Genomic DNA, 113940 nt, shown 5'->3' on the forward strand with positions numbered 1-113940 from the left:
TCTATAAGCAGGACGGTGGCATAGGGAAAGCGGATGTTGCGGGCAGGTGTGGTCAGAGCTTTGGGGACAATGTCGGGAACGTCGCTTGATGGCGTTGATGCTGCGGTACTGGAGACGGATGGCGAGCGTATTTATGGGTTTGGCGCATCATCCTACAGCGCGTACACTGTCGAGCAACAAAAGGTGATCAAGGCACATCTGGGCAGCTGGCAGGATGATGACGTGGCTGATGCCGTTCGGCTTGTCGAGGACCAGCATCTTGATGTCATGGCGCCACTTGGTTTGGTTGATATCGCCGGTTTTCATGGTCAGACACTGGCCCATGATCCTGGCGGGCACGGTACGCATCAATGCGGTGATGGGCAGAGGCTTGCAGATGCATTGGGCTATCCGGTTGCATGGGATTTCCGCACCAATGATGTAGCGGCTGGCGGGCAGGGTGCGCCACTGGCACCATTCTATCATTTTGCTCTGGCGAAATGGATCGAGGCGGACACGCCGCTCGCATTTCTGAACCTTGGCGGCGTCGGCAATATCACATGGATTGACTCGACGTGTGACGATCCAACTGATCCCGAAGCACTGCTGGCCTTTGATACCGGGCCCGCAAATGCACCAATGAATGATCTGATGCGCACGCGCAGAGGGTTGGCCTATGATCTCGATGGTGCCTTGGCCGCGATGGGGCACGTGGACAGGCGTGTGGTTGGGGATTTCATGACAAATGCCTATTTTGCGCAACCGGCTCCAAAGTCACTGGACCGCGATAGCTTTGCCGACTTGTCTATCGCTGTTGCTTCGCTTGGCGATACGGATGCCTTAGCGACGCTAGCCGAAATTGTCGTGCAAACGGTTGCGGTCGCCATCGCTATTTGTCCAGCCATGCCGAGCACGATGTTGGTCACTGGCGGTGGACGGCACAACAGGACGGTGATGGCCGGTTTGGCGGACTGTTTGCCGTGCGATGTGCAGCCTGTCGAAGACGTAGGCCTCGACGGCGACATGCTTGAGGCGCAAGCCTTTGCATATTTGGCTGTGCGGGTTGCCCGCGGCCTTCCGATTTCGGGCCCTCGCACCACGGGTGCCCCCAGTCCCATGACCGGCGGGAGGGTTGCGCGACCATTCAAGCCCGCCGGCCAAATTCCTTGAAATAGGCGCTAAAACCCGCCGATTGGCGCACAATCACGCCTATTTGACGTAATTGTTGCAAATGTGCGCGAGGATTGGCCGAGTTTTCCGTCTGGCCTCCGCTCAATCCTGCCGATCCGATTCACAGCGGCGTGAGGCCCGTTGCACGTGCCGCAATGCATGCCACTTGTACCGAACACGACAACCGGATTAACGGAGAAGAAAATGAAAACGACATTTAAAATCGCCCGCACGAGCATGTTGGCTGCACCTTTGGCATTGGCCGCAGGTATGGCGTCCGCTGGCGGCTTGTCAGAGCCTGTTGCCGCCCCGGCACCTGCACCTGTACCTGTCGCACCAGCCCCAATCGTGACGGGCAACGACTGGACTGGCTTTTATGCTGGTGGCCAACTGGGTTATGGTCAGTTGGACTCAGATGCGATCGAGGACGATGATGATCCATCGGGTGCCGTCTATGGTGTTCATGCAGGCTATAACTACGATCTGGGTTCACTTGTCCTTGGTGGTGAACTCGACTTTGATGGATCAAACATTGAAATTGATACGCCAGACGCGGAGGTTGAATCCGTGGCTCGCGCTAAGTTGCGTCTGGGCTATGATGCCGGGCAGATCATGCCCTATGTGACAGCTGGTGTTGCGCGTCTGCAAACTACGGACGATCTTGATGGCGAAACAGATGGCAGCTTTGCAGGGCTGGGTGTCTCATACATGCTGAGCGATGCGTTCTTGGTGGGTGGTGAAGTGCTCCAGCACCAGTTTGAGGACGTCGCTGACGTGGATGGCGCTGATGTTGACGCAACAACATTGTCGCTGCGCGCGTCATTCAAGTTCTAAGGTAAGAACAGCATAAGCATCCATCAGCACTGTCCCTTCCCCAAAAACACTTGCGCTGGATGCTTGTTCAGGGCCTGCCATAAATCTGGCAGGCCCTTTTTATTGCAGCATTTTATCGATCACGTCGCTGCTGATCCCTTTGCCAAGATTTGCAAAATCCCCCATGCTAATCATCGCGCGTGCCGCATCATACATCGCACGATGTGTGACCCTTGCCAGCGAAGATCCCAAGGAGATGCGCGCAACTCCTGCTCTGGCAAATTGGCCATGCGTTTCTTGGGTGAACTGTCCCGCAACCAGCGCATTGACGGGTGCTGTTGTTGCCGCGCAAATGCGAACCAACGCGTCCATGTCTGGGGGAGGGGTGCATATAGACAATCCGCACCAGCAGCCTCAAATGCTACCAACCGGCGAATGGCTTCGTCCGTGTCGTAGGCTCCGGTCAAAATGCCATCGGCGCGCGCCGTCAGCACAAAGTCATGCGATAGGGCGCGGGCCGCGGCCGCGGCGGCAGCAATCCGTTCAACCGCTAAATCGAATCCATAAGCAGCCTCTTCCGGCAGCGCCGTATCTTCGATGCAAATGCCCGCAAGCCCCACCTCTGCAGCCAATTTGACTGTTTCTGCGCAGGTTTCGGGATCATCGCCAAAGCCGTTCTCAAAGTCGCCCTGCACAGGTAGCTTCGTGGCGGATACGATGTCTTCGGCATGAGAAAGTACTTCGTCCCGGGACAGGGTGCCGCCATCGGGCCGGCCGATGGTAAAGGCGTGTGCCGCCGAGGATGTGGCAAGCGCCTTTGCACCCATCGCCTGCATCATCTTGGCCGTTCCCTTGTCCCACACGTTGATCATCAGCAACGGGTCGCCCTTGACGTGAAGGGCGCGGAAGGTCTCTGCGGTATGTGTCATGGCTGTCTCCTGTCAGCGTAGTGTTTTTCAAGCGCGATGAGGTGTTGCTTGCGCCACAAGCCACCGCCGTATCCTGTCAGTGATCCGTCAGCTCCGATCACACGGTGACATGGAATAACGATTGCGATCTGATTAGCGCCATTGGCGCGGGCAACCGCACGTGTTGCTTGTGGTGCGCCAATCTCTTTCGCGACAGCCCCGTAGCTGCGGGTTTCGCCAGCCGGGATTTTGCGCAGCGCCTGCCAGACCTCGCGGGTAAAGGGCGTGCCATGCAGGGCGAGGGGGGTTGTGAACACATCAGAGGTCTTGTCGAAGAATGCATCAAGTTCAGCCGCGATCTGATCATGCGTATCGAACCGTCCAATGCCGATGCTTCCCTTGGCGGCCTTGTGCAGACGCTTCATTTCGGACGGCAGCGCCTTACGATCAGCAAATTCTAAAAGATGCAGTGCGCGGGTGTCGCAGACTGCGATCATATCACCCAGCGGTGTCTTGATATGATCGGCACGGAGCAGCGCGTCTTGGGCCAGACGTCCGGGGGCCAATCCCATCATCTTTGCAAAAGCTGCGCGAAATGCAGAGGGGCTGTCAAAGCCAGAGTCTAGCTGGGCTGCAATAACCGATCCGGTCTGAAGGGCTGTGAACCCGTGCGCCAAGCGCCGTGCGCGCGCCATTTCCAGAAAAGTCATGCCGAAATTACGCTTAAACGCACGCCGGATAGTCGATGCGTCATATCCCATACGCGTGACGTCTGCTTCGGACCAGCGATGGTCGGGCCTTTCGTCGAGTGCGGCCACAAGGTGCGCAATGGCCGGATCGCTTTGTGCTGCGGATTGGAGCGGATGGCAGCGTTTGCACGGGCGAAACCCAGCCTGAAGACAGCTTTCTATATCACTGTAAAAATGACAGTTTTCGCGCTTTGGTTTGCGGGCAGGGCAGGTCAGTCTGCAAAATATTCCTGTCGAAGACACGCCAACGAAGGCGCGTCCATCGTAGTTGGCATCGCGATCAAGGAGGGCCGCATAAAGTGTATCATCGTCAGGTAGGTCAAACATCATGACCCAGTTCTAACCGATTCTATCCGTCAGTGCCGCCTGAAATCGGGCGCTTACTCTGACGCGCGTGTCCGGGCAAAGGCGATCAGACGCGACAATGCATCAACATACTTTTCATCGGCAATCGTCATCGCGACACGGATGTGGCCAGCAGCGGCCTGCCCAAAGCTCTCGCCGGGCATCACAGCGATATGTTCGGCATCGAGCAGCGTATTGGCAAAACCTTCGCCATCCATACCAGTCGCACGAATATCGAGCATCACATACATCGCGCCCTGGGCGGGAACGGCGCGGAGCACATTTTGCCCCTCAAGCGCTTTCATCGTCAGATCACGGCGTCGGCGAAACGGTGCGGCAACCTGTTCTTCGACGGACTGACCTTGGTGCAGCGCAAAATCGGCGGCGTCTTGCACAAAACCCGCAACACCATAGGTCGTGTGGGTCGCCAGGTTGATGATGTGGCTGATTGTATCTTCTGGTCCGCATACCCAGCCGACGCGGCTGCCGGTCATCGCGTGGCTTTTTGACATGGAGCCTACGACAAGCGTGCGTTGCGCCATGTCAGGCAGGCTCCGCGGGCTGATATGGGGGCCTTCCCAGACTTGCGTGTCATAAACCTCGTCCGAGATCAGCCAAAGGTCGTTTTGCATGCAGGCGTCAGCAACCGCCTGCAAGGTGTCGCGAGAATACACCACACCTGTCGGGTTGTTGGGGGTGTTGATCAACAAGGACGTGGCCCCCACTGTGGCTTTGATCAAGGCGTCCAATGTTGGTTGAAACGCTGTGTCCGGAGTGGTGACCAAGGCTCTTGGCACGGCCCCTGCGCCACGGATCGTGCCAGGGTAGGTCGCATAGTATGGATCAATGTAGACAGCCGTATCGCCGGGATCGCAGACCGCCATATGTGCGGCAAAGAGCGCTGCTTGCCCGCCCGGCGTGATCAGGATGTTATCGGCCGTGGTCGCGACCCCGGTCCGGGCCGCAATCCGCGCCGCGACGCTTTTGCGCAATTCATGGGTGCCCGGGACCATCGCATAGCCCGTATGCCCACCCAATGCTGCCGTATGCATCGCGTCGAGAATGTCTGGATGCGTGCGGATATCATGTTCACCGATAGTGAGTTCTGTCACCGGCACGCCATCCGCGATCATACGGCGTGCCTTATAGAAGACGTCCCACCCGTCCGAGCCGCCACCGGTGATCTGTGTGATGCGATTGGATAATTCCATCCCGCGAGGGGAACGGCGAATTCAGGGTGAAGTCAAGAGTCCATGCCGATCAAATTGCGGGGCCCAGTACCGTCTGCGCCTTTGATGTCTGCGGGATTGTAGAGTGCGCATTTCTCCAAGCTCAGACAACCGCAGCCGATACAGCCATCCAGCTTATCGCGCAGATCTTCCAGAGCGGCAATTCGGGCATCAATATCACTGCGGAACGTCCTGCTGATCCGGGTCCAATCGGCCTTGGTAGGGGCTTTGTGATCGGGCAGGCGGCGCAAATGGGGGGCGATTTGCGCCAATGAAAAACCTAGTTTTTGCGCGGCCATGACAAAGGACAATCGGCGAATATCGGCCCGGCCATATCTGCGATGGCCGCCCTGATTGCGCACGGGTTTAACGATACCATGTGTCTCATAAAATCGGATTGCAGACACCGCGAGGCCGGTGCGCGCAGCGAGATCTCCGATGGTTAGACCTTGGGTCACGAAAAAATTCCTTGATCTAAAGTTAACTTGAGAAATTACAACAGATTCGAAATCGGTTGGAAAGAGGAGAAACGCCATGTTCCGATGGACCACTACACGCTACTGCGCAGATCCAGAGGCGCTGAGCGCGATGAAACGCGATGGATTGGGATGGGGACATGATCTTGAATGCGGATGCTTTCATGACATTGCCCCCAATAAACGACCTCGCAGGATCGCCCGCATGCTAAAATCACTCAAAAGGAGAACGTGATCATGGCCCATCTGGAACATGTTAACATTACCGTGTCGGACCCAAGGAAAACCGCAGCTATGCTGACGGATTTATTCGGGTGGCACACCCGTTGGGAGGGCGCATCCATGGATGGGCAGGGTTACACCGTGCATGTCGGTACAGACGACAGCTATATTGCGGTCTATTCTGGTTCCGCGCCGACGCAAAAGGTCCCCAAAACTGATGCAAGCTATCTGACACGCGGTGGGTTAAACCATGTGGGCATCGTTGTTGATGACCTTGATCTGATAGAGGCCAAGGTAAAAGCGTTGGGATTTACGCCGACTAGTCACGCTGATTATGAGCCAGGCCGCCGGTTCTATTTCCACGATAGCGACGGGGTTGAGGTCGAGGTGATCAGCTATGCCTAACCAATCGCATCCCGAACCTTCTTTGGCAGCGCCTTAAAGATGATGTCGTACGACACAGCGATGCGGTGGCGTAACTCATCTTCGGCGCTGTCAAAACCGACCAGGACCCAGCTTTTATGGAAATAGGGGGCTTTGGTTGCGGCACCAGCGTCGATGAGCATCGCCGCAGTTTCGACGCTATCGGTTTTCAGGCAAACGCCATCGATCCGATCACCAAAGCAGGCGAACATCTTGCCGCCGACTTTCCAGCTGTCCAATTCCGTTGCAGGATCAGCGGCGGTCGCACCGGGGTGCGCCGCACAGAGTGTATTGACGAGTTTGCGTGACATAACGCTAGGATGACGCAAGAGCAGAAGGCTGACAAGATGGTCAAATGGGTTGCTTTTTTGCGTGGGATTAACGTCGGCGGGCATCGGAAAATCCCGATGGCTGATTTGCGTGCGCTTCTGGTCGGCAAAACGTCGGCGACTGACGTTCAGACCTATATTGCATCCGGGAATGTGGTTTTTTCGGCAGATGGTGATGCTGAGACGCTGGCGGCGCGGATAGCGGGCGCCATAAATGCAGAATTTTGCTATGACGTCCCGGTACTGGTTTTGGGCGAACAGATGATGCGCGATGTGCTGGTGTCTTGTCCGTTCCCTGCGGAAGATGGCAAACTGGTGCACGCCTATCTCTGCTACGAGGCTCCGCGGATCGACCATGCGGGCATAGCAAAGCTGAAATCAGATACCGAACAGGTGGCTGTCGTCGGGCGGACGGTTTGGCTCTATGCGCCGGACGGCATCGGGCGGTCAAAGCTTGCTGCAAAGATGGAAAAGCTGATTGGTATCGAGGCAACCGCGCGAAACTTGAATACAGTTGTTAAGATGGTTGCATTGCTGGACGCATAGGGCGGCTGGTTTGCGGATTATCCTGAACGCGCGGCCGTCAAATTGACCAGTAATTCGTTTATTGATCGTGAGCGGATGATCATCACGATGCTTTTGGAATAGGCGGCTTAACCCGCTGCCGACACTGCCGGACACGCGACTGGAAACACATTTCCAAATAAGGGAATTCAATGCGCCTTTTGCGACCGGCCGCGCAAGACAACCGGACGGGGCCCCAAATGAAGAGCCAGCGCCGAACCGCTTCGATTAGCGACGCTTTCGGCGCTGGCTGTATTGTCACACGGATCGCGTAATGCCGCCATCAACGCGAATGTTCTGGCCCGTGATATATGCACCGCCCTCAGACGCCAAGAACGCAACAACGCTAGCGATTTCGCCGCGTGAACTGCCGTAGCGACCCATCGGGATCATTGAACGGAATTCTTCTTTTTCCGGCAGGCTATCGATGAAGCCGGGCAACACATTGTTCATGCGGATGTTTTCAGCCGCGTATTTGTCGGCAAAAAGCTTGGTGAACGCCGCAAGGCCGGCGCGCATCACACCTGATGTTGGGAAGACGGCATTTGGCTCGAACGCCGCAAAGGTCGAGATATTGATGATCGCGCCGCCGCCCTGCTTTTGCATGATCGGGGTTACGAGGCGAGAAGGACGCACGGCGTTGAGGAAGTAAACCTCCATGCCCTCATGCCAGTCGTCGTCTGTCAGCTCCAAAACCGGCGCGCGCGGGCCGTGTCCGGCGGAATTGACAAGCACGTCAATGCGGCCCCAATGATCCATCGCCGCGTCGATTAGCCTTTGCAGGTCTTCGTCAGATTTGTTCGTGCCGGTGATGCCGACACCACCAAGTTCTTTTGCCAAAGCCTCGCCTTTGCCAGAGGATGAAAGGATACCCACCTTAAACCCATCGGCAGCCAATGCCCGCGCGCTGTCTGCGCCCATACCGGACCCGCCAGCGGTGATCAGTGCTACTTTGACGTCTGACATTGTTGCTCTCCTATTCAGGTTTTCTTGGTGTCGTTGATAATATTCATAGTGGCCACGCCGCTGTTGCCCAATTCAACTGCGGCGAACGGCCCCCCGTGGCACATGTTGCCGGGGTCCTGGCTATCCATTGGTGCGGTTTCGGCGAGAATAGCAGCGGCGAATTTTTCGGCGTTGTCCTTGGGGCGATATCCCAAAAAGCTGGCTTTTGCATTGTCAACGGGAACGCGGTCGTTGTTTGACACACCATAAACGACGGAAAAGCCGGTCACGGGTGTCTCGATGCAGCGCTGTACAAGCTGAATGAGATCGTCGTAGGACAGCCATGACCCAAGCGCGCGGGCATTGGTGACTTGCGCGCACGACAAAATCCGCATGTGCACGCTCTCTAACCCGCGCTTGTCCCAGTACATTGACCCAAGGTCTTCGGCAAAACACTTCGCCAGACCATAGAACGTATCAGGACGATGCCGCACATCAGTGTCGATAAAGTCATTCTTGGCATGCATCCCAACGGCATGGATAGAGCTGCCATAGATGACCCGCTTGAGGCCATGTTGATAGGCGGCTTCCCAGATATTGTAGGCACCGACAAAGTTGGGGCCGAGCAGTTTTTCAAACGGACCTTCATCAGCATAGGCGCCCATGTGAACGACCATGTCGGCCCCTTCAAGGACGTGCATCATATCATCAAGGCTGGCCAGATCACCTTTGGCATAGGTTTCGCCGGGATAAAGCGTGCCGATATCATCGACTATGTCGGTAGACACCAGCTCGTCGCACATCTTTGACATCGGTTCGCGCAGGTAAGAGCCAAGTCGGCCAGCAGCGCCGGTCAGGACAAGTTTTTTCATGGGTTATATCTTTCTTTCGAGTTTTGCGACGGATGTGGCAATACGATCCATCGCGTGGTCCAGAACATCCAGAGAGGCTGCTGTTGAAATGCGGAAAAAAGGAGATAAATCGTAAGCACTTCCGGGGACGGCGGCGATGCCTGCGTCTTGCAGAAGGTAAGCCGTGACCTCAGCATCATCCGACAGCGTGACGCCATCTTCAGTCCGGGCGCCGATAAGGTCAGCACAGCCAATGAGACCATAGAATGCACCACCCGGCGGATTAAGCGTCAGACCATCAATCCTTGACACACGGTCCACAACAAGATCGCGGCGTGCCTCAAATGCCTGACATAACGCACGTACGGCGTCTTGTGGGCCATTCAGTGCGGCAGCGGCAGCAGCCTGGGCAACTGCGCAGGCCCCCGAACAAATCTGGCTTTGTACTTTTGTCATGGCGATGATCAGCGGCTTTGTTCCGGCACCATAGCCAATGCGCCAACCCGTCATGGCATAGGCCTTGGACACGCCGTTGACCGTCAATGTGCGGTTCTTCAAGGCAGGGTTAGCCGCAGCAAAAGAGACGAATTGCCTACCATCAAACAATATATGTTCATAGATCTCGTCAGACAGGATCAGCACATTGGGATGCTTCTCGAGTACGGAGCCCAAGGCCTTAAGATCATCTTCGGAATAGACAGCGCCCGCGGGATTTGATGGCAGGTTCAGCATGATCCAGCGTGTCTTTGGTGTTATCGCTGCCTCCAGCTGATCTGATGTCACGCGAAACCCGTTTTGGGCAGGGCATTTCATGACAACGGGGCGACCACCAAGAATAAGGACGATATCTTTGTACTGACCAAAGTATGGTGCGCACATCAATACCTCATTCTCGTGCTCTAGCGTCGCCATCATCGCATTGAACAACACCTGCTTGGCTCCGTTCGAAACGATTACTTCGTCGAGCGCATAGTCTAAGGCATTCTCGCGGTGCAGCTTGTCGACAACCGCCTTGCGCATTTCGAGGGTGCCATTGGTTGGGGGATATCGCGTCTCTCCGCGCAATGCAGCCTGGTGTGCGGCTTCGACAATATGGGCGGGGGTATCGAAGTCCGGTTCTCCGAGACCCAAGTCGATAACATCTTCGCCGCGGTTTTTGGCTTCCTTGGCGGCTTGGCTGACCCAGGCAGAGGCAGATGGCTTAACTGGATCAAGGCGGGACGCGGCGAAAATCACGCAAGCCCCCTTTCACGGTTGCCAGTAGATGATCGGACGCCTTTGCCAAAAGGCTGGCATCTGTCCCACAAGCCACAAAGGTAAAGCCATCGTTGAGCAACGCTGTCGCGAAGGCCGGGTCAAGAACAAGGGTGCCGACAGGGACACCCTTTGCGATCAGTTTCTTGGCTGCAGGTCTGATAAGTTCCCACACTTCTGTGTCCATCGGCTTGCCCGGTTTGCCCAGATCAGCGGCAATATCAGCGGGTCCAAAAAAGATACCGCTGATGCCGTCGACATCACCGATAGCCTCAGCCTGCTCAACAGCGGCACGGGTCTCAAGTTGCAAAAGGACGGCTGTTTCGTCTTCAATCCGCGCAATATAGTCGCTCACCCGGCCGAACTTCGTCGCCCGTGTCGCCCCTGAGACGCCGCGCACGCCGTGAGGTGGATAGCGGGTTGCCGCGACGGCTGTCTTGGCCTCGTCGACCGATTGGATCATTGGAAACAAAATGCCCGGTGCGCCCAGATCCAGCAGGCGCTTGACTGCAACCGTATCGTTCCATTCAACCCGGACGATCGCCGTCGTTTCGCTTGCCGCAAAAGCCTGCAACTGCCCCAAGACGCTGAAATAGTCGTTGGGGCTGTGCTCCATATCGATGAGCGCCCAATCGTAGCCCGCGGGCGCCGTGACTTCTGCAACAAAATTGCTGCACAGGCTGATCCAGAGACCAACCTGCTTTTCACCCGTGGCAAGTGCATCGGTGAAGGCGTTTTTTGCCAGCTTCATCAGATAATTGCCTTTTCAATTATTTTTCGACCCGCTGGGATGCGGTCAAAGTGGAACTGCGACATATCGAGGGTTTTGTAGCCACCATGCACCATGATTTCGGCAATGCCGCGGCCCATGGCAGGGGATTGCTGCAGCCCGTGTCCAGAAAAACCATTGAGGAAGAAGAAGTTCTCGATCTGTGTGTGCGGTCCCAAAATCGCGTTGTGATCAAACGTGTTGTAGGCATAGTGACCAGCCCATTCTGACGTGACCTTGATCGCTTCGAACTGTGGAATACGTGTCGCGAGGATTGGCCAGACATGGCTCTCCCAAATGCTATGATCCATGATGAAATCATCATAGTCGACCGCCGGATCAATGTCGGAGTGGCCACCGCACTGATATGTGCCACCTCCGTTTTCGCGAACGTGCACACCAGAAGGGTCGATCGTAAGCGGTAGGTCGCGATCCAGCGGTTGTTCGGCCGAGAATATCCATGAGTAGCGCTTGCGCGGCTCTACAGGGATTTCGATCCCGGCCATTTGCGCGGTTGCGGCAGCGCGCGGCCCGGATGCATTCAGGACCTGACCGCAGCTGATGACATCACCAGATTTCAGCGTCACGCTTTCGATGCGTGTGCCCGCCGCGTTTTTTGTGACTGCGATAACTTCGTTTTCGACGTATTCGACACCGCGTTCGCGTGCTGACTTGCGCCACCAATCGAAAACAGCAGTCGCGTCCCATAACCCTTCATCAATCAGATTGATCGACCCGAGAACGATGTCGTCCACATTGTAGAAAGGATAGGCCGCCTTGATCTGATCAGGCGTCATCAATTGCGTTGCTGCGCCGCAGTTCAGCTGGACCTTCTGGTTTTCGCGCAGCACATCCGCAAAGCCTGCGCTGTCGGCCAGATACATGTAGCCAAACGACCGGATCGACAGGTCCGGCACGCGGTCGTCGTTACCCATATAGCGCGGCAGGTTTTTGACGAAATCGGCTGCGAATTGGCTGATCCGCACGTTCAATTCGCCCGAGAACTGCTGTCGCATGCATGAATTGGTGTGCATGGTAGACGTGTTTTCATAGCTCAGATCGCGGTCCACGACCAAGACCTTGCCATCGAAGTCTTTGTCATCGGATAGGAACCATGCGGCCGAGGCACCCATCATCGCCCCGCCGACAATCACGACGTCATAGGATGTGCTTTTTGGTGTTTGCGTTTTCATACGGTATCTCCTCGCGCAACGGCGGCCTCGACGTCGGCAATATCTGCTGCGGACAGGTTATAATCTTTGCCGGCAGTTTCAGCAGAGATATACCCGCGTGCAAGATCCCGTTTGACAAGATCCTTGGACCGCTCTGCCGGATCGCCATAGCCAGCACCCCGGGAAAGGCCATGACGACTTTGCGTCCATGGGCTACGAACTGTTTGCCCTTGCCATTCATGGCTGTGCCGTCGTCTTGAACGATAGTCGTCGGCGCGCCAGCGCCCCCACCGCGCCTGCCGCGTGCCGGGTGGTCGACACGATCGAACATGGCTTGAATGTCGAACTCATGCCCTTCCTGTGCCCCGACTTCCATATATTGACCAAGACCGCCGCGCGTTTTGCCAGCCCCCTGAATCGGGGCGCAGTTCCTTGCGCCAGATAATGACGGGGCCTGCATGTTCGGTCGCTTCGATCGGCATTGTCATGACACCGGATGGAAACGCCGTCGCATTCAGCCCGTCATGTTCAGGCCGCGCGCCGGATCCGCCAGAGTTAAACGTAAGAACCTCAGAGCGTCGTGCACCGGCAGGGGCGGGCGCGTCGGTACGGGGGCGCAGCGACACCTGAAAGTTGCATAGACAGCCCGCACCCTCAGCGGGGACCAAACCCGGCACGATCTTGTCAAACGCATCATAGACTGCATCCGGTACGAAATGCCCAACGATATGTCGCAATGCAACAGGGGCAGGGTGCAACGCATTTACGATTGAGTTCTCGGGTGCTGCGATCTCAAACGGTGCCAGTGATGCGGCATTATTTGGAATTTCAGGTGCGATCGCGACCTTGAGCGCGTAACAGGCATAAGCCTTGGCATAGACCAGCGGGCAGTTGATGCCTTTTTTATCAAGGCCGGACGAGCCCGTGAAATCTGATACGATCTTATTGCCCTCAACGCTGACCTTTACCTTGAGGGTAATTGGACGGTCAAAACCATCCATTGTCATTTCGCCTTCTGCCGACGTCTGGGGCAGGGCTGCGATCCGCTCAATCGTCGCGCGGCGTGAGTTGTCGAGGATGAAGGTCGCAATGCCATTCAGATCATCGAGGCTGAACTCTTCCATCATGTCGACCAGTCGTCGGTGGCCGATTTCGTTGCAGGTGGCCAGCGCATAAATATCGCCGATCAACTGGTCGGGCTCACGCACATTGCCGCGGATGATGCGGGTCAATGTTTCGTCAACCGCGCCCTTGTCGGCGAACTTCATGATTGGAATGTAGAGGCCTTCTTCGTAGACCGAATGCGCATCAGCCCCAAAGCCGCGCCCGCCGATATCAACGATATGGGCTGTGCAGGCAAAGAATCCGACCAAGGCGCCATTGTGGAAAGAGGGCGTCACCATCGTGATATCATGCAGGTGGCCAGTACCTTCCCACGGATCATTCGTGATATAGACATCGCCGTCATGAATGTTGTCGCGCCCGATCCGCCTGATGAAATGGGCCACAGCGTCGGCCATTGCGTTTACGTGCCCCGGCGTGCCAGTGACAGCCTGCGCCAGCATGTTGCCGTCAACGTCATAGACACCTGCCGACAGGTCACCTGCCTCACGGACCGACGTCGAAAAGGCGGTGCGCACCAAGGCCTGCGCCTGTTCTTCCACGACCGAAATCAAGCGGTTCCACATCACCTGATAGGCGACTTTTGAATGTTCTTGTGCCATCGTCCTATCCCTTTTTCATAACGTCGATGCAGCCGTCAGGCTGTCGGATCGCATCCCGACTTGCGGGTACGATGATCGTGGTTTCATCCTCGACGACAGCAACGGGTCCCGCCGCGCGCTGTCCTGTTTCCATCTCAAAGCGCTTCACGATCTTTGCATCCAGATACTTACCAGTCGCGGCATCAAACAACGCCCGCGCGCCTGTTGATGCGGCCTCGGTACCGCCAGTGGTTTCTGCGATCCTTGCGACCTCTTCTGGCGGTGTCGTCGCATTGACGGACCAGACCGTGATTTCAATATCCATGCCTTCTACGGGGCGACCAAAAAGCTTGGTGTAATCTTCGATGAACCGTGCCTCGAACGTGGCCGCGTCCGGGTTCATGGCTTGGGCCTTTGTCAGTGCAATCGGAATTTCCCAACCCTGTCCCGTATAACGCATATACACCTTGAACTCTGACAGGATGGGACTGACGTCGTCGCAAGTACGTACAAATGCCGTCGCCTCGGATTGCAGGTCGGCCAGCAGCGTCTTGATACGGTCACCGTCGAAGTCAGACAGCTTCATATAGACTGAGCGGTTGGCCTCGAAGCTGAAAGGTGCGCGCAGGAAACCAATTGCCGAACCAACACCGGCACCGGGCGGTACCAACAACCGATCCACACCTAGCTTTTCACATAAGCGCCCGGCATGCAGCGGTGCTGCGCCACCAAAAGCGATCATGGTGTATTCAGACAAATCCTCACCGTTCTCGACAGCATGGACACGCGCGGCGTTTGCCATGTTTTCGTCCACCACTTCGGCCACGCCAAAAGCGGCTTCTACCGCGTCCATGTCCAACGTGTCTCCGACGTGGTGCGATAGCGCGGACTTGGATGCATCGGGATGCAGCTTGATCGAACCACCTGCAAAGTTTTCGGGATCAAGCTTGCCAAGAACAAGATCTGCATCCGTCACACCGGGCCGCGTTCCGCCGCGGCCATAGCATGCAGGACCGGGTTCTGAGCCCGCACTTTCGGGCCCGACGCGGATTTGGCGTAAGGCGTCTACATGGGCTAACGATCCGCCACCTGCACCGATTTCGACCATATCAATGACAGGGATCGAGATTGGCATGCCGGAACCTTTCTTGAACCGGTACGTCCGCGCCACTTCGAAAACACGACTGGTTTTTGGGGTCTGGTTCTTGATCAGGCAGATCTTGGCGGTTGTGCCGCCCATGTCAAAGGATAGCACTTTGTCCAGACGATAGCGGGCCGCGATGTGAGCGGCGAAAACGGCCCCGCCAGCAGGACCAGATTCGACCAAACGCACCGGGAAGTCTGCCGCGTTCTGGATCGAGATAATCCCGCCGCCGGAATGCATCAGGAAAATGCGGCACGCTACGCCTTCAGCCTTGAGGCGACCCTCAAGGCGACCAAGATAAGATGCCATCAACGGCTTGATATAGGCATTGGCAACCACAGTGTTGAAACGTTCATATTCGCGCATTTGCGGCGAAACCTCGGACGAAATGGACACCGCGACATCGGGGAGCTTTTCCGTCAAAACATCACGGACCAGCTGTTCATGCGTCGGGTTCAGATACGAGTGGATCAAACCGACCGCGACACTTTCAAAACCCGCCTTTGCAATCTGATCCACGACGGCCTCAACCTCTGCGCGGTCGATATCAACGAGTATGTGACCATTGGCATCGACGCGACCACCCACAGTGAACCGCATTTGCCGCGGCAATAATGGGTCTGGCAGGTTGAGGTTCAGATCATACTGCTCAAACCGGCTTTCAGTGCGCATTTCGATCACATCCCGAAAGCCCTCGGTTGTGATCAGGGCAGTTTTTGCACCCCGCCGCTCGATCAGGGCGTTTGTCGCTAACGTGGTGCCGTGAATGATCTGGTCAATCTGGGAGGGGGCAATATCGGCTTTTGCACAGACCTGATGCATGCCATCAATAATTGCATTTTCAGGTGCTGCGTAGGTCGTCAGAACCTTGGTCGAAAACGGGACGCCGTCTTTCTCCAGAACAACATCTGTGAAAGTGCCGCCGATATCGACGCCGAGGCGGATGGAACGAGCTGCCATCGTGGGCTCCTGCAATGGGTTACTCTGGCAGGTGGCCCGAAATCCAGCCAATAATCAAATCGATTAAATTTTCCACCCTGATCACTTTTAATGATCTAATGTATTTGCATTGCGTCCTTTGCTATCTGCGCGGCCCTTTCAACATAACGCGCGGTGCGCGCGGGGGCGTAGCGCGCAAAGAACAATAGGGGATCTGGCAGCCAATCGGCATGCACTTTGTGCAGATCACCTGCCGCAATCTCGGACCTGACCAACCGTTCCGGCAATAAAGCAACGCCCAAGCCCTCAAGGACCATCGGTAGACAAGCAGACAAGGCGCTGGAATGGACGATGCGCTCGCTCCTCAGCCCCAGTTCGGCCGCAGTGCGATGCAGGGATGCGCAAGCTTGCGTATGTTTTGCATGGGTGAGGATTGTCAGGTCCAGCAGCTCTGGCAGGGACGGTGCCGCAGTGACTTGTTGGACCAAATCGGAGTTCGCGACCCAGCAATAATGCTCTTGTCCCAAGGCGTGACTTGCAAAGCTCTTCGATTTGAAAGGCCCGGTTTGCAGCGCCAAATCAAGTTGCCCTTGCATAAGACGCGTATCAATCGCTGTTGAAAGATCAACTTCAAGCTGGACCCGAATATTGGGGTAGGCTTCCCGCATAAGTCGTAGGAAACGCTGCAACCATGTGCAGGCGACAAGTTCCGTGACGCCGAGCCTTAGGGTTTCTTCGATGAGTTCTTGCCGGCCAGCTTCTTCGATAAGCGCTTCCCCGGCCCATAAAACCTCACGCGTTTTTTGTAGCAACTTCTCTCCGTCAAGCGTCAAACGCACCGATCCTGCGTCACGGATCAACAATGTGACGTCAAGCGCGGCTTCAAGGGCAGTGATGCGTGCGGAAATGTTGGGTTGGGTGGTGCCAAGCGCAGAGGCCGCCGCGCGAAAAGTGCCTGCATCAACGACGAAAGCGAAAGCTTCGAGTTGTTTGAACGTGATCTGACTTTTGATCATTTCTGCCAAGCTGATAGAGAAAGGTGATTGTCAGCTTATACGTTCAAATCAAGTGGGCAAGGCCATTCAGCGCATTTCAAGCGGCGGGACGGAAACGTGGTCGTAAGATGGCGAATCCGATCGCAAAGCAGTGAACCGTTTAGGTCGAAGTAAGCCCTGCGATGTTCAGATCACGAACTTCGTTTTGATGGTAGATGGGATGTCTTGTCCAATGTCGCGCCGTTCGCGGCTGCGGAACGCGCGAATTCAAACGACAGCGTTGTGCGTCGGATCGATATCGCCAACAGCATATCAGCGGATGATTGAGTACTGGGCTGTACCTTTTCGGTCCGCTTGCGCGCATACTTATGGAAGTCGATTAACATCATATTGGATGTCTATTGGTTCAATCTGCCGAAAACTGGGCAGAATACGGAAACAATAAAGATACTTCTGGGCATTGTTGCGGCAGAATCCGCTTTGCAGTGCAGCGCGGCAGCACTGCATGCGGCTGGACGAACAGACGTTCACCTGCTATCAATCTGGTATGAAGAACACCTGCATCATTATTTGCTGCATTATTATCTGCTGACATCTGTCGCGGGTTGCTCTTTGTCGTTTCATAACAGAACTGATCTTGGTAAGCCCGCGGCGTAAGCTCGTGCGAGGCCCCTATGACGACCATCCGCCTGAACAATACAAAGACCCGCAAGCGCGAGGACTTTGTTCCGATTGACCCGCGAAACGTGCGTTTGTACCTGTGCGGACCGACCGTCTATGACCGTGCGCATCTGGGCAATTCGCGCAATGTTCTGCTGTTTGATGTGCTCTTTCGGTTGCTAAAAGAGGTCTATGGCGATGATCACGTAACCTATGTGCGCAATTTCACGGATGTTGATGACAAGATCAACGCCCGCGCCGCAGAGACGGGCCGTGCGATTGGCGATATCACCGCCGAGACAATCGGCTGGTATCACGACGATATGGATGCGTTGGGTGCGCAGCGTCCAACGCATGAGCCGCGCGCGACGGATCATATCCCCCATATGATTGCGATGATCGAAGATTTGATCACCAAAGGGCATGCCTATGCCGCCGAAGGCCATGCGCTCTTTGCTGTTGATAGTTATGCCGCGTATGGCGCGCTGTCAGGCCGCGATACAGATGATATGATTGCGGGCGCCCGGGTGGAGGTTGCCCCTTACAAGCGTAACCCGATGGATTTTGTCCTTTGGAAGCCGTCGCCTGATGGTGTGCCGGGATGGGACAGCCCGTGGGGGTACGGTCGTCCGGGTTGGCATATTGAATGTTCTGCCATGGCGTTTGAGCTATTTGGTGAAAGCTTTGACATTCATGGCGGCGGCAACGACCTGCAATTCCCGCACCATGAAAACGAGATTGCGCAATCAGCTTGCGCCCACCCGCATGGCGAATTCGCTCGCTATTGGATCCACAATGAGATGCTCCAGGTCGAGGGCAAGAAGATGTCCAAGTCCTTGGGCAATTTCTTTACCGTCCGCGATCTGCTGGATCAGGGTATTCCCGGTGAAGTCATCCGCATGGTCTTTCTGGGCACGCATTACAGCAAGACAATGGACTGGACCGAAACCCGGCGGATCGAGGCGGATGCCACTTTGCGCAAGTGGTACGGCATTTTGCATGGGCATGGGTTTGGTCCTGATCTTGTGACGGCGCTAAAAGCCGACGGCAAATGGGTGCCGGACGCGGAATTCATCGGCGTGCTGGCCAATGATTTGAACACACCGGGTGCCTTGGCCCGATTGCACGTGTTGTCCAAGGCGAAGACACCTGTCGCTTTGGCGGGTTTTGCGCATGGGCTGCAAATGTTGGGGCTGGTTAATGATTGGGCCGCAATCCCGCAGTTTGATGGTGGCGAAGCTGGCGCTGGCGTGGCCCCGGCCATTGCTGAACGCGTCGATGCGCTGCTCGCCGATCGGGCGACTGCCCGTGCGGCCAAGGACTGGGCGCGCGCCGATGAGGTGCGCGACATTCTGAACGCCGCGGGTGTGCAGGTCACAGATGTTGGCGGGCAGGCGACATGGGTACCGGGACCGGATTTTGATGCCGCGAAGTTGGAGGGGTTGTGATGGGAAAAGAACGTCTTTCCCTTTTTGACACGACCTTGCGCGATGGTGCCCAGACCCAAGGAGTGCAGTTTTCGGCGGATGAAAAGCATCAGATCGCTGCTGTGCTGGACGAATTGGGCCTTGATTACATCGAAGGTGGCTGGCCCGGTGCGAACCCGACAGATACTGAGTTCTTTGCAGCCCCCCAAAGACCAACGCGACCTTTACCGCCTTTGGCATGACTAAGCGGGCGGGCCGCTCTGCCGAGAATGACGATGTGCTGTCTGCGGTGATGAATGCGGGGACATTGGCGGTCTGTCTGGTTGGCAAGGCGCATGATTTTCATGTGACGACCGCGCTTGGGATCAGCCTAGAGGAAAACCTCGTAAACCTTTCTGCCAGCTTTGCGCATATCAAGGCGCAAGGGCGCGAGGGCTTGTTTGATGCGGAGCATTTCTTTGACGGGTACAAAGGCAACCCGGACTATGCGCTCAACGCGATCCATGCCGCCTATGGTGCGGGTGCGCGGTGGATTGTGTTGTGTGACACCAACGGGGGGACTTTGCCGCATGAGGTGTCCCAGATCGTCAACGCCGTCATCGCAAGTGGTATTCCGGGGGATCACCTAGCGATCCACACCCACAACGATACCGAAAATGCGGTCGCCAATACGCTGGCTGCGGTCATGGCGGGGGCACGACAAGTACAGGGCACATTGAACGGGCTGGGCGAGCGTTGTGGGAATGCCAACCTCACGACATTGATCCCCACGCTTTTGCTAAAAGAGCCCTACGCCAGCATGTTTGAAACAGGTGTATCACTGGATGCACTCAAGGGCCTGCGTCGTGCATCGCGCATGCTGGATGACATTCTTAATCGCGTTCCAGCGAAACAGGCACCTTACGTGGGCGCATCGGCATTTGCGCATAAATCGGGCCTGCACGCCTCTGCCATCGCCAAGGATCCCAGCACATATGAGCATGTTGATCCTGCGGCTGTTGGCAATACCCGCATCGTGCCAATGTCCAATCAGGCAGGGCAATCAAATCTGCGGGCGCGCCTGCGTGATGCCGGGCTCGAGGTTCCGGCTGATGATCCCGCGCTGGCGCGGATCGTGGAGCGAATCAAGGAACGCGAGGCACAGGGCTATTCCTACGACACCGCTCAGGCCAGTTTTGAACTGCTGGCCCGCGAAGAACTGGGCACCTTGCCGCGCTTTTTCGAGGTCAAACGCTACCGGGTGACCGTTGAGCGGCGCAAGAACAAGCGCAACCAGATGGTGTCGATCTCAGAGGCGGTTGTCGTCACGAAAGTGCGCGGCAAGAAGATGCTGAACGTGAGCGAAAGTCAGGGGCCCGATGGATCAGACCAAGGTCCCGTGAACGCATTAGCGCGTGCATTGTCCAAAGACCTTGGCCCATATCAGACGATTATTGATGATATGCAGCTGGTTGATTTTAAGGTGCGCATCACCAATGGCGGCACCGAGGCCGTGACCCGCGTGATCATTGACAGCGAAGACGGGCAGGGCCGCAGTTGGTCGACCGTCGGTGTCAGTGCAAACATCGTTGATGCGTCTTTTGATGCGCTGATTGATGCCATCAATTGGAAGCTGATCCGGGACGGGGCGACTGTATGAGGGCGGCGATCCTCGGGGCCGTGGTTTTGGCCGGATGCGGGACCGGCCCTTTGGCACCTGAGGGAACTGACTATGTGCAGTTTTCATCCGTGAGCGCAGTGGTGGGGCGTGCATCGGTTACGATCTACGCAAATGACACACTGCGCCAGGACAAGCCGGTTGCCGATGATCGTGCAATGCGACCAATCAGTTGGTCTGCCCTGCCTGTCGGAACTTACGCAGAGGCACGCGCGCGCGTGTCGCAGGATTTTCCCACATTGATTGCGGGTGCAGCTAACGGCTGTGCTGTTGACATGACCGTAGAAATCCTGCGGGTCAGTCCGCCGATTGCCGGTCGCAGTGAGGTGACTGGCGGTTGCACGACTGCCCAGTTTGCAAAGACACGCGCGGCGGTGTTTGCGTTGTTGCCGCCATGGCAACCTCCGACAGTCGCCGAGGTGGCAGCTCAATGAGCGTGATTGCTTGCGCTGAGTTGGTAGAACGCGCGGATCCGCTACGGTTCCGCGCCACGATGGTGGCACCTGTTGCGGCCCGCCAAATCCTGTTTCCGCTCTATGCGTTTAATGTCGAAGTGGCGCGCGCGCCCTGGGTGACGCAAGAGGCCATGATCGCCGAGATGCGCCTGCAATGGTGGCGGGATGCGCTGGAAGAGATCGCAGCGGACGGCACAGTGCGCAAACACGAGGTTGTTGATGCGATTGCAGGGTGCCTCGATGCGGAAGGCGCGCAGTGCTTGGATGGTTTGATCGCGGCGCGACGTTGGGACATTTACAAGGACCCCTTTGAAGACAGGGCCCATTTTGACAGCTATGTTGATGCGACCTCGGGTCACCTGATGCTGACGGCTGCGCGGCTTTTGGGGCCTTGTGATGCGGGTGTTGTCCGTGATTTTGCCTATGCTGTTGGCGTGGCAAATTTCTTTCAAGCGATCCCGGCACTTGAGGCGCAGGGTCGGCGCCCTTTGGTCGATGGGACCCCGGCCGCTGTAAAGTCTTTGGCAGAATCCGCACTTGTCCGTATGAACCGCGCCAGAAATACGCCTGACCAAGTGTCCAAGGCTGCCTCTGCTGCTTTGATTGCGGGATATCATGCGCGCCCGATCCTGCGCGCGGTGATCGCGAACCCGTCTTTGGTGGCGCAGGATGCACTTTTGATCAATCCGGGACGCGACAGCTTGCGCTTTTTGAATGTGACGTTGCGCGGCTGGTGGCGTTAGTCCCGTCGCTAGACCGCCATTTTAGGCTGTCGCACCAACCAGATCAGCGACCCACCCGCCAGTACCAAGAACGGCACCATTGCGAGATTGACTGCATTCCACCCTTCGACGGGTGATCCGCCAGAGCAATTCATCAATCCACCGGATGCCAGCGATGCAATCGTCACCATGCCGAACACGATCATATCGTTCAACCCTTGGACTGTCCCGCGGTCCTCTGGGCGATGTGCGCCAGCAAGCATCGTGGTGGCGCCGATAAAGCCAAAGTTCCAGCCCAGTCCCAGGAGGATCAACGCCACATAGAAGTTGGTCAACTCAACCCCCGAGAGCGCGACGCCGCCGGCAAATGCCAGAATAACGAGGCCCAGCGCCATAATCCGCTCCACCCCGAAACGTGCGATCAGATGTCCGGTAAAGAAGGATGGTGCGAACATGGCCAGAACGTGGGCCGAGACGATGTCATTGGCGTTGTCGGTCGTAAAGCCGCAGCCAACGACGGCCAAAGGTGTCGAGGTCATCACAAGGTTCATCAGTGAATAGGACACCATCGCGCAGATGATCGCGACAAGGATGCGAGGGTCACGTAAGAGTTCCATCCGTGTGCGACCGGCGGCTGTTGACGCTTCTGGTTCTGTTTTGGAACCTTTTGGCAGATCGAGCCAGAGGAACAGCATCATGCCGACAAGATTAAGCACAATAATGGCGAGGTAGGTCCCGAGGAACGGGATCACAAAGGCATCTGAGACCAGTTTGTTCAGCTGTGGCCCCACGATTGCCGATAATAGCCCGCCTGCCATGACGTATGAAATTGCCTTTGGACGAAAGGCCTCAGAGGCGGTGTCTGTCGCGGCAAATCTGTAAAAGCCCTGTGCCGACATATAGATACCGGTCAGACAGGACCCGGCCAACAGAATCGGGAATGAACTGATGTAAAGTCCGTAGGCCGAAACGGCAGCCCCGACAGCGCCGGCGAAAGCCCCCAGAAAGAACCCGAACTGACGTCCGTTGCGCTGCATCAGCGGGCTGATCCAGGGCGCTGTGGTCATGGACCCAAAGACGATGAAGGATATTGGCAAGGTCGCAAGGCAAGGATTGCTGGCCAGTTGTCCACCGGCCAGCCCGCCGACCACGAAGATCATCGGAAGTTGTGCGCCAAGTATCGCCTGTGCCAGCACCAGCACGGCGACGTTTCGTTTGGCTCTGGTGTCGTCAATATCACTCATACCGTATCGGTACGCCCGGCGATGGGCAGGTGCAAGGCCCGGTTAGGCCGCATCAATAATATGTCCGAAACTGCCGCTGACGTTGTGGTGGATAAGCCCCATGGGCGGCAAAGCTGTTCCTTCGGCGTCCTGGGCGCTGAAAAGCGGAGTGCCATTGGCCCTTGTCGTTGTGGCGTAGTGGAATTCGTGGCCTTTCCACGCGCCTTTCACGGGGCCGGTGGTTGCCGTCAGGTCGCGGTAACCGAGGTGCAGCTTGCGTGTGGCAAAGGATGTTTCTAACCGCAACAGGCCAGCCATTTCGTGCGTGGTCCCCTTCGCATCGGTCAGCGTATCGCCAAGCGTCATGTAGCCCCCGCATTCGCCGTAGATTTGTGCCTGGCTGGTACGCAATGTGTTCAGGAACGTCGTATTTGTGGCGAGCTTGCCCGCGTGCAGTTCGGGGTAGCCCCCCGGCAAGTAGATGAAATCAGCCTGCGGCACCGGATCATCATTCAGTGGTGAAAAGAGCCGTAACGTCGCACCGGCATCACGCCAGTCTTGCAGCAAATGCGGATAGCTGAAGGCGAAAGCCGCGTCCTGTGCGATGGCGATGTTTTGCGCGGGAGGGGGCGTTTTATGTCCGCCCTGTGCGCCTTTATCGGATGCAGCATGTGTTGCAGCGCGGGCAGATCGCAACTTGCCGCGATGAGCGTCGCGGCCTCCTCCAGATAGGCCTCAAGATCGGGGCGTTCCTGGGCTTGGACAAGGCCCAGATGCCTTGAGGGGTGCGCGAGTGTTTTTGTGCGCGCGATTGCCCCGAATATGCGTACATCTCCCAGCGCCCGGCCTAGCATGTGTTCATGCCGTGTTGAGCCCACGTTGTTGAGGATCACGCCTGCGATACGCACCATGGGATCGTGTCGGATGAAGCCTTGTGCCAGTGCTGCGACCGACCCCGCCATCTTTGCTGCATCGATAACCAAGAGAACGGGGAGGTTGAGGATTTTTGCCAGATCAGCGGTGGCCCCCTTGCCGACGGGCGGTGCGCCATCAAAAAGGCCCATAGCCCCTTCGATGATCAAAGGCAGCGGGCCCGCGCTGCGTGTTTTGATCCTGTCGGGTGTCATGGCCCAAGCATCCAGATTCAGGCATGGCTGGCCGCAGGCGGCTTCGTGAAATCGCGGATCAATGTAGTCGGGGCCCGACTTGGCGGCCCTGACCGGCACTTCGCGTCTTCTGAGTGCGCGTAGAAGGCCGAGCGTGACGGTGGTTTTGCCGCTGCCGGATGACGGTGCAGCAATAATGAAGCTCATCGCGCGTGGAGGCGGTTGGGTGCCTCCGGCGGGAGTTTTTTTGGCAAGATGATAGTGAAAACCATGCCGTTAAGCTGATTCTGCGGGGCGACCACGGCCCAATGGATCAAGGTTGCGTGGTGCTTCGCCTGCCGCCATGTTTTGCCAGTCCAACACCTGCCGCATCAGAACCGACTGCCCGACGCAGATGATCGCTGGCGGGACCAGTTGGGCGTTGGCAATGTCGTCTACGATTGTGCCGAGCGTGGTTTCCAGCACCTGTTGTTCATCTGTTGTTGCCGTTGTCACGACGGCTGCGGGCTCATGCGGGCTGCGTCCGGCATCCATCAGTTGCGTGGCGATTTGGGCGATGTGTTTCATCCCCATGTAGATCACGATGACCTGGCTGCCTTTGGAAATGCTCGCCCAGTCGAGTGAGCTTGGCGTGTTTCCCGACTGATCATGGCCGGTCACGAAGGTCACCGATTGGTTCACATCGCGGTGCGTTACGGGAATGCCCGCATAGGCCAATCCGCCAATCCCCGCAGAGATGCCGGGGATGATCCTGATGGGGATATCGTGCTGCACCAATGTTTGCGCCTCTTCGCCGCCACGCCCAAAGACAAAGGGATCGCCGCCTTTGAGCCGCAGCACCCGTTTGCCTGCGCGTGCCAGATCGACCAGCCGCAGCGAGATGTCGCGCTGTTTTGCTGATGGTTTGCCACCACGTTTGCCAGCGTAGATATGTTCGGCTTGTGGTGCCCAGGTGAGGATTTGTTCTTGCACCAGTGCATCATAGATCACCACATCTGCCTGCCGCAGCGCGTTGACCGCATGCAATGTCAGCAGCCCCGGATCGCCCGGTCCGGCGCCACATAGCCAGACCCAGCCGGGTTCAAGCGTGGGCCATGTGTGGCTGGGCAGGGGTATGTCAGTGCTCATGCATTCTTTATGCCGTTGATCGCGGGACTTGGAAAGGTGACAAACGACCTCGGATTGTTGATTGCCGTCATGGGCGTGCCTGCCTATCGTCGCAACCGATGACAGATGAGACCACGACAGAATTGCGCCGGGGCTGGACCACGGGGGCCTGCGCCACGGCGGCGACCAAAGCGGCGCTGATGCAGTTGTGGGGCGGGACCTTTCCGCGCGAGGTTGGGATTACCTTGCCGCAAGGCGAAACGCCGGTTTTTCCGCTGGCCTTGGCCGAGGCGGGCGATGGATGGGCGCGGGTGGGTATCACTAAGGATGCGGGCGATGACCCTGATGTGACCCATGGAGCGCTGATTGTGGTGACGGTATCGGCCTCTGACGCCGGTGTTGTTTTTGTCGCCGGTGAGGGTGTTGGCACGGTGACCAAAGCCGGTTTGCCAATTGCTGTGGGCGAGCCTGCGATCAATCCTGTGCCGCGTCAGATGATGACGGATGTTGTGCAGGAGATGGCGACGCAGTTTGATCGTGCCCCTGATGTGCAGATCGCGGTTTCAGTGCCCGGTGGCGAGGCGCTTGCGCGCAAGACATGGAACCCTCGTTTGGGGATCGCAGGTGGTCTGTCGATCCTTGGAACGACGGGGATTGTGCGTCCGTTCAGCTGCGCTGCATGGATTGCGTCGATCCATCGTGGGATTGATGTGGCCCGCGCTGATGGTCTGGTCCATGTGGCTGGATGCACCGGGTCCACGTCCGAGGCTGCGGTGCAGGCGCTTTATGACCTGCCGGATCATGCGATGTTGGATATGGGTGATTTTGCGGGGGGCATGCTGAAGTATCTGGTGAAACACCCGATTGCCCGGGTCACGATTGGTGGTGGCATTGGCAAGATGACCAAACTGGCGCAGGGGGCCGTTGATCTGCATTCAGGGCGCAGTCAGGTCGACTTTGCGCGGCTGGCTGCGATGGCGGATGAGCCACGTGTGGCGGGTGCGAACACAGCGCTGGAGGCTTATGAGATTGCGGGGCCTGTTTTGGCGGCGCGTGTGGCCGAGACTGCGCTGTTGCAGGTGCAAGGGCGCTTTGGCGAGGCGGGGATTGCCTTTGATATTGTCGTCATTGACCGCAAGGGTGACATCATCGCACGGGCGGGCGCATGACTCTATTGTTGCTTGGTGGGACAGGCGAGGCGCGCCAGATTGCGGAACAATTGCAAGGCACGGACGCGGTGATTTCGCTTGCGGGGGCCACGCGGAACCCCGACAAACAGCCACTGCCGACACGGATTGGCGGGTTTGGCGGGGAGGACGGTTTTTCCCGGTATATGCAGGAGGCTGGTATCTCGGCCGTGCTGGACGCAACCCATCCTTTTGCGCATCGCATTTCTGAACGGACCGCACAGATTTGCCAAAGCGCTGATGTGCCGTATGTGCAGTTTTTGCGGTCCGGCTGGCAGCCTGAAAACGGTGATAACTGGACTGAGATTGCCAGTGAAGCCGAGGCGGCGGATCATATTCATCGTGGCGCCGTCGTGTTTCTGGGTACGGGCAGGCAGACGCTGGACCGCTTTGCCAACCTTGAAGGGTGCGAGGTGATTTGCCGCCAGATTGATCCGCCGGAGCATGCCTTTCCCTTTGTCGGTGGGCGCTTCCTTGTTGGCAGACCGCCGTTTTCGGTCGAAGACGAAGTTGCCTTGTTTCAAAAGCTGGGCGTCGAATATTTGGTCGTCAAGAACGCGGGCGGTGCACCTAGCCGCACTAAACTGACAGCCGCGCGGCTGCTGGGTATCCCTGTTTTGATGATTGCGCGTCCCAAACGGGGCGATTGGCCAGTGGTTGAAACGGTTGATGCGGCCCTCGCATGGGTGCACGCGTTGTGAAGGAGCTGGTGATCCGTTCGGATGCTTGTGTGGCCGAAGGTGCTGCTTGGTTGTGCCGATCTGATCCGCGCATCGCGCGGGCGATGGATGGACTGCTACCGTTGCCCTTACGCCTGAAGCCTGATGGCTTTGCAGAGCTTTTGAGCGCGATTGTCAGCCAGCAGGTCAGTGTCGCTTCGGCCGCTGCGATCTGGGGGCGGTTGCGGGACGCTGACATGATTGATGTAGCAAGCGTGGCGCAAGCCAGTGATGACGCGTTACGCGCGCTTGGATTGAGCAAGCAAAAGGCGCGGTATGCGCATGCGTTGGCGGGGGCGGATATAGATTATGCAGCGTTGCGTAATTTGCCTGCAGATCAGGTGATCAAGGCCTTGACGGCGGTTCCGGGGATTGGCGCGTGGACGGCCGAGATTTACGTGATGTTTTCACTGGGGCGGGCGGATGTTTTTGCGCCGGGTGATCTGGCGTTGCAAGAAGCGGCAAAACTGATCTTTGATCTGCCCGAACGACCCAAAGAAAAGGAGTTGCGCGTGATGGCCGAAGCGTGGTCGCCGTGGCGGTCGGTTGCAGCGCGGATCATGTGGGCCTACTACAAGCATCACAAACAACGAGAAGGCATCAGATGACACGGGCACTAGACGCACAACGGCGCGAGCCGGTCTCCGGCGAAATTCGATCATGCGTGGTTTTCCTGCATGGCTATGGGGCCAATGCGGCTGACCTGATTGGATTGGCTGATCCTTTGGGCGAACATATGCCCGACACTTTGTTCATCTCACCCGATGCCCCCGAAGAATGCCTTGGCGCACCGATGGGCCGGCAATGGTTCCCGATCCCTTGGATTGATGGATCAAGCGAGGAGGAAAGCAAGCTGGGTCTTGAACGCGCCGCCGCTGATCTGGATGCATTTCTAGATGGTGTGATGGTGGATGAGGATCTCTTGCCGGAACAGGTGATGGTCTTGGGGTTTTCACAAGGCACCATGATGGCCCTGCATGTGGTCCCGCGCCGTGAAGACCCGATCGCTGGGATTGTCGCGATTTCAGGGCGCTTGCTGGAGCCTGAGTTGTTGGCCGATGAAACGCAAAGCCGCCCGCCGGTCTTATTGATCCACGGGGATCAGGATGATGTTGTTCCGCCACAGTCATTGCCTGCTGCGGCAGAAGCTTTGCAAGAAGCGGGTTGGAAAGAGGTGTATGCTCATATAATGAAGGGTACCGGCCATGGCATTGCGCCAGACGGTCTTTCCGTAGCCTTGGCGTTTATGCGCGACAGATTGGGGCTCAGCTAATCGGAGGGTAATTTGTTGTCTTCTGTTAAGTGTTCCTTACAAATTCTATGTGACCGTCGGCAAAGGGAATTTTCTCCCTTCTGTCAGTGCGAGCATCGTCATGCATAGCCCTATCGTTTCACTTTTGGGCCCGAAGAACCGGCTTGGCTGGGCAATACGTTATGTCATTTTGGCATTGGGCGTGGCAGGCACTGTCTTTGCGCATGACGTCTTGCAGGACAACGCGTTTCACGGCGTGACGCGCGATTATGTCGGTGCGATGGTCATGATTGGCTTGCCGTTGTACGCGGTCGCGACCGGCATCATGGCAGACATGGGTCGTTTGCGTGTTCAACTAATTGACGCCAGTCAAACGGATCAGATGACTGGCCTGCTACAGCGCGTCCCATTTATCAGACGTACCGAACGCAAATTGCAACAAACTGGTGTGTTGATGATGCTGGACATTGATGGGCTGGGGCAGATCAACGCCCAACATGATCATCACGCCGGTGATTTATGTCTGATGGCATTGGCGATCCGATTGCGCGAAGTCACCCGCACAACGGATATCGTAGGCCGGATTGATGGGGCAACGATTGCGGTCTATTTGCCTGGTACGGCTCTGGATTCTGGTCGCTCTGTGGCAGAACGTTTGGCGCAGGGTATCCAGGTGACAACCGGTACCACCCGTTTCGAGGTAACGATGTCCGTCGGTGTTGTTATGGCAGATGGACAAACGCCACTCACAGTTCTGATGCAACGTGCGGAGGCGGCACTTTTGCGGGCCAAGGCGCGTGGCCGTGCTCAGGTCATGACCTCGGACGAGCAGTTGGCTGCCTAAGCGGTCTAGGCCTTCACTTTTTATCGCATATTCTGGGGGTTGTCACATTACTGACGCGATATATAGTCTTACTTAAGAAGAATGCGGGACTGCCGCTTTGACTGCTCCCGCACAGCCTTTCTTGGGGTGTGATTTATGACGCAGACGGATTTCAGAACTGACTTCGTGCGCGCGCCCGGCGCGCTCAAACACTATCCGGCGTTAGTGCTGAACGCGGATTATCGTCCTTTGTCCTACTACCCATTGTCACTTTGGCCCTGGCAAGAGGCTGTCAAGGCCGCTTGGCTGGACCGCGTTGATATCGTCAGCGAATATGATGAGGTGGTGCGCAGCCCATCGACCATCATCAAAATCCCGTCGGTTGTCGTGCTCAAAGACTATGTCAAACCGCAAAAGCAGGTCGCTTTTACGCGGTTCAATCTGTTCCTTCGCGACGAGTTTTGCTGCCAATATTGTGGTGCGCGTGGTGATTTGACCTTCGACCATGTCGTGCCGCGCGCTAGCGGTGGGATCACAAGTTGGGAAAATGTCGTAGCGGCCTGTTCGCCCTGCAATCTGCGCAAAGGATCACGCTCGCTCAAGCAATGCGGGATGCATCTGCAAAAACCGCCGCGTCGCCCCGTGCAGGCGCAGTTGCACAATGTGGGACGAAAGTTCCCACCAAACCACCTTCACGACAGCTGGGTGGACTTTCTTTATTGGGATGCCGAACTCGAAGCCTAGACTTGATCTTGCTGGCGGGGTAGTGAGTGGGCGTTAGCGCTAACGTACCTGTCCATAGGAGAGTTGACTTATGGTTTCTCGCGTCATTCCGGTCGAAGAATTCGATCTTGTGATTTTCGGTGGCACCGGCGATTTGGCCCGGCGCAAGATTCTGCCCGGCCTGTTTCGGCGATTTCTGTCTGGACAGATGCCGGCGGGGTCTCGGATCATTGGCGCTGCGCGTTCCGAGTTGGACGCAGACGGTTACCGTCAGCTCATTGCGGATGCCGTTGCTGAATTTGGAGGCGAAGAAGCAACTAACAAGAAAGGCTTAGGCGCCTTTCTTAAGCAACTGGAATACGTCGCCATAGACGCGCGTGGTGACGGTGGTTGGGCTGAGTTGGCTAAGATCGTACGGCAAGATGTTGTGCAGGCATTCTATTTTTCGGTGGCGCCATCGCTGTTTGGTGATTTGGCTGAACGGCTGCACAAGAACAAAATCGCCAATAGCAAAAGTCGGATTGTCGTTGAAAAGCCATTTGGCCGCGATCTTGAGAGTGCGCGCACGTTGAACGAAACGCTGGCGGCCCATTTCCGGGAGCGTCAGATTTATCGTATCGACCATTATTTAGGCAAAGAGACGGTCCAGAACCTGATGGCCGTCCGCTTTGGTAACATGCTGTTTGAACCGCTTTGGAACAATCACTACGTCGATCATATTCAGATCACAGTGGCGGAAACTGTCGGTGTTGGTGGGCGGGGCGCCTACTATGACAAGTCAGGTGCTATGCGCGACATGGTGCAAAACCACCTGATGCAGCTGTTGTGTCTGATCGCAATGGAACCACCCGGACAGTTTGAAGCGGACGCCGTGCGTGACGAAAAGCTAAAGGTTATCAGGGCGTTACAGTCCGTTGATCATCATCATATTGTCCGCGGGCAATATGATGCGGGCCCTGATGGCCCCAGCTACCGGACAGATGCGGAAAACGAGCGGAGTTTTACCGAAAGCTTTATCGCGATGCGCTGCCATATTGCGAATTGGCGGTGGGCCGGTGTGCCATTCTATTTGCGAACTGGCAAGCGTATGAAGGCCCGATCATCGGAAATTACCGTTGTATTTAAAGACCTTGGCCATACGATTTTCGAAGGTGATGAGGCGCGGCATCGCAATATATTGTCCATCAGGTTGCAGCCCAACGAAGGTATGGATTTACAAGTTACCATCAAAGAACCGGGCCCCGGCGGCATGCGCCTGATTGATGTGCCTTTGGATATGACCTTTGCCGAGGCTTTGGGCGATGATGCCGAGGACGTCACAGACGCCTATGAGCGCCTGATTATGGATGTGATCCGTGGCAATCAGACCTTGTTCATGCGCGGTGACGAAGTCGAGGCGGCTTGGTCATGGACCGATCCGCTGATCGAAGGGTGGGAGGCGCGCAATGATGTGCCAAAGCTTTATGACGCTGGATCCGCTGGGCCAGAGGATGCGATGATGTTGATGCACCGTGATGGGCGCAAATGGCGCGAGATCAAGGTCTGAACCGCGCCGTACAGAACCTGTACATATGCCGTACATACAGCGTACGTACACTTGGTACACGAATAAGGGGGCTGCAAAGATGAAGATCGTCGATTATCCCGACGCCGAAATGATGATGATGGACTTGGCCGACACACTTGCCAGCGAGCTAAAGAATTGCTTGCTTGTCCATGATCATGCGTCTTTTGCTGTGCCGGGTGGCACAACGCCGGGCCCTATTTTTGACAGTCTTTGCGCTGTTGATCTGGATTGGTCCCGGGTGCATGTCATGTTGACCGATGAACGCTGGGTGCCCGAGACATCGGACCGTTCGAACACGCGTTTGTTGCGCGAGCGGCTGCTTGTGGAACGTGCGGCAAATGCTACCTATGTACCGCTCTATGCGGACGCCGAAACGCCGGAAGAGAAACTGCCCGATTTGGCCGCAGCGCTTGAGCCAGAGCTGCCGGTATCTGTGATGTTGTTGGGTATGGGCGCTGATATGCACACCGCCTCGATTTTCCCGGGTGCGGATCAGTTGGCGCATGCGCTCAACGGTGACGATAATCTGGTTGCCATGCGCGCGCCGGGGGCGCCAGAGCCACGGATCACCCTCTCTGCCAAAGTTCTGAAATCCGCGATGAGCCGCCATATTGTCATTGTCGGTGCCGAAAAGCGCGCAGCGCTTGAGAAGGCCCGAAACCTTCCACCGGAAGAGGCACCTGTCGCTGCCGTGTTGAACGGTTCAATTGTTCATTGGGCGGAGCGTTAAGCATGTGGAACATGTTGAAGGAACATCAGGCAAAGGTTGCCGGCCGTCGCTTTGAATCGCTGGTAGATACTGCGCGTGCTGCGGATTTCGCGGCACAAATGGGCGACTTGCGTTTGGACTATGCCAAGACCAACATCGACACCGAAGGTCGCAAGTTACTGATCGCGCTGCTGGATCAGACAGGTGTTGCTGCCAAACGCGATGCCATGTTTGCCGGTGAAGCCATCAACGAAACCGAAGGGCGCGCCGTGCTGCACACAGCGCTGCGCAACCTCGACGATGATCCCGTGGTTGTGGATGGCAAGGATGTGATGCCCGGCGTGCTGGAAACGCTATCACGCATGGAACGCTTTGCTGATGATGTCCGCAGCGGTGCTTTTGCGGGGCAGGGTGGTCAGATTACCGATGTGATCAATATCGGGATTGGTGGTTCCGATCTGGGGCCAGCAATGGCGGTACAGTCATTGGCACCATACCATGACGGCCCACGGTGCCATTTTGTAAGCAATGTTGATCCTGCGGATGTTGCTGGCGTGTTGCGTGTCTGCGACCCGACCACAACGCTGGTCATTGTGGCATCAAAGACCTTTACCACGATTGAAACCATGACAAATGCGCGCACCGCCCAAGCGTGGATGTCGCAAACTGTGACGGACACGGGCGCACAATTCGCCGCCCTCTCAACCGCAGAGGAAAAGACGACCGCCTTCGGCATTGATCCTTCCCGCGTCTTTGGTTTCGAGGATTGGGTCGGAGGCCGTTATTCGATGTGGGGGCCGATTGGCCTGTCGTTGATGATCGCGATTGGACCGGATGCATTCCGTGCATTCCTGCGGGGCGCACAATCGATGGATCGGCATTTTCAGGCTGCCGCATGGCAAGACAACCTTCCGGTCATGCTCGCTTTGGTGGGCATCTGGCACAATCAGGTGTGCGGTCATGCCACGCGCGCAGTTCTGCCCTATGACAACCTGCTTGCACGCCTGCCTGCCTATTTGCAGCAGCTGGAAATGGAAAGTAACGGCAAAGGTGTCAATATCGACGGCGTCGAACTGGCTGTGCCAAGCGGCCCCGTTGTTTGGGGTGAGCCGGGGACCAATGGCCAACACGCCTTTTATCAGTTGATCCATCAGGGTACGCGGGTGATCCCGTGTGAATTTTTGGTTGCCGCGCGCGGCCATGAAGATGACCTGCATCATCAGCACCAGTTACTTGTCGCCAACTGTCTGGCCCAATCCGAGGCCTTGATGCGTGGTCGGACACTGGATGAGGCGCGCGCCAAGGTCGCTGACAAGTTTGAGGGTCCCGAGTTGGAGCGTCAGGCGCGCCACCGGGTCTTTACCGGCAATCGCCCATCCGTCACGATCAGTTACCCAAAGCTGACGCCAGAGGTGCTTGGTCAGATCGTGGCACTGTATGAGCATCGTGTGTTTGTCGAAGGCGTTGTGTTGGGTATCAATTCCTATGATCAGTGGGGTGTTGAATTGGGCAAAGAACTGGCAACAGCGCTGCAACCCGTGATCGAAGGCAAACAGAGTGCAGCAGACAAAGATGGCTCAACTGCCGCACTTGTTGAATTTCTGCGCTCGCATGGGGTGTCTTAATGCGCGCCTTTTGGCATAAGTTCGCTGAAGACTAAGTTCAAAGGACCGACGCCATGATTGCGCAATATGTACCCTTCGTAATGGCCGCCGTATTGATTGCGGCGATGGCGCTGGAAATCAGGTTCGGTCGCATTCCGAATTGGCTGACCCTTTTGCCGGTTGTTCTTTTCGTCGCTTTGCTTGCGTTGGCTGAGGATCGCACGCCCTTATACTGGCAAGCCGGTCTTGGTGCTGCGGTCTTTGCCGTCGGCCTGTTGCTTTATATCTTTGCGGGGTTCGGTGCTGGTGCGGTCAAGCTTATGTCAGGCCTTGCCCTTTTTGTGCCCTTTGAGAAGGGGGCGAACACGCTTCTCGTCTTTATGGCGGCACTTTTTGTAGTGTCATTTCTCATCGTGCAACTACGCAAAGCCTTTGCAAATGAGGACAGCGCCTGGTTTATTTGGGCCAAACCCGTTTTGCCGATGAGCCTGCCGATTGGCATTGCGGGCCTTGCCGCACTCTTTTGCTTTAGCGATAGGTCTTTTGACCCGTGTTTCGGGTCAACGCGTTGCTTTCAACGCGGGTGCTGTGCAGCATATTCGCCAGCATTCGCTCGCGATTGATGCCACCGTTAACAATTCGTTAACCAATCTGACTCAATCTCAGAGGAGGTAGCATTCTGCCTGCCTGCCAGACATTTGGGCGACAGTTGAAAGTGCAGCCAACGGGACAGGATCATATCTACTCATGAAAACGACTGATACGTTTGAGTATGATGATCAGACCTTTCATCAAATCATCGCCGAAACCGCACATGCCGGTCTTCTTGTTCTGACACTTGATGCAAAAGTTGTCTGGGCCAACACAGCCTATCTGAACTTGTTCCAACGATCCAAGGAAGAGATCATCGGACGATCGCCGCTCGAATTTGCTGTACCGGAGCATAAACGGCCGAGCGCCGAAAGAATTGCTAGTTTTCGTTATGATCCCAATACGATGGGCCGGGAACGTGATGTGATCCGCGAGAACATTCGCAGTGATGGTACGACGATCTGGGTGCGCCTGAGTGCCAGCGCCTACGAACCGGCTGAAGGCGAAACGCTGGTTGTGGTCGTTTGCTATGATGTGACGGAAATGGTGCAAAAAGAGCGTGCATTGGCGGCCACGTCACATGAACTTGCCTACCTTGCCTCGCATGATGAACTGACGGGGGCCGTGAACCGATCTGAGGTCACGAAATATATCGAAACGACATTAGAGCATGCCCGACACACAGGGCGCAAAGTCGGCCTTATCCATCTTGATCTTGATAACTTCAAACTCATCAATGATGCACACGGTCACCTGATTGGTGATGCCGTTCTGGTTGCTGTTGTTGCACGGGTGCGTACACAGTTGCGGGCAGGTGACGTCATTGCGCGACTGGGTGGTGATGAATTTGTTATCGTTTGCCCGGGCCTGGCGTGCAATTTGGACCTCGACAAAATAGCTGAGCCGCTGCTTCAGGCCGTCAATCAGCCGCTTTTCATCGAACAGTGTATGATCCATTGCGGCGCCAGTATGGGTGCCACTATCTCGGACGGTCATGTCAATCGTGTTGAAGAGCTGTTGCTGCAATCTGATTTCGCCCTCTATGACGCAAAGCGTCGTGGTCGCGGTCGTGTTTCACGCTTTGATAGAAAGCTGCAGGAGCGCTATGCCCGCGCCACACGTCTGTCCGCCGATCTGAAAGACGCGGTCGTTGCCGGCGGACTGGATTTCCATTTTCAGCCGATCACCAGCCTTGATGGTCAGCGTGTCGATTGCATTGAAACGCTGGCTCGTTGGGACCATCCCACCGAAGGTTTCATTGATCCATCAGAATTTTTGCAACTCGCAGAAGGCCTCGGTCTGCTGGCCAAGATTGATTTGCTTGCGATGAAAGCTGCTTTGCATGCCAAGCAGCGTCTGAATAAAAGTGGATTGGTTGGGGTCCGTGTCAGCTTTAATGCGTCGTCTGCATTTCTTCTTGAACCCCGGTTGTTGGCGGTGTTGCATGATGCGGTCGCAGCGCATGGACTTCGGCCCGGCGATATTGTCATAGAAGTTCTTGAAACCGTTGCGTTTGAAGTACTTGGCCATGAAACGCGACCGGTGCAAGCCTTAACAGATTTGAATTTGGCCGGTTTCGGGTTGTTGCTTGATGATTTTGGCAGCGGTCATGCCGGTCTTGTGCACCTTTCCAAGTTGTCTGTGGACGGCATCAAGATTGATCGTTCGCTGACAAGAAGCCTGACCAGCTCCAACTCGGGCGAAAAAATCCTGCGGGCTGTTGTTGACCTGTGTCGGGAGCTTGAATTGAGTACGACTGTCGAAGGGGCTGAGACCTCGGAACAGGCTGAGATCCTCAAGATCATCGCGCCTGACTGCTTGCAAGGCTATCTTTATTGTGAACCTCTGGCGTTTGACGACGCGCTCAGCTGGATCTTGTCGACGTGCAGCGACCTGACCAGTTCGACGGCGAGTTAGAGAATGGTGTGAAAGACCGGTGCGACGCGCCACTGTCGAAAGAATGGCATTTTGAGGTGGAGCGGGTAACGGGAATCGAACCCGTAACTGAAGCTTGGGAAGCTTTCGTGATACCTTTTCACCATACCCGCACCTGTAGAGATGGCGTAGCTACCGTGCTCGAGAACGTCAAGATCAATCAAATCGACCGTTTAGGTGATTTGGGCGATTGAAGGTAGTAGAAACAGCACTGAGCTAATGGCCAGAACTAGCGCTAGGCAGCCTTTAGCCGGCGTATTTACGTTCCAATAAGTTGCAACAGTTAGATTCTGGAGAATTCTGATTTGACCCTCAATAGAGCTAAGAACAAACATGTCCTTGGATCTCAATTCGACGTCCTGATAGTTATTGCTATCAAACTCTATGAAGTTGTCTTCACCTTCAATAGTGTACCTTATGCTGTAGGCGCGGCTGTTAGATGACTTTTGTCCTCGCGACCTTTTTGCGCGATTTGTGCCGATAATTGTGTCGAATGTTTCTCGGCATGGCTTGCAGATAAGCGTGTGACCGCCTTCGTAGTCAATTTTGTACAGATGTTGTTGTTCGCAATGCGGGCAGACGACGTTTACTTGCACGGTTTCTCACAACAATAAATACCGTTTAAGTTGAGCATCTAAACTTTCTTTGGTCAAGTTTTTAGGTCCGCATCAGGAACTAACCGCGCCCTACGCCGCCTACGCCCACCTTCGCCACCACCGCCTTGATTGTGATTGACCTGCGGGATGGTCACGATGCTTTCGAGGATCGGGAAAGGTTCCACCGCGTTGGGGATGTTTGAAGCGTTGACGAAATGTTCCTGAAACCGCGGTTCAATCGCAGTTTCGATCTTGTGGATCTTGTGAACCGTTTCTTCGATCTCGGCGCGGGCTTGGGTGTTGAGAAGCGCGATCCGTGCCCCCGTGCCAGCCGCGTTGCCCGCACTTGTCACCTTGTCCAGTGGCGCGTCGGGGATCATCCCCAGCACCATCGCGTGCTTCGGGCTGATATGTGCACCAAAAGCACCCGCCAGCACGACGCGGTCCACGGTGTCGACGCCAAACTTGTCCATCAGCAATCTTGCGCCTGAATAGAGCGCGGCCTTGGCCATCTGGATTTGCCTGATGTCTGTGTTCGTGACCGTGATTTTTGGCCCGCCGTCTGCGGTGCCGTCAAAGAGCAGGTAGGAGTTTGTGCGTCCATCCTGAAAGCAGTTGGGCGATCCGGTTTGCTCGGCTGATCCGATCAGCCCAGGCCCATCAACAATACCTGCCATGCGCATTTCGGCGATGACCTCGATAATCCCGGAGCCGCAGATGCCGGTGATGCCGGTTTGTGCGATGGCGGCGTCGAAACCTTCCTCATCCGACCAGAGTTCGGACCCGATAACCTGGAAACGGGGCAGTTTGGTCACCGGATCAATTTGGACGTGCTCAATCGCCCCCGGTGCCGCGCGTTGGCCGCTGGTAATCTGCGCGCCTTCAAATGCGGGACCGGTAGGTGAGGAACAGGCGAGGACCTTTTCGCGGTTCCCCAGCAGGATTTCCGCATTGGTGCCCACGTCGACCACCAGCACGAGGTCTTCGGATTTGTCGGGTGCTTCCGACAGGGCCACGGCAGCCGCATCTGCACCAACGTGCCCTGCGATACAAGGCAGCAGGTAGACGCTGGAGGCAGGGTGCAGGTTCAAGTCTAACTCGGATGCGCGCAGTGAAATCGCCTCGGATGTGGCCAGCGCGAAGGGGGCTTGGCCCAACTCGTAAGCGTCGATGCCGAGGAACAGGTGATGCATGACCGGGTTGCAGACGAACACGGCATCCACGATCAGATTGCGGTCAATTTCCGCCTCGGACGCGATTTGCACGAAGAGTGCATTCATCCCTTCGCGCACCGCTGTCGTCATCTCATCCGATCCGGTGGGGTTCATCATGCCATAGCTGACGCGGCTCATCAGATCTTCGCCAAAGCGGATCTGCGGGTTCATGATACCGGAGGAGGCGACAACTTCCCCTGATTGCAGATCGCAGAGGTGGGCGGCGATGGTGGTGGAGCCGAGGTCAACGGCGAGACCGTAAAGCGTGCCATCATAGAAGCCCGGCCAGATATGGATGATCCGCGGGCTGAAAACCGCATCGCCAAGGTGGACGGCGACGGTGACTTTCCACCCCCTTGCGCAGGGCGCTTTGCAGGGTTTTGAGGACACCGAGGTCTGCTTCCAGTGCGGGCAGGGCCCAGTCGCGGCGCAGGGCGGCGACCAGTCGTTCCAGATCGCCTGAAGGGTCATGCATGTCGGGTTCAGCCACTTCGACGTAATAAAGCTTGGTCGAGGGGTTCATCACGATATCGCGGGCCTCGGCCCGTTTGCGCACGACCTGTTTGTGCACTTGGCTTTCGGCGGGAACGTCAATGACAACGTCGCTTTGGATCGTGGCTTGGCAGCCGAGGCGGCGGCCCTTTTTCAGACCGCGTTTGTCGTCATAGCGTTGTTCGACGCTGTTCCATTCGGAGAGTGCTGTGTCAGCAACTGTAACGCCATGTTTGGAAAACTCGCCATAGGATGGGGTGATCTGGCATTTTGAGCAGATCCCGCGCCCGCCACAAACGCTGTCCAGATCGACGCCCAGTTGGCGGGCGGCTGTCAGGACGGGAGTGCCAACCGAAAAGTTGCCGCGTTTGCCGGAAGGGGTGAAAATGACGAGAGGGTCGTTGGACATTTGTGCGCCTGTTTTGTCTGACGCTGAATGTATCCGGCAGGTCGCCAAAGAAAAGGCCCGTATCCGTCATAATGAACATGAGCAGCGGCATGAGCAGGCAGGGTTGGCTGATGACGCCCCTGATGCAGACTGATCACTCTTTCGGTTTGGAGCGCTGCGATTGAACGAGCAGGCGCAGTCGTGCGAGCATCGGGTAAAGGACGAACTTATATAAAAAACCAGAACGATCAGCCAAACAACAGCTGGCAGGAATTCATGTGCGTTCCAGGGCAGAGGATGGTCGGCATAGGTCCTGCCGAGGGAAACATCGTATATCGCAATATCCCGCCAGAGCGTCATGAGCATTTCACCCTTCGTGCTGCCCAGCGTTGATGATGAAGCTCAACGTGATATCTGCAAAGCTGGGTTATTGCCGCAGAGCTGCAACCGCGCAAATTTGCCGAAATCTGTAACCAGGAGCGGGATTTATCGCTCATTTGCTTGCCGTTAAGTAGCGGATGTCGTTTTTCGGGTGCCGGGTTACCGCATCGGGAACTTCTTTACGCTGGCGTCGTTCTTCACCACGTTGGCTCAAGTGATACTTAGCCCTTTCGTACCTCGCGCATCCATGCGATAGGGACGTGCCAACGATACCACGACAAAGGAGACTGTTTGATGGAGATCTCGCGAGGCACTCACCTTTGATGATGTTTTGTTGGTGCCGGGGGCATCCAGCGTCCTGCCGTCGACCGCAGATACACGCACCCATGTTACAAAATCCATCGCGATGAACATCCCACTTTTGTCTAGCGCAATGGATACTGTGACAGAGGGCCGGATGGCCATTGCGATGGCCCAGGCCGGTGGTATCGGCGTGGTGCATAAGAACCTGAATATCGAACAACAGGCCAAGGAAATCCGCCGGGTCAAGCGCTTTGTCTCTGGCACCGTTTATAACCCTGTCACCCTGCGCCCTGATCAAACCCTTGCTGATGCCAAGGCGCTGATGGATCGCTACCGCATCACCGGTTTTCCCGTCGTGGGCGAGGGCGGTAAGGTTGTTGGCATCGTCACCAATCGCGACATGCGCTTTGCACAGGATGACAATACGCCTGTCAGCGTCATGATGACCACTGACAATCTGGCGATGCTGCGCGAGCCTGCTGATCTGGATGAGGCGCGTTCGCTGATGCAGTCCCGCCGCATTGAAAAGCTGTTGATCACAGACGGCAATGGCAAGTTGACGGGGCTGCTCACGCTAAAAGATAGCGAACAGGCCGTGCTGAACCCGATGGCTTGCAAAGACGATCTTGGGCGCTTGCGCGTTGCTGCCGCCTCTGGCGTAGGTGACAGCGGTTTTGAAAGGGCCGAAGCACTGGTCGATGCCGGTGTCGATATGATCGTGATTGATACCGCCCATGGCCACTCTGAAGGCGTCGCTCAGGCGGTGGAACGGGCCAAGAAGCTATCAAACGAAGTGCAGATCGTCGCGGGCAATATCGCAACAAGCGAGGCTGCCAAAGCCCTGATTGGTGCGGGTGCGGATGCGGTGAAGGTGGGCATTGGCCCCGGTTCCATTTGCACAACGCGCATGGTTGCCGGTGTTGGCGTACCACAGCTAACCGCCATTATGGATTGTGCGGCTGGTGCCGGTAACGTGCCGGTGATTGCCGATGGTGGCATCAAGTTTTCCGGCGATTTTGCCAAGGCGATTGCGGCAGGAGCGTCCTGCGCGATGGTCGGGTCCATGATCGCGGGCACGGATGAAAGCCCCGGTGAGGTTATTCTATATCAAGGCCGTTCGTTCAAATCCTACCGTGGCATGGGTAGCCTTGGCGCGATGGCCAGTGGCTCTGCCGATCGATATTTTCAGAAAGAGGCCGCCAGCGATAAACTGGTGCCCGAAGGGATTGAGGGTCAGGTGCCATATAAGGGCTCTGCCCACGCCGTTGTGCATCAGTTGGTTGGCGGTCTGCGGGCGGCGATGGGCTACACAGGCTGTGCGACCATTGATGAGATGCGTAAGAACTGCAATTTTGTGAAAATCACGGGCGCGGGCCTGAAGGAAAGCCATGTGCATGATGTGCAGATCACCCGCGAGAGCCCGAATTACCGGGTCGGTTAGGGGCAGATGACCCCTGGTGCGCGCGTTGCTGCCGCAGTCGCGGTACTTGATCAGATCAATCAGGGTGCGGCTGCAGAGCAAGCGCTGACCGCTTGGGCGCGGGGCAGCCGGTTTGCCGGTTCCAAAGACCGGGCCGCTGTGCGTGATCATGTATTTGACGTTTTGCGGGCAAGGCGTTCTTTGGGTGCGGGTGATGGGCGCAGCTTGATGCAGCGACTGGCGCTGCGTGAGGGATGGGACATCCAAGCCCTTTTCTCTGGAGATGGGCATGCGCCGCAGCCGTTATCGACGGCAGAGCTGGCCGCTTTGCAATCGCCTGTGGGACTCAGCGATGATGCACGTTGTGATGTGCCAGAGTGGTTGTGGCCCAAGTGGCAGTCTAGCTTGGGTGATCAGGCAGAAGCCGCCGCGTTGGCGCAGCAAGGCCGCGCCGATGTTTTTTGAGGGTCAATCGCCGCAGGGGAACGACAAATGCAGCGATAGAAGCGCTTGAGCGTGACGGTGTTATCACCATCGTACATCCAACGGTATCTTGGTGTTTGCGAGTTATCCAGAACCCAAGAAGGGTCAAGACATCGGCCGCCTATCTGGATGGACGGGTTGAGTTGCAGGATGCAGCTTCGCAGGATGCAGTGGCGCGCGTGGCGGTTCCGGCTGGAAGCCGGTTTCTGGACTATTGTGCAGGTGGAGGCGGTAAGGCGCTGGCGGTTGCCGACCAGCATGACGCGACGGTTTTCGCACATGACATCGCGCCGCAGCGCATGCAGGATTTGCCCGCGCGCGCCCGCCGCGCGGGTGTTTCAATCGAGCTTGTAAAGACGCGTGATCTACCCACGATGGCGAAATGGGACCTCGTGTTCTGTGATGCGCCCTGTAGTGGGAGCGGGACATGGCGGCGGACGCCAGATGCCAAATGGCGTCTGACACCTGATCGGCTTTCTGATCTGATGCAACTACAGCGCGATGTTCTTGCGCGTGCGTCAGAATGTGTTGCGCCCGATGGTCAGCTCATCTTTGCGACCTGTTCTGTGCTGCAAGATGAAAATGCAGCGGCGGTTCGCGACTTTTGCGACATCCACAAAAATTGGCATGTTGTGCGACAGAACCAGCGCCTGCCGGACGCGGACGGTGATGGATTTTTTGATTGTGTCCTTGTGCGCAAGTGACGCAACCTAAAAGTGCAAATTGGACTTGCAAAGCAGAGTTAAGGTTTGCTTAATCGTTGTGTGGATAGGGTGTAGGGCGAACAACGAGGTAGCGTAAGTGCCCTTTGATCAATCGTTTGAGATGCGCACGGCATCTGTTGCAAAGGGTATGCCCCGAGTGGCGCATTTGGTGGTTGCTGGCTGTCTCTTCTTGATTGTCGCAGGCATTGTGCCCTTGTCATCTTTGCGTATCGGTTTCGGCATTTGCGGTGGTATTCTTTTGTGCCTCGCGGTGGGCGTTGCCGTTGCTCAGCATTTTGCGCGCCAAACCGAACAGCGGTTGTGTGAAACCGCCAACCGGATGATCAAACATGACCTGAGCATTGGCTTTGTCACCAATGGTGTCGGTATGGTTCGTTACGCCAACGGTCCAGCCGTCGAACGGTTTGGCGATGTCGAAGGTGTCGCATTGGGGCAGGTGTTCGGTACCATGTTGGCGAACCCCGATAATATTCTATCGCAACTGATTTTGCAGGCGGCGACTGGTGGCGGTCAGACTGAGGATATTGTCACACGGGGCGGTCACTTTCGACTGCGTCTATTGATCATGAGCGATGGATGCCATCTGTGGTGGCTTGACGATCTGAGTGTCGCTGGAACGGGCAATGGGAAGCATTTTAAGCAACCTGTGTTCCCGATCCTTACGGTTTCGCCGGAGGGGCAGGTTTTGCGAATGAACCCGGCATTTCGCAAACTGGTGGGCGGGGGGTTGGACCGTATTCAAGACATCTTCGATGAACTCCCCCTGCGCTCAGGGCATGTGCACGGCTTGCGGGCAACGCAGGGGCGGATCGAAATGATGGTGGCGATCATCGAAGGCAAGGAAAATACCCGCGATATTTATCTGTTGCCGGGGGCTGCTGCCGGTCAAATGCCACCGCAGCTGGAGGCGGGCTGGGATGCGATTGAAGATCTGCCTGTGCCACTGCTTAAGATATCCAGAGATGGCTTTTTGTTAGGCTCAAACCGCGAAGCGCGACAGTTGCTCAATATTGGCTCAACGAAGGGGCGGTTGTTGTCTGATGTGCTTGATGGCACCGGTCGACCGATCAACGATTGGCTTGCAGAAGCGCTCTCTGGTCATGGCGGACATGTCTCGCAGTTCTTGCACGGGCGCGGCGAAAAACAGGACACCTTTGTTCAGGTGACTTTGAATACCGCAGGTGCGCGCGATGACCTGCACCTGATCGCTGTGCTGAATGATGTGACCGAGCTTAAGACACTGGAGGCGCAATTTGTGCAGAGCCAGAAGATGCAGGCAATCGGGCAATTGGCAGGCGGTGTTGCGCATGACTTTAACAATCTGCTGACCGCGATTTCGGGGCACTGTGAACTTTTGCTTTGCAACAACGACGAACACGATCAAAACTATGGCGATTTGATCCAAATCCATCAAAACACCAACCGAGCAGCAAGCTTGGTCGGGCAATTGCTTGCCTTTTCACGCAAGCAAAACCTGCAACCCGAAACCATTGATCTGCGCGACACGTTATCCGACCTAACCCATCTGCTGAACCGGCTTGTTGGTGAAAAAGTGTCCTTGACGCTGGACCACGACAGTAAGTTGGCGCGTATTCAGGCGGACAAACGCCAGCTTGAACAGGTGCTCATGAACCTTGTGGTAAACGCGCGTGATGCAATGGACGGTGCCGGTGAAATTCGGGTTGTGACCAAAAACACCACGCTCAAGTCAGCATTGCACCGCGACCGTGCAACTGTGCCTGCCGGAGACTACGTGCTGGTGAAGGTTATTGATGAAGGAAAAGGGATCGCACCGGACAAGATCGGAAAGATATTTGAACCGTTTTTCACCACCAAACGCACAGGCGAAGGTACTGGTTTAGGGCTGTCGACCGCCTACGGGATCGTCAAGCAAACAGGTGGCTATATCTTTGTTGATACAGAAGTGGGGAAGGGGGCAACCTTTTCGCTTTATTTTCCCAGCCACGCGCCAAAAGGCGATGTGCAACCGGTGATCGAACGCCCCACGGCCCGGCATATCAAAACCAGCGCCGATGGTGTCGTTCTTTTGGTCGAGGATGAGGCCCCGGTTCGGGCGTTTGCGTCACGTGCGCTGCGATTGCGTGGCTACACCGTCTTGGAGGCGGACTGTGCGGAGGCTGCGCTTGAAATGCTCGGCAATGCTGACTTGCATGTTGATATTTTTGTGACCGATGTGATTATGCCCGGTCTTGATGGCCCAACCTGGGTGCGGCAAGCCCTGAAAGAGCGACCCGATACCAAGGTTGTGTTTGTCTCTGGTTACCCGGAAGATGCTTTTGACGATGGCCAGCCAGAGGTGATCGGGGCCGTTTTCCTGCCAAAACCCTTTTCGCTTCAGGCTTTGACAGAAACGGTACAGGATCAGCTGCAAGCGCCTCCCGTGCCGGTGTCGGCAATGGCTTAAGCCAAAGCCGCCAGATGAACAGCCGACCCGGTGAGCGCTGCGTAGTCATCCTCGACCACATGCACCGCAAAGTTGCTCATGAAGCCAGCAAAACGGCCCTTGTCGCGGAAGGCGTCGCCAAACCCAAACTGGGTCAGATGCGGCGCAAATGCGCGCGCCACACCGCCGACCAAATACACCCCGCCAAACGGCAGTTGGATCAAGGATAGATTGCCGCACACAGTGCCCAGAATGCGCGTAAACAGCTGCGCCGCTTCCGCCGCACGCGGGTCGGTGCCGTCGGCGCAGGCCTCCATGATATCGTGGGCGGCGCATTCGCGCGGGTCGTCTGCTTCTTGACCCAGAAACGCATAGACGCGTTCAAGGCCGCGACCGGATAGCACATCTTCGACCGCCGGAAACCCGTGTGCGGTGGATACGAATTGGCATAATCGCAGTTCCATCTCATTGCGGATGGGCAGATTGGCGTGCCCACTTTCCGAAGGGGTCACGATACGGCCATGTTCCAGGTCAAAGACAGGTGCTGCGTTAAATCCAGTCCCGATGCCGACGACCAGCTTCGCGGCATTTGCGTTGCTTTCCGGGCCGGTCAGGATTGTCCGGACTTTTTCAGAGGCGATATGCCCCAAGGCATGCCCCTGTGCCTGCAGGTCGTTCAGAATGGCGACTGTTTCCGCCTTTGTCGCGCGGGCCAGCGTGTCTTTGTCGATCGTCCAGTCGAGGTTGGTCAATGTTGCACGTCCATCGCGCACGGGCCCCGCAACAGCCACACATGCCGCAACAGGATCGACACCGCCTTCGTCATCGATGTAGCGGCGCAAGACCGATTCAAGTCCCGGAAAATCGACGTTGCGATAGCGGCGGATCGTGCCGTCGACCAACGCACCGCTATTGGCCAGCGCCACCCGGGTGTTCGTACCGCCAATATCTGCAACAAGTGAATAGGTGTCTTTTGGGTGGGCCATCGTCATCCTTACCGTGCGATCGCTGCTTTGAGCGCGTGATAGGACGCTTTTGGCGTCCGCTTCAAGGTATCAAAGTCGACATGGACCATCCCAAAACGCTTTTCATAGCCGAAGGCCCATTCGTAGTTGTCCAAAAGAGACCAATAAAAGAAGCCTTGTACATTTGCCCCCTCTGCGATCGCTTGTCGGGTTGCAAGAATATGATCCGAGATGAAGCTGATACGTTCGGCGTCATAGACGGCACCATTTTCAACAGCGTCGCCCCATGCCATACCATTTTCGGTCACATAGAGCGGCAGATCACCGACATAGTCCCGCGACAGTCGCGTCAGAAATGATCGTAGACCGTCAGGGTAGATTTCCCATCCCATCTGCGTTTTATCGCCGGGACCTTCGTTGGATGCGATATGTGGCCAGACGGTGCCGCTGTCGGTTGTGACCGTATGGCGCGTGTAATAATTGACTCCAAGAAAATCGATCGGTTGGCTGATCTCCTCCATATCCGCTTCCCAATTGGCGGGCATATGGGGTCCAAGACCTTCGAGGGCTTCGGCGGGGTAGGTGCCTTGCACGATGGCCTCGATAAACCAGCGGTTCATAATCGCGTCCCATGTGGCAGTCGCGCTGGCGGCCTCTGCGCTATTGTCTTGGGGTTCGGTATGGTCGAAATTGAGGACAATTCCGCAGTTTTGCATATTCCTGACCCGAAGCCGCGTTATCGCGACCCCGTGCGCGAGGTTGATATGGTGCATGGCCCGGGCGGTGGCGCGGATGTCTTGCATGCCCGGCGCATGATGCCCCAGAAAATGCGACAGGTACGAGATGCACCAAGGTTCATTAATTGTCGCGATAGCTGCGACCCGGTCACCGATGCGATCTGTGATAACGTCCGTGAAATCACCAAAGTAATTGCAGGTGTCGCGGTTCATCCACCCGCCTTTGTCGGCGAGCGCCGAGGGCAGTTCCCAATGATAGAGCGTCTGAAACGGTTTCAGGCCACGCTCTAGCATCGCATCCACCAGCCGGTCGTAGTAGTCCAGTCCGTCAGCGTTGGGTGTGCGTCCGTCAGGCATGACCCGCGCCCAGGACGTCGAAAATCGGTAGGCGTCCATACCTGCATCTTTGAGCAGATCGAGGTCTTCTGCGTAGCGGTGATAATGGTCACAGGCCCGTGCGCCATCTTCTGCCCGCACAACATTGCCGGGGCCCGCCGCAAAGGTATCCCAATGTGTGGAGCCCGCACCGCCGAAGCCGTGGCCTTCGATTTGATAAGCAGCCGTGGCTGCCCCAAAGAGAAAACCTTCGGGGAAATCCGAGCGTTTGAAGTCCATTTTAGTCCTTTCGGGGGCAGGGCCGGTTGACGACCCCACCATTAACTCTGCTTCGAGCAATTTTTGTTGGGGCGGCAGTGCTGGGTCGGTGATCGCCGCCAAGAGCATTTCTGCCAGTTGGCGTCCGGCCTCACGGACAGAGGACCGTGTTGCCGTGAAAATCGGGACATCACCGCCGTTTTGAAGGTAGGACAGCGCGTCATCATGTGTGACGACCGACACATCTTTTCCCATGCTTAGCCCGCGTTCTTCGATGGCGCGACGCACGCCAAGGGCGCTGATCAATGACGAACATAGAATTGCGGTCGGCGCGTCATCCTTGCCCAGCATGTCCCGGGTGCTTTCGTAGCCAAACACCTCGGTCATTTCACCTGACCGCATGAGGGTTGGGTCAAGGGGGGTGCCGTGTGCCTGCAAGGATGCAGCATACCCATCACGCCGACGATGCGCGAAATCCATGACCTCTAAACCGTTGACGAGCGCAATTCTGCGGTGTCCAAGATCGAACAGGAAATCGGTCGCACGTTGAAACGCACTGCGGTTGTTTACATCAAGCCACGCGTAGGGCTTTTGATGTCCACTTGCGCGTCCATGCACCGCAAAAGGTAGTCCCAGATCGGTCAGCAAACCGATGCGGGGGTCGTCCATGCGTGGTCCGTGCACGATGACCCCGTCAACAGCACGCCGTGACTTTAGCCCCTGATAGACTTGACGTTCATCAGCATCTGCCACGATGGACAGGATCATCTCATAGCCATGCCGGGAATAGGTTTCCCCTGCGCCGGCGATGAAATCGCCAAAGATCGGATTGACCATTTCGTGCTTGCTGGACATCGGGATCACATGTCCAATCGCAAGCGCCTGACCTGTGGCAAGCCCCTTTGCCCGGGTCGAGGGGCGGTAGTTGAACGCTGTCGCCGCTTCTTCCACACGTCGGCGGGTGGCCTGACTAACCTCTGGATAACCGTTCAATGCGCGGCTCACGGTTGTTTGGCTCAATCCAAGGTTTTTTGAAAGTTCTTTGAGGTTCATCGTCGTCGGGCTTTATCCAAAGCGCTATCAAATTTCAAATATTGCTGCATTGCGGCATCGGCCGAAACGCATCGTAATCGTTTCAGTAGCATGTATTCGTGAGAATCCAAGCGCTTTTTATTCCAGTCACTGTTGTGTTGACAGCGGCGCAAACTTCGCTGACTGTGTCGAAATCCAAAGCGCTTTGGGAAACGATTCCTTTGCGTGATCGGGAACAACAGCACGTAAGTGTCGACTAACACACGCGCCTCGCTGGCGCGATTGGGAGGAAAATCAATGAAAATGAAACTGTATGCCAGTGTGGCGGCGGTTGCATTGACCGCAGGTGCGGTGAATGCAGGCGGCCATCTTCCGTTCACGCCGGGCGAGGGTGACTTCAGCTGGGACGACTACAACGCGTGGGCTGAGAGTGCGCCTGACTTGTCCGGTCAGGATGTCACGATCTTTGGTCCTTGGCTGGCCCCTGAAGATGATATCTTCCGTTCGATGATCGCCTATTTCACCGAAGCCACGGGTGCGAACGTTACATACACCGGCTCTGACGGTTTTGAGCAGCAGATCGTGATTGATGCTGAAGCTGGCTCTGCCCCGAATATCGCCGTGTTCCCGCAGCCCGGTCTGGCCGCGACGATGGCGGCGCAGGGTCTTTTGACACCGCTTGGTGACGAGATGGGGTCTTGGGTTGCTGACAATTATGCAGCAGGTCAGTCATGGGTCGATCTGGGCACATATGCCGACGCCGGTGGTGCCGATCAATTCTATGGTTTCTTCTACAATGTGAACGTCAAGTCGCTGGTTTGGTATTCGCCCGAGAACTTTGAAGATGCGGGTTACGAAGTGCCAGAGACAATGGAAGACCTGATCGCATTGTCCGAGCAGATGATTGCGGATGGTGAAACACCATGGTGCATCGGTCTGGGGTCAGGTGCGGCAACAGGTTGGCCGGCAACTGACTGGGTTGAAGACATTATGCTGCGCACGCAGACACCTGAAGTCTATGACCAGTGGGTCCTGAACGAGATCCCGTTCAACGATCCAAAGGTGATCGAAGCGGTCGAGACATTCGGTATGTTCGCCAAGAATGACGATATGGTCGCTGGCGGTTCTGCTGCTGTTGGCTCGACTGACTTCCGCGACAGTCCAACAGGTCTCTTCTCATCGCCGCCACAATGCTACATGCACCGTCAGGCGTCTTTTGCGACAGCATTCTTCCCGGATGATGTTGTGCCGGGCGAAGATGCAGATTTCTTCTACTTCCCATCCTTTGCTGAAAAAGACCTTGGCAACCCGGTTTTGGGTGGCGGTACTTTGATGGCTGTGACCGATGCATCAGACGCGACAATGGCCTTCATGGAGTTCCTCCAGCAGCCACTGGCGCACGAAGTGATGATGGCGCAAACCGGCTTCCTCACACCGCACTCTGGTGTGAATCTCGAAGCTTATGGCGATGACATCCTGCGCGGTCAGGGTGAAATCCTGCTGAACGCTACGACCTTCCGCTTTGATGCATCCGATCTGATGCCGGGCGCGATTGGTGCGGGCACATTCTGGACAGGCATGGTTGACTATGTTGGTGGTGCGTCCGCCGAAGAAGTCACCGGTGCGATCCAGGATAGCTGGGATGCGCTGAAGTAATCATCCCGACCCGAGGGTCTGAAAGATAGGTTCGGGCGCGTTGGTGCCCGAACCATCCAGCGGCGCAACCTGCCGCAAGAGATGCATCGCGAAGGGGAGGGCGCTATGAATCCGGCACTTCAAGGATTAATCACGATCATTATCGGGGTGGGCGGCTGTGTCGGCTACTTCTACGGGGCAAACCTGTTTCTTGATAAGGTCTTGTTCAAGGCAGAGGGCCCGAACGCGGGTCGGAACATCAACCGCGCCAACCAAATCCGGCCTTGGTTGTTCCTGATGCCTGCCTTGCTGGCGCTTGGTCTTTATCTTGCTTATCCTGTTTTTGCCACGCTACGCCTGAGCTTTCTAGAGCGTCTGCCCGGTAATGAATATGCATTCGTCGGCTTTGACAATTACACCCAGATGTTTGCAGAGCCTAAATTCATGGAGGCGCTGCGCAACAACGTGCTGTGGCTGGTTGTTGTCCCCGCGGCTGCAACCGGCTTTGGCCTGTTGGCGGCCCAACTGACCGACCGGCTGAGTTGGGGCAATATCGCCAAATCCATCGTGTTTATGCCGATGGCGATCTCTTTTGTTGGCGCTGCCGTCATTTTTAAGCTTATCTATGAAGCCCGCCCCGAGGATGTGGCGCAGATCGGTATCCTTAATCACCTGTATCTGACATTCGGTGGCGATGCCCCTGTGCAGTGGTTGCAGGTGCCATTCTGGAACAACTTCTTCCTGATGGCCGTGCTGATCTGGATCCAGACCGGTTTCGCGATGGTCATTCTGTCTGCTGCCCTGCGCGGGATCCCCGAAGAGACGGTTGAGGCCGCCATCATTGATGGCGCCAATCCGTTCCAGATTTTCTTCAAGATCAAGATCCCGCAGATCATGTCCACCATCGTGGTGGTCTGGACGACGATCACGATTGCCACGCTCAAGGTCTTTGACATCGTATTTGCGATGACCAACGGCCAGTGGGAAACCCAAGTTCTGGCCAATTACATGTACGACAAATTGTTCCGCGCGAACGACTGGGGTATGGGATCAGCCTCAGCGATGATCATCATGCTGATGGTGACGCCGATCCTGGTCTGGAACGTCTACAACGCCCGTAAGGAGATGCAGTGATGGATGCGATGGCAGGACGAAAGCCCGCAGTCGTCTGGGCGCTGAATATCTCGGTTGTGGCACTGGTCGCTTTGTGGCTGTTCCCGACGCTTGGCTTGTTTATCTCATCTTTCCGCACTGGTGATCAGATCACCGCGTCGGGCTGGTGGTCATCGTTGTTTCCGGCGGAGCAAACGCTGCAAATCCGTGTCGCAGACCCCGATGACAACCGTGTCGATCTGGGCAATGGCCGTTTCATGGTTGAAGGCAACATCTTTGAAGGGGCGGAATTTGAGGGCGAGTTAAATGCCTGGGGTACGTCCAGCCGCAGGTTGGGAGAGTTCGAAACCGGTGCTACTGCTGATTTGGGCGATGGTGAAACCCTGACAGTGCAGGCGGATGGCGCCTATGTTTGGGAAGGGAATGACGACCAGATCAGCGGGCGTGCACAGCGCATATTCCTTGATGTTGTCTCGCCGCCAGACTTTACCTTGCAGAACTATAGTTTCGTGTTGTTTGACGAAAACAACTCCGAAGGGATGGCCAAGGCGTTCTTTAATACGCTGACCGTGGTGATTCCTGCGACGATTATTCCGATCCTGATTGCCGCCTTTGCGGCCTACGCGCTGGCATGGATGGATTTTCCGGGCAGGGCGCTGCTGATTGCTATCATTGTGGGGCTTTTGGTTGTGCCCCTGCAACTGGCGCTGATCCCGCTGTTGTCGCTGCATAATGCGATCGGGATCGGGAAAGGGTATTTAGGGGTCTGGCTTGCGCATACCGGATTTGGTCTGCCGCTCGCGATCTATCTGCTGCGCAACTATATGGTTGGTCTGCCACGCGATATCATTGAGAATGCCAAGGTTGATGGTGCGACGGATTTTCAAATCTTCACCAAGATCATTCTGCCGCTGAGCTTTCCGGCGCTGGCCTCTTTCGCGATCTTTCAGTTCTTATGGACTTGGAATGATTTGCTGGTGGCCTTGGTGTTCCTGATTGATGCCTCAGGTCAGACGACCGTTATGACCAAGCAGATTGTCGAGCTTTTGGGCACGCGCGGTGGTGATTGGGAAATCCTAGCGACATCCGCTTTCGTGTCGATCGCCGTGCCGCTGGCCGTGTTCTTTGCGATGCAAAAGTACCTTGTGCGGGGCCTGCTGGCCGGGTCTGTCAAATAAGTAATCGCGGCCCCGAAGCGCGCCTTCGGGGTTGCACCCAACCTAGGATGAATGACGATGACGACGGCGCTCGCCACAAACTCAGAGATGGCCATTGATAAGAACTGGTGGCGTGGTGCGGTGATCTATCAGATCTACCCGCGTAGCTTTCAGGACAGCAATGGCGATGGCATTGGCGACCTTTTGGGGATCGTGCAGCGCTTGCCCTATATTGCCTCGCTTGGCGTCGATGCGATCTGGATTTCGCCGTTCTTCATGTCGCCGATGAAGGACTTTGGCTATGACGTCAGCGACTATTGCGACGTTGACCCGATGTTCGGATCACTGGCCGATTTCGATGCGGTGGTGGAAACGGCCCACCGTTTGGGCATCCGGGTGATGATTGATCTGGTTCTCAGCCATACCAGTGACCAACACGCATGGTTTGCTGAAAGTCGTGCCAATCGCACCAACGACAAGGCCAATTGGTATGTCTGGGCAGATCCCAAACCTGATGGGACGCCCCCGAACAATTGGCTGTCGATCTTTGGTGGCTCTGGCTGGCAGTGGGATGCGCGGCGCGAGCAGTACTATCTGCACAACTTTCTGGTGTCCCAACCTGACCTGAACTTCCATGAACCCGCCGTGCAAGACGCGCTGCTGGATGTTGCCCGGTTCTGGTTGAACCGCGGTTGCGATGGCTTCCGTCTGGATACGATCAATTTCTACATGCATGACGCCCAGCTGCGGAACAACCCGCCTTTGCCGCCAGAAAAGCGCAATGCAACGATTGCCCCCTCGGTGAACCCCTACAATCACCAGGAGCATCTCTATTCCAAAAACCAGCCAGAGAATTTGGAATTTCTGCGCAAGCTGCGCGCTGTGATGGAACCTTATGGCGCTGCTGCTGTCGGTGAGGTTGGCGACGCCCAAAAAGGTCTTGAGATTATGGGCGAGTACACTGCCGGCGATGATTTGATGCAGATGTGCTATGCCTTTGAATTCTTGGCGAAAGATCAGCCGACAGCCGCGCGTATTGTCGATGTGATGAAACGGGTAGACGAGGTGGCAGCCGACGGGTGGGCCTGCTGGGCGTTTTCCAATCACGACGTTGAACGCCACGCCAGCCGCTGGGACCTGCCGCCGGCGGCCCAACGCATGTTTTCGACGCTGATCATGTGTTTGCGCGGGTCGGTTTGTCTGTATCAGGGTGAAGAATTAGGGTTGCCAGAGGCTGATGTTGCATTCGAGGACTTGCAAGATCCTTATGGCATAGAATTCTGGCCAGAGTTTAAGGGCCGTGACGGGTGCCGCACGCCGATGGTTTGGGAACAGAGCAACCAAAATGGCGGGTTTTCTGCCGCGCAACCTTGGCTGCCCGTTGCCACAGAGCATCTGCATATGTCGGCCGCGGCACAAGAAGACGAGCCTGGCGCGCTGTTGCATCACTATCGCAAAGCGATTTCGTTCCGCCATACCCATCCCGCGCTGAGTGTGGGTGAGCATGATGGCGTGAAAGCAAAGGGCGATGTGGTGTATTTTACGCGGACGCACGGCACGCAGACGATATTTTGCGCGTTCAATATCAGCGAAACGCCATCCGATTTTGATCTGCCCAAGGGAGACTGGACACCCATCGGAGCCGAGTTGGGCAGCGCACATACATCCGCAGACGGGAGACTGCATCTTGGACCGTGGCAGGTTTGCCTCGCGCTCAGGACATAAATTCTAAGGGGAGTGAGACATGGCTGATCTGCTACTAACGGACGTTGCCAAGACATATGGCGGCACAGTTGATGTGTTGAAGGACATCAACCTCGATATCAAACAGGGCGAGTTGATCGTTTTTGTTGGGCCTTCGGGCTGCGGCAAGTCCACATTGCTGCGCATGATCGCGGGTCTGGAAAAGATCACGGGTGGCGAGTTGCAGATTGATGGCACTGTCGTCAATGATGTGCCGCCCGCGCAGCGCGGCATTGCAATGGTCTTCCAGTCCTACGCGCTGTACCCGCATATGACGGTCCGCGATAACATGTCCTTTGCCCTGAAATTGGCCAAGAAGACCCCGGCGGAAATTGACGAGGCGGTCAGCCGTGCGGCCAAGATACTGCAATTGGATGAATATCTGGATCGCTTGCCCAAGGCCCTTTCGGGTGGCCAGCGCCAGCGCGTCGCGATCGGTCGTTCGATTGTGCGCGACCCAAAGGTTTATCTCTTTGACGAGCCGCTTTCCAACCTGGATGCCGCTTTGCGCGTCGCCACCCGGATCGAGATTGCCCAGCTGAAAGAATCGATGCCTGAAAGCACCATGATCTACGTCACCCACGATCAAGTCGAGGCGATGACGCTGGCCACCCGCATTGTCGTGCTGGCCAACAAGGGGATCGCGCAGGTCGGATCGCCTTTGGAGCTTTATGAGCGTCCTGAGAACGAATTCGTGGCCCAGTTTATCGGCTCCCCTGCGATGAACCTATTGTCAGGTGAAATTGTCGAGACGGGCGCGCAGACAACGATCAAGCTGGATGCGGGTGGTCTGGCAAAATCTGCAGTGCCGACCCAACCCTCCGACAAGGGTTTGAAGGTCAACATTGGCATTCGTCCCGAAGACATGATCGAGACTGATGGGGATGATTATGCCTTTGAGGGCAAGGTCAACATTACCGAAGCCTTGGGTGAAGTGACTTTGCTGTATTTTGACAAGGTGGGCGACAATGACGCCGTGATCGGCAAGCTGCCGGGTATTCACGCCGACCTGCGTGGGAAATCTGTTCGCATGGCGGCAGCACCCGACAAGGTTCAGGTCTTTCACAATGGAAAATCGCTCTACTACCGCTGACCTCCAGTGCCACCAGTGAACCTTTACCTGATCGCACCGATGTCAGCCTATTGGTGCGATTTCCTTATTCTGGTTGAAGTTTCAGCGCTTCCAGAATGTCGACCACAGCACCCAAAACCGCTGGATCCGTGATTTCCGGACTAGGCATCAAGGTACCGGCGGCAAAGCCATCTGGGTCGTTAAGGTAGGCGGTCAAAGCCTCGCGTGTCCAATTCCCCGACTGTCCAAGCAAGGCGTCGGAGTAGTCATAGGAGGCCGAGGCAATATCAGCGCCAAACACAAGACCAAGAGGCGGTGCGTTCCCGCCCGGCACAATGCCAAAGCTGTGACATTCAGCGCATTGATCGAGTACCAGTTCAGTCTGGCCTTTTTGCTGGTCGGTCAGATCAAGATCAGCGATCTTGTCGTATGCAAACTGAGCGCTGGGGTCAAACGCACCCAATGACAGTTTGATCACGTCTTTCTGGTCAGTCCACAAAGCAATTTGGTCACCATGCTGATGCACGTAGCGGATGCGCGCGTCGACGTCGATCCGTTCGTTGAACAGCACCCGATCCCCGCGCATTCTAATACGGAACAATGTCCGCGCAGCGAGTGAGCCTGCGATAAGATCGCCGTCCCATGCCGGGTGAAAGTCACCGATTTGCGTCAGGGAGCTGATCGCCACCGATGGGAGCCAGGAATAAACTGGAGCCTCAAACGCTGGGTGCCGTCCGTAGTCAAACGAGCCTTGCAAGGGTAGGCGGTTGTAGCGGGTGCCCAGCGAAACCTGTGGCCAGCCATAGTCTTTGCCATCCTCGATCCGGTTCAGTTCGTCCCCACCGCGGCGCCCATGTTCGACCGCATAAACGATATCTTGATCATCAATCACGATGCCTTGCATGTTGGAGTGGCCTTGGCTGACGGTCTCGAACGCGCCTGTTTCGAGGTCAATCGCAAGCACCTTGCCATAGGTCGCGTCGGGATTTTGTGACAGTGCGATCGGCGAATAAGTCCCATCAATCGCGTAGTCGCCAGCAGCCAAATAGATTGTCGCGTCTTGCGACACACGAAAGCGGCCACCAGCCATATGTCCTTGGATGGCGCGTCCAACTGTTTGTGGCTCCAGACAGGGTTGGGTGGCAAAAACTGTGCGCCAGTCTTCTTGCGCGATAGCGAGTTCGCCTGCGCTGCCTGCGCCCGAAAGCGGAGCGGCCGCCAAGGTTGTACGGTAGCAATCCTCATCCGCAACCCACTGCGTGAACGACACGATCATCTGATCGTCGAAAACATCGATATCGTTGTAGCGAAAGTAGAAATGCGCAAAATTATAGGCCGGATTGGCGGCTTCAAACGCCAGCATCTCGTCCCAGCCGTTATCTGGTGGCGCGATGCTTACGGGCTGTGCTGTGTCGCCCGTCACATCAAAAAAGCGACCTTCGTGGGTCATCACGATCAGGTCGGTGCCGAGTGACATCAATGCGCCGCCGCTACCGCTACGTTCTACAGGAACGGCCACGGCCTCTTGATCCAGTGCTATGAAAATCGTTTCGATCTGAGGGAGTGCGATTGGCTCTTCGGGCTGCATGTCTTTTTCGGCCCCACCAATCAGCGGAACACTCGCACCGCTGATCAGGACCCCGGTCGCAATGGCGATGGCTGAAACAGCGATCAGCGTGGTCAGTTTGACTTTCATTGCGGTGACATCCTCTGGTTGGTCTGCTGTTGTCTAGGTAGTAGGTCAACGTCCCGTCAAGTTCGAAAACCGTGTGGGTATCGTGATGTGATCAACCGTGGCGGATGCGCGAGGCGCTTGGTGCTTGCCACTCCGGTGGTGATGTGATGCCATTGCAGGCAGTCAGCGCAGGAGGACCGCATGCAAACACCGCAAAACACACTCAAACAGGCGCTGCTGGCCGGGCAGGTACAACATGGGCTTTGGCTGACTTCTGGTACCGCGGTGCTGGCAGAGCTCGCGGGCAATGCAGGGTTTGATTGGTGTCTGATCGACGGCGAACATGGGCCAAACACGGTGTCTGACATGCTACCACAGCTGCAGGCGCTCGCGGCGACCGGAACGCCGCCTGTGATCCGTATCGCCAGTGCCGAGGTCTGGATGGTCAAGCAAGCGCTTGATCTGGGGTGTCAGACGGTACTGGTCCCGATGGTCGATGATGCGGCGACAGCCAGGGCGATGGCCCGCGCAATGCGCTATCCACCAGATGGCAACCGCGGGATGGGTGCCGCTTTGGCGCGTGCCACCAGTTGGGGAGCGGCGACCGACTACCCGCATGCCGCCAATGAACAGATGTGCCTGCTTGTGCAGGCGGAAAGTGCGCAAGCGGTCGACAACATTGATGCAATCGCCGCAACTGATGGTGTTGATGGCGTGTTTGTGGGGCCTGCTGATTTGTCCGCGGATATGGGATATCCCGGTCAGCCGGATCATCCGGCAGTCGAGGCCGCCATTGATCATCTGATTTCCCGCACCCTTGCCGCCGGAAAGATCGCAGGCATCGTTACCTTTGATGAAAGCCGCTTTGCAGAATATGCACAGAAAGGGGTGACTTTCCTTGGCGTTGGCGGCGATATGGCATTGTTCAACAGTGCCTTACGGCGGCTGGCAGGGCAGGTGACGCGTTAGGGTTCAGGCCCGCCGCCGCCGCCCGGTTCGTGCGCGCCCTTCGCCGGGTTTGGCGGGGACGCGGTTGAACTTGATCCATTCGTTACCTGATGCGTCGTTGTCGGTCAGGAAGTTGGCTGCACGGATGGCTTCCATTTCCTTGCCAGCGCGCGGTTTGGTCGATCCCATTCCGAACATCTGAACAAAGGCCTCGTCATCCATGCCTTCGGGCAGGACGATGCCAGCGGCTTCGATTTCCGCCTTCTTCTCAGCGATCTTTTTGGGACCTATGGGCAGTGCGACTGGGTTCATAATGGCCGATGTCATGCCAGCCGTCATGGCCATTGGCAGGAAGGCGTTGTTGATGCCGTGGCGGTTGGGCAGGCCAAAGCTGATGTTCGACGCACCACAGGTGGTGTTCACGCCTAGTTCTTCGCGCAGGCGTCGCACAAGGGTGAAAACCTGAAGGCCGGCAGTACCCATCGCACCGATAGGCATGACCAGCGGGTCGACTACGATGTCATGGGCCGGAATGCCAAAATCGGCGGCGCGTTCGACGATCTTTTTGGCGACGGCAAAGCGCACATCGGGGTCTTCAGAGATACCTGTGTCGTCGTTGGAGATGGCCACCACGGGCACGTTGTATTTCTTAACCAGCGGCAGGACGAGTTCGAGGCGTTCTTCTTCGCCTGTGACTGAGTTTAACAGCGGGCGCCCTTCGGCTGCGGCTAGACCGTTTTCCAGTGCACCGGGCACGGAACTGTCGATGCAAAGCGGCACGTCGGTGATTGCCTGCACCCGTTCGACCATTTCCTTCATCAGCGGGGGCTCGACGAAGTTGTTGTCGGCATAGCGCGGATCTTCGGCCATTTTGTTGGAGAAGACAGCGCCAGAGTTGATATCGAGGATATTTGCACCGGCGGCGACCTGCGCAAGTGCATCGGCTTCTACGCGAGAGAAATCACCGCGCTCCAGTTCCTCGGCCAGAATTTTGCGGCCCGTGGGGTTGATCCGTTCTCCGATCACGCAAAAGGGTTGGTCGAACCCGATGATGGCAGTCTTGGTTTTGGATTCGACAATCGTGCGTGTCATTTGCGGTCCTTAGGATTGAGAAGCAGGCACAGCGGAGGATCCGCCGTTTGCGATAGCCCAATTGGCGTTGGTCTTGATGCCGCCAAGTGGGAAGAAATGGACGTTGGTGATATTGAAATCGGGGTTGGCTGCCTTGTGCGCGGCAAGATCGGTCAGCACCTCGGTCGGCTCAAACGGCAGCAGCAGCTTGCTGACATCTTTGGCGCGCTTTTGCAGCACCTTGAGCGAGGGGCCGACCCCGCAAGCAATCGCGAATTTGATCATGGTTTGCAACTTGGCGGGGCCTGCAATGCCAATATGGATGGGCAGGGTGATGCCCGCCTCTTTGATTGCGTCGGCCCAGGCGATGATCGGCTTGGCTTCGAATGCAAACTGTGTGGCCAGTGCCATTTCGGCATCGGTACTGTCGTTGAAACGCTGCTTCCACTGCAACGCTTCCATAACAAGCTTATCGGTGCCGTCTTTATCAATATCACGGTTGCCTTCGGGGTGGCCTGCGACGTGCAGGCGTTTGAAGCCCGCCTTGTCGAACAGCCCGCTTTCCAAAAGCTGCATAGATGAATGGTAATCGCCATGCGGCTTATCCACGCCACCGGCCAGTAGCAGCGCCTGCTCAACGCCAGCTTCACCCTGATAACGGGCAATCCAATCGGCGAGGGTGGCTTCATCCTTGATGATGCGGGCCGGAAAGTGGGGCATGACGTTATAGCCATCGGCGGATAGGCGTTTGGCCGTCGCCACCATGTCTTCAATCGGCGTACCCTCGATGTGCGCGATATAGACGCGGGTGCCTGCGGGCAGCAGATCGCGGAAGTCTTCGACTTTTTCGGCTGTGCGCGGCATCACCTCAATGGAGTAATCCTGCAGGAACACTTCCATCTGCGGGTTCAGAGGTGTTTCAGCAACGTCTTTGTTTTTGCGAAAAGAAAGCAGGGCCATCAGCGACCTCCGAAGGGTGTCAGGGAAAAGGGGCGGGCTCTTCAAGCCCAACCATCATTGGCGATAAGGGTTTTGATACGGTCAACGTCATATTCGGCGTCAATTTTGGCGACGGTCGCTTCTGCGGCGTCTTGGTCGCTGCCGTCGACGGGAATGGGGGCGGCTTTGCGAAAACCGGCCATGTAGTCGTCTGACTCGGCAGCGCCTGATTTCATTGCGGCGCGGTCGATGGCCTGCTCAAACCGTTCGGGCAAAGGAAGCTTCACACCACGGCGTCCACGCCCCACGATAACCTGGGCTGGCATGTCGCGCCAATAGACGATTGTTACGTCGGCCATATGTGATTCCTCTTATCCTCTTGGGTCTTTTCTATCACTGCATTGATCTGCCCGATGCCGGTTTTCGACATGACGCGTGCAAGCAGCGACCGCATCCAGTCGTAGCCGATTGCCAGCGTTCCATCCATCCGCCCCTGTCGTCAAATTTTGCATAATGGTTCTGAACGATTGCGTGACAACCGCATCACAAGGCTTGTGCAAACGCCCTTGCGCGCATAGCTTGAAGGTAACTCGAAAATGGAGGGCGTAAGTTATGGCGCCCAAGCGTCCCAAAGGTGCGGGCGCGTTCCCTAAAGCGGTCGATACCCCCGCGCCAAAACCGCCTGATCCGGCGCAGCTTTATGCAGCATTGGATTTGGGCACGAATAGTTGCCGTATGTTGATTGCCCAACCCAAGGGCAGTCAGTTTCATGTGGTTGATAGCTTTTCAAAGTCCGTCCAACTGGGTGCGGGTTTGGAAAGCACTGGTCGGTTGTCGCGTTCGTCGATGAACCGCACGATTTCGGCTATGCGCATTTGTCGCGAAAAGCTGAAGCGTCATGGTGTGCAGCACATGCGTCTGGTTGCGACGGAAGCGTGCAGGCGCGCGCTGAACGGCGATACCTTCATCAATCAGGTGCGGCGCGAGACGGGGCTTAATCTTGAGATCATCAAGCCGGAGGAAGAGGCGCGCCTTGCGGTGATTTCCTGCGCGCCTCTGGTCAGCGTCAATACTGAACAGCTGTTGGTCGTTGATATTGGAGGCGGGTCAACCGAGTTGGTTTGGATTGACCTGACCCATGTGCCCAAACGCGAACGTCCGCGCGCGATTATGCGGCTACATGCGGGCTTCAAGTCTGATCCCGGTCCGTTTGCTGCGGCCAAGGTCGTGGACTGGATTTCGGTGCCGTTGGGTGTTGCCACACTACGCGATCAGTTTTCTGATGTAGAGGATGACGCCGCGCGATTTGCGCTGATGTCGTGGTTCTTTGAGGAAAACCTCGAAGAGTTTTCGCCCTATGCCGCCGCACAAGCGCGCGAGGGGTTCCAGATCATCGGCACCAGCGGCACGGTGACCACCGTCGCGGCCAGCCATCTGGGCCTGAAACGCTATGACCGGACGAAGGTGGACGGGTTGCGCATGACCTCGGACCAGATTGATACGGTGATCCGAGACTATCTGACGTTGGGCCCCGCAGGCCGCCGCGCTGATCCGCGTATTGGCAAGGATCGTCAAGCGTTGATCATGTCTGGGTCGGCGATCTTGCAGGCATTGATGCGGCTGTGGCCGACAGATCGTCTGTCTGTTGCGGACCGTGGCCTGCGCGAAGGTCTACTTTATGCCCAGATGTCCGCACATGGGGTCTTGGAAGACACGCCATTTTAGGGGTAGAGCGCTGACATGGCCAAGAAACCAACAAAAAATTCCTCCGGGCGCGGGTATCGCGACCTGACGGTCAAAGTGAAAACTGCCAAAGGGCGCAAGATCAGCTCGACCAATTGGTTGCAGCGGCAGTTGAACGATCCCTATGTTAAACGCGCTCAAACCGAAGGCTATCGGGGCAGGGCGGCCTATAAGATTTTGGAACTCGATGACAAATTTCGGTTCCTTGTGCCGGGGGCGCGGATCGTGGATCTGGGCTGCGCACCGGGCGGCTGGCTACAGGTGGCCGTCAAGCGGGCCAATACGCTGGGCGAGCGGACGAGCAAGGCGCAGGGCTATGTACTGGGTATTGATCTACAAGAGGTGGAGCCCGTCGCAGGCGCCGAGGTGCATCAGCTGGACTTCATGGAAGACGATGCCGATCTGAAAGTCCGCGAATGGCTGAACGGCAAGGCGGATGTGGTGATGTCCGATATGGCGGCATCCGCTTCGGGTCATAAACAGACCGATCACTTGCGGATTATCGCACTGTGTGAGGCCGCGGCCTATTTCGCTTTTGATGTGTTGGAAGAGGGTGGGACGTTCGTGGCCAAAGTGCTGGCTGGCGGGGCCGAGGGTGATTTGCAGAAACTGCTGAAGACACGGTTCAAGAAAGTTGCGAATGTGAAACCGCCTGCATCGCGGTCGGATAGTTCAGAGAAGTTTGTGGTAGCGACTGGGTTCAAGGGATAGGTGGCCTCGACAAGCCGTGTTCGCTCTGCGGACTAAGCGGTCGTTCGTTTTAGTCGTGTCAGATACCACATAGAACAACCGCCCGGCCGCGTCCGGGCATCGCCCGACCTCCCCCCGGAGGGCGATTTTGCTGCGTTTCAACATACTTGAAGGTCGCGCTCGTGGAAACGTGTTGCCAAGCCGTGATGTTGAGGCCCTCCAGGTCGGGCGATACCCGAACGGGGCCTGCGTTACACGTTGGGCTCAAACCAGCCCTTCGCAGCCAATCCGCACGGCCATCTCGTTTGTACTTCACCTCTCCATTGATGCCCCGCTCTCACCCCGCTATGTCGTGGTCTCGCAAGGAGTGATGTGATGCCACAGTTTCTATCCACAACTGACGCCGATTTTGAGGCCCGTTTTACCGCCCTTTTGGGTGCAAAGCGCGAGGATAGCCCGGATGTGGATCATGTCGTGGCCGAGATTATTGCCGATGTGCGGGCGCGGGGCGATGCGGCTGTGTTGGACCTGACCGCCAAGTTTGACCGGTTGGAGCTGACGGCCGAAACCATGCGCTTCAGTGAGGCTGAGATCGCGGCGGAATGCGCCAAAGTGTCGGATGCGGACCGTGCGGCGCTTGAATTGGCGGCGGAACGTATCCGTGCCTATCACGCGCGCCAGATGCCTGATGACGCGTCGTGGACGGATGAGGCGGGTGCCACCCTGGGGTGGCGGTGGACACCTGTGTCGGCAGCGGGGCTTTATGTGCCGGGTGGTCTGGCCTCTTATCCTTCGTCCGTCTTGATGAATGCGATCCCGGCGAAGGTCGCGGGCGTTGGCCGCCTTGCGATTGTTGTGCCCACGCCGAATGGCGTGACCAACCCTCTGGTGTTGATGGCCGCCAAAATCGCGGGTGTGGATGAGATTTATCGCATTGGCGGCGCGCAGGCGATTGCGGCCCTTGCCTATGGCACGCAAACGATTGCGCCAGTGGATAAAATCACGGGGCCGGGCAACGCCTTTGTTGCCGCAGCCAAGCGCCGGGTCTTTGGCAAGGTGGGCATTGATATGATTGCAGGCCCGTCCGAGATTTTGGTGATTGCGGATCGCGACAATGATCCGGATTGGATCGCGCTTGATCTGCTCTCCCAAGCGGAACATGACGAAAGCGCGCAGTCGCTTTTAATTACTGATGATGCGGGCTTTGGTCAGGCCGTCGCGGATGCCGTCGCCAAACGGCTTGAAACACTGGAACGCCGCGCCATTGCGGGCGCCAGCTGGCGTGACTTTGGGGCGGTGATCACCGTGAAGGACTTCGATGAGGCTGTTGCCCTGTCCGACCGTATCGCGCCAGAGCACCTGGAACTTTGCACCGCAGATGCAGACGCCCTGTCTGACAAGATCACCCATGCCGGTGCGATCTTCATTGGGGGTTGGACACCCGAGGCGATTGGTGACTACATTGGCGGTCCGAACCATGTTCTGCCCACCGCAAGGTCGGCGCGTTTTTCCAGTGGGTTATCCGTGATGGACTTTATCAAACGCACCACCCTGTCGCGTATGACACCCGAGGCGCTGGCCGCCATCGGCCCGTCTGCCGAACGGCTGGCCATTTCCGAAAGCCTTGAGGCGCATGGCCTGTCCGTGCGCGCCCGTCTGGACCGTTTGAATCGGGGCGCGCCATGAGCAAGATCATCCATATCGAGATTGACGACCGCAACTTGCCGCCCCCCACCCCTGAGATTGATCAGGAACGCAAAGTGGCGATGTTTGATTTGTTGGAAGACAACAGTTTCACCATGCCTGCACGTGACGGGCGCGAGGTGCCTGCGGGCCCCTATAAGCTGAACCTGTCGATCAAGGAACGCCGTCTGGTGTTTGATCTGAAACAGGAAGATGACAATCCGGCGGGGGAGTTTCATCTGTCCTTGGGTCCATTCCGGCAGGTGGTGAAGGATTATTTTCAGATCTGCGAAAGCTATTTCGACGCGGTCAAGACTCTGCCCCCCAGCCAGATCGAGACGATTGATATGGCCCGTCGCGGTATCCACAATGAAGGTGCGCGGGTGTTGCAGGAACGACTGGAGGGCAAGGCTGACGTCGATATTGATACGGCCCGCCGCCTGTTCACGCTGATCTGCGTCTTGCACTTCGGGGGCTGATCATGGCGGAGGAAGGCAAATTCGAAGACCTTCCGCAGTCGGTGCTGTTTTGCTGTGATCATAACTCTGTCCGGTCGCCCATGGCCGAAGGGATCATGAAAAAACTATATGGGACAGAGTGTTATATCCAATCTGTCGGGGTGAAGAACGACCTGGAGATTGACGGGTTTTCCATTGCCGTCTGCGCCGAGATCGGGGTGGAACTGTCGCGCCACCGGTCGCGGTCATTTGATGAGATGGAAGACTGGGGTGATGATCTGTCATCCTTTGATCTGGTCCTCGCGCTGTCACCCGCTAGCCAGCGGCGCGCGCTGGATTTGACGCAGTTTTACCATCTGGATGTTGAATACTGGCCGATCCTTGACCCCACCGGGCTGGGTGACAACCGCGAGGCGCGGTTGGAGCTCTACAGGCAGGCACGCGATCAGATCCGGGATCGTTTGGTTGCGAGGTGGGGGCCGGGGGCGGGATAATAATTTCAATTCCAGGAGGCGCGAACGATTTTTCGCTTTGCGGACAAAGCACCATTTCGCTGCGGTTGCGCGAACGTCCGGTTCGGACGCTGACCGGTTATTTCACAATCACCACCTGCCCCGTCAGAGCGCCCTCAACGCATTTTGCGTATGCGAGGCCAACGTCATGTGATGGCACTGGCTTGTGACCATGAAACCACGCGCCATAGCGCGGTTCGGAGACGTCCAGCATTCCAGGACTGACGACATTCACTCTCAAACCGCGCGGCATCTCTATTGCCGCTCCTGCGACGAAGCCAGCCAGCGCCCCGTTGGCGGTCGCGGCATTTGTCCCCATGCGGATTGGATCGCGATCAAGGACGCCGCTAGTCAACGTAAAGGAACCGCCATCTGAAATGACATTCAACCCGGCGAGGACAAGGTTCACCTGTCCCATCACCTTTTGCCGCAGACCGACCATGAACATTTCTTGGTCCATATCCGACAAGGGCGCGAAGGTCGCATCGCCCGCGCAAGACACGACGGCATCAACGCTACCGACCTTTTCATAGAGTGCCTTCACCGCTTGCAAGTCGCCCACATCGACCTGAACGTCTCCAGCGGAGCGACCGACGGTGACGATTTCGTGCCTCTGTTCAAGCTCTTTGCAGGCAGATCGCCCAATATCGCCAAACGCTCCTACGACCATTATCCTCATGTCTGATCCTTCAATATCTCATCGTACTTTTTCAGTTTTTGGTCGAGGATCGTGCGGCAGCGTTCTAATTCCGCCTGTCGAACCTCAAGGCTTTGTCGGTGTGATAGGAGCGCCGCCTTGCGCTTTGGGATTGTTGCATCGCCGGATGCATATAAGTCGGCGAACGTGCGCATCTCAGACATGGGCATCCCAGTTGCGCGCAGGGATGCCAGCAACTCCAGCCAATCGGCATCTGTCTTCGAAAATCGGCGCTTTCCGTCTGCGCCGCGTTGAACGAGCGGACAGAGTCCAGATTTCTCATAGTAGCGTATCGTTGAAACGCTAAGCCCGCTCAGTTCGGCCACTTCAGAAATCTTCATACGGTCGCCCCCTTTCACTCAGGTTCATACCGACCTGAAGCTACTTTAGGTCAAGCGTCTTCATCAAACTCATCGCGAAAGCCGCCATTGGTGCATCTTGCAGCATCAGGTAATTTGGGCTCAAAGCAGACGCTCAGCTCTTATCGTTACACCACTTCAACCCGTGTCCCCCAATCGCTGCACCGGTTGATCAACGCCTCTGATGGTACCCGGTCCGTCACGAAATGATCCACCTGCGCCAGTGACGCGATTTTCACCGCGGCTTTGCGGGTGAACTTGGTGCTGTCCGCTACAAGGATCGTGGCACGTGCCGCTTTGATTACCTGTTGGCTGACCCGAACCTCCTCCGGGTCGAAGTCGAGCAAGTCACCACTGAGGTCGATAGCCGAGGTGCCGATCACGGCAAAATCTACCTTGAACCGGTCAATGGCCAACGCGGCGAGGTCGCCCACCAGCCCGCCGTCGGACCGCCGTAGGCTGCCCCCGGCGACGACCACATCGCAGGTGGGGTTACTGGCGAGGATGTTCGCGACGTTGAGGTTATTGGTAACGACCATCAGATCGCGATGGGCGTGCAGGGCATGGGCCACCGCTTCGGTTGTGGTGCCGATATTGAGAAAGAGCGAGGCCTTGTCTGGGATTATCTGGGCGGCGCGCCGCGCAATTCTGATCTTAACGTCCCGGTTCAGCGCGCGCCTGTCGCCATAGCCGATATTGCTGACGCCAGAGGGGAGCACGGCACCGCCGTGGATACGTTCCAGCAAACCCGCGGCACAGAGCTGGCGCAGGTCGCGGCGGATGGTCTGAACCGCAACGCCCATTGTCCGGGCGAGCTCGGTCGCGACGACTTTGCCCTTCGCTTGGGCCGTGCTGCGGATCAGGTTGTGGCGTGCGGAAGTATCCATTTGTTCGTTTATGCTGATAACCGAACATTCGACAAGAAGAATGATCTTATTTGTTGATCAAATCCACATTCGTATGATCGCAAGCGAACATTCAAGACATTCTTACTTGCACCCAGACGGCCCGGAACTATCACCCAGATAAATCCTATGAGGTATGGTATGAAATCTGACTTTGACATCTTTATCGTCGGTGGCGGCATCAATGGTTGCGGCATTGCGCGCGATGCGGCAGGGCGTGGCCTGAAGGTTGCCTTGGCAGAGATGAATGATCTGGGCTCGGCCACATCGTCGGCCTCGACCAAACTGTTCCACGGCGGGTTGCGCTATCTTGAATTTTTCGAATTCGGTCTTGTCAAAAAGGCCCTTGTTGAACGCGAGGTCTTGCTTAAGAACATGCCGCATATTTCCTGGCCAATGCGCTTTGTACTGCCATATCACGCGGATATGCGGTTTGAAAATGACACGCCCACCTCGAAATTGCTGTCCACTGTGATGCCGTGGATGAAAGGGCGCCGGCCCGCGTGGCTGATCCGTTTGGGGTTGTTCATGTATGACAATCTGGGCGGCCGCAAGATTTTGCCGGGCACGCATGTGGTGGATCTCAAGAAACGCCCAACTGGTTTGCCACTCAACGACAAGTTTGAAACTGCATATGAATATTCTGACTGCTGGATCGAGGACTCGCGCCTTGTCGTTCTGAATGCCCGCGATGCCGAGGAACGTGGTGCCGCGATCATGGTGCAGACCAAGGTGATCAGTGCGGACCGTGTCGATGGCCGTTGGCAGATCGTGACTGAGCATGGGGGCGTTCAGCAGACCCATACCGCGCGTGCGCTGGTCAATGCAGGAGGCCCGTGGGTCGAGAACATCGTGCGTGGTGTTGCCCGGTTGAATACATCCGAGGGCGTGCGGTTGGTGCGTGGCAGCCACATAGTTACCAAAAAACTGTTCGATCACGACAAAAGTTATTTCTTCCAAGGCGAAGACGGGCGGATCATATTCGCCATTCCTTATGAGACGGATTTCACGCTGATCGGCACGACCGATGCCGAACACCACGATCTGTCGGAAAAGCCCTATGCCACGGATGAAGAACAGGATTACCTGTGCGCTTTTGCATCGCAGTATTTTAAAAGGCCAGTGACCCGCGAAGACGTGGTCTGGACTTATTCCGGTGTTCGTCCGCTCTATGATGATGGGGCAAAGTCGGCCACGGCTGCGACCCGCGACTATGTGCTATCCTTGGACGAGAACGGTGCGCCGCTGTTGAATATCTTTGGCGGTAAGATCACAACATATCGCAAACTTGCCGAAAACGCCCTTAAGAAGCTGACCCCATTGCTGGGTGGGACGCACCCCTGGACGCATGACGCACCACTTCCCGGGGGTGATTTCAAGGTGAAGGATCGCGATCAGTTGGTGGCCGACCTTCAGGGCGCGTACCCGTTTTTGACGCCTGCATGGGCGCTGCGGATGATCAAAGGCTATGGCACGGAGGCAAAAGACATTCTTGGTGCAGCCACGACAGTTGCTGATCTGGGGCAGGACTTTGGGGCAACACTGACAGAAGCCGAGGTGAAGTGGCTGATATCGCGCGAATATGCCCGAACAGCCGACGATGTGGTGTGGCGCCGCTCTAAGCTTGGTCTGCGCCTGACCGCGGATCAGGTCGCGACCCTTGACGCTTTCATGGCAGCTTGAAACAAAACAACAAACGGGGGTACACCATGAGCTATATTCTGGCCATCGATCAAGGCACGACATCCAGCCGGGCGATCATCTTTGACGCAAACATGCAGGTGAAGGCAACCGCGCAAGAGGAATTCACCCAGCATTTTCCGCAGTCCGGTTGGGTCGAACATGATCCGTCCGATATCTGGTCATCTGTTGCCTCAACCTGTCGTGGTGCGATTGAGAAAGCCGGGATTGCCGCCGTTGATGTGGCTGCCATTGGTATTACCAACCAGCGCGAAACAACGCTGATTTGGGACAAGAACACGGGTGAGCCGATCCATAACGCGATTGTCTGGCAAGACAGGCGCACCGCACCCTTTTGCGAGAAGTTGCGCAAGGAAGGGTTTGAGCCGACCATCACCCAGAAAACAGGCCTGCTGGCGGACCCTTATTTTTCTGGCACAAAGGTCAACTACATACTCGACAAGGTTGAAGGCGCACGTGCGCGTGCCGAGGCTGGGGATTTGCTCTTTGGGACTGTTGATTGTTATCTGATCTGGAAGCTGACCGGCGGCAAACGCCACGTGACAGACGCCACAAACGCCGCAAGAACAATGCTTTATGATATTCGCGAGGGGCGCTGGAGCAGCACGATTTGCGAACGCTTCGGCATTCCGATGCAAATGCTGCCCAAGGTGCTGGATTGTGCGGCGGATTTCGGCACGACCCGCGCTGATTTGTTTGGCACAGAACTCCCCATACTTGGCGTTGCCGGTGATCAGCAGGCCGCAACCATCGGGCAGGCCTGTTTTCAGCCGGGTATGTTGAAATCCACCTACGGTACGGGCTGTTTTGCGCTGCTCAACACTGGCGACACGCTGGTGGAAAGCAAAAAGCGGCTGCTGGGGACGATTGCCTATCAGTTTGACGGCAAACCGACCTATGCGCTGGAAGGGTCGATCTTTATCGCGGGCGCCGTGGTACAGTGGCTGCGCGATGGGTTGAAGATCATCCGCGAGGCGAAAGAGACGCAACCCTTGGCACAAACAGCAGATGCGGGGCAGGAGCTTTACATGGTGCCTGCGTTTACCGGGCTTGGTGCACCTTACTGGGATGCAGATGCACGCGGTGCGATCTATGGTCTGACCCGCAATTCCGGCCCGGCCGAGTTCGCAAAGGCCGCGCTTGAGAGTGTGGGTTTTCAGACGCGTGATCTGCTGGAGGCGATGAAGAGCGACTGGCAAGCCTCTGATACAGATGGGGTTTTGCGGGTTGATGGGGGGATGAGCGCCTCGGACTGGTCGATGCAATTCCTGTCCGACATCATCGGCGCGCCAGTGGACCGACCCACGGTGTTGGAGACGACAGCGCTGGGTGTTGCTTGGCTGGCCGGCAGCCGCGCGGGTGTTTATCCCGATCAGTCGGGGTTCGCCGCGAATTGGATGCTTGACCAGCGGTTTGAGCCGCAGATGGATGAGGCGACGCGGGAACGGCGGTATGCGGGGTGGCAAGATGCGGTGCGGCGGACGTTGACGTAGGGAGTCCGCTTTACTGACAAAGCATTCTCGTTAGGTTTTCAGTCCTCCGTAAGCGAGTGGTCGACTTAGAGAGGAGTTAACGTGTCACAAAGAACTCAGAAGGCCAATAAGTATAAAAAGGAAAACAGCGCCAACGATTGTGTAGCCCCATAGCTTAAACTGATGCTTCATACCAGCAACCGCTGCTTTTTCATCTGACTGCTTTTGCAGTAAGGAAAACATTTCGGAGCCACACTCAGAACAAGGAAAACGGGTAACAGCGACCGAGCAATTATGACACGAGATGTTTGCCCCGCTGCCAAGCCGACTCGAATTTCGAGGGTTGATTCCAACAACTATTGAATGCTGTTCGCAATTTGTGCAGGCTAAATCTCTCTGAGAATGTGATTTGGTACACTTTGGGCAATCGACTTCAAACATTTCGCCTTGTAGCGTCATTAATTTAGACCTTACCTTAAAAAACGCGAACCTTTGCGCCATTTCTGAAAAATACAATGTATGCGCTCGTTGGCTATATCTAGGTGCAAGTTATTTGGGCTGATTGCGTTGAAACGTTCGGTTTTCGAGCGATAACGATTAGCTTCGCGGAACACCCTTCCGAGAAATAGCGATATCGCACACGAGGTTTTCTAAACGGTCCCTTGCAAGAGCAAGCTTCGAACTTTTGAACGAAACTTCGTGCTAGTGAGATTTTCAACATAATCGATTTAAGACCATTCATTGAAAATTTTGATTCACCGCCGCCCCTTTTCCCACACCTCAAACTCCGACGCCCGTTTCTCGCGCAGCTTTGCCTCAACCTCTGCCGACAACTCTAAATCCATCACCGGTGATACATTCTTCTGTTTCAGCGAGATTTCGACATCCAGCCGCTCTTCCAGATAGCGGGTCACCTTATCCCATTGTTCATACTGAAACAGATGCTGCGCGCCGATCTCGCCGTCGTTGATCGTCAGGAACCGCGCTTGCGATCCGACGTTGGCAAATGGGGCAGGCGACCCTTTGCAGTATTCCCGCACGAAGTCATCGAAACTGACGTCTCGTGTGCTGTTCTCATGCCCGATCAAATCATCCCGCGTCCGATACCGATACCAGCTGCCCAGCCAATCAATCGGGTTGCGTACGATGGCCATGAGTTCGGGGTTTTGACCGCCGACCTGCTTGAACAGCGGTTTGAGGAATCGTTTGTAGCGATAGCAAGGCGCATGTTTCAGTTCGGGTGGATCGCGCAGCACGAGGGATGCGCGCGGTGCAAGCGCACCCTCTAACGCGGTCGATCCGGTTTTGGGTACTGCCATCAGCACCAGATTTTCTTTCCAGAAAACAAGCATTTGGTCGCTGTCTTTCGTCTATTACGCCGCCAATGCTAGGCGATAAACCATTCCTTAACCACCTTTGGATGAAGATGAGCAGTGAAAATTTATGTTGCAATGTTCTGCTTTTGATCTCATTAACGATGAGAACACAATGAGAACAAAAGCAGTGATTGCCGCCCCAAGGGTGGCGTGAAATAAGGACAGGACACATGGCAACGGCAGAACTCCTCAAAATGACAGATAAGAAGACCGCGGACAAAGAAAAGGCGCTGGAAAGCGCGCTGGCGCAGATCGAACGGCAGTTCGGTAAGGGCTCTATCATGAAGCTTGGTGGCCAGAATCAGATGGCCGACATTGAGGCGACATCGACGGGTTCGCTGGGTCTGGATATTGCATTGGGGATCGGTGGCCTGCCGAAAGGCCGCGTGATTGAAATTTATGGCCCTGAATCGTCGGGTAAGACGACCCTGACCCTGCATGCGATTGCGGAAGAGCAGAAAAAAGGCGGCGTTTGCGCCTTTGTTGATGCCGAGCACGCGCTGGACCCGCAATATGCCAAGAAACTGGGCGTGAACCTGGATGAGTTGCTGATTTCACAACCTGACACGGGCGAGCAAGCGTTGGAGATTGTCGATACGCTGGTCCGCTCTGGTGCCGTAAACATGGTGATTGTAGATTCGGTTGCAGCACTGACGCCGAAGTCCGAGCTTGAGGGCGACATGGGCGACAGTTCTGTTGGTGTGCATGCGCGTCTGATGTCGCAGGCGATGCGCAAGCTGACAGGGTCGATCAACCGCTCTGGCTGTATGGTGATTTTCATCAACCAGATCCGGATGAAAATCGGTGTGATGTTCGGCTCACCTGAAACCACAACAGGTGGTAACGCGCTGAAATTCTATGCCTCTGTCCGTCTGGATATCCGCCGTATCGGCGCGATCAAAGACCGCGATGAGGTTGTGGGCAACGCGACCCGTGTGAAAGTGGTCAAGAACAAGGTGGCCCCGCCGTTCAAACAGGTGGAATTCGACATCATGTATGGCGAAGGCATCTCGAAGATGGGCGAATTGCTTGATCTGGGCGTGAAGGCCGGTGTGGTCGAAAAATCAGGTGCCTGGTTCAGCTATGGTGATGAACGGATTGGGCAGGGGCGTGAAAACTCGAAGATTTTCCTCAAGGAAAACCCAAGCGTGGCGCTTGAGATCGAAGATAAGATCCGTGCGGCACACGGTCTGGACTTTGATCTGCCCGAAGGCGGGACCGATGACGGTGATGATGATCTTGTCGAAGTCTAAAGGTGCAGACGGCGACTGCTGAAACGCCGACACCATGAAACATGGTGGAAAATACTCTGGGATGGGGTGCCGTAAAACGCGGCACCCTTTTTCATATGGCCCACTGGTTTGCCACAAATTTGGCGTGCCGCGAGGCCAGTTTGACAAGACAGGGGGCGCCTGTGTCCGTTTGACTGTGGACAGCGTGCAGGTGCAGGGCTATTTCTGCCAGTCAACGTCAATGATCACCTGAAAGTCCGCCATGACCAGCCTTGCTGACATCCGTTCCACGTTTCTAAATTACTTTGGCAAACAGGGTCATGAGATCGTGGCCTCGAGCCCGCTTGTGCCGCGCAACGACCCGACAATGATGTTCGCCAACTCTGGCATGGTGCAGTTCAAGAACCTGTTCACCGGGGTCGAGACGCGCGACTATACCCGCGCGACGACAAGTCAAAAATGCGTCCGTGCAGGCGGCAAGCACAACGACCTTGATAACGTCGGGTATACAGCCCGCCACCACACCTTTTTCGAGATGCTGGGCAACTTTAGCTTTGGCGATTATTTCAAGGAAGAGGCCATTCCCTATACATGGGAGCTGTTGACCAAAGAGTTTGGCATCAACAAGGACCGCCTGTTGGTGACGGTTTATCATACAGATGACGAGGCCGCCGACATTTGGAAGAAAGTCACCGGTTTCACCGATGACAGGATTATTCGCATCCCAACGGATGACAATTTCTGGCGCATGGGTCCAACGGGGCCGTGCGGCCCTTGTACCGAAATTTTCTATGACCATGGCGATCACATTTGGGGCGGACCACCGGGATCGCCCGAAGAAGATGGGGATCGCTTTATTGAGATCTGGAACGTCGTCTTTATGCAAAACGAACAGTTCGAAGATGGCTCGCTGAAGCCCCTAGAAATGCAGTCGATTGATACCGGCATGGGGCTTGAGCGCATCGGGGCTTTGCTGCAAGGCAAGCATGACAATTACGATATTGATGTGATGCGCGCACTGATCGAGGCCTCTGCTGATGCCACGTCCACGGATCCTGATGGTTCGGGCAACACGCATCACCGCGTGATTGCGGACCATCTACGCTCAACCTCATTCTTGATCGCCGAAGGTGTGCTGCCCTCAAATGAAGGCCGTGGTTATGTGCTGCGTCGTATCATGCGCCGGGCCATGCGTCACGCGCATTTGCTTGGCAGCAAAGACCCCGTCATGCACCGCCTGGTTCCAGCGTTAGTCCAACAGATGGGGGCTGCCTATCCAGAATTGGGTCAGGGACAGCAGTTGATCGAAGAGACGCTGCTGAACGAAGAAATGCGATTTAAGCAGACTTTGGATCGCGGCTTGAAGTTGCTTGATGATGAGCTTTCAGGTCTGCCCGCAGATGCGGCTTTGCCCGGTGAGGCGGCGTTCAAGCTCTATGATACATACGGGTTCCCGCTTGATTTGACGCAGGACGCCCTGCGCGAAAAGGGCCGCGCGGTGGACACTGACGGCTTTGATGCGGCGATGGCCGCGCAAAAGGCCAAGGCGCGCGCTGCTTGGTCTGGGATTGGTGACGCCGCAGAGAGCGCCGTATGGTTTGATATCGCGGATGAAAGCGGGCCAACTGATTTTCTGGGCTATGATACGCTGACGGCTGAAGGGCAGATCGCCGCGCTTGTTGTCGATGGTGCGGTGGCAGATACCGCGGACGGGGCGGTGCAGATCGTGCTGAACCAGACGCCATTTTATGCGGAATCCGGCGGTCAGGTCGGGGATGCCGGTATGCTGGTGACAGAAACAGGCAAGGCCGAGATTACAGACACCAAAAAAGTGGCCGGCGTCTACGTACATTTTGCAAAAGTGACCGCGGGGACGGTGTCCAAGGGGCAGGGGGCCGAACTGGCGGTTGACCCTGTACGCCGCGCCAATGTTCAGGCCAATCATTCGGCGACGCATCTGCTGAACGAGGCGCTTCGCGCGGTGTTGGGGGATCATATTGCGCAGCGCGGGTCATTGAACGCCCCCGATCGGTTGCGCTTTGACTTTAGCCATACCAAGGCACTATCGCCTGAGGAACTGGCGCAGGTTGAGCGTGACGTGAATACTATTATTCGCCAGAACACAGCTGTTGAGACCCGGATCATGACCCCTGATGATGCACGTGCGATGGGTGCACAGGCGCTGTTTGGTGAAAAATATGGCGATGAGGTTCGTGTCGTGTCCATGGGCCGTCAGGAAGGATCTGGCAAAGGCACCAATGGGGCAACCTATTCACTAGAGCTGTGTGGCGGTACGCATGTCAAGCAGCTGGGCGAGATCGGCACTTTTGTGACATTGGGCGACAGCGCGTCCAGTGCTGGTGTGCGTCGGATCGAGGCGCTGACTGGGCAGGCGGCCTTGGACCACCTGCGCGCGCAGGACGCGCGGTTGGGTCTGGTTGCTGCGGCGCTTAAGGCACCAGCGGCTGAGGCGGCGGATCGGGTCAAGGCCTTGCTGGACGAACGCAAGACGCTGGCCAATGAGGTCGCACAGCTGCGCCGTGATTTGGCGATGGGTGGCGGATCAGGTGCGGGCCCCGCGCAGGAAAAGATCAATGGCATTTGCTTTATGGGTCAGGTCATGTCGGGGGTATCCGGCAAGGACCTGCCGTCGCTGGTGGATCAGTTCAAGGAAAAGGTCGGCTCTGGTGTCGTTGTCTTGATCGCAGACACAGGCGGCAAGGCCGCTGTGGCGGCCGGTGTGACGGCTGACCTGACAGATCGGGTTTCGGCGGTCGATGTGCTGCGCGCAGTTACGCCTGAATTGGGTGGCAAGGGCGGCGGTGGTCGTCCTGATATGGCACAGGGTGGTGGTGCCTCGGCAGAAAATGCGGATGCTGCGATTGCGGCGGCGAAGGCTGTTCTGGAGGAATTGAAATGAGCGCACTTTGGATTGCCCATGTGACCGTGACGGATGAGGCTGCCTATTCTGAATACGCCAAGCGCGCTACTGTTGCGATTGTGGATCATGGCGGTGTGTTTCTGGCCCGTGGTGGTGCTTATGAGCAGTTGGAAGGCCCAGATCGCCCCCGCAACGTCGTGGCACGCTTTCCCAGCCTGCAAGCCGCACATGATTGTTATTATTCAGATGCCTACCAAGAGGCGCTGGGTTTTGCCAAGGGCGCCAGCCAGCGCGAATTGAGCATCGTCGAAGAGATCGCTTGAAAGGTCAGCTTGGCGAAATGATGGCCCGCCACGCGCGGGCTGGAAAGTTGGATTGGATCGGTCTGCGGGCGGAACGCTATGCGCAGATTGATGTGGTCCAGCACGCCGAAGTCGCTGAGGTGGGTTTGATCGGCGATCATGGCCGCGCGGGCAAACGCGCGGTGACTTTGATCCAAGCTGAACACCTGCCGGTGATCGCGGCACTTTCGAAAAATCAGATTGTGACGCCAGAAGCGCTGCGCCGCAATCTAGTGGTGTCTGGTCTTAACCTTTTGGCGCTGCGCAAAGGGTTGCTGCGTATCGGTGAGGCGATCTTAGAAATCCACGGGCCATGTCCGCCCTGTTCCCGCATGGAAAAAGAACTTGGTCCCGGTGGGTGCAACGCGATGCGCGGCCATGGCGGCTGGTACGCCAGCGTCGCCATGCCCGGGATGATTAATGTGGGCGACGTGGTTGCGCCCGGTTAGCTGGCGCGTGCTTGCCGTTTCCGCTCGTGCGGGTCCAAATAACGTTTGCGCAGGCGGATCGCGTTTGGTGTGACTTCGACCAATTCGTCGTCGTCGATATAGGCAATCGCCTGTTCCAGTGACATGGTCACAGGTGTTGTCAGGCGCACCGCTTCGTCTGTGCCAGAGGCGCGCACGTTGGTTAGCTTTTTGCCTTTCAGCGGGTTCACCTCAAGATCATTTTCGCGGCTGTGTTCGCCGATGATCATGCCTTGATAGACGGCCTCTTGCGCGCCGATGAACATCTTGCCGCGTTCTTCGAGGTTCCAAAGGGCAAAGGCGACGGAGCTGCCGTTTTCCATGGAAATCAGCACGCCCTGACGGCGTCCTTCGATTTTTCCTTTGTATGGCGTCGTGCCGTGGAACAGCCGGTTCAGCACGCCGGAACCGCGTGTGTCGGTCAGAAATTCCCCGTGATAGCCGATCAGGCCGCGTGATGGGACGCGCGCGATGATGCGGGTCTTGCCTGCACCAGCGGGTTTCATCTCGGTCAGTTCGCCCTTGCGTGGACCGGTCAGCTTTTCAACAACAACGCCAGTGTACTCGTCATCCACATCGATGGTGACTTCCTCAACAGGTTCATGGCGCACGCCATCAACTTCGGTGAAAATGACCTGTGGACGCGAAATCGACAGTTCAAACCCTTCGCGGCGCATGTTTTCGATCAGGACACCCATCTGGAGTTCGCCGCGGCCCGAGACCTCAAACGCGTCACCGCCTGGGGTGTCGGCAATCTTGATGGCGACGTTGACTTCGGCCTCTTTCATCAAACGGTCGCGGATCACACGCGACTGGACTTTTTTGCCATCCTTGCCGGCAAGCGGGCTGTCGTTGATGCCAAAGGTGACCGTGATGGTTGGCGGGTCGATGGGTTGTGCCGGGATCGCCTCCTCAACCGCCACATCGCAGATCGTATCAGCAACGGTGGCTTTCGTCATGCCGGCAAGGGTGACAATATCACCAGCCTCTGCTGCGTCGATCGCCGTCTGTGACAAACCTCGGAAGGCCAGCACTTTGGAGACGCGGAATTGTTCGATTTTCTCGCCGTCGCGGGACAGCGCTTTGACGGTTTCGCCTGCTTTCAAAGTGCCCGATTCAACGCGTCCTGTCAGAATACGCCCGATGAATGGGTCCGCAGACAGTGTTGTTGCCAGCATGCGGAAGGGTTCGTCCTTGTGGGCGACCTGTGCCGGGGCAGGGACGTGGTCGATGATCAGGTCGAACAACGCATCAAGGTTTTCGCGTGGACCATCCAGTTCAGCGTCACACCAGCCCGACCGTCCAGAGGCATACATGGTCGGAAAGTCGAGTTGGTCGTCACTGGCTTCCAATGCCGCGAAAAGATCAAAACAGTCATCCACCGCGCGATCAGGTTCGCCATCGGGCTTATCGACTTTGTTGACCACAACGATAGGGCGCAGACCGAGCGCCAGCGCCTTGGAGGTCACAAATTTGGTCTGCGGCATCGGGCCTTCCGCCGCATCAACCAGCAAAACAACGCCATCAACCATCGACAAGATCCGCTCAACCTCACCGCCAAAGTCGGCGTGGCCGGGGGTGTCGACGATGTTGATGCGAATGCCTTTCCACTCAACGCTGGTACATTTTGCAAGGATCGTGATTCCGCGTTCGCGTTCGATGTCATTGCTGTCCATCGCGCGTTCTTGTGTGGCCTCATTCTCACGATAGATGCCCGACTGCTTGAGAAGTTCATCAACAAGTGTCGTCTTGCCGTGGTCAACGTGCGCGATGATCGCGATATTACGGATATCCATAGGTCTGCCTTTGTCTGGAGTTGTCGGGCGGATACCGTGCAATCGCAGCAAAAGCTAGCCCCTTTGTGTCGTGGCCCCAAGACTTGTTTTTGTAGAGAAAAAAGAAGGGGCCGCTCGTGGGCGACCCCTTTGGTTTTTTGCAGAGGGCAGAGATCTAAATCGCTTTGTTTAGGTTTTCGTCAATCTTCTCAAGAAAGCCCATCGTTGTCAGCCACCCCTGATCAGGGCCGACCAGCAGGGCGAGGTCTTTCGTCATGAAGCCACTTTCGACCGTATCAACGATGACCTTCTCAAGCGTGTCTGCAAAGGTCATCAATTCAGCGTTGTCATCCAGCTTCGCGCGGTGCTTGAGCCCGCCTGTCCATGCAAAGATCGACGCGATTGAGTTCGTTGACGTTGCCTGACCCTCTTGGTGCTGGCGGTAATGACGCGTGACAGTGCCGTGCGCCGCCTCTGCCTCGACGATTTTGCCGTCCGGTGTCATGAGTTGTGAGGTCATCAGGCCGAGAGAGCCAAAGCCCTGCGCAACAGTGTCCGATTGCACGTCACCGTCGTAGTTCTTGCAGGCCCAGACGAATTTACCCGACCATTTCATCGCTGATGCGACCATGTCGTCGATCAGACGGTGCTGATATTCAATTCCGATTTCTTCGAATTTATCTTTAAATTCAGTGTCATAAACTTCTTGGAAGATATCCTTGAACCGACCGTCATAGGCCTTCAGGATCGTATTCTTGGTTGACAAGTAAACAGGCCAGCCAAGGTTGAGGCCGTAGTTAAAGGACGCCCGGGCAAAGTCAAAAATCGACGCGTCCAGATTATACATCCCCATCGCCACACCTGCCGCCGGGCTATCAAAGACCTCTTTCTCGATCACGGTGCCATCTTCGCCTACAAACTTCATCGTCAGCTTGCCGGGACCGGGCATCAGGAAATCGGTGGCCTTATACTGGTCACCAAACGCGTGACGCCCGATGACAATTGGGTCAGTCCAACCGGGAACAAGGCGCGGGACGTTTTTGCAGATAATCGGCGCGCGGAAGACAACCCCGCCAAGAATGTTCCGAATGGTCCCATTGGGTGAGCGCCACATCTGTTTGAGGTTGAATTCCTCGACCCGTTGTTCATCGGGTGTGATCGTCGCGCATTTCACGCCAACGCCGATTTCTTTGATCTTTTCGGCGGCATCAATGGTGATCTGGTCGTTGGTTTCATCCCGGACCTCCATCGCGAGGTCATAGTACAGCAAGTCGATGTCCAGATAGGGCAAGATCAGCTTATCTTTGATGAACTGCCACATGATGCGGGTCATTTCATCACCGTCGAGTTCGACGATGGGGTTTTCTACCTTGATTTTCGACATCTTTTGGTCTCCGTGGCGAAGGGGAATCTGGGTTTTGGCATAGACTATCACACCGATTGCGGAAAGCCCTGTATGCATTTGTATACAGATAAGGGAAATGGTAGGCCCGGCAGGACTTGAACCCGCAACCAAAGCGTTATGAGCGCTCTGCTCTAACCAATTGAGCTACAGGCCCCCTTGTGGGTTTTGGAGTACCAGACCGGACCGTTGCGTCAAGACAGGAATGTTGGGCCGTGCCAATTCCTGTTCCCTTTGGCTGGATGATACGGTAACGAACGCCAAACACGACAGGAGCTGCCCCATGACCAAGAAAAACGGCCTGACCTATGCTGATGCGGGGGTCGATATTGATGCGGGCAATACCTTGGTTGAGCGGATCAAGCCCGCCGCAAAGCGCACCGCGCGCCCCGGTGTGATGGCCGGTCTGGGCGGTTTCGGCGCATTGTTTGACCTAAAGGGTGCAGGCTACACCGACCCGGTTTTGGTTGCGGCCACCGATGGGGTAGGGACCAAATTGCGTATCGCGATTGATACCGGAAACGTCGATACGATCGGTATTGATCTGGTTGCGATGTGTGTGAATGATTTGGTCTGTCAGGGCGCGGAGCCACTGTTTTTCCTAGACTATTTTGCTACAGGAAAATTGGAGCTGGACGCGGCGACCCGCATCATCGAAGGGATTGCCGCTGGGTGTGAAGCGTCCGGTTGCGCCTTGATCGGTGGCGAAACCGCCGAAATGCCGGGAATGTATGACGCGGGCGATTTCGATCTTGCCGGCTTTGCGGTTGGCGCGATGGAACGTGGTGCTGAGTTGCCCGCCGGTGTGGTTAAAGGTGATGTGTTGCTGGGGCTTGCTTCGGACGGTGTGCATTCCAACGGCTATTCGCTTGTGCGCCGCATCGTTGATCTGTCAGGCTTGGCGTGGAGTGACGGCGCGCCTTTTGCGGATGGTGAACTGGGTGCGGCATTGCTTGCGCCGACCCGGCTTTATGTAAAACAGGCATTGGCGGCCGTCCGCGCGGGCGGTGTGCATGCCTTGGCCCACATCACTGGCGGTGGTCTGACCGAAAATCTGCCGCGCGTGTTGCCAGACTTGGGTGCTCGCATTGATTTGAATGCTTGGGATCTGCCACCCGTATTTCGTTGGCTGGCGCAGACCGGCGGGATGGCAGAGGCGGAGTTGTTAAAGACCTTCAACGCGGGCATTGGCATGGTTTTGGTCGTCGATGCCGTTAAGGCCGATGCGCTGACAACGCTTTTGGGCCAGGAGGGTGAAACCGTGTACAGGCTTGGTACCGTCGCCGATGGTGAGGGCGTCAGCTACACAGGGACCCTTTTGTGACCAAACGGGTCGTGATCCTCATCTCCGGGGGGCTCAAATATGGTTGCCCTTGCGCACTCGATGCGCGGTGATCATCCGGCGCGACCGGTCCTTGTCTTGTCCAACGACCCTGCCGCGGGTGGCCTTGCGAAAGCCCATGACCTCGATATTCCGTCCTTGGCAATTGATCATAAGCCCTTTGGCAAAGACCGCGGCGGGTTTGAAGCGGCGTTGCATGAAGCGCTAAAATCGGCACGCCCGGACATTATTTGCCTTGCTGGGTTCATGCGTATCCTGACGCCGGAGTTCGTGGCGAAATGGGAGGGTCAGATCCTCAATATCCATCCTTCCTTGCTACCCAAATACAAAGGGTTGCATACCCATGCGCGCGCGTTAGAGGCAGGTGATACAGAACATGGCTGTACCGTTCATGAAGTAACGGCGGCATTGGATGACGGTCCGATCCTGGGTCAAGCGCGGATACCTGTTACGGCTGATGACACCGCAGAAACGCTTGCAAGGCGGCTTTTGCCGATGGAACACGCGCTCTATCCGCGTGTTTTGCGCCAATTTGCACAAGGGGACCGGAGCCCCATAATGTTGCAAGAGTGACCGTCTACTTTCCATCATGGGCCCGATGTCCTATCAGGGTTGGAATGCTCCGCACTTCTTTGCGATTGATGGACCAAAAATGAAAACAATCACCACGACCGCAGACTTGGCCGCGTTCTGCCAAGAGGCTGCAAAACGCGCTTATGTTACTGTTGATACAGAGTTTTTGAGAGAACGAACTTACTATTCCAAGCTATGTTTGGTGCAACTGGCATATCAGGACGACAATGGTGCGGATGCCGTTCTGTTGGACCCGCTTGCCGATGGCTTGTCGCTGGAGCCGCTTTACGATCTTTTTCGTGACCACGGTTGTGTTAAGGTATTTCACGCCGCGCGTCAGGATCTAGAGATATTCTACGTTGATGCCGCCGTTATTCCCGAGCCACTTTTTGACACGCAGGTCGCCGCAATGGTGTGTGGCTTTGGCGAGCAGGTTGGCTATGAAACGCTTGTGCGCAAGATCACCAAGTCAGATCTTGATAAGTCGTCCCGTTTCACCGATTGGTCGCGGCGTCCGTTGACCGATGCGCAGGCGAAATATGCGTTGGCCGACGTGACCCATCTGCGTGATATCTACGAATATCTGTCTGCCCGTCTTGCAAAGTCTGGTCGCAGCAAGTGGGTGGCCGAAGAAATGGCCGTGCTGAAGGATCCAGCCACATATCAGGCGGACCCCGACAACGCATGGAAACGGGTCAAGACACGGACCCAGTCTGGCAAATTCCTCGCGATTGTGCGTGAGTTGGCGCGGTTCCGAGAAAGCTTTGCGCAGGAGCGGAATATCCCGCGCAACCGCGTTTTTAAGGACGATGCGCTGGTTGAACTGGCCTCGACCAAGCCGCAGTCTGAAAAAGATCTTGGCCGGTCCCGGCTGTTATTGCGTGAAGCCCGCAAGGGCGACATTGCCGAGGGTATTCTGGCGGCGATCAGATCAGGTCAAGCTGTCAAGCCCGATGATATGCCACAGGTCGACAACAAGCGGACCAAACTGCAGGTCAATCCGGCACTGGCTGACATGTTGCGGGTGCTGCTAAAGGCCAAGACGGACGATGCCGAAGTCGCACCCAAGCTCATCGCAAGCTCATCCGATCTTGATGCATTGGCGGCGGGTGAACGCGATGTTGTCGCACTCAAAGGATGGCGGCGTGAAGTGTTCGGAAATGATGCTTTGCTGCTGTGTGAAGGGCAGGTTGGCCTAGCCGTGCAAGGGCAAAAGGTCGTTACTGTCACGCTTTGATGTAGACGCGGCGGAGCGGGCGACCTACATCGCCTTCTAGACTTGAACCAAGGGGTATCGGATGGCCAATCCTGATTTTGAAGAGCTTGTGGAGACCTTTGAATTTCTGGACGATTGGGAAGATCGTTATCGCCATGTGATCGACATGGGCAAGGCGATGGACCCGCTCGAAGACGCATTGCGCGTGCCTGCCACCAAGGTCGATGGTTGCGCCAGTCAGGTTTGGCTTGTGCCCAAGATTGAAGGCGACACCTTTACCTTTCGCGGCGAAAGCGACGCGATGATCGTGCGCGGGCTGATCGCTGTACTGATTGCGCTTTATAACGACCAGCCGGTCAGCGAAATCGGCAAGATTGATGCAGCGGCAGAGCTTGGGCGCTTGGGATTGAACGACCATCTGTCGGCCCAGCGGTCAAACGGGTTGCGGGCGATGGTTCAGCGTATTCGCGAGACGGCTGCGGCGGCGATCTAGGACAGGGCTGTCAGCGCGGGCGTCAGATCACCGTAGCCGGTAAAGCGCCGCTCAAACGCAAGGCCCAGCCGGCTGGCGCAGTCTTGCGCTTTGGCAGTCAAATCCGGGTTATCGGTTTGCGCCTGATAGACCAGTTTTTCATAGTTGCCAAAGTACATATCCCGCAGGTCAGGATGGCGGCCTAACCCCAATGGCTCCCACACAAAAGCGTCGAATTGGCGGACCAGAAAATCAGTCAGGTAAAAGGCGGTCATTTCATCGCGGGCGGCGAAAACCGCGTTTCCTTCAAAGAAAGAATAGCAATGCGGCCCGGCAATCATTTCAACGCCCAGTTCGGCACATGCGGACTGTAGCTGACCACCGGTACCGCAATCGGCATAGACCACGAAAAGCTGCTCATATGCGTCGCGATATTTGGCAACGGCGGCACGGACGGCGGGGACGATCCGTTCGGGGTGGTTGTGCAGGATGGCAGGCAGGCATTGCAGATCAAGATGCGCCAGCCCGTTGGCCTCTTTGATCGCCAAAATCTCGCGTGCCAATGCGCCACAGGCTATCAGCAGAACGCGACCTTCGCCCTTGGGGGCAATGCCCTGCGTGGTGAGGGTCGCATCGGTTGTCATGAACGGCTGCTGTATTTTCGCGCTACAAAGGCGGCGCACAAGGCGATCAGGCTAGTCATGGCAAGTGCCGTGGTGCTACCCCCGGTCAGGGCCATCACACCTGCAATGGTTATCCCGGCAAGGGCGATCACGACAACAAGAAGTACGATCAAACGTTCAATTGGCATGGCATCCTCCGTTTGCTCTCAAATAGGAACGCCACGCCAATTTTGTAAGATCAAACGGCTGCGGCACCTTGGTTATGCTTGCGTGCCATAAAGGTCTTGGCCGTTTCGACCGCGACTGCGGCATCACGACAATAGGCATCTGCGCCAATGGCTTTGCCGAATTCTTCGTTCAGTGGCGCACCACCGACCAGCACGACATAGTCGTCGCGCAGACCTTTCTCAACCATCGTGTCGATCACGACTTTCATGTAAGGCATCGTTGTTGTGAGCAGGGCGGACATGCCCAGAATGTCGGGCTTTTCCGTTTCCAGCGCTTCGAGGTAGGATTCGACCGCATTGTTGATGCCCAGGTCGACCACTTCGAAACCGGCACCTTCCATCATCATGGACACAAGGTTCTTGCCGATGTCGTGGATGTCGCCCTTCACCGTGCCGATCACCATCTTGCCCACGCGCGGGGCGCCGGTTTCAGCCAGCAAAGGCTTGAGAATGAACATACCGCCCTTCATGGCATTGGCCGCCAGCAGCACCTCTGGCACGAACAGAATGCCATCGCGGAAGTCATGGCCAACGATGGTCATGCCACCGACAAGGGCCTCTGTGAGAATACGGTAAGGCTCCCATCCGCGCTCAAGCAGGATGTTTACACCTTCCTCGATCTCTTCCTTCATGCCGTCGTAAAGGTCATCGAACATTTGCGCGACGAGGTCTTCGTCATTCAGTTCAGACAGGATGATGTCGTCTTCTTCGTCGGACATGGGCCAAGCCTTTGCAGTGGTTGTAAAAACATTAGTGCGCCTAATTGTGCTATGCTACCTGCTGATTTCCGACACGTCCATGATCGTGACCGACCTGTCATTGTATATGTTCTTGAAACGTTCTAATAATGATTATGGATGATTTACCGGTTCAGAAGTCACATCGCACGCCGGGGCGGGCGGCTGCGTCAAACCCGGATGTGCGGTTTGACAGGTTACGATCCGAGGCGGTGGATGATGGGTGGGGCGCGGAAGAAGACCTGCCTGTGCTGCGCACCGAGGTCACAGATGAAATCGCGCGATCGGTGATCTCACGTAACAGATCGCCTGATCTATCGTTTGATCGGTCGATCAATCCCTACCGGGGGTGCGAACATGGGTGCATCTACTGCTTTGCGCGGCCCAGTCACGCGTTTTTGGGCCTGTCGCCGGGCCTTGATTTTGAAACTAAGCTGATTGCCCGGCCCAACGCGGCAGCACAGCTGCGCAAGGAATTATCTAAGCCTCGCTATGACGCAAAGATGTTGGCGATTGGCACCAATACGGACCCCTATCAGCCGATTGAAAAGAAACGGGAAATCATGCGGCAGGTGCTGGAGGTACTGCGGGATTTCAACCATCCTGTCGGTATCGTCACAAAGGGCACGCTGATTGAACGCGATATTGATATTCTTGCGCCTATGGCGGCCAAAGGTCTGGTGCGTGTCGGGATTTCGATCACAACGCTTGATCCCGCAACCTCGCGCGCGATGGAACCGCGGGTGCCGATGCCAGCGGCCCGGTTGCGGACCATCCGGCGGCTGACCGATGCGGGGGTGCCGGTGCGTGTGATGGTGTCGCCCGTCGTGCCTGCCCTGACCGATCATGAATTAGAAGCGATCCTTGAAGCCGCAAAAGATGCAGGCGCTATCGCTGCATCCTCAATCGTTTTGCGACTGCCGCGCGAGGTGGCTGGGCTGTTCCGCGATTGGCTGGCCGAACACTATCCTGACCGGGCCGCGCGGGTGATGGGCCGTGTGCGTGAATTGCATGGGGGCAAAGACTATGATCCCAATTTCGGCACCCGCATGGTCGGGCAGGGCGAATGGGCCGCGATGATGAAGCAGCGGTTCAAACTGGCCACGCGCAAACTGGGGCTGGACAGGTCTTTGGCACCGCTGAGGACGGATCTTTTTGCGCCGCCGCCGCAAACGGGCGATCAGCTTTCATTTTTCTGATGGTCGGGATTGCTGGGCGCAACGGAGCCTCCGGCGGAGGTATTTTTGAACATGAGAAGATGTGTTCAGCACTTGTTAACCAGCTTTGGGCAATCTGACGCCACGGTACAGGCTGAGGAGCCGATGACCGTAACGTGAGAAGCCCCGCTTGGTCTGATGGCTAACGCGGGGTTTCCTTCATCCCGCTTCACCTTCACATGTTTCCAAATATCTCGGGGGAGCCGCAGGCGGGGGCAGCGCCCCAGCGAGGTGAGCCTAGCCGCGCCGGCGTCGCCCGCGACGTGGGGAGGCCGCGGGACCTGCACCATCTGTGCCGTCAGATGCGGATGAGAACCCACCAAGCGCCTCTGCGATCTGGTCCAGTGATGGCGGCGCATTCTTTGGTCGGGTCTCAAGCGCGGCGCGCATGGCACGCAGATGGTCAGGGGTTGTGCCGCAGCATCCCCCAATGATCGTCGCACCGCAGTCGCGGGCCAGCACCGCATAATCCGCCATCAGCTCAGGAGTGCCGTCGTAGTGGATGTGCCCATCGTGGTACTTGGGTATGCCTGCGTTACCCTTGGCAATAATGGGCAGGGTCGGGGCAGAGGCAGCAAAGCCTAACACGGTCCGCAGCAGATCAGATGCGCCAACGCCGCAGTTCGCGCCAAACCCAAGTGGTTGATGCGCAAGTTTGCCAACCTTTTTCACCATATCTGCTGACGTCAGACCCATCATTGTCCGTCCGGCAGTGTCAAAGCTCATTGTTCCACACCATGGCATTGCGGCCTTTTCGAACGCTTCGGCGGCGGCGGCGAACTCTTCTGGTGCGCTGATGGTTTCCACCCAAAGTACATCTGCACCACCGGCCTTGAGGCCTTCCGCCTGTTCATGAAACATCTCGACGGCGATGTCATGTGTCAGGCTGCCCATCGGGGCCATGATTTCACCGGTCGGCCCGACGGATCCGGCAACAACGATTTTGCGTCCTGATGCGTCGGCGACATCCCGTCCGATTTCGGCGGCAGCTTTGTTCAGTTCATGTACCCGGCCCTCGGCGCCATGAAGTTTGAGACGCGAGGCGTTGGCGCCAAAGCTGTTGGTCAGGAAGATATCACTGCCCGCGTCTGCAGCCCCTTTATAGAGCGCGGTGATTTTTGCCGATTCATCGACGTTCCACATTTCAGGCGCATCACCCGACATGAGCCCCATGTTGAACAGGTTCGTCCCCGTCGCACCATCTGCCATCAGCCAATCGCGGGTCTGCAACAATGTCGAAAGCGCGTTGGTCATGAAATACTCTGCTCTGCTATGTGTTGTCGTCTGCGGTGCCATGTCTGCACCCCAAGTGCAAATGCATAGCTTGCATATTAAAGATGCACGAAATGATAAAACCGCGCTATTACATGCGCGGTTTTATCTATTCTGTTGAAGCGGAAAGCTGGCTTACAGCTCGCTCATGAGTTGGGTTTTGGCTTCGACCATCAATTCTGACATTTTGGTACGGATCGTGGTTTCATCGGCTTTGTCGCCCAGATCACCGGATACTTTGCGGTAGACATCTTCGTCGCCGGCTTCTTCAAAGTCGGACTTGATGACTTCCTTCGCATATTCATCAGCGGCGTCGCCTGTTTTGCCCAGCAACGCGGCGGCCCAAAGCCCTAACAATTTATTGCGGCGCGCTTCTGCCTTGAACTGCATTTCGGCGTCGTGGGCGAATTTGTTTTCAAATGCGTTTTCGCGGTCGTCAAAGGTGCTCATGGCATTGGCCTTTCGATTGGAATGTCTGTTGTCCCAGATATGGCCCGACGGGTGCTTGCCCGCAAGGGGGGCTTGCACTATGACGCCAATAAGACATGGCCTGCTGCGGGCAATGTATGGGGTAAGGGATTGTTATGGCGCGCCGTAAGAAGATTTACGAAGGCAAGGCAAAGGTTCTGTACGAAGGTCCCGAGCCGGGCACATTTGTGCAGTATTTCAAAGATGATGCGACGGCATTCAATGCCGAGAAGAAGGCCGTTATTGAAGGCAAAGGCGTGTTGAACAACCGCTTGTCTGAGTATTTCATGACGGGCCTGGGCCAAATTGGTATTCCCACCCATTTCATCAAACGCCTGAATATGCGTGAACAACTGATCCGTCAGGCCGAAATCATTCCGCTTGAGGTGATCGTGCGCAACTTTGCGGCTGGTACGATGGCCAAACGCATGGGGATGGAAGAGGGCACCGCGTTGCCGCGCCCGGTTGTTGAGTTTTCGTACAAAGACGACAGTCTGGGCGATCCGTTGGTCCCTGAGGAGTACATCATTGCTTTTGGCTGGGCGTCACAGCAGGAAATGGATGATATTGTCAGCCTTGCCTTGCGCGTGAACGACTGGATGTCCGGTGTGATGTATGGCGTCGGGATCAAGCTGATTGATTTCAAGATTGAGATTGGTCGCGTCTGGGACAATGACTTCGCCCGTCTGATCCTTGCTGATGAGATCAGTCCCGACAGCTGCCGCTTGTGGGACATCGAAACGGGCCAAAAGCTCGACAAAGATGTGTTCCGCCGCGACCTTGGCGATCTGAAAGATGCCTACACTGAAGTCGCAAAGCGCCTTGGCGTTATGCCGTCGAATGTGACCCACGCCCCAACCAAGCCGACACTGATCAACTAAGAGGACAAGACCCGATGAAAGCCCGTGTACATGTGATGTTGAAAAACGGTGTTCTGGACCCACAAGGCGAAGCGGTACGCCACGCGCTTGGAAATCTTGGATTTGATGGTGTTGAAGGCGTCCGCCAAGGCAAGGTGATCGAGCTTGATCTTGCTGACGGCACTACCGAGGCGACGATCAACGAAATGTGTGACAAGCTTTTGGCGAATACGGTGATTGAAAGCTATCAGGTCGAGGTGTTGTGATGCGCGCTGCCGTTATCGTTTTCCCGGGATCGAACTGTGATCGTGACATGGCCGTAGCCCTCAAGGCGGCGGGGGCGGACGTCAGCATGGTTTGGCATAAAGACGCAAACTTGCCGAAAGCTGTTGATCTTGTCGCGGTGCCGGGCGGCTTTTCCTTTGGTGACTACCTGCGCTGCGGTGCGATTGCTGCGCAGTCCCCGATTTGCAAGGCTGTTGTTGCCCATGCAGAGCGGGGCGGATACGTGCTGGGCGTTTGCAATGGCTTTCAGGTGTTGACTGAAACAGGTTTGTTACCGGGTGCTTTGATGCGGAACGCCAACCTGAAGTTCGTCTGCAAAACATTTGATCTAAAAGTGGAAACATCGGCATCACCCTATACCGAAGGGTATAATGCCGGTGATACCGTTGGATATCCGGTGGCCCATCATGACGGCAACTACACCGTCGATGATGAAACTTTGGCCGCGTTGCGGTCTGCGGATCGGATCGCCTTTAGCTATACTGACAATCCTAACGGTTCTGTCGCCGATATTGCGGGTGTTCTGTCTGAGAACCGCCGTGTGCTGGGAATGATGCCGCATCCCGAACGCGCGGTCGACGAGGGTCATGGTGGCACCGATGGGCAGGCGCTTTTCCGCGGGCTTGTGGGGCAATTCGCTCAAGCCTGATCTGCGCGCTTGCTGCTGCCCGGGTGTGGCCCTAGACTGTGCAAATGTTGGGGTTTAAGCGTACAGCTGGCGTTAAAGGGCGTGGCAGATGGTATCTGCGGCTGTCTGTACTCGTTCTGAGCCTTTTGGCGGTGATTGTGATCTATGTATCCAATCAGCTGTTGACCCAGCGCTTTACTGAGACGATCAGCAACCGTTCTGAAGTACGCTTGGCGCTCTACGTCACAAACCTGATGAATGAATTGCAGCGTAATTCGGTTGTTCCGCAATTGCTGTCTCGTGATCCCGAACTGATCAACGCGCTGGAAAGCGACAATTATTCGCGTTCGACTGCGCGCCTCTTGTCCTTTGTCGACGAAATTGGGGCCGCCTCACTGACCTTGCTGGATCGCGAAGGTCGTGCGGTTGCCGCGACAAACCGCGAACAAATTGGTGTCGACCATCGCAATACCCCCTATTTTGTTGATGCCCTGCGGAATACGCAGACCGTTTATACGACATATTTGAATGACGAAGGTGCCTATTCTTATGTGTATTCTCGCCAGATTGAGTTTGGGGGCGAGTTGCTTGGCGTGATCATGGTTGAGGTCGACGGTCAGCGGTTAGAGACCGGCTGGGCGGGGGTGTCTGATGCCGTCTTGGTGATGGACAGCGAGGGCACAATCATCATGGCGACAGAGCCGCGTTGGCGCGGTTTGTTGGAAGAAGACGCGCTTGCCCGGCAGTCAGCCCCGTCAGCGATTGAACGAGCGATCCGGGCCACACAAGGGTGGGCGGCATTGCCTGCCGATGCTTACTTGCGTGGAGAAGCGGTGCTGCGTCGTGAGATGCGTGTGCCGCACCAGGGCTGGCGTATGGTTAGTTATACGACCTACACCTCTGTGCGCGAACGCGTAAATGGGATTCTTGCGCTCGAGGTGATGGGATTCGCGATCCTGCTTGCCTTGTTGTTCTGGACTGCATCCCGCCGGACTGCGTCCCGGTTAGTATTTTTCCAACGCGAGTCAGCAGAGCTTCGCGCATTGAACCGCAGGCTACAGCGGGAAATTGCCGAACGTGAGAAGGTCGAAAAGACGCTGCAAGTGGCCGAGCAGACGATTGCGCAATCCTCGAAACTTGCCGCGTTGGGTGAGATGTCGGCGGCGGTCAGTCACGAGTTAAACCAGCCATTGGCCGCAATGAAAACATACCTTGCGGGCGCACGGCTTTTGCTGCAACGCGAACGCCCCGAAGAGGCGCTGTCGTCTTTTCAACGGATTGATGACCTTCTTGAACGTATGGGTGCCATTACCCGGCAGCTGAAATCCTATGCGCGCAAGGGTGCTGATGCGTTTGAACCCGTTGATACAAGGGCTGCGGTGTCTACAGCGCTTGCATTGATGGAGCCGCAATTGAAAACCCGTGCGGTCAATATTATCCGCACATTGCCGGATGAGCCGGTGATGATTTTAGGAGATCGGCTACGTCTGGAGCAGGTGATCATCAATCTGCTGCGCAATGCATTGGATGCGACCAAATCATCGTCGAACCCCACGGTCGAGATTTTGCTGGCTGCGGGCGCGTCTGTCAGCATACAAATTCGCGACAATGGCGAGGGCATTGAAAACCTCGATGAATTGTTCGAACCATTTTACACAACGAAACAACCTGGTGATGGCGTCGGTCTTGGGCTTGCTATCTCCTCGGGCATCGTGAACGATTTAGGTGGGCGTCTCACTGCGCGGAATGCAGTTGATGGCGGGGCTATATTCGAGGTGCAACTGCCGACCATAAGGCAGGATGTCGCCGCGGCAGAGTAAGGAAAAAGATCATGAGCAAGGCCATGAAGATCGCAATTGTCGATGACGAAAAAGATATGCGTCAGTCGATTTCACAATGGTTGGCACTGTCGGGTTTCGACACTGAAACCTTTGCGTCCGCCGAGGATGCGTTGAAAGGGCTGGGTAATGATTACCCCGGTATCGTGGTCAGCGACATCAAGATGCCCGGCATGGACGGGATGCAGTTTCTCAAAAAGCTCAAGGGCGTTGATAGTTCGTTGCCAGTGATCATGATTACAGGTCACGGTGATGTGCCGATGGCCGTCGAAGCGATGCGCGTCGGCGCGTTTGATTTCCTTGAAAAGCCGTTTAACCCGGACCGCATGACTGAGTTGGCCAAGAAGGCTACGTCAGCGCGACGTCTGACCCTTGATAACCGTGCATTGCGCAAGGAACTGTCGGATGGTTCCGCGTTGATCAAAAAGCTGATTGGTCAGTCGCCACCAATGGAACGCCTGAAGGAAGACATTCTTGATTTGGGGCAGGCCGATGGTCACGTCCTTGTCGAAGGCGAAACAGGCACGGGTAAGACCCTTGTCGCTCACGCCCTGCATGCGGTCGGCGCCCGTGCCAACAAGAAATTCGTTTTGCTAAGCTGTTCCGCGTATGACGAAGAGACCCTTGGCCGGATCATCTTTGGCCCCGCCAATGACGACGAACCGATCCCGGCGATGGAAGAAGCACGGGGCGGGACGCTGGTGCTGGAAGATATCGAAGCGCTGAGCCACTCGTTACAGGCACGCTTGCTGACGGCGATCAATGATCAGGGCACGCCTGCTGAAACCCGGATCGTGGCGATCTGTAACCTTCAAGAGCAGGATCAAACCTGCGAAAGCGTGCTGCGTCCGGATTTGTTCTATCGTCTTGCCGCTTTGCGGATCACGGTGCCCCCGCTGCGCCAGCGCGGCGAAGATATTCTGACGCTATTCACGCGTCTGGGTGAGCAGTTTTCAGAAGAATATGGCTGCGATGCGCCCGAAGTCAGCGCACAAGAGGCGGCCCAATTGTTGCAAGCGCCTTGGCCGGGCAATGTTCGCCAGTTGATTAACGTCGCTGAACGCGCAGTTCTGCAAAACCGTCGCGGCACTGGCTCAATCGCGTCGCTTTTGATGGCGGATACCGAAGAGATGAAGCCTGCAATGACGACTGAAGGCAAACCGCTGAAGGAATTTGTTGAGGCGTTTGAGCGGATGCTGATCGACAATACGATGCGCCGCCACAAGGGTTCCATTGTTTCTGTGATGGAAGAACTGTGCTTGCCACGTCGCACGCTGAACGAAAAGATGGCGAAGTATGGCTTGCAACGGTCTGATTACCTTTAGATAAAGGGGGCGCCCTGCCAGAAACGTGGGCGCCATCCCGGCTGCGTGTTCGTCCGGATTGATCCTTGCTTAACAAAGGGCCCGGCTGATGCTGCAGGCGATTGCTGCTTCCTGGAACGACCGACTTTTGCGGTTGGCGTTCCTGTCAATTACCCTGATGGGTGTCGCTGTTGCGGCAATCACGCCATTTCAGTCGGTGATAGGGATCGAACAGCTCGGGTTTTCACGAGGTATTTACGCCTTGATCACGACCGTTGGTGCGGCTTTCAGCGTTGCCGCGTCAGTCATTGTCGGGATCTATACCGACCAATCCGGCAGATACCGCAGCGTTTTGGCCATTTGTAATATGTTTGGTCTGGTCGCTGCGGCCTGCGTCTTTTTCCTGCCGTCCAAGGCGACGTTCGTTCTGGCGCATGTCTTTCTGTTTCCGATCGCTGCAACGACATTTACGCAGTATTTCGCGATGGCGAGTTTGGCGGCCAGCAACAATGTCAGGCTGGACAAAGACCTGAGCCTGTCGATGGTGCGGGCTGCTTTTGCCGGTGCGTTCGGACTGACGCCACCTTTGATTGCAATTGCAGTGGCAGGAGGGATGGAGTTGACCGCGGTTTATGGGTTTTCCGCTGTGATGAACGCCGTTGTGCTGGGCTTGATCATCCGCACATGGCCGGCAGAGACGACATCGTTGAACCAAACATCAGGCATTGGTTTCTTTGCTGCCATCAGAGAGCTGTCCAGCCCGCGCGTACTGATCCGCCTTGTCCTGATCGCGATTATCGTTGGGGTGAACGGGCTTTATAATATCCTGCTGGGTCTCTTGATTTTGAACAACCTTGGCGGTGCCGAAGCGGACGTGGGATGGTTTGCCGGTGGCGTGGCGTTGACGGAAGTACCGGTGATGTTGCTGGCTGCAATGGCCTTGCGTCACATTACAAGAAGCGCTGCTATCTTGATTGGATGCGTTGTCTATAGTGGTTTTTTAGCAGGTTTTGCGGCCTTGCCGAACATGGGCGCGGGGTGGTGGATGATTATTCCGGCAGGCATCGGCGCCGGTATCTTGTTGTCTGTGACCGTTGGCTACGTCCAAGACCTTGTGGCCGACAGGCCGGGGGCAGGATCTTCGCTGGTGTCGGTGTCGCATTTTGGCGGATCTATCGTTGCGGCCGCAGTCTTTGCGGCTGCGGCAGGTTTTACCGACTATCAGGGAACGGCCTGGTCGGGTGCCGTGATTGGGTTGTGTGCTGGCGTGTTGCTGTTTGCGCTTGATGGCGGTCGCTTGCGTCAGGCCAGTCATGGCCGAAAGGCGCATTAGATCTGGGCCTGCTGTCCGCCCCATTCCCTAGCTCGTGCGCCAGCGATCTGCCCAATCCAAATCAGCAAAACATGGCCCCTGTGTCGCCTCGCTGAATTTGATGTCTGTGTGACCCGTGTTCCACTCTAACAGATAAGGGTCGCCTGCGGGGTCGATGGCGATGTCCCACCCGACGCATTGCACATATGGCATTTGACGATGCAGTCGGAGGGCAAGGTCCTTGCAGGCCTGATAGTGCGGTATCGTGATGTCGTTGAATGTCGCCTGTGTGTCGGGGTGCCGGTTAATCGGCGTCCAATCGGGCTGATACCCGGTCTGGGATAATTGGCCCGTTTCAAGATCAAAGGCGATGCGGACCGCCGTTTTTGCTGCAACGAAGCTGTCAGCGTTTCGGCCAGTATGGACAAAGCCACCACGTAGGGAAAATTGGCCATCTTCATCATGTGCTGTCGTAAACCGTAGCGTCGACAAAGAGCGTTGGGAAATTGGGTCAAGCGCAGGATGTTGGTCGACAATGCGTTGGAAAACGCCACTTCCTAGTGAGCGCAGCGCGCGGGGATCAAATGTATCGCGGCTCAAGAAACGCACGCCTTGACCGCGTCGCGAATGATCAGCTTTGAAAATAATGCGGTCGCCGTAAACAAACAGCGCGGCTGACAGAGATTTCTGGGGCGCAATCCTGCCGTCGGCGAGAATAACGCGACCATCCACAAGGCAGGCAATGTCGGGCAGCGCGTTTTTCTCAAAGAAATACTTCGTAAGCCCCCGAGGCGCGCCGATTTTGCGATAAGACAATCTGTCGACGTAATATTGCTTGTAGTAGTTTTCCGGGATCCAGCCTTCGCGGAACTCTCCGGCGATTGCACTGTAGACGTAGAGCCAGGGCGCAAAGGTCAGCGAACCCAACGCGTCTTGTGCGTATGTATCGCACAGCATTCGGGCGTCAGACGAGAGAGGCGCCTGTTGTCGCGCAAGAGCATCGAGCGCACCCTTGTTGTAGCGGCGGTGGGCCGCAGCGAGGCGACGTGCTTTTCTTTGTGTGGCCCAACCGGCGCGGACTTTCCTGCGCAATACCTTGAATTTCATGCCCCAGAGTCCTGCGTCCGCTGTTCAATCGCCTTCTTCTTGAGGTTGAAACAATCATGATGTGGATGCCGCGACAATACAATTTTCGGGTTCACCGACGCGTTTGGCGGCAACAGCGAAAGATTGGGATTGTAAAATCGCCCCGTCCTCTACTATGTATGGCGTACGGATGTTCGCGCGACGGTCGCGCGGTGCCATCCGATGAGATTCTCTGAAGTGTATTTGGTCATCTATCAAGACCCTTCAGCTGATTTGATCCGCCTTTGGGTCAGAAGAACGCCCTTGGTTGTGCGGCGAACGCCGACCGGGCCATGAACGGGTCCCCCGTGGGACCGGAGAGCAACGCGATGCAAAGCGCGCGAAATAGCAGGCGAGAAGCAGACACCCTATGGGGTGCTGGCAGAGCCCGCGCGCAAGTCGCCAACATTAGACATATAGCACGGACAACAGCGCCCCCAGGGGCGCGACCGGGGTTATGTGCGAACGGACAAAATGCCAAAGAAAATGCTAATCGATGCCACACACGCGGAAGAAACCCGCGTTGTTGTGGTCGACGGGAACAAAGTCGAAGAATTTGATTTTGAAAGCCAATTCAAGCGTCAGCTTGCAGGCAACATCTACCTTGCAAAGGTGACACGGGTTGAACCATCGCTGCAGGCAGCGTTTGTAGATTACGGCGGTAATCGTCATGGGTTTCTGGCATTCTCGGAGATCCACCCGGACTACTACCAAATCCCGGTCGCTGACCGTGAGGCGCTGATCGCTGAGGAAAAAGCCTATGCCGAGGCGATGAAAGCCGAAGCGGAAGCAGAGGAAGAAAAGCCCAAACCAAAACGTCGTCGTCGCCGTGCGAAAGCCGCGGAAGTGGAAAGTGATGATGCTGTTGTGACCGGCGAGGTTGAAACCCCAGAGGATGAGACCTCTGGTGATATCGCAGGTATGGAAACCATCGACCTTGATGAAAGTGTTGAGGGTAGCTCGCCTATGGAGCTGGTCGCTGAGACGCCTGTGGAAACACCATCCAACGATGATGATGACGAGGCTGATGACGATGATGACGATCAGCCCAAGTCTGATCCCAGAAGCAAAGACGAAACTATTGAAAGTGTCGCCGAAGAAGACGACAGCGAAGATGTGCGTCCAGTGCGCAAGCCACGCCCAAAGCGGTACAAGATCCAAGAGGTCATCAAGGTTCGCCAGATCCTTTTAATCCAGGTTGTGAAAGAAGAGCGCGGCAACAAGGGTGCGGCCCTGACAACGTATTTGTCGCTTGCTGGTCGTTACTGCGTCTTGATGCCGAACACTGCGCGTGGGGGTGGGATCAGCCGCAAGATCACAAATGCTGCTGACCGCAAGAAGCTGAAGGAAATCGCTGGTTCCATGACGGTTCCCGAAGGGGCGGGTCTGATTATTCGGACGGCGGGATCGCAGCGCACCAAGGCGGAGATCAAGCGCGACTATGAATACCTGCAGCGTATGTGGGAACAGATCCGCGAATTGACTTTGAAGTCATCCGCGCCTGCAAAAATCTATGAAGAGGGGGACCTGATCAAACGCTCGATCCGCGATCTCTATTCCAAAGAAATCGACGAGGTTATTGTCGCAGGCGAGGCGGGGTATCGTACCGCCAAGGACTTCATGAAAATGATCATGCCGTCCCACGCCAAGAACGTGAAATATTATAGCGAACAGCTTCCGCTTTACGCCCGCTATCAGGTTGAGGGCTATCTGAACGGGATGTTTAACCCAACGGTGCAATTGCCATCGGGTGGCTATATCGTCATTGGCATCACCGAGGCGCTGGTTGCTATCGACGTCAACTCTGGTCGGGCCACGAAAGAAGGCTCGATTGAGCAAACCGCGACAAAAACCAATCTGGAGGCCGCTGATGAGGTGGCGCGCCAGTTGCGGTTGCGCGATTTGGCCGGTCTGATCGTTATCGACTTTATTGATATGGACGAGCGGCGGAACAACACAGCGGTTGAGAAACGCTTTAAGGACAAGCTGAAGACTGATCGCGCCCGTATTCAGGTGGGTCGCATCTCTGGGTTTGGCCTGATGGAGATGTCGCGCCAGCGTCTGCGTCCTGGCATGTTGGAGGCGACAACCCAGATGTGTTCGCATTGTCATGGCACAGGGCTTTTGCGCTCTGATGACAACGTGGCCTTGTCTATCCTGCGTGCCTTGGAAGAAGAGGGCGTGCGTGGCCGGTCCAAAGAGGTGCTGATCAAAGCACCGATTTCGATTGCCAACTTCCTGATGAACGGTAAGCGCGAACATATCGCGGACATCGAGGCGCGCTATGGCATGTCCGTGCGGATCGAATGTGATCCGTTGCTGGTGTCGCCTGACTTTGCAATTGAAAAGTTCAAGACAGCCACGCGTGTCGTGCCTGATGCAGCGCCGTTTGTGAGTTCCATTGCGATGATGGACGAGGATGCTGATGAGAACGCTGGCATCATTGTGGACGCGGAACCGGTCGAGGATGCACCATCTGAGGTTGCCGAAGGCGAGGATCGGCCCAAACGTAAGCGCCGTCGGCGTCGGCGGCGTCGGGGTGGCGGCGGCCGGGATGGTGAAAACCAGAACGGTGAGACTTCAGAGAATGCCGATGGCAACACAGAGGCCCCGCAAGCCGAGGCTGAAACAGATGCCCCAGCCGCCGCTCAGGTAACCGAAGAGGCGCCTACGACAGAAGAGAAGCCGAAGCGGACACGGACACGCCGCAGAAAGGTCGAACCTGAGGCGGAAGACGCAACCGAAGCGCCAGCGGAAGAAAAACCCGCTGAAGAGGTGGCGGAAGAAAAACCTGCACCCAAGAAACGGACACGCCGCAAGAAGGCCGAGCCCGTTGAAGAGGTGGCGGTGGCAAAGGACGCTGTGGAGGATGCACCTGCACCCGAAGCGGAGGAAAAGCCGAAACCTAAACGTCGCAGCCGGGCGAAGCCAAAGCCAGCCGCGACTGAGGAGGCTGTACCGAGTGCAGAGGCGAAACCGGAGACAGCTGTCGCTGAACCCGCACCTGAGCCAGAGCCAGTCGCCGCGGCCGAACCAGCGGCAGAAAAGCCCAAGCGCAAAGGTTGGTGGTCGCTCGGTCGCTGATGTCAGCATCAATCGTTATCACTGGGGGCTGCGGCTTTCTTGGCGCAGCCCTCGCCAACCATATCGCAGAAAATGGCGTGACGTTGCCGGGTGGACAGCATTTGCGGCACCCTACCATCCAGCTTTGGGACCGTCCGAATGCGGTCGTCCCGGTTATTTCGAATACAAAGTTCACGGCGATAGATATTGCCGATCCGGTGGCGGTCCGTGCCGCGATGCCGAAGGATGTCCGACTTGTTTATCACTTGGCGGCTGTTGTCAGCGGTCAGGCAGAGGCGGACTATGACCTTGGTATGCGGGTCAATGTTGGTGGAACAAACGCGGTTCTAGAGGCGGCACGTGCTGTGCAACCCGGCGTGACGGTGATTGGCACGTCCTCTTTGGCCGTCTATGGCGGCAATCCTGTTGAGCCCTTGACCGAGGCTACAGAAATTCAGCCACAAAACACCTATGGTGTGACCAAGGCGATGGCCGAGCTGATCATGGCCGACTACCGCAGACGTGATTGGGTTGATGCGCGCACCCTGCGTCTTCCGACGGTCATGGTACGTCCGGGAAAACCGAATGCGGCGGCGTCTTCTTTTGCGTCGTCAATCATTCGCGAACCTTTGGCGGGTTTGCCGGCGGTTTGCCCCGTAGCGCCCGAAATGGCGATGTGGGTGGCATCGCCGGGTGCTGCGGTCGCAGCGCTTTGGCATGCGCCGTCTGTTGCCCGTCAGGATTGGCCGTTGTTTGGTGCTGTCAACGTGCCGGGTTTGTGCGTGCAGGTCTATGCGATGCTCGCGGCTTTGCGCGGGCGGGCTGGGGATGCGACCGCCGATCTGGTTGAAATGAAACCAGAGCAACGGATCATTGATATCGTCGGCACGTGGCCGACGTATTTTGATACAAGCGTCGCGCAATCGCTCGGGTTTGTTGGCGATCCCGAATTTGACGCGATCCTCGATCAAGCCTTCTTGATGAAGTAGAATTGCCCATCGGGTGTGTCGTCTGTGCCCACCAAAGCATGCCCCGCTTCAACGCAGAAATGCGGCATGTCAACAATGGCGGCTGGATCATCGGCTAGAACGCGCAAAATCTGTCCCGATGCAAGGTCTTGCAGCCGTTTGCGCGCCTTGAGAACGGGAAGGGGGCAGAGCAGCCCCTTGGCATCAAGATCAGCGTCATAGGTCATATGCCCGACCTAGGTGGGATGTTTCATTTTGTCCACCAAGTTGTGACATTTTGGGCCGTGACCTACGGCGCGTGCTCGCATAGGTAGGGTGCGAAGGAAGACCGAATGCTTGATACCGCTCTTATTTTTGACGCAGCTCTATTGCCCGCAATGTTCATCGCGATGTTGGCGGGCATTTTGTCGTTCCTCAGTCCGTGTGTTTTGCCGGTCGTGCCGCCGTACCTCGCATACATGGGCGGCGTTTCTGTCAGCGAGATGGAAGAAACGAGCCAGGCACGTAAACGCGTGTTTGTGTCTGCCGTGTTCTTCGTTTTGGGGCTGTCCACGATCTTTTTGCTGCTGGGTCTGGCATTTTCGACAATGGGTCGCATGATGCTTCAGGTCCAGGACTGGTTTGTCGTCTGTGCCGGCGCCCTGATTATGGTTCTGGGCGCACATTTTGTTGGCGTTTTTCGGATTGGCTTTCTGGACCGCGAATTGCGGGTTGATGCAGGCGATAAGGGTGGTTCGGCCTTTGGCGCGTATCTTTTGGGCCTTGCCTTTGCCTTTGGCTGGACACCCTGTCTGGGTCCGATATTGGGCGCGATATTGAGCCTAGCCGCATCCGAGGCCGACGTGTCGCGCGGCACGATCTTGTTGGCGGTCTATGCGCTTGGCCTTGGCATTCCGTTCCTGCTTGTCGCAGCATTCTTCCCACGCCTGAAAGGTGTGATGGCCTGGATGAAACGGCACATGGACCGCATCGAAAAGGTTTCTGGACTGCTGCTTTGGACTGTTGGTCTGATGATGATGACAGGGCAGTTTGCAGCATTCAGCTATTGGTTGCTTGAACGGTTTCCAGCGCTGGCATTAATCGGCTAACCTCGCGTCCAAGGCATCAGCAAGGGACGGCGATGAACGCGCAATCAAGGCAGGTCAGTCGACGGCGGGTGTTTCACATTCCCGGCTATGATCCGATGCACCCCAGACGTTATCGTGAGCTTTATCGCAAGGAGGCGGCAGCGCAGGCGCAGATCAGTGGGTACGAGATCGCGTTGAAGGCCGAGACATCGGAGCAGTCTTTTCGCTGGTCGGTTGGGGCCCGCATAGATGGGCAGCCAGTACTGTCTCAGATCGACGTTTTGGTCTGGTCTGACATCGTCCGCGACAGCATGGCCCAATCAATCCCGGCCACCTATTGGCAGCTTGTCCAGACGGCGTGGGTTTATATCTCAACCGGAACCTTGCGCCGGTTGATGTGGATGCGCAAAGGACCGGTCATTGCTGCGCTCTATCCGGTTGTGATGCTGCTGGGGCAATTGATCGTGGCGCTGGCTGCGGGAGCAATTGTCGGTGGTTTGTTACAAAGCATCGTCATGGGCGCACTGACATGGATTGGACTGACGGACGGGGTGATTTTTGTCACTCTCGAGTGGATCCTTTGGGGTCTGAGATGGGGACTGTTCATCGCGATCTCTGTTGCGATACTGCGCTGGTTCAAAGCGCGCGATAACAAGCTGTTCGCCTATTATCTGATGCACGACTACGCCTATTCGGCCCAACGACGTGGCGAGAACCCGCCGGAACTGGAAGAACGTATGGCCGTGTTTGGACAGATCATTGCTGCCGCGCTTGGCGAAGACGTGGATGAGGTGTTGATTGTGGGCCATTCGTCCGGTGCCCATCTGGCCGTCTCGATCATTGCGGATGTTATCCGCGCAGGACATGTGCGCCCCGATGGGCCGCAGTTGGCGTTCCTGTCACTGGGGCAGGTTGTGCCGATGGTGTCTTTCTTGCCCCGTGCGCGGCGCTTGCGCAGTGATCTGGCGCTGTTGGCGACGCAAGAGAACGTCACATGGATTGATGTGTCGGCACCCGGCGACGGGTGCTGTTTTGCACTGTGCGATCCTGTTGCCGTCTCAGGCGTTACGCCACCGGGCAAGCGTTGGCCGTTGGTCATCTCGGCGGCTTTCACGCAAAGCCTATCGCCGGCCCGCTGGAAGGCGTTGCGCTGGCGCTTTTTCCGTCTGCATTTTCAGTATCTTTGCGCCTTCGATCAACCAAAGGACTATGATTATTTCCAGATTACCGCCGGGCCGGTGTTTCTGTCTGATCGATATGCGGGGCGGAAGCCGTCAGGCTCGCGCATCGACATCTCGGTGTCGAAATACACCTCTTTGATGCCATGAGGCCGTTGCCGCCCAAACCCCCATCGCGCCCTGAGCGCGTATCGCTGTGGCGCTACATGCGCCTGTTTCGCAAGGATATTTTGTCAGCCCAGCCCGCCAAGCTGTATCGTGCTTGGATGGCGGAATTTCGCACGCCGTTTTTCCGCAGCTATTTGATCAACGATCCTGCGTTGATCAAAGAGGTACTGACAAAGCACCCACAACATTTCCCAAAGTCAGATCGGATTGGCGCAGGCTTGCGGCCCTTGTTGGGCAACAGCGTTTTTCTAACAAATGGTGAGACCTGGAAGCGCCAACGCCGCATAATTGATCCGGCATTTGAAGGGGGACGTTTGCGCGATACGTTTCCGGGGATCTGTGCGGCGGGGGCGGCCGGTGTGGCGCGACTGGCCGCCAGCGCCGATGGGACGCCGCAGGAGATTGAGGTCGTCTCCAGTCATATTGCCGCTGACGTGATTTTCCGGACATTGTTTTCAATTCCCATCGAAGATGAAACCGCGCAAGAGGTGTTTGAGGCGTTCCGCGCCTATCAACGCACACAGCCAATCTTGAACCTTGGTGCTTTTGTCCGAGGGCCAGCGTGGATGCCGCGGTTCTTTAAATCTGAGACACGGACAACGGCCAAGAAGATCCGCGCGCTGATCACGAAACTGACCAAAGATCGCCTTGCGCTTATTGCAGCAGGTGATGCGCCCAATGATTTGGCAACGAAGATCATGACGACTAAGGACCCTGAAACCGGGGACGGCTTCACACTCGAAGAAATGGTGGATCAGGTTGCGATCTTTTTTCTTGCCGGCCACGAAACCAGCGCAGCGGCACTGGCTTGGGCGCTTTATCTAATGGCGCTGTATCCCGAGTGGCAGACAAAGTTGGCAAATGAGGCCGCGTCGTTCAGCGGTAACTTTTCAGATTTGGCACAGTTGAAGCAAACGCGTGATGTGTTTCGTGAAACGCTGCGCCTTTATCCGGCCGTTCCGATGATGGTGCGGGAGGCATCGCGGGCAGAGGTGTTTCGCGGACGTCAGGTAAAGCCCGGCGCGCAGGTTGTCGTCTCTCCATGGCATTTGCACCGACATAACCGGATGTGGGACAATCCCGATGCGTTTGATCCGGGGCGGTGGGACACCGAGAATGGCAAGACCTGCGCACGTGATGCTTACCTTCCGTTTTCGGCCGGGCCGCGTGTTTGCACCGGTGCTGGTTTTGCCTTGATCGAGGGTGTTGTCTTACTTTCTGGTCTGTTGCGTGCTTATGAATTTAATGTCGTTGAAGGGCGCGAACCGGTCCCTGTGGCCCACCTGACGGTGCGGTCCGAGGCAGGAATTTGGCTGCGAATCAGATCGCGCTAAGACCATTTTGTTTCCAGTTTGCCCACAGACCACGCGATTCGCGTGAATTTTTGGGCAAGATGAAACGTCTGACGACCTGTTTCTTGATGCCAATTGCGTGAGCGGATTCTTGCATACCCCTTAAAAACATGGCTTTAACGCTATTATGCCGCCGTTGTCTAAAAAAGGCATAATTGCGAGGGTGCCCACATTGTGCCATAACAAGATAACAAGTGGTTGGCTCGTAAAGGAGGCCTTAGGTTAAATGACTATTTCGCTTCCAGGTTCATCAGGAAAAGGCCTTACAGGTCTGTTCAAGCGTAAGAAGACATCGCCGGTTGCAAAGCCGATGGCGAAGAAACAGTTGGACGGCAATCAGGTGGCAAAGCTTTTTGACAAGCAAGCCCGTACGGCCAAGCCAATCAAGCCCGCCAAGCTGAGTGAGACTGAGCGAAATGCAAGTGCGCAGTTGAGCAATTTGCGCGGTGCGCTTTATTCAGACGATTGATTTCGCTCGAGCGCGCGTTCTAAGACGAAGATGCGTATCGCAGAGGCAAGCCCGAGATCACCTCGGGCTTCATCTATTTTAGCGGCAAGTCCATTGATCGTTTGCCCATCGGCTTCGGCACAGGCGCGGAACGCATCCCAAAAGATATCTTCAAGCGACACGCTGGTCCGGTGCCCGTGCAAGGTCAGCGATCTTTTGACAGGGCGACGGTGGGCCATTTAATCGTCTTCGAATTTAAGTTGTGACAAACGATCACTGGCTTGTGCGATACGTGCCGCATCCAGCACCTTTTCTGCTTTTGTTTGACCAAAGCGCACGGCATTTTCGTCGGCCTTTGCTTTCGCCTCTGCACGCGTCTTTGCCTTGCGTACCTTGTTGAGGTTGATCGGCTTCATTTCGGGCCGATCATGTCCTCTGGACGGACAACCTTGTCAAATGTTGCTTCGTCGACAAATCCGAGGTTGATCGCCTCTTCTTTGAGTGTTGTGCCGTTTTTATGCGCTGTCTTGGCGACAGTGGTCGCGTTGTCATAGCCAATGGTGGGTGCAAGCGCCGTCACCAACATAAGCGACTCGCGCATCAGCTTCTCGATCCGCGTCCGGTCGGCTTGTATGCCGACGACACAGTTGTCCGTAAAGGTCACAGAGGCGTCACCCAAAAGTTGCATAGATTGCAATACGTTATAGGCCATCATTGGTTTCATGACGTTTAATTCAAAATGCCCCTGAGAGCCAGCAAATCCAACAGCGGCGTCGTTGCCCATGACATGAGCGCAGACCTGGGTCAGCGCCTCAACCTGTGTTGGGTTTACTTTTCCGGGCATAATGGAAGAGCCGGGCTCATTTTCGGGCAACATCAACTCGCCCAGACCGCAGCGGGGGCCAGACCCCAGCATGCGGATATCAGCGGCGATTTTGTAAAGGCTGGCTGCGACGGTTTTGAGAGCTCCGGACATTTCTACCAGCGCATCATGCGCAGCAAGGGCCTCAAACTTGTTGGGTGCCGTTACAAAGGGCAGGCCGGTGATGTGTGCCATATGCGCAGCAACCGTTTCACCCCAGCCTTTGGGCGTGTTCAGACCTGTGCCGACCGCTGTGCCACCTTGAGCGAGTTCATAGATGGCCGGTAGCGCGGCCTTGATGCGACGGATGCCCATCGCAACCTGATGGGTATAACCGGAAAATTCCTGACCCAATGTCAGGGGGGTGGCGTCCATCGTATGCGTGCGACCGATCTTGATGACGTCTTCAAACTCGGACTGCTTTTGCTCAAGTGCGGCATGAAGCTTTGCCAGACCTGGCAAAAGGACGTCATGGGCAGTCATGGCGACAGCGATGTGCATTGCTGTGGGGAAGGTATCGTTTGATGACTGGCCCATGTTGCAGTGATCATTGGGGTGGATCGGATCCTTTGATCCGATGGTCCCACCCAACATCTCAATTGCGCGGTTTGAGATCACCTCATTGGCGTTCATGTTTGATTGTGTGCCAGATCCAGTTTGCCAGACAACAAGTGGAAAGTGATCATCCAGCTTGCCGGCGACAACTTCGGCAGCGGCCGCAATGATCGCATCGGCCTTTTCGGCATCCAATTTGCCGCGCTCCTTGTTGGCCATCGCGCAGGCCTGCTTGATGACGCCCAAACCCCGTACGATCGCCACTGGCTGCTTTTCCCAACCGATTGGAAAATTCATGATCGAGCGCTGTGTTTGTGCGCCCCAGTACCGGTCCGCCTGAACTTCGAGAGGGCCGAAGCTATCGGTTTCTGTGCGTGTCTCGGTCATGAAGAATACCCTGTGTTTGCTGTTGTTGCGGCAGGAATAGCCAATCGCGTGGATGAAGGCAATTGATGACAACGGCGGCCCATCGTGTTGAAATACTGGTATTTCAGAGAGGAGATTTTAGATGTTTGGTTTCAACCCCAACGAAGAAAAGCCCTTCGACGCCAACTGGGTCAGCCCGGATACAGAAGAAGCACTGCTTGGTCAGAGACGACTTATTTCTGTCGTCGGCCTGACGGCCATACTGCTCCCGCCGACCGTAATACTTGTGGATCAATACTCAGAGCTGCCGTGCTTTCGCGACAGTCTGAGCCACTACTACTACAGTCAACGGTCCGGCGTTGTATTTGTGATGACTTTGGCGTTCATCGGCACATTGCTATCAGCCTATCGCGCCGAGGCTCCTTTTGTCAGATGGCTTGCACTGGTCGCCGGCATGGCGGGGTTGATCGTTGCAGTGTTTCCCACAGAAGGGGCAGGCTGCGAATTGGCCGCCTTTAACGCCCGCCTTTTCGGCACGGTGCAAGACCGTGTGCCAGCGGTGGATTTTGAGACCGGCTTCATCCTGTTTGCCGGCGTTGGCATCATTCACTATGCGGCAGCGGCAGTGATGTTTGGTCTGATGTTCTATTTCTGCGCGGTTGTATTCCGCAGACCGGGTGAGAATGACACGAAATCGGACGGCATCCAAAAAACAGACATCAAGAAGTTCCGCAATACGATCTATGCAGGTTGTGCTATCGTAATCGCGCTTGCGATGATCGTTATGGCGCTGAGTTGGGTGCCACAGGTAGGTGACCTGCTCCCGCGACGGATTATCCTCATTGGCGAATGGGTTGCCTTGTGGGCTTTTGGCACGGCTTGGCTTGTGAAAGGGCGTTTGTTTGGCACCAGCCTTGGTGCCTAGGTCTTGCGAAACTGGTCGAGGCTGACAACCTCAGCATCTTTGTGCTCTTCGTCCTGCGCATCTTCAGGTTCGACCATTTCATCCATCGGGGCTTCTTCGGCCTCGGCAACTTGAGGTTCTGAAGCTTGGTCCTCATCGTCGTCTTGCGTTTCGAACCGCAAACCAAACTCGACGGATGGATCAACGAAGGTTTTGATCGCGTCATAAGGGATGTATAGCGTTTCGGGATTGTCACCGAAATTCAGCGTTATTGTGAAACCCTCGCTGGTGACATCCAGATTGTCAAACCAATGCTGGATGACAACGGTCATTTCGCCGGGGTATCTATCGGATAGCCAATCCGCGATTTCAACATCCGGATGCATCGTGTCGAATGTGATGAAGAAATGATGCTGCCCAGGCAATCCGTCTTTCTGGACGTTTGTCAGCACTTCTTGGATCAGGCCACGCATGGCCCGGTGCATCAAGTTCCCATAGTCTATGGTGCTGGTCACGGCGTTGTTCCCCTTACGTCATATCACTACCATAAGGGATCTGAGCCGGGTGAAAAGGGGCGCTGTCACAACACTCCGATCAAGACATGGGCCACAAGGCTGAGTGTCGCAGATATCAGCAACACAAGCGGAAGCGGCCAATGGCGCCAGAGCAGCAGCCCACCCGTGATGATAGCCAAGCAGATCGCAAGCGGTTGGAATGTGCTGAGGGCAGGCCATACCGTCTGTATAGGGCCAAAAGTGATGTTGCGAACGTCGCCAAAGAACACATGCAGCGCAAACCATAATGATAAGTTGGCGATAACGCCGACAACGGCCGCCGTAATTGCGGCCAGAGCGCCGCGCAAGCGAGGCCGCCCGTCGAGCCAGTCGATCAAGGGTGCACCCGCGAAAATCCAAATGAAGCAAGGCACAAACGTCACCCAGAGCGTCAGTATGCCCGCAATTATGGCCATTGCTGTGCCGCCCTCGGCCAATCCCGCGATCATGCCGACAAATTGCGTGACGAGTATCAGCGGTCCGGGTGTCGTTTCGGCCAACCCCAAAGCATCCATCATTTGAGGGGTTGTCAGCCATTGGTATGACACCACGACCTCTTGGGTCATATAGGTCAACACGGCATAAGCCCCGCCAAAGGTCACCACAGCGAGCGTTGAAAAGAATATGCCAACATCTTGCAGGAATGCGTTTCCTGTGATGGCGATCAGCGCAAAAGGCCCCCCCAGATCAACGCACCGACGACGACGATGATGAGGCTGTTGCGTAGGTGGCTGGTCTGCCGGACGGGCGATGCCGTTTCTCCGGGCTTGGCGCATGCGCCGATAATGGCGGCAACACCGATCACGGCAGGAAATGGGAGAGCGAAGAAGAACAAAGCGACGAACGCCGCCACGGCGAGGAGCAAGTGCATCCTGCCTATCAAGGCCCGCCGCGCAATCTTCAGCAGCGCTTCAATCACGATAGTCACGACCGTTGCTTTGACACCCAAAAAGAGCGCTTGTACGATCGGTAAATTGCCATATGTGCCGTATGCCAAGGCAAGCGCCATGATCACAATTGCGCCGGGCAGAAAGAACAGCCCGCCACCGATCAATCCGCCAACAATGCCTTGCCGCTTCCATCCTGCGTACGTTGCCAACTGCATCGCCTCTGGACCGGGCAGCAGCATACAAAAGGACAAGGCGCGCAAGAATTGTTCTTCAGACAACCAGTCGCGCTTTTCGACGAGTTCTTTATGCATCAGCGCGATTTGCGCGGCTGGCCCACCAAAGGACAACAGCCCGATCCGCCCGAAAACGCGGACTAGCTCACCTTTCATGCCAAGCGTCCCGCTGGCCAATCGTGACCTTCTTCTTGTCCATCTCGGGCCCAGCGATAAAGCGCGTCGTAAAGCAGCATACCTGCGTCCAACTGGGCCGCATCATCACGAAACATTCGTGACAGCCCAACTGATACGGCCAGGAGGCCAGCGGCTTGCGGGGCAAGCGTATGATTGTCGGTGTCTGCCGCGCGCACCACGGTTGCAAGCGCGTCAAGGGCAGGGTGGCTCAGCCCAAACTGGCTGATCATCTTGTCAAATGTACAATTGTCGCCTTCGTGGCTCCAAAAAACACCTTCGATATCAAAAGGCGTTGCCGCAAAGCGCGCTGCGACGTCCATCACCGTGGCCGGCGGAACAAACAGAAATTTTGCGCCCGGATCGACAAAGCGGCGGATCAGCCAAGGGCACGCGATCCGGTCAATTTTGGGTCGGTGTCGGGTGACCCAGACCGCGCCGGGGACCGCGTCTGCTGGAACACGCGGTAGGTCGGCGTCGCGCCAACCATGATTGCCGCCAGTCAGCACCTGTGCACCGATCCCCTGTGCGCGCAAATGTGCCGCGACACCATGCGATAGCTTCTGCCCCTTTTGGCAAATGATCACAGCATCATTATCGCCAAGCCGTCTGATCAGGCCATCAATATCGGTGTGCGGGTGACGAAAGGCTGTTGGGACAAAATGCGGATCATCGGCAAAGTCGGCATCGATACAAACATCAATGATGACAGGGCAATGCGGCGTGCCGATCAGACGCATCAGGTTCGCGGGGGAAATTTCATTGAAAGCCGCCATAGCGCATCCTTTCTGAAGGTGTCAGTGGATGCGATGCTTCGGCCGGGGCCTCACGGGGTGTTCGCGGACCCCATGTTTCTTTTGTGCGGCATAGTTTGTGGCAGGTCAACCTTAGCCAAAGATGCGACTGATCTCGCGCAAAATCTTGGCCTTGATGGTTTCGGGATATTCCCTGTGCGTCCGCGCCGTCATGACAAAGCCGTCGCGGGTAATGACCGCACCGCGATAAAAATTCGTAATCGCAAGTCCCATTGACTCAATTGCGATTCCGTTAATCGTGACGCCTTCGCGTTCGGCCGCATTGCGTGCGGCCCTGACGTCCGTTCCGCCGTTCGGTGTGCCATCGCCAGAGATATCAATCACACGTCGCGTACAGTTTTGAACCTGATCAAACAGTGAAAGCGAAAAATAGATCGCTTCGGCCGGGGCCGTGTCGGACAGAACAAAAGCACGTTCCATCAACCGTGCTTTCAGTGCAAAGTTGTCCACGTCCAAGGCCGTGCGCATTTGGGTCCAGGGGATTGAAACAGTCTGTTTGTCGACACCAGACCATTGCACAACGGTCAATGTCGTTTCTCCCGCGACCAAAGTTTCCTTGATCTCAGGGTCTTGCAGGGCATCAGCCAAACCATCGGTTTGGATATGATACTCGGCACTATCGATGGAATTTGAGACATCAATGGTGAGCACAAGTGCCGTGTCACAGGCTTTGGCTGCGAGAGGTGTCAGGGCGAACGCGAAGGCAAATAGCAAGTGGGTCGTTTTCATGCCGAAACCTTGCGCAGAGTGCCCCGCCAATGCAAGTCACAAGGTACCCTTCTTGCAGAATTGCCGCAGGTCAATGAGGGTCTGGTCAGAGATCGAAAATGGTGGGTAAGTGCAGGTTTCTGTTGCCAGGTACCTGCGAACCCCGCCCAAGGTCGCAAAACCTTAGGAGTTAAAGGTCGATATTAGGCACAGCTTACGCTGCGACTGCCATCGGTGCATTGTTGTCATTTGCAACTATACAATTTGTACCGATAACGGTGGTAACTCACCGAGACAAAGCAAACCCCTTTAGACGTTCGTCGATCCTATTTCGTCCCCATTGCTGCCAAATGAGCAGGTTTTGGTGGAGACGCCGGGTACCGCCCCCGGGTCCGATCCGCTTATTACGAGCGCGTTTATGTCCATAGTCCCGAAGGACAAAGTAGATATAGGCGTCTGGGTGACTGCTCGCAAGGGCTAGCGTATCGGCTGCCCTTTGGCTCAAATTCGACGGTTGCCCAGTCCAATAGCCCTTTGTTTATGCGCGATAGGGTTCGATTTTGTCTGCGGAGAGCGCATAGCCAATTTCTGCCAGCTGAGTAGAAACCGACGAAACGCCGAACATTCCCGTCACATTCACGGCTTCGAAAAGCCCTTCGCTTTCGTAGGGTGTTTCAGTGGTGACAAAAACCAGCTGATTGGCCGGTGGTGGGGGAACATGGACGCAGGCCCCAACATAGGGCACCAGAATGAACGCTGTGACACCAGTTCCTTTGTAGTCAATGGGCACAATAAAGCCGGGCAGTCGGACAACCCGTCCGTTCCAGTCCGTTCTTACTCCTGCTGATGCTGGCTGCTGACTGACTAGAGGGGCCTGATCATGGTCGATCATGCCGCGCAATACGTTTGGGATGTTTGTCTGACCTTCTGGAACAAGATCGTCCCAGTTGAGGTCAAAGACGTCATCCGCTTGGGCCGCTCTTGGCAGCAGGCAGGTTGATGCGAGGCCTGCAAGAACGGCGCGTCGTTCCAAAACTTTGTCTACCATGTAAAAAGCTCGATCTCATCCGCTGCCAGAGCGTAACCGGTTTCCGCAATGTCGGTTGATTGAAGCTGCGTTGACATTGTTCCCGTGACCCAAACGGCATTCCACGGGTCATCCATCTGCCAAGGCGGATCAACCGTTGTGTAGACCAATTGATTTGGCGGCGGCGGCGGGGTGTGAATGCAGGCACCGACGTAAGGCACCAGAATAAAGGTCGATGTCCCCGCCGACGTCAGATCAAGTGGCACGACATAGCCGGGCATGCGGATGTAGGCCCCGGACAGCGCCTCGTTCAACTTTGTCGCGTTACCGTCAAAGATAGGCTTCCAGGTATCATTGAGCTCGTCCAGATCACCTTCGCCAATAATTTCAGAATAGGGCACGCCCGGGGGAATCAGCATATCCCATGTCACACGCAACGGGTCGCTGGCCCACGCCGCGTGCGGCGCCAGCGCCAAGGCGCCAGCAGAACCCAGCAAACGGCGGCGGTTGATCTGTGCGAGTTTAGAATTCTGTTTCATGATGTCACCATCATACCATCCGCAAGCGACATGCGATAGGCACGCAACGCTGGAACCATGCTCACAATTGCGCCAGCGGCGATGACGCCAAGGATCACAAAGACTTCGCGCAGGGTCGGGGCATCAATGGGCAACCACAAGCCAAAGGCACTGTCGACGATCGGTTGCGCGACCAGCAACCCGGCATACAGGAGTACAACCCCAAGCAGGGCACCGATGGCTGCCATAAGCATGGCTTCAAACACAAGCATACCAACAATCGTCAGAGGTCGCGCACCCATCGCCCGAAAAATAGCCATTTCGCGGCGACGTTCGTTCAAACTCGAAAAAATCGTCGCCATCATGCCGATCAGTGCGGTGACCACGACCATGGCCGAAACAACAAGCAGCGCGGTTTCTGCGATGCCGACGATACCCCATAGTTCCTGCAAAGCGACGCCCGGTAGGATCGCGAGCAATGGTTCCTGGCTGTATTCGTTGATTGCGCGTTGCAGCGCAAAAGTTTGCAGCGGACTTTCAACACCAACAAGCGCAGCGGTCACGGCTTTGGGTGTCAACACCATGTCGCGGATTACATCCGCCGGCGTCGACTGACCGGGGATCTGCGCGCCACTCTGCCAATCCACGTGAATCGCCTCGATCGCCTCCATGCTGACAATCACGGTGCGATCCACAGGCGTGCCTGTTTTTTCCAGAATGCCTGACACGCGAAACGGCTGATCCTTGTGTTCGGCAAAGGACGCAAGCCCATGCGCCACGACAATCGGATCATTGATGCCATAGCCCAATGTCGCTGCAACATCCGCCCCAATGACGGTATCAAACAGATCATCCATCAAGGCACCGTCGGATAGGACCAATGACCTGCCTTGCCGGTATTTGTAGTGCTCAAAAAACGCTTGTGTCGTGCCCATGACCCGGAATTGGCGATGGCTGTCGCCGAGAGAAATCGGGACGATCCAGTCGACCTCAGGCCGCGCTGCGATGTCCTGATAACTTTGCCACGCCACATTGTTAGTCGCATTCCCAATGCGGAATACGGAATAGAGCAGCAACTGAACAGAGCCGGACCGCGCCCCAATAATAAGATCAGTGCCCGAAATCGTGTCTGCAAAGCTGGATTTTGCACCAGTGCGTACCTTTTCAACACCGAGGAAAAGTGCCACCGATAAGGCGATTGCAAGGATTGTCATCCCGACAGTCAATGCGCGCGCCACAAGCGACGCGATGGCGAGGCGCAGGTTCAAATCACAGCCCTTTCAATTTGTGCGATGTCGTCGATGCGGATGACCCGATCAAAGCGTTCGCCCAGGCGCGGATCGTGGCTGACCATCAAAAGGGATGTCTCGTAGATCTTGGTTTGCTCAAAGAGGAGATCGAGAAATGCATTCTGGCTTCCAGCATCAAGTGCTGAGGTGGGTTCATCGGCGATAATCAGCGGCGGTTGACCGATCAAGGCGCGCGCGACCGCGATGCGTTGTTGCTGTCCGACGCTTAACGTATTTGCCTTAGCGCGCCCGATGTTGTCCGGCAGGCCAAGCGCGGTGCACAGACGCCGCGCATCAGCAATCGCATCGCCCGCGCGCCTGCGTCGCTGGGGGGCAAAGCGAAGCGGCAGCAGGATGTTATCCATCACAGAACCAAAGGGGAGCAAGTTGAACTGCTGGAAGATAACGCCAATCTGCTCGGCGCGAAACCGATCCCGTGCCCCGGCGGATAGTGTTGTGATATCAGTCTCCGCGACTTTCACATGGCCCCTGCCGGGAAGGATCGTACCACAGATGAGTGAGAGGAGAGTTGACTTGCCTGAACCACTTTCGCCCAGCAATAGGACGGACTGTCCTTTTTGCACCCTCAGGTGAGGCACATCCAGTGCGAATGCGGCGCGACCGGGCCAACAGTACGATACGTTGTTGAGTTCAAGTATCGGCTCCGCCACTGGCGTTCAGCCTCCTAAATTCAAAACCGGCGCATCACGCGCAACTTCGAACGCTTGCGCGCCGGTGGATGTGATCATCTGCACCTCTACTTCTTTCGCATTTGGGAAAGCTTCGAAATAGGCAAAAGTGATGGTGGCCAGCGCATCGGGGTTGTCACAATTCAGCATGTACTCTGCATGGAACTCCGTATGCCCTGCATCCGCTTTGTCGTCGTCATTATCATCGTGCGCGTGATCGTCATGATCATGATGCTCGTCTTCAGCGTGATCGTCATGGCCATCTTCATGGTGCTCTTCGTCATGTTCATCGTGATCATCCGCATCATGATCTTCTTCGGTTTCGAGTTCTGCCACCGCTGTCGCGACACGACAGGCCGCGGCATCCGGTACGACAAATAACTCAAGTGGTGCACTTAATGTGGTGATCGCTGCGTCAATCGCGGCAAGGTCGGCGTCGCTTTCCGCCGCATATTCAAACCCGACAATATCCGCCCCCGGTGCGTGAAACTCCATGGCGACAGTCACGCCGTCAATCACGATATTGAGCGCGCCAACGCCATGTTCGTGCGCGTCAAGCTGGCGGGTGTCTTCTGCAAATGATGGTGCGGCCGCGACAAGGGTGATGAGGGACAGTGTGTATTTCATAACAAATCCGTTTTGTAAGGGAGAAGGTGATTAGGCGGCGCAGGTGCCGCAGTGCCCGTGAATTTCAACGATATGCCGATCAGCTTGAAAAGCACTGCGGTCAGTCAGTGCAGAGAGTTTTGCAAGCAGATCACTTCCATCGTGTTCTTCGACCGCCCCGCAATCTTCGCAGATGGCCAAAACGGGGACGCTTTCAACATGGCTGCAGCGGCAGGGAACAAAGGCCTTCATGGATTCCAGACGATGCGCACGCCCTTGATCGGTCAAAGCCGAAAGGGTGCGATAGACTGTTGGCGGCGCGATATGCGGTTCAGTGACCTGCAGTTTTTCAAGGATCTGATATGCCGTCATGGGCCTATCGCAAGCCTTCAGCACATTCAAAATGTCACTTTGGCGGGCTGATGCGCGTTTTCTCATTGGGCAACCTCCATCCTTGATGAATCGTTATTTTATAAAGTAACAAATAGCAAGCGGATGTCGCAGCGAGTTGTTTTAGTGGATATGTCTGATGCGAAAGATCAGCCAATCACCCCGTGTCGTTAGATATTCAGCAGGATTGCTGGAACACCGACTGCTGCCTCAACAATGAAATAGATCCACTTTTTTTGCGATGTACCGTCCAGGATCACAGATGTGAATCGTCCAACCGCAGCACCACACCAGCAGCAACCAAGCATGACATATGCCTCAGGCGTGCCAAGCAAAAGTGCGCCAATTCCCATGCCAACAAAGAGTGCACCGACCGACGCGCGTACCTCT

The 113940-nt window shown here is 56.3% G+C and carries 101 protein-coding genes, 2 tRNA genes, 1 other RNA gene and 9 pseudogenes (1 of these 113 cut by a window edge); 58 read left to right on the forward strand and 55 right to left on the reverse strand.

Annotated elements, in window-relative coordinates; genetic code table 11:
- The first annotated feature begins 33 nt into the window (after positions 1–33).
- Together ACZ1G5_RS17275 and ACZ1G5_RS17280 are read left to right on the forward strand one after the other, a co-directional pair.
- A complete protein-coding gene (locus ACZ1G5_RS17275; RefSeq protein ID WP_472734020.1) occupies positions 34–1149 on the forward strand; it encodes an anhydro-N-acetylmuramic acid kinase in 1116 nt (371 codons plus the stop codon).
- A gap of 204 nt (positions 1150–1353) precedes the next feature.
- A complete protein-coding gene (locus ACZ1G5_RS17280; protein WP_472734021.1) occupies positions 1354–1983 on the forward strand; it encodes an outer membrane protein in 630 nt (209 codons plus the stop codon).
- A gap of 99 nt (positions 1984–2082) precedes the next feature.
- On the opposite strand, the pseudogene ACZ1G5_RS17285 reads toward ACZ1G5_RS17280, so the two are convergent.
- The 4 genes and pseudogenes from ACZ1G5_RS17285 to soxR all read right to left on the reverse strand — a co-directional run bounded on the left by ACZ1G5_RS17285 (position 2083) and on the right by soxR (position 5651).
- Positions 2083–2891, reverse strand: a pseudogene (locus ACZ1G5_RS17285) (isocitrate lyase/PEP mutase family protein).
- Positions 2888–3949, reverse strand: a complete 1062-nt coding sequence (locus tag ACZ1G5_RS17290) for a bifunctional transcriptional activator/DNA repair enzyme AdaA (protein WP_472734022.1) — start codon at positions 3947–3949, stop codon at positions 2888–2890. Before ACZ1G5_RS17290 ends, ACZ1G5_RS17285 begins: the two are co-directional and overlap by 4 nt.
- 50 nt (positions 3950–3999) lie before the next feature.
- Positions 4000–5175 carry a pyridoxal phosphate-dependent aminotransferase gene (locus tag ACZ1G5_RS17295; RefSeq protein WP_472734023.1) on the reverse strand — a complete coding sequence of 392 codons (1176 nt, stop codon included), beginning with the start codon at positions 5173–5175 and terminating at the stop codon, positions 4000–4002.
- 32 nt (positions 5176–5207) lie between these two features.
- Positions 5208–5651: a redox-sensitive transcriptional activator SoxR gene (soxR, locus tag ACZ1G5_RS17300; RefSeq protein ID WP_472734024.1), complete on the reverse strand. Its 444-nt coding sequence runs from the start codon at positions 5649–5651 to the stop codon at positions 5208–5210.
- Between the two features lie 252 nt (positions 5652–5903).
- On the opposite strand from soxR, the gene ACZ1G5_RS17305 reads away from it, so the two are divergent.
- On the forward strand, positions 5904–6296 hold the full coding sequence (locus ACZ1G5_RS17305; RefSeq protein ID WP_472734368.1) for a VOC family protein: 393 nt from the start codon (positions 5904–5906) through the stop codon (positions 6294–6296).
- Here the strand turns inward: ACZ1G5_RS17305 and ACZ1G5_RS17310 are convergent.
- Positions 6293–6625: an MmcQ/YjbR family DNA-binding protein gene (locus ACZ1G5_RS17310; protein ID WP_472734025.1), complete on the reverse strand. Its 333-nt coding sequence runs from the start codon at positions 6623–6625 to the stop codon at positions 6293–6295. The genes ACZ1G5_RS17305 and ACZ1G5_RS17310 overlap by 4 nt on opposite strands.
- Positions 6626–6634: 9 nt before the next feature.
- Between ACZ1G5_RS17310 and ACZ1G5_RS17315 the strand changes: the two genes are divergently transcribed.
- Entirely contained in the window at positions 6635–7189 is a 555-nt protein-coding gene (locus ACZ1G5_RS17315; RefSeq protein ID WP_472734026.1) for a DUF1697 domain-containing protein, read from the forward strand.
- Positions 7190–7465: 276 nt separating this feature from the next.
- Here the strand turns inward: ACZ1G5_RS17315 and ACZ1G5_RS17320 are convergent, their stop codons facing one another.
- From ACZ1G5_RS17320 to ACZ1G5_RS17360, 9 genes and pseudogenes are all read right to left on the reverse strand, one after another.
- Positions 7466–8173, reverse strand: a complete 708-nt coding sequence (locus ACZ1G5_RS17320) for an SDR family oxidoreductase (protein ID WP_472734027.1) — start codon at positions 8171–8173, stop codon at positions 7466–7468.
- A 14-nt stretch (positions 8174–8187) separates the two neighbouring features.
- Positions 8188–9024, reverse strand: coding sequence for an NAD-dependent epimerase/dehydratase family protein (locus tag ACZ1G5_RS17325; protein ID WP_472734028.1), 837 nt, complete (start codon positions 9022–9024; stop codon positions 8188–8190).
- Between the two features lie 3 nt (positions 9025–9027).
- Complete coding sequence (locus tag ACZ1G5_RS17330) at positions 9028–10239, reverse strand: pyridoxal phosphate-dependent aminotransferase (protein ID WP_472734029.1); 1212 nt, start codon at positions 10237–10239, stop codon at positions 9028–9030.
- Positions 10214–11008 (reverse strand): HpcH/HpaI aldolase family protein, encoded by a 795-nt coding sequence (locus ACZ1G5_RS17335; protein WP_472734030.1) that lies wholly within the window; start codon positions 11006–11008, stop codon positions 10214–10216. The genes ACZ1G5_RS17330 and ACZ1G5_RS17335 overlap by 26 nt, the downstream gene beginning before the upstream one ends.
- Entirely contained in the window at positions 11008–12219 is a 1212-nt protein-coding gene (locus ACZ1G5_RS17340) for an NAD(P)/FAD-dependent oxidoreductase (protein ID WP_472734031.1), read from the reverse strand. Before ACZ1G5_RS17340 ends, ACZ1G5_RS17335 begins: the two co-directional genes overlap by 1 nt.
- Positions 12216–13922 (reverse strand): annotated as a pseudogene (locus ACZ1G5_RS17345) (hydantoinase B/oxoprolinase family protein). Before ACZ1G5_RS17345 ends, ACZ1G5_RS17340 begins: the two are co-directional and overlap by 4 nt.
- 4 nt (positions 13923–13926) lie before the next feature.
- Positions 13927–16005: a hydantoinase/oxoprolinase family protein gene (locus ACZ1G5_RS17350; RefSeq protein WP_472734032.1), complete on the reverse strand. Its 2079-nt coding sequence runs from the start codon at positions 16003–16005 to the stop codon at positions 13927–13929.
- Between the two features lie 95 nt (positions 16006–16100).
- On the reverse strand, positions 16101–17000 hold the full coding sequence (locus ACZ1G5_RS17355; RefSeq protein WP_472734369.1) for a LysR family transcriptional regulator: 900 nt from the start codon (positions 16998–17000) through the stop codon (positions 16101–16103).
- A gap of 385 nt (positions 17001–17385) precedes the next feature.
- Entirely contained in the window at positions 17386–17574 is a 189-nt protein-coding gene (locus ACZ1G5_RS17360) for a hypothetical protein (protein ID WP_472734033.1), read from the reverse strand.
- A 79-nt stretch (positions 17575–17653) separates the two neighbouring features.
- Here ACZ1G5_RS17360 and cysS point away from each other — a divergent pair, with 79 nt between their 5' ends.
- From cysS to ACZ1G5_RS17380, 4 genes and pseudogenes are all read left to right on the forward strand, one after another.
- Positions 17654–19087, forward strand: a complete 1434-nt coding sequence (gene cysS / locus ACZ1G5_RS17365) for a cysteine--tRNA ligase (RefSeq protein ID WP_472734034.1) — start codon at positions 17654–17656, stop codon at positions 19085–19087.
- Positions 19087–20705: pseudogene (gene cimA / locus ACZ1G5_RS17370) on the forward strand (citramalate synthase). Before cysS ends, cimA begins: the two are co-directional and overlap by 1 nt.
- Positions 20702–21157 carry a hypothetical protein gene (locus ACZ1G5_RS17375; protein ID WP_472734035.1) on the forward strand — a complete coding sequence of 152 codons (456 nt, stop codon included), beginning with the start codon at positions 20702–20704 and terminating at the stop codon, positions 21155–21157. The pseudogene cimA and the gene ACZ1G5_RS17375 overlap by 4 nt, the downstream one beginning before the upstream one ends.
- Positions 21154–21921 (forward strand): squalene/phytoene synthase family protein, encoded by a 768-nt coding sequence (locus ACZ1G5_RS17380; protein WP_472734036.1) that lies wholly within the window; start codon positions 21154–21156, stop codon positions 21919–21921. Before ACZ1G5_RS17375 ends, ACZ1G5_RS17380 begins: the two co-directional genes overlap by 4 nt.
- Before the next feature lie 8 nt (positions 21922–21929).
- On the opposite strand, the gene ACZ1G5_RS17385 is transcribed toward ACZ1G5_RS17380, so the two are convergent.
- The 3 genes and pseudogenes from ACZ1G5_RS17385 to cobA all read right to left on the reverse strand — a co-directional run bounded on the left by ACZ1G5_RS17385 (position 21930) and on the right by cobA (position 25357).
- On the reverse strand, positions 21930–23144 hold the full coding sequence (locus ACZ1G5_RS17385; protein WP_472734037.1) for an MFS transporter: 1215 nt from the start codon (positions 23142–23144) through the stop codon (positions 21930–21932).
- Between the two features lie 42 nt (positions 23145–23186).
- Positions 23187–24436, reverse strand: a pseudogene (locus ACZ1G5_RS17390) (cobyrinate a,c-diamide synthase).
- 69 nt (positions 24437–24505) lie between these two features.
- Positions 24506–25357: a uroporphyrinogen-III C-methyltransferase gene (cobA, locus tag ACZ1G5_RS17395; RefSeq protein WP_472734038.1), complete on the reverse strand. Its 852-nt coding sequence runs from the start codon at positions 25355–25357 to the stop codon at positions 24506–24508.
- Between the two features lie 98 nt (positions 25358–25455).
- On the opposite strand from cobA, the gene ACZ1G5_RS17400 reads away from it, so the two are divergent.
- The 11 genes from ACZ1G5_RS17400 to ACZ1G5_RS17450 all read left to right on the forward strand — a co-directional run bounded on the left by ACZ1G5_RS17400 (position 25456) and on the right by ACZ1G5_RS17450 (position 36428).
- A complete protein-coding gene (locus tag ACZ1G5_RS17400) occupies positions 25456–26505 on the forward strand; it encodes a cobalt-precorrin-5B (C(1))-methyltransferase (protein ID WP_472734039.1) in 1050 nt (349 codons plus the stop codon).
- Positions 26502–27224, forward strand: coding sequence for a cobalt-precorrin-6A reductase (locus tag ACZ1G5_RS17405; protein WP_472734040.1), 723 nt, complete (start codon positions 26502–26504; stop codon positions 27222–27224). Before ACZ1G5_RS17400 ends, ACZ1G5_RS17405 begins: the two co-directional genes overlap by 4 nt.
- Positions 27206–27850, forward strand: coding sequence for a DNA-3-methyladenine glycosylase family protein (locus tag ACZ1G5_RS17410; protein WP_472734041.1), 645 nt, complete (start codon positions 27206–27208; stop codon positions 27848–27850). Before ACZ1G5_RS17405 ends, ACZ1G5_RS17410 begins: the two co-directional genes overlap by 19 nt.
- A complete protein-coding gene (locus tag ACZ1G5_RS17415) occupies positions 27847–28515 on the forward strand; it encodes an alpha/beta hydrolase (RefSeq protein WP_472734042.1) in 669 nt (222 codons plus the stop codon). The genes ACZ1G5_RS17410 and ACZ1G5_RS17415 overlap by 4 nt, the downstream gene beginning before the upstream one ends.
- A gap of 100 nt (positions 28516–28615) precedes the next feature.
- Entirely contained in the window at positions 28616–29338 is a 723-nt protein-coding gene (locus ACZ1G5_RS17420; RefSeq protein ID WP_472734043.1) for a GGDEF domain-containing protein, read from the forward strand.
- 135 nt (positions 29339–29473) lie between these two features.
- A complete protein-coding gene (locus ACZ1G5_RS17425; RefSeq protein WP_472734044.1) occupies positions 29474–30061 on the forward strand; it encodes an HNH endonuclease in 588 nt (195 codons plus the stop codon).
- Positions 30062–30131: 70 nt separating this feature from the next.
- The gene (zwf, locus tag ACZ1G5_RS17430) at positions 30132–31586 is read left to right on the forward strand and encodes a glucose-6-phosphate dehydrogenase (RefSeq protein ID WP_472734045.1); all 1455 of its coding nucleotides are present in this window, start codon (positions 30132–30134) and stop codon (positions 31584–31586) included.
- Between the two features lie 79 nt (positions 31587–31665).
- Complete coding sequence (gene pgl, locus ACZ1G5_RS17435) at positions 31666–32337, forward strand: 6-phosphogluconolactonase (RefSeq protein ID WP_472734046.1); 672 nt, start codon at positions 31666–31668, stop codon at positions 32335–32337.
- Positions 32338–32339: 2 nt separating this feature from the next.
- The gene (gene pgi / locus ACZ1G5_RS17440; RefSeq protein WP_472734047.1) at positions 32340–33941 is read left to right on the forward strand and encodes a glucose-6-phosphate isomerase; all 1602 of its coding nucleotides are present in this window, start codon (positions 32340–32342) and stop codon (positions 33939–33941) included.
- A gap of 53 nt (positions 33942–33994) precedes the next feature.
- Positions 33995–34543: an A24 family peptidase gene (locus ACZ1G5_RS17445; RefSeq protein WP_472734048.1), complete on the forward strand. Its 549-nt coding sequence runs from the start codon at positions 33995–33997 to the stop codon at positions 34541–34543.
- A 124-nt stretch (positions 34544–34667) separates the two neighbouring features.
- Positions 34668–36428, forward strand: a complete 1761-nt coding sequence (locus ACZ1G5_RS17450) for a putative bifunctional diguanylate cyclase/phosphodiesterase (RefSeq protein WP_472734049.1) — start codon at positions 34668–34670, stop codon at positions 36426–36428.
- Positions 36429–36485: 57 nt separating this feature from the next.
- Here ACZ1G5_RS17450 and ACZ1G5_RS17455 read toward each other — a convergent pair.
- Both ACZ1G5_RS17455 and ACZ1G5_RS17460 read right to left on the reverse strand, forming a co-directional pair.
- Positions 36486–36559, reverse strand: a tRNA-Gly gene (locus tag ACZ1G5_RS17455).
- Positions 36560–37095: 536 nt separating this feature from the next.
- Positions 37096–39157 (reverse strand): annotated as a pseudogene (locus ACZ1G5_RS17460) (ASKHA domain-containing protein).
- Between the two features lie 664 nt (positions 39158–39821).
- On the opposite strand from ACZ1G5_RS17460, the pseudogene guaB reads away from it, so the two are divergent.
- From guaB to ACZ1G5_RS17480, 4 genes and pseudogenes are all read left to right on the forward strand, one after another.
- Positions 39822–41261, forward strand: a pseudogene (guaB, locus tag ACZ1G5_RS17465) (IMP dehydrogenase); the annotation flags it as partial.
- A 6-nt stretch (positions 41262–41267) separates the two neighbouring features.
- Positions 41268–41705 (forward strand): hypothetical protein, encoded by a 438-nt coding sequence (locus tag ACZ1G5_RS17470; protein ID WP_472734050.1) that lies wholly within the window; start codon positions 41268–41270, stop codon positions 41703–41705.
- On the forward strand, positions 41702–42427 hold the full coding sequence (locus ACZ1G5_RS17475) for an RsmB/NOP family class I SAM-dependent RNA methyltransferase (protein WP_472734051.1): 726 nt from the start codon (positions 41702–41704) through the stop codon (positions 42425–42427). The genes ACZ1G5_RS17470 and ACZ1G5_RS17475 overlap by 4 nt, the downstream gene beginning before the upstream one ends.
- A 148-nt stretch (positions 42428–42575) precedes the next feature.
- On the forward strand, positions 42576–44873 hold the full coding sequence (locus ACZ1G5_RS17480) for an ATP-binding protein (RefSeq protein ID WP_472734370.1): 2298 nt from the start codon (positions 42576–42578) through the stop codon (positions 44871–44873).
- Here the strand turns inward: ACZ1G5_RS17480 and ACZ1G5_RS17485 are convergent.
- The 3 genes and pseudogenes from ACZ1G5_RS17485 to ACZ1G5_RS17495 form a co-directional block, all read right to left on the reverse strand.
- A complete protein-coding gene (locus tag ACZ1G5_RS17485) occupies positions 44870–45838 on the reverse strand; it encodes a glucokinase (protein WP_472734052.1) in 969 nt (322 codons plus the stop codon). The genes ACZ1G5_RS17480 and ACZ1G5_RS17485 overlap by 4 nt on opposite strands.
- An 8-nt stretch (positions 45839–45846) precedes the next feature.
- Positions 45847–47169, reverse strand: coding sequence for a GH1 family beta-glucosidase (locus ACZ1G5_RS17490; RefSeq protein WP_472734371.1), 1323 nt, complete (start codon positions 47167–47169; stop codon positions 45847–45849).
- A 6-nt stretch (positions 47170–47175) separates the two neighbouring features.
- A pseudogene (locus tag ACZ1G5_RS17495) lies at positions 47176–48201 on the reverse strand (substrate-binding domain-containing protein); the annotation flags it as partial.
- Between the two features lie 276 nt (positions 48202–48477).
- On the opposite strand from ACZ1G5_RS17495, the gene ACZ1G5_RS17500 reads away from it, so the two are divergent.
- From ACZ1G5_RS17500 to ACZ1G5_RS17520, 5 genes are all read left to right on the forward strand, one after another.
- Positions 48478–49836 carry an ABC transporter substrate-binding protein gene (locus ACZ1G5_RS17500; RefSeq protein WP_472734053.1) on the forward strand — a complete coding sequence of 453 codons (1359 nt, stop codon included), beginning with the start codon at positions 48478–48480 and terminating at the stop codon, positions 49834–49836.
- 105 nt (positions 49837–49941) lie between these two features.
- Positions 49942–50949, forward strand: a complete 1008-nt coding sequence (locus ACZ1G5_RS17505; RefSeq protein WP_472734054.1) for a carbohydrate ABC transporter permease — start codon at positions 49942–49944, stop codon at positions 50947–50949.
- Positions 50949–52106, forward strand: a complete 1158-nt coding sequence (locus tag ACZ1G5_RS17510) for a carbohydrate ABC transporter permease (protein ID WP_472734055.1) — start codon at positions 50949–50951, stop codon at positions 52104–52106. The genes ACZ1G5_RS17505 and ACZ1G5_RS17510 overlap by 1 nt, the downstream gene beginning before the upstream one ends.
- A gap of 87 nt (positions 52107–52193) precedes the next feature.
- Positions 52194–53810: an alpha-glucosidase gene (locus ACZ1G5_RS17515; RefSeq protein ID WP_472734372.1), complete on the forward strand. Its 1617-nt coding sequence runs from the start codon at positions 52194–52196 to the stop codon at positions 53808–53810.
- A 19-nt stretch (positions 53811–53829) separates the two neighbouring features.
- Positions 53830–54921: an ABC transporter ATP-binding protein gene (locus ACZ1G5_RS17520; RefSeq protein WP_472734056.1), complete on the forward strand. Its 1092-nt coding sequence runs from the start codon at positions 53830–53832 to the stop codon at positions 54919–54921.
- Between the two features lie 64 nt (positions 54922–54985).
- On the opposite strand, the gene ACZ1G5_RS17525 is transcribed toward ACZ1G5_RS17520, so the two are convergent.
- Positions 54986–56596, reverse strand: a complete 1611-nt coding sequence (locus tag ACZ1G5_RS17525) for a PQQ-dependent sugar dehydrogenase (RefSeq protein WP_472734057.1) — start codon at positions 56594–56596, stop codon at positions 54986–54988.
- A 180-nt stretch (positions 56597–56776) separates the two neighbouring features.
- Here ACZ1G5_RS17525 and ACZ1G5_RS17530 point away from each other — a divergent pair, with 180 nt between their 5' ends.
- Positions 56777–57544: an HpcH/HpaI aldolase family protein gene (locus tag ACZ1G5_RS17530; protein WP_472734058.1), complete on the forward strand. Its 768-nt coding sequence runs from the start codon at positions 56777–56779 to the stop codon at positions 57542–57544.
- A 3-nt stretch (positions 57545–57547) separates the two neighbouring features.
- On the opposite strand, the gene ACZ1G5_RS17535 is transcribed toward ACZ1G5_RS17530, so the two are convergent.
- From ACZ1G5_RS17535 to ACZ1G5_RS17545, 3 genes are read right to left on the reverse strand one after another with little or no spacing between them, the layout of a single operon-like run.
- Positions 57548–58615: a methyltetrahydrofolate cobalamin methyltransferase gene (locus tag ACZ1G5_RS17535; protein WP_472734059.1), complete on the reverse strand. Its 1068-nt coding sequence runs from the start codon at positions 58613–58615 to the stop codon at positions 57548–57550.
- Positions 58616–58624: 9 nt separating this feature from the next.
- Positions 58625–59554 carry a methylenetetrahydrofolate reductase gene (locus ACZ1G5_RS17540; protein WP_472734060.1) on the reverse strand — a complete coding sequence of 310 codons (930 nt, stop codon included), beginning with the start codon at positions 59552–59554 and terminating at the stop codon, positions 58625–58627.
- Positions 59555–59595: 41 nt separating this feature from the next.
- On the reverse strand, positions 59596–59892 hold the full coding sequence (locus tag ACZ1G5_RS17545; RefSeq protein WP_472734061.1) for a virulence factor: 297 nt from the start codon (positions 59890–59892) through the stop codon (positions 59596–59598).
- A gap of 253 nt (positions 59893–60145) precedes the next feature.
- Here ACZ1G5_RS17545 and ACZ1G5_RS17550 point away from each other — a divergent pair, with 253 nt between their 5' ends.
- From ACZ1G5_RS17550 to ACZ1G5_RS17570, 5 genes are all read left to right on the forward strand, one after another.
- Complete coding sequence (locus tag ACZ1G5_RS17550) at positions 60146–61258, forward strand: Ppx/GppA phosphatase family protein (RefSeq protein ID WP_472734062.1); 1113 nt, start codon at positions 60146–60148, stop codon at positions 61256–61258.
- A gap of 15 nt (positions 61259–61273) precedes the next feature.
- Positions 61274–61987 (forward strand): RlmE family RNA methyltransferase, encoded by a 714-nt coding sequence (locus tag ACZ1G5_RS17555; protein ID WP_472734063.1) that lies wholly within the window; start codon positions 61274–61276, stop codon positions 61985–61987.
- Between the two features lie 354 nt (positions 61988–62341).
- Positions 62342–63652, forward strand: a complete 1311-nt coding sequence (hisD, locus tag ACZ1G5_RS17560; RefSeq protein WP_472731487.1) for a histidinol dehydrogenase — start codon at positions 62342–62344, stop codon at positions 63650–63652.
- The gene (locus ACZ1G5_RS17565; protein ID WP_472731488.1) at positions 63649–64128 is read left to right on the forward strand and encodes a UPF0262 family protein; all 480 of its coding nucleotides are present in this window, start codon (positions 63649–63651) and stop codon (positions 64126–64128) included. The genes hisD and ACZ1G5_RS17565 overlap by 4 nt, the downstream gene beginning before the upstream one ends.
- Before the next feature lie 2 nt (positions 64129–64130).
- Positions 64131–64601, forward strand: a complete 471-nt coding sequence (locus ACZ1G5_RS17570) for an arsenate-mycothiol transferase ArsC (protein ID WP_472731489.1) — start codon at positions 64131–64133, stop codon at positions 64599–64601.
- A 97-nt stretch (positions 64602–64698) separates the two neighbouring features.
- Here the strand turns inward: ACZ1G5_RS17570 and ACZ1G5_RS17575 are convergent, their stop codons facing one another.
- The 3 genes from ACZ1G5_RS17575 to ACZ1G5_RS17585 all read right to left on the reverse strand — a co-directional run bounded on the left by ACZ1G5_RS17575 (position 64699) and on the right by ACZ1G5_RS17585 (position 66562).
- Positions 64699–65298 carry a short chain dehydrogenase gene (locus tag ACZ1G5_RS17575; RefSeq protein WP_472734064.1) on the reverse strand — a complete coding sequence of 200 codons (600 nt, stop codon included), beginning with the start codon at positions 65296–65298 and terminating at the stop codon, positions 64699–64701.
- Positions 65295–65657, reverse strand: a complete 363-nt coding sequence (locus tag ACZ1G5_RS17580; RefSeq protein WP_472734065.1) for a MerR family transcriptional regulator — start codon at positions 65655–65657, stop codon at positions 65295–65297. The genes ACZ1G5_RS17575 and ACZ1G5_RS17580 overlap by 4 nt, the downstream gene beginning before the upstream one ends.
- A gap of 146 nt (positions 65658–65803) precedes the next feature.
- Positions 65804–66562: a DeoR/GlpR family DNA-binding transcription regulator gene (locus ACZ1G5_RS17585; RefSeq protein WP_472734066.1), complete on the reverse strand. Its 759-nt coding sequence runs from the start codon at positions 66560–66562 to the stop codon at positions 65804–65806.
- Between the two features lie 159 nt (positions 66563–66721).
- On the opposite strand from ACZ1G5_RS17585, the gene glpD reads away from it, so the two are divergent.
- Together glpD and glpK are read left to right on the forward strand one after the other, a co-directional pair.
- Complete coding sequence (glpD, locus tag ACZ1G5_RS17590) at positions 66722–68263, forward strand: glycerol-3-phosphate dehydrogenase (RefSeq protein ID WP_472734067.1); 1542 nt, start codon at positions 66722–66724, stop codon at positions 68261–68263.
- Positions 68264–68289: 26 nt separating this feature from the next.
- Positions 68290–69774, forward strand: coding sequence for a glycerol kinase GlpK (gene glpK, locus ACZ1G5_RS17595; protein WP_472734068.1), 1485 nt, complete (start codon positions 68290–68292; stop codon positions 69772–69774).
- Between the two features lie 734 nt (positions 69775–70508).
- Here glpK and ACZ1G5_RS17600 read toward each other — a convergent pair.
- The gene (locus ACZ1G5_RS17600) at positions 70509–71105 is read right to left on the reverse strand and encodes a sulfotransferase family protein (protein WP_472734069.1); all 597 of its coding nucleotides are present in this window, start codon (positions 71103–71105) and stop codon (positions 70509–70511) included.
- Between the two features lie 194 nt (positions 71106–71299).
- On the opposite strand from ACZ1G5_RS17600, the gene recA reads away from it, so the two are divergent.
- The 4 genes from recA to ACZ1G5_RS17620 all read left to right on the forward strand — a co-directional run bounded on the left by recA (position 71300) and on the right by ACZ1G5_RS17620 (position 76032).
- Positions 71300–72382 (forward strand): recombinase RecA, encoded by a 1083-nt coding sequence (gene recA / locus ACZ1G5_RS17605; RefSeq protein ID WP_472734070.1) that lies wholly within the window; start codon positions 71300–71302, stop codon positions 72380–72382.
- A 241-nt stretch (positions 72383–72623) separates the two neighbouring features.
- A complete protein-coding gene (gene alaS, locus ACZ1G5_RS17610; RefSeq protein WP_472734071.1) occupies positions 72624–75281 on the forward strand; it encodes an alanine--tRNA ligase in 2658 nt (885 codons plus the stop codon).
- On the forward strand, positions 75278–75565 hold the full coding sequence (locus ACZ1G5_RS17615) for a DUF1330 domain-containing protein (RefSeq protein ID WP_472734072.1): 288 nt from the start codon (positions 75278–75280) through the stop codon (positions 75563–75565). The genes alaS and ACZ1G5_RS17615 overlap by 4 nt, the downstream gene beginning before the upstream one ends.
- Complete coding sequence (locus ACZ1G5_RS17620; protein WP_472734073.1) at positions 75562–76032, forward strand: MOSC domain-containing protein; 471 nt, start codon at positions 75562–75564, stop codon at positions 76030–76032. Before ACZ1G5_RS17615 ends, ACZ1G5_RS17620 begins: the two co-directional genes overlap by 4 nt.
- Here ACZ1G5_RS17620 and typA read toward each other — a convergent pair.
- The 3 genes from typA to ACZ1G5_RS17635 all read right to left on the reverse strand — a co-directional run bounded on the left by typA (position 76029) and on the right by ACZ1G5_RS17635 (position 79384).
- Positions 76029–77846 carry a translational GTPase TypA gene (typA, locus tag ACZ1G5_RS17625; RefSeq protein WP_472734074.1) on the reverse strand — a complete coding sequence of 606 codons (1818 nt, stop codon included), beginning with the start codon at positions 77844–77846 and terminating at the stop codon, positions 76029–76031. The two genes, ACZ1G5_RS17620 and typA, sit on opposite strands and share 4 nt — an antisense overlap.
- A 154-nt stretch (positions 77847–78000) precedes the next feature.
- Complete coding sequence (locus ACZ1G5_RS17630; protein ID WP_472734075.1) at positions 78001–79209, reverse strand: NADP-dependent isocitrate dehydrogenase; 1209 nt, start codon at positions 79207–79209, stop codon at positions 78001–78003.
- Between the two features lie 98 nt (positions 79210–79307).
- Positions 79308–79384, reverse strand: a tRNA-Ile gene (locus ACZ1G5_RS17635).
- A 126-nt stretch (positions 79385–79510) separates the two neighbouring features.
- On the opposite strand from ACZ1G5_RS17635, the gene purM reads away from it, so the two are divergent.
- The 4 genes and pseudogenes from purM to ACZ1G5_RS17655 all read left to right on the forward strand — a co-directional run bounded on the left by purM (position 79511) and on the right by ACZ1G5_RS17655 (position 82851).
- Positions 79511–80551 (forward strand): phosphoribosylformylglycinamidine cyclo-ligase, encoded by a 1041-nt coding sequence (gene purM / locus ACZ1G5_RS17640; protein ID WP_472734076.1) that lies wholly within the window; start codon positions 79511–79513, stop codon positions 80549–80551.
- A pseudogene (purN, locus tag ACZ1G5_RS17645) lies at positions 80548–81142 on the forward strand (phosphoribosylglycinamide formyltransferase). The gene purM and the pseudogene purN overlap by 4 nt, the downstream one beginning before the upstream one ends.
- Positions 81143–81221: 79 nt before the next feature.
- The gene (gene rnd / locus ACZ1G5_RS17650; protein WP_472734373.1) at positions 81222–82379 is read left to right on the forward strand and encodes a ribonuclease D; all 1158 of its coding nucleotides are present in this window, start codon (positions 81222–81224) and stop codon (positions 82377–82379) included.
- 61 nt (positions 82380–82440) lie between these two features.
- On the forward strand, positions 82441–82851 hold the full coding sequence (locus ACZ1G5_RS17655; protein WP_472734077.1) for a SufE family protein: 411 nt from the start codon (positions 82441–82443) through the stop codon (positions 82849–82851).
- Here ACZ1G5_RS17655 and ACZ1G5_RS17660 read toward each other — a convergent pair.
- Genes ACZ1G5_RS17660 through ACZ1G5_RS17670 form a run of 3 tightly spaced genes read right to left on the reverse strand, consistent with a single transcriptional unit; the run spans position 82848 to position 84399 of the window.
- The gene (locus ACZ1G5_RS17660; protein WP_472734078.1) at positions 82848–83474 is read right to left on the reverse strand and encodes a DUF1638 domain-containing protein; all 627 of its coding nucleotides are present in this window, start codon (positions 83472–83474) and stop codon (positions 82848–82850) included. The two genes, ACZ1G5_RS17655 and ACZ1G5_RS17660, sit on opposite strands and share 4 nt — an antisense overlap.
- On the reverse strand, positions 83471–83641 hold the full coding sequence (locus tag ACZ1G5_RS17665) for a hypothetical protein (RefSeq protein WP_472734079.1): 171 nt from the start codon (positions 83639–83641) through the stop codon (positions 83471–83473). The genes ACZ1G5_RS17660 and ACZ1G5_RS17665 overlap by 4 nt, the downstream gene beginning before the upstream one ends.
- Positions 83642–83691: 50 nt before the next feature.
- On the reverse strand, positions 83692–84399 hold the full coding sequence (locus ACZ1G5_RS17670) for a corrinoid protein (RefSeq protein WP_472734080.1): 708 nt from the start codon (positions 84397–84399) through the stop codon (positions 83692–83694).
- A gap of 134 nt (positions 84400–84533) precedes the next feature.
- On the opposite strand from ACZ1G5_RS17670, the gene ACZ1G5_RS17675 reads away from it, so the two are divergent.
- Positions 84534–85616: a PA0069 family radical SAM protein gene (locus ACZ1G5_RS17675; protein ID WP_472734081.1), complete on the forward strand. Its 1083-nt coding sequence runs from the start codon at positions 84534–84536 to the stop codon at positions 85614–85616.
- Between the two features lie 255 nt (positions 85617–85871).
- On the opposite strand, the gene bmt is transcribed toward ACZ1G5_RS17675, so the two are convergent.
- Together bmt and ACZ1G5_RS17685 are read right to left on the reverse strand one after the other, a co-directional pair.
- Positions 85872–86888, reverse strand: a complete 1017-nt coding sequence (bmt, locus tag ACZ1G5_RS17680; protein ID WP_472734374.1) for a betaine--homocysteine S-methyltransferase — start codon at positions 86886–86888, stop codon at positions 85872–85874.
- Between the two features lie 153 nt (positions 86889–87041).
- On the reverse strand, positions 87042–87356 hold the full coding sequence (locus tag ACZ1G5_RS17685) for a DUF1476 domain-containing protein (RefSeq protein ID WP_472734082.1): 315 nt from the start codon (positions 87354–87356) through the stop codon (positions 87042–87044).
- Between the two features lie 134 nt (positions 87357–87490).
- On the opposite strand from ACZ1G5_RS17685, the gene purC reads away from it, so the two are divergent.
- The 6 genes from purC (at position 87491) to ACZ1G5_RS17715 (ending at position 93622) form a co-directional block, all read left to right on the forward strand.
- A complete protein-coding gene (purC, locus tag ACZ1G5_RS17690; protein WP_472734083.1) occupies positions 87491–88255 on the forward strand; it encodes a phosphoribosylaminoimidazolesuccinocarboxamide synthase in 765 nt (254 codons plus the stop codon).
- A gap of 14 nt (positions 88256–88269) precedes the next feature.
- Positions 88270–88500 carry a phosphoribosylformylglycinamidine synthase subunit PurS gene (purS, locus tag ACZ1G5_RS17695; RefSeq protein ID WP_472734084.1) on the forward strand — a complete coding sequence of 77 codons (231 nt, stop codon included), beginning with the start codon at positions 88270–88272 and terminating at the stop codon, positions 88498–88500.
- Entirely contained in the window at positions 88500–89168 is a 669-nt protein-coding gene (gene purQ, locus ACZ1G5_RS17700; protein WP_472734085.1) for a phosphoribosylformylglycinamidine synthase subunit PurQ, read from the forward strand. Before purS ends, purQ begins: the two co-directional genes overlap by 1 nt.
- 44 nt (positions 89169–89212) lie before the next feature.
- Positions 89213–90967, forward strand: a complete 1755-nt coding sequence (locus ACZ1G5_RS17705) for a sensor histidine kinase (protein WP_472734086.1) — start codon at positions 89213–89215, stop codon at positions 90965–90967.
- 11 nt (positions 90968–90978) lie between these two features.
- Positions 90979–92310, forward strand: coding sequence for a sigma-54-dependent transcriptional regulator (locus tag ACZ1G5_RS17710; protein WP_472734087.1), 1332 nt, complete (start codon positions 90979–90981; stop codon positions 92308–92310).
- A gap of 88 nt (positions 92311–92398) precedes the next feature.
- Entirely contained in the window at positions 92399–93622 is a 1224-nt protein-coding gene (locus tag ACZ1G5_RS17715; RefSeq protein ID WP_472734088.1) for an MFS transporter, read from the forward strand.
- A 27-nt stretch (positions 93623–93649) separates the two neighbouring features.
- On the opposite strand, the gene ACZ1G5_RS17720 is transcribed toward ACZ1G5_RS17715, so the two are convergent.
- A complete protein-coding gene (locus tag ACZ1G5_RS17720) occupies positions 93650–94708 on the reverse strand; it encodes a sugar-transfer associated ATP-grasp domain-containing protein (protein ID WP_472734089.1) in 1059 nt (352 codons plus the stop codon).
- Positions 94709–95200: 492 nt separating this feature from the next.
- Here ACZ1G5_RS17720 and ACZ1G5_RS17725 point away from each other — a divergent pair, with 492 nt between their 5' ends.
- The gene (locus ACZ1G5_RS17725; protein ID WP_472734090.1) at positions 95201–97810 is read left to right on the forward strand and encodes an Rne/Rng family ribonuclease; all 2610 of its coding nucleotides are present in this window, start codon (positions 95201–95203) and stop codon (positions 97808–97810) included.
- On the forward strand, positions 97810–98778 hold the full coding sequence (denD, locus tag ACZ1G5_RS17730; RefSeq protein WP_472734091.1) for a D-erythronate dehydrogenase: 969 nt from the start codon (positions 97810–97812) through the stop codon (positions 98776–98778). The genes ACZ1G5_RS17725 and denD overlap by 1 nt, the downstream gene beginning before the upstream one ends.
- On the opposite strand, the gene ACZ1G5_RS17735 is transcribed toward denD, so the two are convergent.
- The gene (locus tag ACZ1G5_RS17735; protein WP_472734092.1) at positions 98757–98984 is read right to left on the reverse strand and encodes a sulfurtransferase TusA family protein; all 228 of its coding nucleotides are present in this window, start codon (positions 98982–98984) and stop codon (positions 98757–98759) included. The two genes, denD and ACZ1G5_RS17735, sit on opposite strands and share 22 nt — an antisense overlap.
- A 105-nt stretch (positions 98985–99089) precedes the next feature.
- Here ACZ1G5_RS17735 and ACZ1G5_RS17740 point away from each other — a divergent pair, with 105 nt between their 5' ends.
- The 4 genes from ACZ1G5_RS17740 (at position 99090) to ACZ1G5_RS17755 (ending at position 102991) form a co-directional block, all read left to right on the forward strand.
- The gene (locus ACZ1G5_RS17740) at positions 99090–99845 is read left to right on the forward strand and encodes a cytochrome c biogenesis CcdA family protein (protein WP_472734093.1); all 756 of its coding nucleotides are present in this window, start codon (positions 99090–99092) and stop codon (positions 99843–99845) included.
- A gap of 32 nt (positions 99846–99877) precedes the next feature.
- Positions 99878–101152, forward strand: a complete 1275-nt coding sequence (locus tag ACZ1G5_RS17745) for a hypothetical protein (protein WP_472734094.1) — start codon at positions 99878–99880, stop codon at positions 101150–101152.
- Positions 101149–102504: a cytochrome P450 gene (locus ACZ1G5_RS17750; RefSeq protein ID WP_472734095.1), complete on the forward strand. Its 1356-nt coding sequence runs from the start codon at positions 101149–101151 to the stop codon at positions 102502–102504. Before ACZ1G5_RS17745 ends, ACZ1G5_RS17750 begins: the two co-directional genes overlap by 4 nt.
- Before the next feature lie 244 nt (positions 102505–102748).
- Complete coding sequence (locus tag ACZ1G5_RS17755) at positions 102749–102991, forward strand: hypothetical protein (RefSeq protein ID WP_472734096.1); 243 nt, start codon at positions 102749–102751, stop codon at positions 102989–102991.
- Here the strand turns inward: ACZ1G5_RS17755 and ACZ1G5_RS17760 are convergent.
- From ACZ1G5_RS17760 to fumC, 3 genes are read right to left on the reverse strand one after another with little or no spacing between them, the layout of a single operon-like run.
- Positions 102976–103209, reverse strand: a complete 234-nt coding sequence (locus tag ACZ1G5_RS17760) for a ribbon-helix-helix domain-containing protein (RefSeq protein ID WP_472734097.1) — start codon at positions 103207–103209, stop codon at positions 102976–102978. The two genes, ACZ1G5_RS17755 and ACZ1G5_RS17760, sit on opposite strands and share 16 nt — an antisense overlap.
- Positions 103210–103386: a DUF4169 family protein gene (locus ACZ1G5_RS17765; protein ID WP_472734098.1), complete on the reverse strand. Its 177-nt coding sequence runs from the start codon at positions 103384–103386 to the stop codon at positions 103210–103212.
- The gene (gene fumC / locus ACZ1G5_RS17770; protein ID WP_472734099.1) at positions 103383–104774 is read right to left on the reverse strand and encodes a class II fumarate hydratase; all 1392 of its coding nucleotides are present in this window, start codon (positions 104772–104774) and stop codon (positions 103383–103385) included. The genes ACZ1G5_RS17765 and fumC overlap by 4 nt, the downstream gene beginning before the upstream one ends.
- Before the next feature lie 121 nt (positions 104775–104895).
- On the opposite strand from fumC, the gene ACZ1G5_RS17775 reads away from it, so the two are divergent.
- A complete protein-coding gene (locus tag ACZ1G5_RS17775; RefSeq protein ID WP_472734100.1) occupies positions 104896–105678 on the forward strand; it encodes a hypothetical protein in 783 nt (260 codons plus the stop codon).
- On the opposite strand, the gene ACZ1G5_RS17780 is transcribed toward ACZ1G5_RS17775, so the two are convergent.
- The 12 genes and pseudogenes from ACZ1G5_RS17780 to ACZ1G5_RS17835 all read right to left on the reverse strand — a co-directional run.
- Positions 105675–106172, reverse strand: coding sequence for an SspB family protein (locus ACZ1G5_RS17780; protein ID WP_472734101.1), 498 nt, complete (start codon positions 106170–106172; stop codon positions 105675–105677). The two genes, ACZ1G5_RS17775 and ACZ1G5_RS17780, sit on opposite strands and share 4 nt — an antisense overlap.
- A 65-nt stretch (positions 106173–106237) precedes the next feature.
- Positions 106238–107490: pseudogene (chrA, locus tag ACZ1G5_RS17785) on the reverse strand (chromate efflux transporter).
- Positions 107487–108284: a chromate resistance protein ChrB domain-containing protein gene (locus ACZ1G5_RS17790; RefSeq protein WP_472734102.1), complete on the reverse strand. Its 798-nt coding sequence runs from the start codon at positions 108282–108284 to the stop codon at positions 107487–107489. The pseudogene chrA and the gene ACZ1G5_RS17790 overlap by 4 nt, the downstream one beginning before the upstream one ends.
- 111 nt (positions 108285–108395) lie before the next feature.
- Positions 108396–109052 carry a DUF1194 domain-containing protein gene (locus ACZ1G5_RS17795; RefSeq protein ID WP_472734103.1) on the reverse strand — a complete coding sequence of 219 codons (657 nt, stop codon included), beginning with the start codon at positions 109050–109052 and terminating at the stop codon, positions 108396–108398.
- Between the two features lie 108 nt (positions 109053–109160).
- Positions 109161–109509, reverse strand: a transfer-messenger RNA (tmRNA) gene (gene ssrA / locus ACZ1G5_RS17800).
- 60 nt (positions 109510–109569) lie between these two features.
- Complete coding sequence (locus tag ACZ1G5_RS17805) at positions 109570–110079, reverse strand: DUF3299 domain-containing protein (protein ID WP_472734104.1); 510 nt, start codon at positions 110077–110079, stop codon at positions 109570–109572.
- Positions 110073–110597, reverse strand: coding sequence for a DUF3299 domain-containing protein (locus ACZ1G5_RS17810; protein WP_472734105.1), 525 nt, complete (start codon positions 110595–110597; stop codon positions 110073–110075). The genes ACZ1G5_RS17805 and ACZ1G5_RS17810 overlap by 7 nt, the downstream gene beginning before the upstream one ends.
- Positions 110594–111844, reverse strand: coding sequence for an ABC transporter permease (locus ACZ1G5_RS17815; protein ID WP_472734106.1), 1251 nt, complete (start codon positions 111842–111844; stop codon positions 110594–110596). The genes ACZ1G5_RS17810 and ACZ1G5_RS17815 overlap by 4 nt, the downstream gene beginning before the upstream one ends.
- Positions 111841–112536 carry an ABC transporter ATP-binding protein gene (locus ACZ1G5_RS17820; protein ID WP_472734107.1) on the reverse strand — a complete coding sequence of 232 codons (696 nt, stop codon included), beginning with the start codon at positions 112534–112536 and terminating at the stop codon, positions 111841–111843. Before ACZ1G5_RS17820 ends, ACZ1G5_RS17815 begins: the two co-directional genes overlap by 4 nt.
- Before the next feature lie 6 nt (positions 112537–112542).
- Positions 112543–113181 (reverse strand): zinc uptake protein ZrgA, encoded by a 639-nt coding sequence (zrgA, locus tag ACZ1G5_RS17825; protein WP_472734108.1) that lies wholly within the window; start codon positions 113179–113181, stop codon positions 112543–112545.
- Between the two features lie 30 nt (positions 113182–113211).
- A complete protein-coding gene (locus ACZ1G5_RS17830; protein WP_472734109.1) occupies positions 113212–113598 on the reverse strand; it encodes a Fur family transcriptional regulator in 387 nt (128 codons plus the stop codon).
- Positions 113599–113720: 122 nt separating this feature from the next.
- Positions 113721–113940: the 3' portion of a DUF4345 family protein gene (locus ACZ1G5_RS17835; protein WP_472734110.1), read on the reverse strand. It continues 125 nt past the right edge of the window; the window shows 220 of its 345 coding nt (coding positions 126–345); its start codon lies off the right edge, out of view — the gene reads right to left on this strand; it ends in the stop codon at positions 113721–113723.

The sequence above is a fragment of the Yoonia sp. JB2-21 genome (genome assembly GCF_055693545.1).

Bases quoted from the DNA above. Each gene is read 5' to 3' on its own strand.
- ACZ1G5_RS17275 (WP_472734020.1), top strand. From the start codon at position 34: ATGTTGCGGGCAGGTGTGGTCAGAGCTTTGGGGACAATGTCGGGAACG.
- ACZ1G5_RS17280 (WP_472734021.1), top strand. From the start codon at position 1,354: ATGAAAACGACATTTAAAATCGCCCGCACGAGCATGTTGGCTGCACCT.
- ACZ1G5_RS17290 (WP_472734022.1), bottom strand. From the start codon at position 3,949: ATGATGTTTGACCTACCTGACGATGATACACTTTATGCGGCCCTCCTT.
- ACZ1G5_RS17295 (WP_472734023.1), bottom strand. From the start codon at position 5,175: ATGGAATTATCCAATCGCATCACACAGATCACCGGTGGCGGCTCGGAC.
- ACZ1G5_RS17310 (WP_472734025.1), bottom strand. From the start codon at position 6,625: ATGTCACGCAAACTCGTCAATACACTCTGTGCGGCGCACCCCGGTGCG.
- ACZ1G5_RS17315 (WP_472734026.1), top strand. From the start codon at position 6,635: ATGACGCAAGAGCAGAAGGCTGACAAGATGGTCAAATGGGTTGCTTTT.
- ACZ1G5_RS17320 (WP_472734027.1), bottom strand. From the start codon at position 8,173: ATGTCAGACGTCAAAGTAGCACTGATCACCGCTGGCGGGTCCGGTATG.
- ACZ1G5_RS17325 (WP_472734028.1), bottom strand. From the start codon at position 9,024: ATGAAAAAACTTGTCCTGACCGGCGCTGCTGGCCGACTTGGCTCTTAC.
- ACZ1G5_RS17335 (WP_472734030.1), bottom strand. From the start codon at position 11,008: ATGAAGCTGGCAAAAAACGCCTTCACCGATGCACTTGCCACGGGTGAA.
- ACZ1G5_RS17340 (WP_472734031.1), bottom strand. From the start codon at position 12,219: ATGAAAACGCAAACACCAAAAAGCACATCCTATGACGTCGTGATTGTC.
- ACZ1G5_RS17350 (WP_472734032.1), bottom strand. From the start codon at position 16,005: ATGGCAGCTCGTTCCATCCGCCTCGGCGTCGATATCGGCGGCACTTTC.
- ACZ1G5_RS17355 (WP_472734369.1), bottom strand. From the start codon at position 17,000: ATGATCAAAAGTCAGATCACGTTCAAACAACTCGAAGCTTTCGCTTTC.
- ACZ1G5_RS17360 (WP_472734033.1), bottom strand. From the start codon at position 17,574: ATGTCAGCAGATAATAATGCAGCAAATAATGATGCAGGTGTTCTTCAT.
- cysS (WP_472734034.1), top strand. From the start codon at position 17,654: ATGACGACCATCCGCCTGAACAATACAAAGACCCGCAAGCGCGAGGAC.
- ACZ1G5_RS17375 (WP_472734035.1), top strand. From the start codon at position 20,702: ATGAGGGCGGCGATCCTCGGGGCCGTGGTTTTGGCCGGATGCGGGACC.
- ACZ1G5_RS17380 (WP_472734036.1), top strand. From the start codon at position 21,154: ATGAGCGTGATTGCTTGCGCTGAGTTGGTAGAACGCGCGGATCCGCTA.
- ACZ1G5_RS17385 (WP_472734037.1), bottom strand. From the start codon at position 23,144: ATGAGTGATATTGACGACACCAGAGCCAAACGAAACGTCGCCGTGCTG.
- cobA (WP_472734038.1), bottom strand. From the start codon at position 25,357: ATGAGCACTGACATACCCCTGCCCAGCCACACATGGCCCACGCTTGAA.
- ACZ1G5_RS17400 (WP_472734039.1), top strand. From the start codon at position 25,456: ATGACAGATGAGACCACGACAGAATTGCGCCGGGGCTGGACCACGGGG.
- ACZ1G5_RS17405 (WP_472734040.1), top strand. From the start codon at position 26,502: ATGACTCTATTGTTGCTTGGTGGGACAGGCGAGGCGCGCCAGATTGCG.
- ACZ1G5_RS17410 (WP_472734041.1), top strand. From the start codon at position 27,206: ATGGGTGCACGCGTTGTGAAGGAGCTGGTGATCCGTTCGGATGCTTGT.
- ACZ1G5_RS17415 (WP_472734042.1), top strand. From the start codon at position 27,847: ATGACACGGGCACTAGACGCACAACGGCGCGAGCCGGTCTCCGGCGAA.
- ACZ1G5_RS17420 (WP_472734043.1), top strand. From the start codon at position 28,616: ATGCATAGCCCTATCGTTTCACTTTTGGGCCCGAAGAACCGGCTTGGC.
- ACZ1G5_RS17425 (WP_472734044.1), top strand. From the start codon at position 29,474: ATGACGCAGACGGATTTCAGAACTGACTTCGTGCGCGCGCCCGGCGCG.
- zwf (WP_472734045.1), top strand. From the start codon at position 30,132: ATGGTTTCTCGCGTCATTCCGGTCGAAGAATTCGATCTTGTGATTTTC.
- pgl (WP_472734046.1), top strand. From the start codon at position 31,666: ATGAAGATCGTCGATTATCCCGACGCCGAAATGATGATGATGGACTTG.
- pgi (WP_472734047.1), top strand. From the start codon at position 32,340: ATGTGGAACATGTTGAAGGAACATCAGGCAAAGGTTGCCGGCCGTCGC.
- ACZ1G5_RS17445 (WP_472734048.1), top strand. From the start codon at position 33,995: ATGATTGCGCAATATGTACCCTTCGTAATGGCCGCCGTATTGATTGCG.
- ACZ1G5_RS17450 (WP_472734049.1), top strand. From the start codon at position 34,668: ATGAAAACGACTGATACGTTTGAGTATGATGATCAGACCTTTCATCAA.
- ACZ1G5_RS17470 (WP_472734050.1), top strand. From the start codon at position 41,268: ATGACCCCTGGTGCGCGCGTTGCTGCCGCAGTCGCGGTACTTGATCAG.
- ACZ1G5_RS17480 (WP_472734370.1), top strand. From the start codon at position 42,576: ATGCCCCGAGTGGCGCATTTGGTGGTTGCTGGCTGTCTCTTCTTGATT.
- ACZ1G5_RS17485 (WP_472734052.1), bottom strand. From the start codon at position 45,838: ATGGCCCACCCAAAAGACACCTATTCACTTGTTGCAGATATTGGCGGT.
- ACZ1G5_RS17490 (WP_472734371.1), bottom strand. From the start codon at position 47,169: ATGGACTTCAAACGCTCGGATTTCCCCGAAGGTTTTCTCTTTGGGGCA.
- ACZ1G5_RS17500 (WP_472734053.1), top strand. From the start codon at position 48,478: ATGAAAATGAAACTGTATGCCAGTGTGGCGGCGGTTGCATTGACCGCA.
- ACZ1G5_RS17505 (WP_472734054.1), top strand. From the start codon at position 49,942: ATGAATCCGGCACTTCAAGGATTAATCACGATCATTATCGGGGTGGGC.
- ACZ1G5_RS17510 (WP_472734055.1), top strand. From the start codon at position 50,949: ATGGATGCGATGGCAGGACGAAAGCCCGCAGTCGTCTGGGCGCTGAAT.
- ACZ1G5_RS17515 (WP_472734372.1), top strand. From the start codon at position 52,194: ATGGCCATTGATAAGAACTGGTGGCGTGGTGCGGTGATCTATCAGATC.
- ACZ1G5_RS17520 (WP_472734056.1), top strand. From the start codon at position 53,830: ATGGCTGATCTGCTACTAACGGACGTTGCCAAGACATATGGCGGCACA.
- ACZ1G5_RS17525 (WP_472734057.1), bottom strand. From the start codon at position 56,596: ATGAAAGTCAAACTGACCACGCTGATCGCTGTTTCAGCCATCGCCATT.
- ACZ1G5_RS17530 (WP_472734058.1), top strand. From the start codon at position 56,777: ATGCAAACACCGCAAAACACACTCAAACAGGCGCTGCTGGCCGGGCAG.
- ACZ1G5_RS17535 (WP_472734059.1), bottom strand. From the start codon at position 58,615: ATGACACGCACGATTGTCGAATCCAAAACCAAGACTGCCATCATCGGG.
- ACZ1G5_RS17540 (WP_472734060.1), bottom strand. From the start codon at position 59,554: ATGGCCCTGCTTTCTTTTCGCAAAAACAAAGACGTTGCTGAAACACCT.
- ACZ1G5_RS17545 (WP_472734061.1), bottom strand. From the start codon at position 59,892: ATGGCCGACGTAACAATCGTCTATTGGCGCGACATGCCAGCCCAGGTT.
- ACZ1G5_RS17550 (WP_472734062.1), top strand. From the start codon at position 60,146: ATGGCGCCCAAGCGTCCCAAAGGTGCGGGCGCGTTCCCTAAAGCGGTC.
- ACZ1G5_RS17555 (WP_472734063.1), top strand. From the start codon at position 61,274: ATGGCCAAGAAACCAACAAAAAATTCCTCCGGGCGCGGGTATCGCGAC.
- hisD (WP_472731487.1), top strand. From the start codon at position 62,342: ATGCCACAGTTTCTATCCACAACTGACGCCGATTTTGAGGCCCGTTTT.
- ACZ1G5_RS17565 (WP_472731488.1), top strand. From the start codon at position 63,649: ATGAGCAAGATCATCCATATCGAGATTGACGACCGCAACTTGCCGCCC.
- ACZ1G5_RS17570 (WP_472731489.1), top strand. From the start codon at position 64,131: ATGGCGGAGGAAGGCAAATTCGAAGACCTTCCGCAGTCGGTGCTGTTT.
- ACZ1G5_RS17575 (WP_472734064.1), bottom strand. From the start codon at position 65,298: ATGAGGATAATGGTCGTAGGAGCGTTTGGCGATATTGGGCGATCTGCC.
- ACZ1G5_RS17580 (WP_472734065.1), bottom strand. From the start codon at position 65,657: ATGAAGATTTCTGAAGTGGCCGAACTGAGCGGGCTTAGCGTTTCAACG.
- ACZ1G5_RS17585 (WP_472734066.1), bottom strand. From the start codon at position 66,562: ATGGATACTTCCGCACGCCACAACCTGATCCGCAGCACGGCCCAAGCG.
- glpD (WP_472734067.1), top strand. From the start codon at position 66,722: ATGAAATCTGACTTTGACATCTTTATCGTCGGTGGCGGCATCAATGGT.
- glpK (WP_472734068.1), top strand. From the start codon at position 68,290: ATGAGCTATATTCTGGCCATCGATCAAGGCACGACATCCAGCCGGGCG.
- ACZ1G5_RS17600 (WP_472734069.1), bottom strand. From the start codon at position 71,105: ATGCTTGTTTTCTGGAAAGAAAATCTGGTGCTGATGGCAGTACCCAAA.
- recA (WP_472734070.1), top strand. From the start codon at position 71,300: ATGGCAACGGCAGAACTCCTCAAAATGACAGATAAGAAGACCGCGGAC.
- alaS (WP_472734071.1), top strand. From the start codon at position 72,624: ATGACCAGCCTTGCTGACATCCGTTCCACGTTTCTAAATTACTTTGGC.
- ACZ1G5_RS17615 (WP_472734072.1), top strand. From the start codon at position 75,278: ATGAGCGCACTTTGGATTGCCCATGTGACCGTGACGGATGAGGCTGCC.
- typA (WP_472734074.1), bottom strand. From the start codon at position 77,846: ATGGATATCCGTAATATCGCGATCATCGCGCACGTTGACCACGGCAAG.
- ACZ1G5_RS17630 (WP_472734075.1), bottom strand. From the start codon at position 79,209: ATGTCGAAAATCAAGGTAGAAAACCCCATCGTCGAACTCGACGGTGAT.
- purM (WP_472734076.1), top strand. From the start codon at position 79,511: ATGACCAAGAAAAACGGCCTGACCTATGCTGATGCGGGGGTCGATATT.
- rnd (WP_472734373.1), top strand. From the start codon at position 81,222: ATGAAAACAATCACCACGACCGCAGACTTGGCCGCGTTCTGCCAAGAG.
- ACZ1G5_RS17655 (WP_472734077.1), top strand. From the start codon at position 82,441: ATGGCCAATCCTGATTTTGAAGAGCTTGTGGAGACCTTTGAATTTCTG.
- ACZ1G5_RS17660 (WP_472734078.1), bottom strand. From the start codon at position 83,474: ATGACAACCGATGCGACCCTCACCACGCAGGGCATTGCCCCCAAGGGC.
- ACZ1G5_RS17665 (WP_472734079.1), bottom strand. From the start codon at position 83,641: ATGCCAATTGAACGTTTGATCGTACTTCTTGTTGTCGTGATCGCCCTT.
- ACZ1G5_RS17670 (WP_472734080.1), bottom strand. From the start codon at position 84,399: ATGTCCGACGAAGAAGACGACATCATCCTGTCTGAACTGAATGACGAA.
- ACZ1G5_RS17675 (WP_472734081.1), top strand. From the start codon at position 84,534: ATGGATGATTTACCGGTTCAGAAGTCACATCGCACGCCGGGGCGGGCG.
- bmt (WP_472734374.1), bottom strand. From the start codon at position 86,888: ATGACCAACGCGCTTTCGACATTGTTGCAGACCCGCGATTGGCTGATG.
- ACZ1G5_RS17685 (WP_472734082.1), bottom strand. From the start codon at position 87,356: ATGAGCACCTTTGACGACCGCGAAAACGCATTTGAAAACAAATTCGCC.
- purC (WP_472734083.1), top strand. From the start codon at position 87,491: ATGGCGCGCCGTAAGAAGATTTACGAAGGCAAGGCAAAGGTTCTGTAC.
- purS (WP_472734084.1), top strand. From the start codon at position 88,270: ATGAAAGCCCGTGTACATGTGATGTTGAAAAACGGTGTTCTGGACCCA.
- purQ (WP_472734085.1), top strand. From the start codon at position 88,500: ATGCGCGCTGCCGTTATCGTTTTCCCGGGATCGAACTGTGATCGTGAC.
- ACZ1G5_RS17705 (WP_472734086.1), top strand. From the start codon at position 89,213: ATGTTGGGGTTTAAGCGTACAGCTGGCGTTAAAGGGCGTGGCAGATGG.
- ACZ1G5_RS17710 (WP_472734087.1), top strand. From the start codon at position 90,979: ATGAGCAAGGCCATGAAGATCGCAATTGTCGATGACGAAAAAGATATG.
- ACZ1G5_RS17715 (WP_472734088.1), top strand. From the start codon at position 92,399: ATGCTGCAGGCGATTGCTGCTTCCTGGAACGACCGACTTTTGCGGTTG.
- ACZ1G5_RS17720 (WP_472734089.1), bottom strand. From the start codon at position 94,708: ATGAAATTCAAGGTATTGCGCAGGAAAGTCCGCGCCGGTTGGGCCACA.
- ACZ1G5_RS17725 (WP_472734090.1), top strand. From the start codon at position 95,201: ATGCCAAAGAAAATGCTAATCGATGCCACACACGCGGAAGAAACCCGC.
- denD (WP_472734091.1), top strand. From the start codon at position 97,810: ATGTCAGCATCAATCGTTATCACTGGGGGCTGCGGCTTTCTTGGCGCA.
- ACZ1G5_RS17735 (WP_472734092.1), bottom strand. From the start codon at position 98,984: ATGACCTATGACGCTGATCTTGATGCCAAGGGGCTGCTCTGCCCCCTT.
- ACZ1G5_RS17740 (WP_472734093.1), top strand. From the start codon at position 99,090: ATGCTTGATACCGCTCTTATTTTTGACGCAGCTCTATTGCCCGCAATG.
- ACZ1G5_RS17745 (WP_472734094.1), top strand. From the start codon at position 99,878: ATGAACGCGCAATCAAGGCAGGTCAGTCGACGGCGGGTGTTTCACATT.
- ACZ1G5_RS17750 (WP_472734095.1), top strand. From the start codon at position 101,149: ATGAGGCCGTTGCCGCCCAAACCCCCATCGCGCCCTGAGCGCGTATCG.
- ACZ1G5_RS17755 (WP_472734096.1), top strand. From the start codon at position 102,749: ATGACTATTTCGCTTCCAGGTTCATCAGGAAAAGGCCTTACAGGTCTG.
- ACZ1G5_RS17760 (WP_472734097.1), bottom strand. From the start codon at position 103,209: ATGGCCCACCGTCGCCCTGTCAAAAGATCGCTGACCTTGCACGGGCAC.
- ACZ1G5_RS17765 (WP_472734098.1), bottom strand. From the start codon at position 103,386: ATGAAGCCGATCAACCTCAACAAGGTACGCAAGGCAAAGACGCGTGCA.
- fumC (WP_472734099.1), bottom strand. From the start codon at position 104,774: ATGACCGAGACACGCACAGAAACCGATAGCTTCGGCCCTCTCGAAGTT.
- ACZ1G5_RS17775 (WP_472734100.1), top strand. From the start codon at position 104,896: ATGTTTGGTTTCAACCCCAACGAAGAAAAGCCCTTCGACGCCAACTGG.
- ACZ1G5_RS17790 (WP_472734102.1), bottom strand. From the start codon at position 108,284: ATGGCGGCTTTCAATGAAATTTCCCCCGCGAACCTGATGCGTCTGATC.
- ACZ1G5_RS17795 (WP_472734103.1), bottom strand. From the start codon at position 109,052: ATGAAAACGACCCACTTGCTATTTGCCTTCGCGTTCGCCCTGACACCT.
- ACZ1G5_RS17805 (WP_472734104.1), bottom strand. From the start codon at position 110,079: ATGGTAGACAAAGTTTTGGAACGACGCGCCGTTCTTGCAGGCCTCGCA.
- ACZ1G5_RS17810 (WP_472734105.1), bottom strand. From the start codon at position 110,597: ATGAAACAGAATTCTAAACTCGCACAGATCAACCGCCGCCGTTTGCTG.
- zrgA (WP_472734108.1), bottom strand. From the start codon at position 113,181: ATGAAATACACACTGTCCCTCATCACCCTTGTCGCGGCCGCACCATCA.
- ACZ1G5_RS17830 (WP_472734109.1), bottom strand. From the start codon at position 113,598: ATGAGAAAACGCGCATCAGCCCGCCAAAGTGACATTTTGAATGTGCTG.